General features: G+C 71.2%; 119 protein-coding genes and 1 pseudogene (2 of these 120 cut by a window edge). 79 read left to right on the top strand and 41 right to left on the bottom strand.

Annotated elements, in window-relative coordinates; all coding sequences use genetic code 11:
• A protein-coding gene (locus ACZ46W_RS29790) for a DNA-directed RNA polymerase subunit beta' (protein WP_366130400.1) crosses the window boundary here: on the top strand, positions 1–1,382 show its 3' end. It extends 2,518 nt beyond the left edge of the window; the window shows 1,382 of its 3,900 coding nt (coding positions 2,519–3,900); the start codon falls outside the window, past its left edge; it ends in the stop codon at positions 1,380–1,382.
• Between the two features lie 92 nt (positions 1,383–1,474).
• Here the strand turns inward: ACZ46W_RS29790 and ACZ46W_RS29785 are convergent, their stop codons facing one another.
• From ACZ46W_RS29785 to ACZ46W_RS29745, 9 genes are all read right to left on the bottom strand, one after another.
• Positions 1,475–1,738: a hypothetical protein gene (locus ACZ46W_RS29785; RefSeq protein ID WP_366130401.1), complete on the bottom strand. Its 264-nt coding sequence runs from the start codon at positions 1,736–1,738 to the stop codon at positions 1,475–1,477.
• Positions 1,725–1,961, bottom strand: a complete 237-nt coding sequence (locus tag ACZ46W_RS29780) for a hypothetical protein (RefSeq protein WP_468343971.1) — start codon at positions 1,959–1,961, stop codon at positions 1,725–1,727. The genes ACZ46W_RS29785 and ACZ46W_RS29780 overlap by 14 nt, the downstream gene beginning before the upstream one ends.
• Positions 1,962–1,991: 30 nt before the next feature.
• Positions 1,992–2,873 (bottom strand): peptidoglycan-binding protein, encoded by an 882-nt coding sequence (locus ACZ46W_RS29775; RefSeq protein ID WP_468343968.1) that lies wholly within the window; start codon positions 2,871–2,873, stop codon positions 1,992–1,994.
• 191 nt (positions 2,874–3,064) lie between these two features.
• Positions 3,065–3,715, bottom strand: coding sequence for a hypothetical protein (locus ACZ46W_RS29770; protein ID WP_468343965.1), 651 nt, complete (start codon positions 3,713–3,715; stop codon positions 3,065–3,067).
• The gene (locus ACZ46W_RS29765) at positions 3,712–3,915 is read right to left on the bottom strand and encodes a hypothetical protein (protein ID WP_468343962.1); all 204 of its coding nucleotides are present in this window, start codon (positions 3,913–3,915) and stop codon (positions 3,712–3,714) included. Before ACZ46W_RS29765 ends, ACZ46W_RS29770 begins: the two co-directional genes overlap by 4 nt.
• Positions 3,912–6,287 (bottom strand): hypothetical protein, encoded by a 2,376-nt coding sequence (locus ACZ46W_RS29760; RefSeq protein WP_468343959.1) that lies wholly within the window; start codon positions 6,285–6,287, stop codon positions 3,912–3,914. Before ACZ46W_RS29760 ends, ACZ46W_RS29765 begins: the two co-directional genes overlap by 4 nt.
• A complete protein-coding gene (locus ACZ46W_RS29755; RefSeq protein WP_468343956.1) occupies positions 6,274–7,533 on the bottom strand; it encodes a hypothetical protein in 1,260 nt (419 codons plus the stop codon). The genes ACZ46W_RS29760 and ACZ46W_RS29755 overlap by 14 nt, the downstream gene beginning before the upstream one ends.
• Before the next feature lie 245 nt (positions 7,534–7,778).
• A complete protein-coding gene (locus tag ACZ46W_RS29750; protein WP_468343953.1) occupies positions 7,779–8,849 on the bottom strand; it encodes a hypothetical protein in 1,071 nt (356 codons plus the stop codon).
• 44 nt (positions 8,850–8,893) lie between these two features.
• The gene (locus tag ACZ46W_RS29745; protein ID WP_468343950.1) at positions 8,894–9,601 is read right to left on the bottom strand and encodes a hypothetical protein; all 708 of its coding nucleotides are present in this window, start codon (positions 9,599–9,601) and stop codon (positions 8,894–8,896) included.
• Positions 9,602–9,661: 60 nt separating this feature from the next.
• Here ACZ46W_RS29745 and ACZ46W_RS29740 point away from each other — a divergent pair, with 60 nt between their 5' ends.
• The gene (locus tag ACZ46W_RS29740; RefSeq protein WP_468343948.1) at positions 9,662–10,087 is read left to right on the top strand and encodes a hypothetical protein; all 426 of its coding nucleotides are present in this window, start codon (positions 9,662–9,664) and stop codon (positions 10,085–10,087) included.
• Positions 10,088–10,158: 71 nt separating this feature from the next.
• Here ACZ46W_RS29740 and ACZ46W_RS29735 read toward each other — a convergent pair whose 3' ends face one another.
• The 4 genes from ACZ46W_RS29735 to ACZ46W_RS29720 form a co-directional block, all read right to left on the bottom strand.
• Entirely contained in the window at positions 10,159–10,491 is a 333-nt protein-coding gene (locus ACZ46W_RS29735; protein ID WP_468344377.1) for a hypothetical protein, read from the bottom strand.
• A gap of 65 nt (positions 10,492–10,556) precedes the next feature.
• Positions 10,557–10,847, bottom strand: coding sequence for a hypothetical protein (locus tag ACZ46W_RS29730; RefSeq protein WP_366130411.1), 291 nt, complete (start codon positions 10,845–10,847; stop codon positions 10,557–10,559).
• Positions 10,848–10,977: 130 nt separating this feature from the next.
• Positions 10,978–11,559 (bottom strand): phage tail tube protein, encoded by a 582-nt coding sequence (locus ACZ46W_RS29725; protein WP_366130412.1) that lies wholly within the window; start codon positions 11,557–11,559, stop codon positions 10,978–10,980.
• 120 nt (positions 11,560–11,679) lie between these two features.
• Positions 11,680–12,081 (bottom strand): hypothetical protein, encoded by a 402-nt coding sequence (locus tag ACZ46W_RS29720; RefSeq protein WP_468343944.1) that lies wholly within the window; start codon positions 12,079–12,081, stop codon positions 11,680–11,682.
• A gap of 287 nt (positions 12,082–12,368) precedes the next feature.
• On the opposite strand from ACZ46W_RS29720, the gene ACZ46W_RS29715 reads away from it, so the two are divergent.
• A complete protein-coding gene (locus ACZ46W_RS29715; protein ID WP_468343942.1) occupies positions 12,369–12,653 on the top strand; it encodes a hypothetical protein in 285 nt (94 codons plus the stop codon).
• A 105-nt stretch (positions 12,654–12,758) separates the two neighbouring features.
• Here the strand turns inward: ACZ46W_RS29715 and ACZ46W_RS29710 are convergent, their stop codons facing one another.
• The 3 genes from ACZ46W_RS29710 to ACZ46W_RS29700 all read right to left on the bottom strand — a co-directional run bounded on the left by ACZ46W_RS29710 (position 12,759) and on the right by ACZ46W_RS29700 (position 14,492).
• Positions 12,759–12,971 (bottom strand): hypothetical protein, encoded by a 213-nt coding sequence (locus ACZ46W_RS29710; RefSeq protein WP_468343939.1) that lies wholly within the window; start codon positions 12,969–12,971, stop codon positions 12,759–12,761.
• The gene (locus ACZ46W_RS29705; protein ID WP_468343936.1) at positions 12,968–13,756 is read right to left on the bottom strand and encodes a hypothetical protein; all 789 of its coding nucleotides are present in this window, start codon (positions 13,754–13,756) and stop codon (positions 12,968–12,970) included. The genes ACZ46W_RS29710 and ACZ46W_RS29705 overlap by 4 nt, the downstream gene beginning before the upstream one ends.
• A gap of 385 nt (positions 13,757–14,141) precedes the next feature.
• Entirely contained in the window at positions 14,142–14,492 is a 351-nt protein-coding gene (locus ACZ46W_RS29700) for a WhiB family transcriptional regulator (protein WP_468343933.1), read from the bottom strand.
• 211 nt (positions 14,493–14,703) lie between these two features.
• Between ACZ46W_RS29700 and ACZ46W_RS29695 the strand changes: the two genes are divergently transcribed.
• From ACZ46W_RS29695 to tuf, 6 genes are all read left to right on the top strand, one after another.
• Positions 14,704–15,159 carry a helix-turn-helix domain-containing protein gene (locus tag ACZ46W_RS29695; protein WP_468343930.1) on the top strand — a complete coding sequence of 152 codons (456 nt, stop codon included), beginning with the start codon at positions 14,704–14,706 and terminating at the stop codon, positions 15,157–15,159.
• A 167-nt stretch (positions 15,160–15,326) separates the two neighbouring features.
• Complete coding sequence (locus ACZ46W_RS29690) at positions 15,327–16,370, top strand: hypothetical protein (RefSeq protein WP_468343928.1); 1,044 nt, start codon at positions 15,327–15,329, stop codon at positions 16,368–16,370.
• 285 nt (positions 16,371–16,655) lie between these two features.
• Complete coding sequence (gene rpsL / locus ACZ46W_RS29685) at positions 16,656–17,027, top strand: 30S ribosomal protein S12 (protein ID WP_003948652.1); 372 nt, start codon at positions 16,656–16,658, stop codon at positions 17,025–17,027.
• Between the two features lie 2 nt (positions 17,028–17,029).
• A complete protein-coding gene (rpsG, locus tag ACZ46W_RS29680) occupies positions 17,030–17,500 on the top strand; it encodes a 30S ribosomal protein S7 (protein WP_031076642.1) in 471 nt (156 codons plus the stop codon).
• A gap of 38 nt (positions 17,501–17,538) precedes the next feature.
• Positions 17,539–19,665, top strand: coding sequence for an elongation factor G (fusA, locus tag ACZ46W_RS29675; protein ID WP_468343925.1), 2,127 nt, complete (start codon positions 17,539–17,541; stop codon positions 19,663–19,665).
• A 148-nt stretch (positions 19,666–19,813) separates the two neighbouring features.
• Positions 19,814–21,007 (top strand): elongation factor Tu, encoded by a 1,194-nt coding sequence (gene tuf, locus ACZ46W_RS29670; protein ID WP_468343922.1) that lies wholly within the window; start codon positions 19,814–19,816, stop codon positions 21,005–21,007.
• 92 nt (positions 21,008–21,099) lie between these two features.
• Here tuf and ACZ46W_RS29665 read toward each other — a convergent pair whose 3' ends face one another.
• Together ACZ46W_RS29665 and ACZ46W_RS29660 are read right to left on the bottom strand one after the other, a co-directional pair.
• Positions 21,100–22,998 (bottom strand): PIG-L family deacetylase, encoded by a 1,899-nt coding sequence (locus ACZ46W_RS29665; protein WP_468343919.1) that lies wholly within the window; start codon positions 22,996–22,998, stop codon positions 21,100–21,102.
• A 289-nt stretch (positions 22,999–23,287) separates the two neighbouring features.
• Positions 23,288–23,746: a hypothetical protein gene (locus ACZ46W_RS29660; protein WP_468343916.1), complete on the bottom strand. Its 459-nt coding sequence runs from the start codon at positions 23,744–23,746 to the stop codon at positions 23,288–23,290.
• Positions 23,747–24,114: 368 nt separating this feature from the next.
• Here ACZ46W_RS29660 and ACZ46W_RS29655 point away from each other — a divergent pair, with 368 nt between their 5' ends.
• The gene (locus ACZ46W_RS29655; protein ID WP_468343913.1) at positions 24,115–24,390 is read left to right on the top strand and encodes a hypothetical protein; all 276 of its coding nucleotides are present in this window, start codon (positions 24,115–24,117) and stop codon (positions 24,388–24,390) included.
• Between the two features lie 89 nt (positions 24,391–24,479).
• Here ACZ46W_RS29655 and ACZ46W_RS29650 read toward each other — a convergent pair whose 3' ends face one another.
• From ACZ46W_RS29650 to ACZ46W_RS29635, 4 genes and pseudogenes are all read right to left on the bottom strand, one after another.
• Complete coding sequence (locus ACZ46W_RS29650) at positions 24,480–24,869, bottom strand: hypothetical protein (protein ID WP_468343910.1); 390 nt, start codon at positions 24,867–24,869, stop codon at positions 24,480–24,482.
• Positions 24,862–25,618 (bottom strand): annotated as a pseudogene (locus tag ACZ46W_RS29645) (hypothetical protein). The gene ACZ46W_RS29650 and the pseudogene ACZ46W_RS29645 overlap by 8 nt, the downstream one beginning before the upstream one ends.
• Before the next feature lie 65 nt (positions 25,619–25,683).
• Positions 25,684–26,523, bottom strand: coding sequence for a helix-turn-helix domain-containing protein (locus ACZ46W_RS29640; RefSeq protein ID WP_468343907.1), 840 nt, complete (start codon positions 26,521–26,523; stop codon positions 25,684–25,686).
• A 139-nt stretch (positions 26,524–26,662) separates the two neighbouring features.
• Entirely contained in the window at positions 26,663–27,196 is a 534-nt protein-coding gene (locus ACZ46W_RS29635; RefSeq protein ID WP_468343904.1) for an ATP-binding protein, read from the bottom strand.
• A 157-nt stretch (positions 27,197–27,353) separates the two neighbouring features.
• Between ACZ46W_RS29635 and ACZ46W_RS29630 the strand changes: the two genes are divergently transcribed.
• Positions 27,354–28,217, top strand: coding sequence for a helix-turn-helix domain-containing protein (locus ACZ46W_RS29630; protein WP_468343901.1), 864 nt, complete (start codon positions 27,354–27,356; stop codon positions 28,215–28,217).
• A complete protein-coding gene (locus ACZ46W_RS29625) occupies positions 28,214–28,426 on the top strand; it encodes a DUF397 domain-containing protein (RefSeq protein WP_468343898.1) in 213 nt (70 codons plus the stop codon). The genes ACZ46W_RS29630 and ACZ46W_RS29625 overlap by 4 nt, the downstream gene beginning before the upstream one ends.
• Here ACZ46W_RS29625 and ACZ46W_RS29620 read toward each other — a convergent pair.
• The gene (locus tag ACZ46W_RS29620) at positions 28,423–30,477 is read right to left on the bottom strand and encodes a glycoside hydrolase (RefSeq protein ID WP_468343895.1); all 2,055 of its coding nucleotides are present in this window, start codon (positions 30,475–30,477) and stop codon (positions 28,423–28,425) included. The two genes, ACZ46W_RS29625 and ACZ46W_RS29620, sit on opposite strands and share 4 nt — an antisense overlap.
• Before the next feature lie 72 nt (positions 30,478–30,549).
• Positions 30,550–30,981, bottom strand: a complete 432-nt coding sequence (locus tag ACZ46W_RS29615) for a DUF2000 family protein (protein ID WP_468343892.1) — start codon at positions 30,979–30,981, stop codon at positions 30,550–30,552.
• 49 nt (positions 30,982–31,030) lie between these two features.
• Between ACZ46W_RS29615 and ACZ46W_RS29610 the strand changes: the two genes are divergently transcribed.
• Complete coding sequence (locus tag ACZ46W_RS29610; RefSeq protein ID WP_468343889.1) at positions 31,031–31,849, top strand: AraC family transcriptional regulator; 819 nt, start codon at positions 31,031–31,033, stop codon at positions 31,847–31,849.
• A 160-nt stretch (positions 31,850–32,009) separates the two neighbouring features.
• On the opposite strand, the gene ACZ46W_RS29605 is transcribed toward ACZ46W_RS29610, so the two are convergent.
• A complete protein-coding gene (locus ACZ46W_RS29605) occupies positions 32,010–32,810 on the bottom strand; it encodes an RNA repair domain-containing protein (RefSeq protein ID WP_468343886.1) in 801 nt (266 codons plus the stop codon).
• A gap of 19 nt (positions 32,811–32,829) precedes the next feature.
• Complete coding sequence (locus tag ACZ46W_RS29600; RefSeq protein WP_468343884.1) at positions 32,830–33,975, bottom strand: FAD-dependent monooxygenase; 1,146 nt, start codon at positions 33,973–33,975, stop codon at positions 32,830–32,832.
• A gap of 187 nt (positions 33,976–34,162) precedes the next feature.
• On the opposite strand from ACZ46W_RS29600, the gene ACZ46W_RS29595 reads away from it, so the two are divergent.
• From ACZ46W_RS29595 to truA, 32 genes are all read left to right on the top strand, one after another.
• A complete protein-coding gene (locus ACZ46W_RS29595; protein ID WP_468343882.1) occupies positions 34,163–35,101 on the top strand; it encodes a TetR/AcrR family transcriptional regulator C-terminal domain-containing protein in 939 nt (312 codons plus the stop codon).
• Between the two features lie 726 nt (positions 35,102–35,827).
• Entirely contained in the window at positions 35,828–36,136 is a 309-nt protein-coding gene (rpsJ, locus tag ACZ46W_RS29590; protein WP_003948644.1) for a 30S ribosomal protein S10, read from the top strand.
• Between the two features lie 13 nt (positions 36,137–36,149).
• Positions 36,150–36,794: a 50S ribosomal protein L3 gene (rplC, locus tag ACZ46W_RS29585; RefSeq protein ID WP_315876824.1), complete on the top strand. Its 645-nt coding sequence runs from the start codon at positions 36,150–36,152 to the stop codon at positions 36,792–36,794.
• Between the two features lie 8 nt (positions 36,795–36,802).
• Positions 36,803–37,453 carry a 50S ribosomal protein L4 gene (rplD, locus tag ACZ46W_RS29580; protein WP_468343880.1) on the top strand — a complete coding sequence of 217 codons (651 nt, stop codon included), beginning with the start codon at positions 36,803–36,805 and terminating at the stop codon, positions 37,451–37,453.
• Positions 37,453–37,767 carry a 50S ribosomal protein L23 gene (gene rplW / locus ACZ46W_RS29575; protein ID WP_468343878.1) on the top strand — a complete coding sequence of 105 codons (315 nt, stop codon included), beginning with the start codon at positions 37,453–37,455 and terminating at the stop codon, positions 37,765–37,767. The genes rplD and rplW overlap by 1 nt, the downstream gene beginning before the upstream one ends.
• 39 nt (positions 37,768–37,806) lie before the next feature.
• Entirely contained in the window at positions 37,807–38,643 is an 837-nt protein-coding gene (rplB, locus tag ACZ46W_RS29570; protein ID WP_018847502.1) for a 50S ribosomal protein L2, read from the top strand.
• A 12-nt stretch (positions 38,644–38,655) separates the two neighbouring features.
• Entirely contained in the window at positions 38,656–38,937 is a 282-nt protein-coding gene (gene rpsS, locus ACZ46W_RS29565) for a 30S ribosomal protein S19 (protein ID WP_004984529.1), read from the top strand.
• A gap of 50 nt (positions 38,938–38,987) precedes the next feature.
• Positions 38,988–39,335, top strand: a complete 348-nt coding sequence (gene rplV, locus ACZ46W_RS29560) for a 50S ribosomal protein L22 (RefSeq protein ID WP_366130434.1) — start codon at positions 38,988–38,990, stop codon at positions 39,333–39,335.
• Positions 39,335–40,165: a 30S ribosomal protein S3 gene (gene rpsC, locus ACZ46W_RS29555; protein ID WP_366130435.1), complete on the top strand. Its 831-nt coding sequence runs from the start codon at positions 39,335–39,337 to the stop codon at positions 40,163–40,165. The genes rplV and rpsC overlap by 1 nt, the downstream gene beginning before the upstream one ends.
• A gap of 5 nt (positions 40,166–40,170) precedes the next feature.
• The gene (rplP, locus tag ACZ46W_RS29550) at positions 40,171–40,590 is read left to right on the top strand and encodes a 50S ribosomal protein L16 (protein WP_126886729.1); all 420 of its coding nucleotides are present in this window, start codon (positions 40,171–40,173) and stop codon (positions 40,588–40,590) included.
• Positions 40,590–40,814: a 50S ribosomal protein L29 gene (gene rpmC / locus ACZ46W_RS29545; RefSeq protein WP_030759371.1), complete on the top strand. Its 225-nt coding sequence runs from the start codon at positions 40,590–40,592 to the stop codon at positions 40,812–40,814. The genes rplP and rpmC overlap by 1 nt, the downstream gene beginning before the upstream one ends.
• Positions 40,814–41,098, top strand: a complete 285-nt coding sequence (rpsQ, locus tag ACZ46W_RS29540) for a 30S ribosomal protein S17 (protein WP_039656223.1) — start codon at positions 40,814–40,816, stop codon at positions 41,096–41,098. The genes rpmC and rpsQ overlap by 1 nt, the downstream gene beginning before the upstream one ends.
• 103 nt (positions 41,099–41,201) lie before the next feature.
• Positions 41,202–41,570, top strand: a complete 369-nt coding sequence (rplN, locus tag ACZ46W_RS29535; protein ID WP_003956455.1) for a 50S ribosomal protein L14 — start codon at positions 41,202–41,204, stop codon at positions 41,568–41,570.
• 2 nt (positions 41,571–41,572) lie between these two features.
• Entirely contained in the window at positions 41,573–41,896 is a 324-nt protein-coding gene (rplX, locus tag ACZ46W_RS29530) for a 50S ribosomal protein L24 (protein ID WP_073753485.1), read from the top strand.
• The gene (gene rplE / locus ACZ46W_RS29525) at positions 41,896–42,453 is read left to right on the top strand and encodes a 50S ribosomal protein L5 (RefSeq protein ID WP_073753487.1); all 558 of its coding nucleotides are present in this window, start codon (positions 41,896–41,898) and stop codon (positions 42,451–42,453) included. Before rplX ends, rplE begins: the two co-directional genes overlap by 1 nt.
• 5 nt (positions 42,454–42,458) lie before the next feature.
• Entirely contained in the window at positions 42,459–42,644 is a 186-nt protein-coding gene (locus ACZ46W_RS29520) for a type Z 30S ribosomal protein S14 (protein ID WP_003956452.1), read from the top strand.
• Positions 42,645–42,865: 221 nt separating this feature from the next.
• Positions 42,866–43,264 (top strand): 30S ribosomal protein S8, encoded by a 399-nt coding sequence (gene rpsH, locus ACZ46W_RS29515; protein WP_073753488.1) that lies wholly within the window; start codon positions 42,866–42,868, stop codon positions 43,262–43,264.
• A 21-nt stretch (positions 43,265–43,285) separates the two neighbouring features.
• A complete protein-coding gene (gene rplF, locus ACZ46W_RS29510; RefSeq protein ID WP_126886730.1) occupies positions 43,286–43,825 on the top strand; it encodes a 50S ribosomal protein L6 in 540 nt (179 codons plus the stop codon).
• Positions 43,826–43,828: 3 nt separating this feature from the next.
• The gene (rplR, locus tag ACZ46W_RS29505; RefSeq protein ID WP_126886731.1) at positions 43,829–44,212 is read left to right on the top strand and encodes a 50S ribosomal protein L18; all 384 of its coding nucleotides are present in this window, start codon (positions 43,829–43,831) and stop codon (positions 44,210–44,212) included.
• A gap of 37 nt (positions 44,213–44,249) precedes the next feature.
• Positions 44,250–44,855, top strand: coding sequence for a 30S ribosomal protein S5 (gene rpsE, locus ACZ46W_RS29500; protein ID WP_030201551.1), 606 nt, complete (start codon positions 44,250–44,252; stop codon positions 44,853–44,855).
• The gene (rpmD, locus tag ACZ46W_RS29495; RefSeq protein WP_041130781.1) at positions 44,855–45,037 is read left to right on the top strand and encodes a 50S ribosomal protein L30; all 183 of its coding nucleotides are present in this window, start codon (positions 44,855–44,857) and stop codon (positions 45,035–45,037) included. Before rpsE ends, rpmD begins: the two co-directional genes overlap by 1 nt.
• A 1-nt stretch (position 45,038) precedes the next feature.
• Positions 45,039–45,494, top strand: a complete 456-nt coding sequence (rplO, locus tag ACZ46W_RS29490) for a 50S ribosomal protein L15 (protein ID WP_468343869.1) — start codon at positions 45,039–45,041, stop codon at positions 45,492–45,494.
• Between the two features lie 629 nt (positions 45,495–46,123).
• Positions 46,124–47,443: a preprotein translocase subunit SecY gene (secY, locus tag ACZ46W_RS29485; protein ID WP_468343867.1), complete on the top strand. Its 1,320-nt coding sequence runs from the start codon at positions 46,124–46,126 to the stop codon at positions 47,441–47,443.
• Positions 47,443–48,108: an adenylate kinase gene (locus ACZ46W_RS29480; protein WP_366130439.1), complete on the top strand. Its 666-nt coding sequence runs from the start codon at positions 47,443–47,445 to the stop codon at positions 48,106–48,108. Before secY ends, ACZ46W_RS29480 begins: the two co-directional genes overlap by 1 nt.
• A gap of 175 nt (positions 48,109–48,283) precedes the next feature.
• On the top strand, positions 48,284–49,135 hold the full coding sequence (gene map / locus ACZ46W_RS29475) for a type I methionyl aminopeptidase (protein WP_468343864.1): 852 nt from the start codon (positions 48,284–48,286) through the stop codon (positions 49,133–49,135).
• 189 nt (positions 49,136–49,324) lie between these two features.
• Positions 49,325–49,546, top strand: a complete 222-nt coding sequence (gene infA / locus ACZ46W_RS29470; protein WP_003956442.1) for a translation initiation factor IF-1 — start codon at positions 49,325–49,327, stop codon at positions 49,544–49,546.
• A gap of 57 nt (positions 49,547–49,603) precedes the next feature.
• Positions 49,604–49,717, top strand: a complete 114-nt coding sequence (gene rpmJ / locus ACZ46W_RS29465; RefSeq protein ID WP_003956441.1) for a 50S ribosomal protein L36 — start codon at positions 49,604–49,606, stop codon at positions 49,715–49,717.
• A 186-nt stretch (positions 49,718–49,903) separates the two neighbouring features.
• On the top strand, positions 49,904–50,284 hold the full coding sequence (gene rpsM / locus ACZ46W_RS29460; protein ID WP_064069941.1) for a 30S ribosomal protein S13: 381 nt from the start codon (positions 49,904–49,906) through the stop codon (positions 50,282–50,284).
• A gap of 65 nt (positions 50,285–50,349) precedes the next feature.
• Positions 50,350–50,754 (top strand): 30S ribosomal protein S11, encoded by a 405-nt coding sequence (rpsK, locus tag ACZ46W_RS29455; protein WP_003956432.1) that lies wholly within the window; start codon positions 50,350–50,352, stop codon positions 50,752–50,754.
• A 115-nt stretch (positions 50,755–50,869) separates the two neighbouring features.
• Positions 50,870–51,892, top strand: a complete 1,023-nt coding sequence (locus ACZ46W_RS29450; RefSeq protein WP_003956430.1) for a DNA-directed RNA polymerase subunit alpha — start codon at positions 50,870–50,872, stop codon at positions 51,890–51,892.
• An 80-nt stretch (positions 51,893–51,972) separates the two neighbouring features.
• The gene (rplQ, locus tag ACZ46W_RS29445; protein ID WP_468343861.1) at positions 51,973–52,467 is read left to right on the top strand and encodes a 50S ribosomal protein L17; all 495 of its coding nucleotides are present in this window, start codon (positions 51,973–51,975) and stop codon (positions 52,465–52,467) included.
• Between the two features lie 103 nt (positions 52,468–52,570).
• Positions 52,571–53,437, top strand: coding sequence for a tRNA pseudouridine(38-40) synthase TruA (truA, locus tag ACZ46W_RS29440; protein ID WP_468343858.1), 867 nt, complete (start codon positions 52,571–52,573; stop codon positions 53,435–53,437).
• Here truA and ACZ46W_RS29435 read toward each other — a convergent pair.
• Complete coding sequence (locus ACZ46W_RS29435) at positions 53,399–54,343, bottom strand: hypothetical protein (RefSeq protein ID WP_468343855.1); 945 nt, start codon at positions 54,341–54,343, stop codon at positions 53,399–53,401. The two genes, truA and ACZ46W_RS29435, sit on opposite strands and share 39 nt — an antisense overlap.
• 56 nt (positions 54,344–54,399) lie before the next feature.
• Between ACZ46W_RS29435 and ACZ46W_RS29430 the strand changes: the two genes are divergently transcribed.
• From ACZ46W_RS29430 to glmM, 5 genes are all read left to right on the top strand, one after another.
• Positions 54,400–56,019 carry an ABC-F family ATP-binding cassette domain-containing protein gene (locus tag ACZ46W_RS29430; protein WP_468343852.1) on the top strand — a complete coding sequence of 540 codons (1,620 nt, stop codon included), beginning with the start codon at positions 54,400–54,402 and terminating at the stop codon, positions 56,017–56,019.
• A 59-nt stretch (positions 56,020–56,078) separates the two neighbouring features.
• Positions 56,079–57,632, top strand: a complete 1,554-nt coding sequence (locus ACZ46W_RS29425) for a serine/threonine-protein kinase (protein ID WP_468343849.1) — start codon at positions 56,079–56,081, stop codon at positions 57,630–57,632.
• Positions 57,633–57,882: 250 nt separating this feature from the next.
• Positions 57,883–58,326, top strand: coding sequence for a 50S ribosomal protein L13 (gene rplM, locus ACZ46W_RS29420; protein WP_064069935.1), 444 nt, complete (start codon positions 57,883–57,885; stop codon positions 58,324–58,326).
• Between the two features lie 43 nt (positions 58,327–58,369).
• On the top strand, positions 58,370–58,888 hold the full coding sequence (gene rpsI / locus ACZ46W_RS29415; protein ID WP_031076704.1) for a 30S ribosomal protein S9: 519 nt from the start codon (positions 58,370–58,372) through the stop codon (positions 58,886–58,888).
• Positions 58,889–58,997: 109 nt separating this feature from the next.
• Positions 58,998–60,356 carry a phosphoglucosamine mutase gene (glmM, locus tag ACZ46W_RS29410; protein ID WP_468344374.1) on the top strand — a complete coding sequence of 453 codons (1,359 nt, stop codon included), beginning with the start codon at positions 58,998–59,000 and terminating at the stop codon, positions 60,354–60,356.
• Between the two features lie 239 nt (positions 60,357–60,595).
• Here glmM and ACZ46W_RS29405 read toward each other — a convergent pair whose 3' ends face one another.
• The gene (locus ACZ46W_RS29405; protein WP_468343846.1) at positions 60,596–61,534 is read right to left on the bottom strand and encodes a DUF389 domain-containing protein; all 939 of its coding nucleotides are present in this window, start codon (positions 61,532–61,534) and stop codon (positions 60,596–60,598) included.
• 16 nt (positions 61,535–61,550) lie between these two features.
• A complete protein-coding gene (gene coaA / locus ACZ46W_RS29400; RefSeq protein ID WP_468343844.1) occupies positions 61,551–62,534 on the bottom strand; it encodes a type I pantothenate kinase in 984 nt (327 codons plus the stop codon).
• Positions 62,535–62,711: 177 nt separating this feature from the next.
• Between coaA and ACZ46W_RS29395 the strand changes: the two genes are divergently transcribed.
• The 9 genes from ACZ46W_RS29395 to ACZ46W_RS29355 all read left to right on the top strand — a co-directional run bounded on the left by ACZ46W_RS29395 (position 62,712) and on the right by ACZ46W_RS29355 (position 71,610).
• Positions 62,712–63,710: an ATP-binding cassette domain-containing protein gene (locus tag ACZ46W_RS29395; protein ID WP_468343841.1), complete on the top strand. Its 999-nt coding sequence runs from the start codon at positions 62,712–62,714 to the stop codon at positions 63,708–63,710.
• On the top strand, positions 63,707–64,516 hold the full coding sequence (locus ACZ46W_RS29390) for an ABC transporter permease (RefSeq protein WP_468343838.1): 810 nt from the start codon (positions 63,707–63,709) through the stop codon (positions 64,514–64,516). The genes ACZ46W_RS29395 and ACZ46W_RS29390 overlap by 4 nt, the downstream gene beginning before the upstream one ends.
• A 50-nt stretch (positions 64,517–64,566) precedes the next feature.
• Positions 64,567–66,414 carry a glutamine--fructose-6-phosphate transaminase (isomerizing) gene (gene glmS, locus ACZ46W_RS29385; protein ID WP_468343835.1) on the top strand — a complete coding sequence of 616 codons (1,848 nt, stop codon included), beginning with the start codon at positions 64,567–64,569 and terminating at the stop codon, positions 66,412–66,414.
• Positions 66,411–66,779, top strand: coding sequence for a holo-ACP synthase (locus ACZ46W_RS29380; protein WP_468343832.1), 369 nt, complete (start codon positions 66,411–66,413; stop codon positions 66,777–66,779). The genes glmS and ACZ46W_RS29380 overlap by 4 nt, the downstream gene beginning before the upstream one ends.
• 4 nt (positions 66,780–66,783) lie before the next feature.
• Entirely contained in the window at positions 66,784–68,262 is a 1,479-nt protein-coding gene (locus ACZ46W_RS29375; protein WP_468343829.1) for an NAD(P)H-hydrate dehydratase, read from the top strand.
• A gap of 94 nt (positions 68,263–68,356) precedes the next feature.
• Positions 68,357–69,502 (top strand): alanine racemase, encoded by a 1,146-nt coding sequence (gene alr / locus ACZ46W_RS29370; RefSeq protein WP_468343826.1) that lies wholly within the window; start codon positions 68,357–68,359, stop codon positions 69,500–69,502.
• 40 nt (positions 69,503–69,542) lie between these two features.
• The gene (locus ACZ46W_RS29365) at positions 69,543–70,769 is read left to right on the top strand and encodes an alpha/beta fold hydrolase (RefSeq protein WP_468343823.1); all 1,227 of its coding nucleotides are present in this window, start codon (positions 69,543–69,545) and stop codon (positions 70,767–70,769) included.
• Positions 70,741–71,259 carry a tRNA (adenosine(37)-N6)-threonylcarbamoyltransferase complex ATPase subunit type 1 TsaE gene (gene tsaE, locus ACZ46W_RS29360; RefSeq protein WP_468343820.1) on the top strand — a complete coding sequence of 173 codons (519 nt, stop codon included), beginning with the start codon at positions 70,741–70,743 and terminating at the stop codon, positions 71,257–71,259. The genes ACZ46W_RS29365 and tsaE overlap by 29 nt, the downstream gene beginning before the upstream one ends.
• A gap of 141 nt (positions 71,260–71,400) precedes the next feature.
• A complete protein-coding gene (locus ACZ46W_RS29355) occupies positions 71,401–71,610 on the top strand; it encodes a hypothetical protein (RefSeq protein WP_468343817.1) in 210 nt (69 codons plus the stop codon).
• 112 nt (positions 71,611–71,722) lie between these two features.
• On the opposite strand, the gene ACZ46W_RS29350 is transcribed toward ACZ46W_RS29355, so the two are convergent.
• Positions 71,723–72,289 (bottom strand): L,D-transpeptidase, encoded by a 567-nt coding sequence (locus tag ACZ46W_RS29350; protein WP_468343814.1) that lies wholly within the window; start codon positions 72,287–72,289, stop codon positions 71,723–71,725.
• 106 nt (positions 72,290–72,395) lie between these two features.
• On the opposite strand from ACZ46W_RS29350, the gene tsaB reads away from it, so the two are divergent.
• From tsaB to ACZ46W_RS29325, 5 genes are read left to right on the top strand one after another with little or no spacing between them, the layout of a single operon-like run.
• A complete protein-coding gene (gene tsaB / locus ACZ46W_RS29345; protein ID WP_468343811.1) occupies positions 72,396–73,052 on the top strand; it encodes a tRNA (adenosine(37)-N6)-threonylcarbamoyltransferase complex dimerization subunit type 1 TsaB in 657 nt (218 codons plus the stop codon).
• A gap of 17 nt (positions 73,053–73,069) precedes the next feature.
• Positions 73,070–73,537: a ribosomal protein S18-alanine N-acetyltransferase gene (rimI, locus tag ACZ46W_RS29340; RefSeq protein WP_468344371.1), complete on the top strand. Its 468-nt coding sequence runs from the start codon at positions 73,070–73,072 to the stop codon at positions 73,535–73,537.
• Positions 73,530–74,630: a tRNA (adenosine(37)-N6)-threonylcarbamoyltransferase complex transferase subunit TsaD gene (gene tsaD, locus ACZ46W_RS29335; protein ID WP_468343808.1), complete on the top strand. Its 1,101-nt coding sequence runs from the start codon at positions 73,530–73,532 to the stop codon at positions 74,628–74,630. Before rimI ends, tsaD begins: the two co-directional genes overlap by 8 nt.
• Positions 74,627–74,899, top strand: a complete 273-nt coding sequence (locus tag ACZ46W_RS29330) for a hypothetical protein (protein ID WP_468343805.1) — start codon at positions 74,627–74,629, stop codon at positions 74,897–74,899. The genes tsaD and ACZ46W_RS29330 overlap by 4 nt, the downstream gene beginning before the upstream one ends.
• Positions 74,900–74,908: 9 nt before the next feature.
• Positions 74,909–75,523, top strand: a complete 615-nt coding sequence (locus ACZ46W_RS29325) for a hypothetical protein (protein ID WP_468343803.1) — start codon at positions 74,909–74,911, stop codon at positions 75,521–75,523.
• 3 nt (positions 75,524–75,526) lie between these two features.
• Here the strand turns inward: ACZ46W_RS29325 and ACZ46W_RS29320 are convergent, their stop codons facing one another.
• On the bottom strand, positions 75,527–76,702 hold the full coding sequence (locus ACZ46W_RS29320; RefSeq protein WP_468343800.1) for a class I SAM-dependent methyltransferase: 1,176 nt from the start codon (positions 76,700–76,702) through the stop codon (positions 75,527–75,529).
• A 91-nt stretch (positions 76,703–76,793) separates the two neighbouring features.
• On the opposite strand from ACZ46W_RS29320, the gene ACZ46W_RS29315 reads away from it, so the two are divergent.
• From ACZ46W_RS29315 to groL, 3 genes are all read left to right on the top strand, one after another.
• Positions 76,794–77,759, top strand: coding sequence for a polysaccharide deacetylase family protein (locus tag ACZ46W_RS29315; RefSeq protein WP_468343797.1), 966 nt, complete (start codon positions 76,794–76,796; stop codon positions 77,757–77,759).
• Between the two features lie 227 nt (positions 77,760–77,986).
• Positions 77,987–78,295: a co-chaperone GroES gene (gene groES, locus ACZ46W_RS29310; RefSeq protein ID WP_010471835.1), complete on the top strand. Its 309-nt coding sequence runs from the start codon at positions 77,987–77,989 to the stop codon at positions 78,293–78,295.
• 115 nt (positions 78,296–78,410) lie between these two features.
• Positions 78,411–80,039, top strand: coding sequence for a chaperonin GroEL (groL, locus tag ACZ46W_RS29305; RefSeq protein WP_468343793.1), 1,629 nt, complete (start codon positions 78,411–78,413; stop codon positions 80,037–80,039).
• A gap of 78 nt (positions 80,040–80,117) precedes the next feature.
• Here the strand turns inward: groL and ACZ46W_RS29300 are convergent, their stop codons facing one another.
• The 7 genes from ACZ46W_RS29300 to ACZ46W_RS29270 form a co-directional block, all read right to left on the bottom strand.
• Positions 80,118–81,146 carry a hydroxyacid dehydrogenase gene (locus tag ACZ46W_RS29300; protein ID WP_468343790.1) on the bottom strand — a complete coding sequence of 343 codons (1,029 nt, stop codon included), beginning with the start codon at positions 81,144–81,146 and terminating at the stop codon, positions 80,118–80,120.
• A 17-nt stretch (positions 81,147–81,163) separates the two neighbouring features.
• Complete coding sequence (locus ACZ46W_RS29295; RefSeq protein WP_468343787.1) at positions 81,164–82,084, bottom strand: carbohydrate ABC transporter permease; 921 nt, start codon at positions 82,082–82,084, stop codon at positions 81,164–81,166.
• On the bottom strand, positions 82,081–83,088 hold the full coding sequence (locus ACZ46W_RS29290) for a carbohydrate ABC transporter permease (protein WP_468343784.1): 1,008 nt from the start codon (positions 83,086–83,088) through the stop codon (positions 82,081–82,083). The genes ACZ46W_RS29295 and ACZ46W_RS29290 overlap by 4 nt, the downstream gene beginning before the upstream one ends.
• A 5-nt stretch (positions 83,089–83,093) precedes the next feature.
• Entirely contained in the window at positions 83,094–84,452 is a 1,359-nt protein-coding gene (locus ACZ46W_RS29285) for an ABC transporter substrate-binding protein (protein WP_468343781.1), read from the bottom strand.
• A 102-nt stretch (positions 84,453–84,554) separates the two neighbouring features.
• Positions 84,555–85,709, bottom strand: a complete 1,155-nt coding sequence (locus ACZ46W_RS29280; RefSeq protein WP_468343778.1) for a LacI family DNA-binding transcriptional regulator — start codon at positions 85,707–85,709, stop codon at positions 84,555–84,557.
• Positions 85,710–85,921: 212 nt separating this feature from the next.
• The gene (locus tag ACZ46W_RS29275) at positions 85,922–86,695 is read right to left on the bottom strand and encodes an SDR family NAD(P)-dependent oxidoreductase (RefSeq protein WP_468343775.1); all 774 of its coding nucleotides are present in this window, start codon (positions 86,693–86,695) and stop codon (positions 85,922–85,924) included.
• Positions 86,696–86,831: 136 nt separating this feature from the next.
• Complete coding sequence (locus tag ACZ46W_RS29270) at positions 86,832–87,503, bottom strand: MOSC domain-containing protein (RefSeq protein WP_468343772.1); 672 nt, start codon at positions 87,501–87,503, stop codon at positions 86,832–86,834.
• A 79-nt stretch (positions 87,504–87,582) separates the two neighbouring features.
• Here ACZ46W_RS29270 and ACZ46W_RS29265 point away from each other — a divergent pair, with 79 nt between their 5' ends.
• Positions 87,583–88,476 (top strand): LysR family transcriptional regulator, encoded by an 894-nt coding sequence (locus ACZ46W_RS29265; protein ID WP_468343769.1) that lies wholly within the window; start codon positions 87,583–87,585, stop codon positions 88,474–88,476.
• Between the two features lie 187 nt (positions 88,477–88,663).
• On the opposite strand, the gene ACZ46W_RS29260 is transcribed toward ACZ46W_RS29265, so the two are convergent.
• Positions 88,664–88,984, bottom strand: a complete 321-nt coding sequence (locus tag ACZ46W_RS29260) for a WhiB family transcriptional regulator (RefSeq protein WP_468343766.1) — start codon at positions 88,982–88,984, stop codon at positions 88,664–88,666.
• 390 nt (positions 88,985–89,374) lie between these two features.
• On the opposite strand from ACZ46W_RS29260, the gene ACZ46W_RS29255 reads away from it, so the two are divergent.
• The 4 genes from ACZ46W_RS29255 to ACZ46W_RS29240 all read left to right on the top strand — a co-directional run bounded on the left by ACZ46W_RS29255 (position 89,375) and on the right by ACZ46W_RS29240 (position 93,693).
• A complete protein-coding gene (locus ACZ46W_RS29255; protein WP_003948568.1) occupies positions 89,375–89,986 on the top strand; it encodes a response regulator transcription factor in 612 nt (203 codons plus the stop codon).
• Between the two features lie 233 nt (positions 89,987–90,219).
• Positions 90,220–90,807: a sigma-70 family RNA polymerase sigma factor gene (locus tag ACZ46W_RS29250; RefSeq protein WP_073753561.1), complete on the top strand. Its 588-nt coding sequence runs from the start codon at positions 90,220–90,222 to the stop codon at positions 90,805–90,807.
• Between the two features lie 132 nt (positions 90,808–90,939).
• On the top strand, positions 90,940–92,442 hold the full coding sequence (guaB, locus tag ACZ46W_RS29245; protein WP_468343763.1) for an IMP dehydrogenase: 1,503 nt from the start codon (positions 90,940–90,942) through the stop codon (positions 92,440–92,442).
• Between the two features lie 126 nt (positions 92,443–92,568).
• Entirely contained in the window at positions 92,569–93,693 is a 1,125-nt protein-coding gene (locus ACZ46W_RS29240) for a GuaB3 family IMP dehydrogenase-related protein (RefSeq protein ID WP_468343760.1), read from the top strand.
• Positions 93,694–93,760: 67 nt separating this feature from the next.
• Here ACZ46W_RS29240 and ACZ46W_RS29235 read toward each other — a convergent pair whose 3' ends face one another.
• Positions 93,761–95,002, bottom strand: coding sequence for a nucleotide sugar dehydrogenase (locus tag ACZ46W_RS29235; protein WP_468343757.1), 1,242 nt, complete (start codon positions 95,000–95,002; stop codon positions 93,761–93,763).
• A gap of 222 nt (positions 95,003–95,224) precedes the next feature.
• Between ACZ46W_RS29235 and ACZ46W_RS29230 the strand changes: the two genes are divergently transcribed.
• Complete coding sequence (locus ACZ46W_RS29230; RefSeq protein ID WP_468343754.1) at positions 95,225–96,931, top strand: glycerol-3-phosphate dehydrogenase/oxidase; 1,707 nt, start codon at positions 95,225–95,227, stop codon at positions 96,929–96,931.
• An 11-nt stretch (positions 96,932–96,942) separates the two neighbouring features.
• On the opposite strand, the gene ACZ46W_RS29225 is transcribed toward ACZ46W_RS29230, so the two are convergent.
• Positions 96,943–98,073: a serine hydrolase domain-containing protein gene (locus tag ACZ46W_RS29225; RefSeq protein ID WP_468343751.1), complete on the bottom strand. Its 1,131-nt coding sequence runs from the start codon at positions 98,071–98,073 to the stop codon at positions 96,943–96,945.
• A gap of 158 nt (positions 98,074–98,231) precedes the next feature.
• Here ACZ46W_RS29225 and ACZ46W_RS29220 point away from each other — a divergent pair, with 158 nt between their 5' ends.
• The 6 genes from ACZ46W_RS29220 to ACZ46W_RS29195 form a co-directional block, all read left to right on the top strand.
• Positions 98,232–100,826, top strand: coding sequence for a serine/threonine-protein kinase (locus ACZ46W_RS29220; RefSeq protein WP_468343748.1), 2,595 nt, complete (start codon positions 98,232–98,234; stop codon positions 100,824–100,826).
• A gap of 138 nt (positions 100,827–100,964) precedes the next feature.
• Complete coding sequence (locus ACZ46W_RS29215; RefSeq protein ID WP_468343745.1) at positions 100,965–103,511, top strand: protein kinase; 2,547 nt, start codon at positions 100,965–100,967, stop codon at positions 103,509–103,511.
• Between the two features lie 112 nt (positions 103,512–103,623).
• Positions 103,624–105,360, top strand: a complete 1,737-nt coding sequence (locus tag ACZ46W_RS29210; protein ID WP_468343742.1) for a serine/threonine-protein kinase — start codon at positions 103,624–103,626, stop codon at positions 105,358–105,360.
• A 100-nt stretch (positions 105,361–105,460) separates the two neighbouring features.
• Positions 105,461–107,302, top strand: a complete 1,842-nt coding sequence (locus ACZ46W_RS29205; protein WP_468343739.1) for a serine/threonine-protein kinase — start codon at positions 105,461–105,463, stop codon at positions 107,300–107,302.
• A gap of 103 nt (positions 107,303–107,405) precedes the next feature.
• Positions 107,406–109,058 (top strand): succinic semialdehyde dehydrogenase, encoded by a 1,653-nt coding sequence (locus ACZ46W_RS29200; RefSeq protein WP_468343736.1) that lies wholly within the window; start codon positions 107,406–107,408, stop codon positions 109,056–109,058.
• A gap of 59 nt (positions 109,059–109,117) precedes the next feature.
• Positions 109,118–109,572, top strand: partial view of a GMC oxidoreductase gene (locus ACZ46W_RS29195; RefSeq protein ID WP_468343733.1) — the 5' end (the start) only. It continues 1,354 nt past the right edge of the window; only the first 455 of its 1,809 coding nucleotides appear in the window; the start codon lies at positions 109,118–109,120; its stop codon lies off the right edge, out of view.

Below are 109,572 nucleotides of genomic sequence, written 5' to 3'. Positions count from 1 at the left end.
CCGTGCTGGAGTACTTCATCTCCACGCACGGTGCCCGTAAGGGTCTGGCGGACACCGCCCTGCGTACCGCCGACTCGGGTTACCTGACCCGTCGTCTGGTGGACGTCTCGCAGGACGTGATCATCCGCGAGGAGGACTGCGGCACCGAGCGCGGTCTGAAGCTGCGGATCGCGGTCAAGGACGAGGCGGGCGTGCTCCGCAAGGCGGACGACGTCGAGACGTCCGTGTACGCGCGGATGCTCGCCGAGGACGTCGTCGTCGACGGCAAGGTCATCGCGCCGGCCAACGTCGACCTGGGTGACGTGCTCATCGACGCCCTCGTCGCCGCGGGCGTCGAGGAGGTCAAGACCCGTTCGGTCCTGACCTGTGAGTCCGCGGTCGGCACGTGTGCGTACTGCTACGGCCGTTCGCTCGCCACCGGCAAGCTGGTCGACATCGGTGAGGCGGTCGGCATCATCGCCGCCCAGTCCATCGGTGAGCCCGGTACGCAGCTCACCATGCGTACCTTCCACACCGGTGGTGTGGCCGGTGACGACATCACCCAGGGTCTGCCCCGTGTCGTCGAGCTCTTCGAGGCTCGTACGCCGAAGGGTGTCGCCCCGATCTCCGAGGCCTCCGGCCGCGTGCGGATCGAGGAGACCGAGAAGACCAAGAAGATCGTCGTCACCCCGGACGACGGCAGCGACGAGACGGCCTACCCGATCTCGAAGCGCGCCAAGGTCCTGGTGCACGAGGGCGACCACGTCGAGGTGGGCCAGAAGCTCACCGCGGGTGCCACCAACCCGCACGACGTGCTGCGCATCCTCGGCCAGCGTGCCGTCCAGGTCCACCTGGTCGGCGAGGTCCAGAAGGTCTACAACTCGCAGGGCGTGTCGATCCACGACAAGCACATCGAGATCATCATCCGGCAGATGCTGCGCCGTGTGACGATCATCGAGTCCGGCGACGCGGAGCTCCTGCCGGGCGAGCTGGTCGAGCGGTCGAAGTTCGAGTCGGAGAACCGTCGTGTGGTCACCGAGGGCGGTCACCCCGCCTCCGGCCGTCCGCAGCTCATGGGTATCACCAAGGCGTCGCTGGCGACGGAGTCGTGGCTGTCCGCGGCCTCCTTCCAGGAGACGACCAGGGTCCTGACGGACGCGGCGATCAACGCCAAGTCCGACTCCCTGATCGGCCTCAAGGAGAACGTCATCATCGGTAAGCTCATCCCGGCCGGTACGGGTCTGTCCCGCTACCGCAACATCCGGGTCGAGCCGACCGAGGAGGCCAAGGCCGCGATGTACTCGGCCGTCGGCTACGACGACATCGACTACTCGCCGTTCGGCACCGGCTCCGGCCAGGCCGTTCCGCTGGAGGACTACGACTACGGTCCGTACAACCAGTAAGCGAGTCGCTTGATCGACCGGAGGGCGGCCACCCCGTTTCGTACGGGGTGGCCGCCCTCCGGCGTTTCACCGGCCGGCCGCCTTCCGGTGTTTCACCGGCCGGCCGCCTGCCAGAGGGCGAGCGTGAAGGCCGCGCACGCGGTCAGCGCCGTGACGCTGGCGAGCGGCCAGCGGGTGCGCTCCAGCGCGTCGAGCCGGGTCTCATGGTCGGCGAGCTGCTTGTCGGTCTGGTCGCTGCGCTGGACGAGCAGGGCGAGGGAGCCGTCGACCCGGGCGAACCCGGCTTCCAGGGTGCCCCGCAGCCGTTCCAGTTCGAGGGCGACCGCGACCGGGTCGTTCCGGTCAGTGTCGTTCATCGGCGGCTCCCGGCGACCCGCTGCTGAGCCAGGAGGGCAGCAGCCTCTGTACGGCCTCCAGGGCCATGATCCGTGTGACCGCGCCGGCGACGGCCAGTGCCCCCGCGACCCAGGGGAGGGTCGCCGGGACACCGGACGCGTCGACGATCGCGGGGAGCACGACGGCGATACCCACGGCGGACTGGAGGACGGTGCGCGCGGTGCGCTTGGCGGCGTCGGACATGGGGGGATCTCCTCATCCGGTGTGGCGGAGTTATCGGGTGTACGGAACCTTCAGGGCGTTCCAGGACGTGGGGCCCGGTACGCCGTCCGCGTCGGCGCCGGAGAAGCCGAGCTTCCGCTGCCACCGCGCGTAGCTGCGCCGGTCGGCCTCCGACCAGCGGGGCCCCGGGCCGACCGCGTACTCCGAGCAGCCCTCGGCGACCAGGCGGCGGCCCATGGCGGTGATCACCGGGGAGCTGGTCCTCGCGGTGAAGAACGCCGAGCCGGGGAACGGCTGGTAGCGGGGGGTGGCGGGCCGGTCCGGGCGGGCCGGTGCCGTGGTGGTCTTCAGCCGGGCGGCGACACGGGAGCGCATCGTGCGCATCTCGAAGCCGCGCGGGTCGGTCTTGCTGGAGGTCCACTCCTTGTGGCCGATCACGGAGGCCGCCGACCAGCCGTGTGCCCGGCAGATCGCGGCGCTCGCCCGCTCGATGGCGTCCATCTGGGCGGCCGGCCACGGGTCCTTGCCGTCACCGAGGTTGACGCACTCGAAGCCGTAGAAGTGGGCGTTGCCGTCGGTGTCCTGTTCGTTCGGCGAGGGCGGGGCGGTCTCCGCCCGGACCGCGCGCAGTACGTCGCCGTCGCCCGCCCCGGCGTGGTTGGCGCGGCCGTTGGCGATCAGGTGGACCGTGCCCTCCTTGTCGATGACGGCCTGGCAGAGGGGGCCGGGCAGGGCGGCGTACCCGTCGCGGCACAGGGCGACGGAGGCGGCGGAACCACTGGAGACGGTGTGGTGGACGATCACGCCGTGCACCGGGCCCCAGGCACCCTTGTGGTTGCGGTTGCGGGTGCGCCAGCCGGGGTGTTCGACGACGCGCACGCCTTCGGCGCGCAGGGCGGCGAGGAGCCGGTCGGGGGAGAGGGGAGCTGCCATCGGTGAGTCTCCTCGTCTGGGGATGTCGGGGCGGGGCGGGGTGTGCCGGGGACGCCGGGGGACCTCGGGGGGTGCCGGGGGATCTTGGGCGGGTGCCGGGGGACGGGTAAAGCCCGGCCCGCCGCGCGGCGGGGGGCGCGGGGAGGGCCGGGCAGGGGGCGTGCGGGGTGGTCACATCGCGGGGCCGGGTCTCAGATCACCGGGTCGATGCGGATGAACCGGGTGTCGAAGTTGCCGGTGCTGCTGGTCGCCGCGGTGCGGTACGCGGGCGTGGCGGTGTGCGTGGTCCCCACGGCGAGGCCACTGACCAGGAACTGTGTCGACACGGATGACCGGTTCGGGGTGTTGACCAGCGCCGCCCGGTCGTCGGAGGCGCCGAGCACCACGGCCCCGGCGGAGTTGCGGACGTTCGCCGACATGTAGGTGCCGACGCCCGTGGCGGTGCTGTGCATGTAGCAGCCCACGGTGATGATGACCTGGCCGGAGGCGGGCACCGTGAACGAGGCGTTCATCGGGTCGCCCACGGCGTCCGTCAGGGTCTCCGACCACGCGGTGCTGGTGGTGCTGCCGCCGTCCAGGTTGACCCGGAAGACCGGCACCGGGCCGACCGGCGCCCAGGCCGAGCCGGTGTAGTACATCAGGCGCCCGGGAGAGGCGATCCACGCCACCATCCCGGCCACCGGTGCCGTGATCTTGGCGTCGCGCTCGGAGGCGGTGCCGAAGCGCATCACCGTGCGCCCGTCCAGGGACTGGGCGAGCGACTGGAGGTGCGAGGGCAGGTCGGCGGGGTCGCTCGGCTGCGGGTAGGGAAGGCCGCTGAGAGGGGTGTACTGGGTGGTCATGCGATCTCCTCCTGTCCTCCGCCGGAGACGGGGGCGACGGGGGCGGACTCGGGGGCCGGGATGTCGGGGGCCGGCGGTTCGGGGGCCGGGTCGTCGGGGACGGACGTGACGGGGTGCTCCTCCAGGAGCACCTCGACCGGTTGCGTCGGGTCGCCCGGGGCTTCGGTGGTGATGTCCACGGGCGGCGGGTTCTCGGTCACGGGGCGCTCTCCTTGACCTGCCGCCAGGTCAGCCCGCTCCCCGAGAGGTCTCCGAGGGTCGGGTACGCGGCGGCGACGGCCGTGTAGGTGGTGCCGGCCGCGGGCGGGGTGCGGTCGGAGGGGGTGTCCGGGGTCAGGCCGGCGTCCGCCGGCAGGCCGTTGGTCCTGGTCCCGCGGAGGGTCAGGGTCTGCTGCACGGCCCCGGGCGCCGTCGAGGCCGTCTTGATGCCGACGACCCAGGCGTACGTGTCCAGCGCGGCGCCGCTGGAGTCGACGACCCGGACGACGTCGCCGAGCTGGAGGCGGGGGTCGTACAGCACCTCCACCTCGCCGAGGACCGGCACGGGGTACTGGCCGGCCGCCCGCATCGCGTCGGCGAGTTCCTGCGCGGCACGGTAGTCCTGGACCCAGTCGCTCGCCTCGGCGCAGAACTCCTGGCGCCCGTAGTACTTCTCGCTGGTGCTGCCGGAGGCCCACGAGGTCGCCTTCCGCTCGACCGCCTCGGTGGACGGCTTCAGCGTCTGGACCCGGATCGAGGGCTTGCCGTCCTCGGTGACCGTGTAGAGGCGCCGGGCGGTGCGGTTGGTGAGCCGCAGCACCAGGTGCCCCTCCTCCCGGCGCGCGAGGATGTCCACGGCGCCCTTGACGGCGTCCGCGCCCGCCGCGTTGGCGGCCGCGAAGCGCACCGAGAAGCCCGGTGCGACGCTCTGGTCGTCGTCGACGTTCGGCGGACCGATGTCGAACTCCTCCTCGGCGAGTACGTACTTGAGGGTCACCGAGCTGTTGCCGGGCACCTCCCGCACCACCGTGTCGTTGTACGTCGTCCCGCTCGACACCTGCACGGACGTCCAGTCCTTGTAGGGCTGGACGCAGTAGTTGCGGCAGGCGTCGATCTCCTCGGTGACGGTGAGCGCCGCGATGTCCCGGACCGATGTCAGGGTCAGGTCGGGTGCCGTCGGGGGCTTCGCGAAGCGCGTGTGGTTGCGCCAGTGGAAGATCCCCCGTTCGTCGAACTCGGCCGTCGACATGCTCGCCTTGGCGATCTGGGTGATCACCTCCCACTGCGAGCCGGACACGCGCGGCACCGCGTACAGCGGCAGGACGGCGTCGTCGAGCTCCGCTTCCTTGGCCCAGGCTCCCGTCTGGGCGAACTCCGTGGCCGTGGGCGCGGCGGCCAGACCGCTGGTGAGCTGGACGGCCTCGGCGGAGAGCTGGGTGACCAGCCGCAACTGGTACAGCTCGGCGGCCGGCTGTTCGGCCGAGGGATCGGTGAAGGTCGCCGGGCCGCACGGATAGTGCTTCCCGTCGGGGCCGGTGAGGAAGGGCTGCACGGTCGGCAGCACGGAGGAGCCGGTCGACGTGGTGTCGAACAGCCCCCCGATGTGCCAGACGCCGGGCTTGTCCTTGAGCGCCGAGACGCCCCACGAGAAGTACCAGCCGTTGCCCTCGCGGGTGCCGGAGTGCATGAACACCTTGCCGGCCGCGAAATCGACGGCCAGCCGCAGCCGCCCGGTCGCCGTACCGGTGCGGTTGAGGTCCAGCTCCAGGGCGACGGTGCCGCCGAAGCCGACGGCGCTGTTCACCCACGCCTCGGCGAACAGCCGGCTGCCCGGCACGGTGACCCGGCTGCGCGGGAACCACGAGGCGGTCATCGCGCCGTTGTCCGGCGCGCCGGCGTGCGGCACGAGTGCCATCTCGTGCGGGGCGCCCTCCCGGCTCCAACTGTAGTGACGGGGGTCGGGAACGATCTCCGGCTGCCCGTAGGTGGCGGCGAACCCGCCGTGCAGCGAGGCGTACACCAGGGTGAGCGGCGAGGCCGGGTCGAACTCCGGATGCCGCGGCGGCGGGCAGGAGTGGACGCCCGCCTGGCGCAGCAGTTCGTCCACGCACCAGGTGGCGGTGGCCACCGGCCGCCTCCAGTAGAAACCGGCGTACGGCTTGGGCAGCTCCGCGGGGCCGTGCAGCCGCTCGGCGCCGTCCAGCGCGGTGAGCTGCACCGTGTCGGTGCCCGACGCGGCGGAACGGTTGCGGAGGGTGCCCCGGAACGCCGGCAGGACGCCCGCGTCGGTGCCGTACCCGTGGACCACGGACTGGCCCGGGCGGGCGATGTCACCGCTGGAGCGCGGCGCCCACGGCGAATAGAGGGCCGGGGCCGAGGTGCCGCCGCTGCCGGAGAGCTGGAGCTGCAACTGTGCCGACGAGCTGCCGGAGAAGGCACGCATGGCGTCCGGCAGGTCGGTGCTGTAGCTGCGCTCCAGTTGCCAGGACTGGACCTGCTCGGAGACGTCCTGGCCGCCGAGACGGGTGGTGTGGTCGGCGATGCGCGACCCGGACCGGAGTGTTCCGGTCAGCGCCTCGTCAGTTGCTCGCACTGGTCACCTCCGCCAGTTCGATCGAGACGTTGCGGTACGGCAGGGGCCGGGCGGGGGAGTCGGTGTACGCCGTGACGGCCATGACCGGGCACCCGTCACCGGGCAACTGGGGCACCGTGGGGTCCAGGTGGAGCAGCTTCGCCGGGCCGATCCGCGACTGGAACGCGGTGGTGGCGGAGGCGAACGACACCGTGGCGGAGACCTGGGTGGCTCCGGCCGGCACGGTCGCCGGGGCCCACCCGGTGGTGGTGGCGAGCGTCGCGCCGGCGCCGTCGTAGAAGGTCAGCGTGCAGTTCTGGGCCCGCGTGCGGACGGCGGCGGGCAGCACGAGGCCGACCAGCCCGGCGCCGGGCGGCAGCGCGTGGCCCTTCTGCGTGCCGTTGACGAAGGCCAGCGTTCCGGCGGTGGACGCGGCCAGGGACGCGACCGCGTATCCCGACGCGTCCGTCGAGAGGGTGACGCCGGTCGCCGACCACTGGGAGAGCGCGCCCTTGCCGGCGGCCTGGTCGGCGAGGAGCAGGTTCGCCGGGGCGGTGGGCACGTGGTCGTCCTCGATGGTCAGCACGGCGCCGTCGAGACCGTACGTCCCGATCTCGCCGGTGACGCCCGAGGGGGTGACCAGCGCGGCGCCCGCGGGCGCGGTCGCGACGAGGGTGTGCCCGGTGTCGGCCGCGGACGACAGGTAGGTGCCCGCCGCGTCGCGCCAGTGCAGGCGCGTCGCGCAGGGGCCGACCCGCCACGACTTCGGCAGCGTGAACCGCACCCGCATGCCGGGTGCGACGGGGAAGCCGGCCCGCGGGCGGCGGTGCCAACTGAGCTGGGCCGTGGTCGTTTCCGGCTTCCAGACGTACGTCTGGGGCAGCGCGCCGGCGGCTGTGGACGGCTCCAGCCTGCCGCTGCCGCTGACGGACGTGTACCAGACGTTGTACGCCGTACTGGACGCGATACGGCCCTCGGCCTGGAGCGGATCGAGCAGGTTGCGGGCGACCGGGTCGATGATCTCGATCGGCCCCGGCCCGTCGATGCGCCGGGCCAGCCGGTCCAGATGCGCCGCGTCGTCCTGCGAGAGCCGGTCGAAGCCGAGCTTGATCCGGCGGGGGGCGCGGCGGGGCGCGATGGTGGTGATCTGGCCGCTCAGCGAGGCGAACTGGGAGACGCCGAGGTCCGCGCCGCGTTCGAAGGCGGTGGCCGCCTGACTGATCTCCCGGAGCTGTCCGGGCAGGCCGACCCAGAGATTCCTTGGCATGGGACGTGCCTCCTTCCTTGGTCGTGACTACCGGGGCCCTGGCCGTCGGTGCCGTGGGCTGTGGGTGCCGTGGCCGTTGGTGCCGTGGGCTGCGGGTGCCGTGGCCGTTGGTGCCGTGGGTTACGGGAGCCGTGGCTGTCGGCACCGTGGGCTGCGGGTGCCGCGTGGCTGTCGGCACCGTGGCTGTCGGCACCGTGGGCTTCAGGAGCCGTGGCTGTCGGCACCGTGGCTACCGGGGTCGTGGGCTACCGGCGGGCGAGCTGCCGGTGTCCGGCGATCACGGCGCGGGCGATGGTCTGGCCGTCGACCTGGACGTGGACGGGCCGGTCGGCGAGCCGCTCGACGGCCTCGGCGAGCCGGGCGATCTGGGCGCGGCCCGCTCCGGGGCCGATCATGCGCTCCAGCTTGCTGAGCGGGATGACGGCCTCGTGCTCGCCGGCCTCACCGATGAGCGCGAGCGTGCCGCCGTTGCGGGGCTGGACGATGCCGCCCTTGGCGAGGTGGGGGATGGGGATCTTCGGCAGGTTGATGGAGAAGCTCTTGCCGCCGAAGACCGGCACCCAGCCCGGGATCGAGACCTTGAAGCCGTTGAGGGCGCCGATGATGGTGTTGACGGCGGTGGCGAAGGCCCGGAAGGGCGCCAGCATGACGTTGCCTATGCCCTTGAGGATCGGCGTGATCACCCCGATCGCCGTCGACACGGCGCTCTGGATCGCCTTCATGCCGGACTTGAAGCCCTTGGTCACGACGGAGACGATCTTGTCGACGTTGACGAACTTGGCGATGAGGGGCGCGAGCAGCGTCATGATGAGGCCGAACGGACTGGCCGCCATGGCCAGGTTGAGCCCCTTCTGCGCCAGGCTCGCCCCCTTGAGCCCCTTGGTGAGCCCGCCACCCATGGTCTTGCCGGTCTTGTCGGCGTTCTTGCCGGCCTTTCCGACCGACTTCTCGACCGCGTCCGCCTGACGCTTGACGTCACGCAGGGCGTTCTTCGCCTTGTCGGCGGAGCCCTTGAGCTTGTCGAGCGAGGTCTTGAACTTGTCCGCGCCGCCCTTGGCCTTGCCGAGCGAGGTGTTCGCGTTGTTGAGGCCGGTCCGCAGCCTGCCGACGGCGGTGTTGCCGTTGTTGGCCGAGGTGCGGAGCTTGCCGAGGGACGAGCCGGCCTTGTCGGCGCCACCGCGCAGTTTCGCCACCGCGGCGGTGCCCTGGGTGGCCGAGGTCTTCATGCCGGAGACGGCTTTTCCGCCCTGTGCCAGGGCCCGGGACAGCCGCTGGGTGGCGGAGGCCGCGCTCCGTAGATTGGTCGTCAATGACACGTCGGTGCCACCTTTCGTACGTCATCCGTGAAACACGGCGGCTGTCAGAGGCTCCTGGCGAGGTTGCGGACACCGTTCTGCGCCGAGCGGAGCTCGCCCATGAGGGCACGCATTTCCTGCCGGGTCTTTCCGGCGTTCTCCATCACCTTCTTGCGGGCCTCTTCCGCGGTCTTCTCGTCCTTTTTGATCCGGTCGAGCGTCTCCTGCAAGGAGCCGGCCTTGCTGATCTTGTCCAGCTTGGTGCGTATTTTCTTTTCCGTGCGCTCCGCTTCCGCCACCAGCCCGGACAGCTCGGTGCGGATCTTGAACAGCTTGGCCCGGTCCTGCGTCGATCCCGCCTCGGTGCGCTTCTCGTTGATCTCGCCTTTTATTCTCTGGAGCTTGCTGACCTCCTTCTCGAGATCCTTCTGGCGTTGCTCGCTCTTCTTCTCCTCGCGTTCTATTCGGTTTTCCAGGTTCTTCTTCTCGTCGGCCCAGGGGAAAGTCGCCCACTGCTTGCCGCGAATGGTGATGCCCTTCTCATCCATCTTGATGAGGGTGAGGTCCGCCTTGACGAACGTGAGGCCCAGCGCGGCGATGGTGAGGTCGGTCTTGAGCCCGGTGATACTGGCGGCGAGCCCGGAAATGTCAAGCTTCATCCCGGTGACGCTGTGACTCAGGTCCCGGTACATTTCCTTGTAGTGCAGCGACTCGTTGGGGTCGATCCAGGATGGTTGGACAACGGGTCTGTTGTTTGCCGGAGTTTGTGCCATTGGTTCCTCGTATCCGGTTATGGGGCGCTATGTCGTGAGCCTGTCGTCGATGGAGAGACCGTGACAATTGGGCCGTGGATTTCGTGGCTTCTGCTGGTCGCCCCCGCGGTGGCCGTTGCGCCATGGGCGGCGGCCTCGCTCCTCGTACACCTGCGGCTGCGGTGGAAAGGGGTGCACGTGGTGGCGAAGTGCGACCACGCCTACCGGTTGAACGGGGGCTATTTGTGCGCCTACCGCTACGTGGACCATGCCGATCAACCGCACTACAGCAGCTCCCGAAGGCCCTACCCGCTCCCTCTGCCCGAGCCCGGGGAGGCGGTGGACGTGGTCTACGACCCCCGGCGGCCCGAGCGCTCACGGACACTGAGCGAGGTGCGGCGGCCGGTTCCCTGGGCGGGCGTGAGCATCGGGTCCTACGCGTTCGCCCAACTGGTCTGCGGCCTCGTGGCAGGCGCCTGGTTGTACGTGGGGATGTTCGGCCGCTGACATGGCCGGGGCCCGACGGACGTGGCCCGATGGCCGGGGCCCGACGGAGGTGGCCCGGGCCCGGCGGAACCTCAGCCGAAGAACCGGACGAGTTCGGCCGGACCCGGGGCCGCCGGCCCGCTCTCCGGCGGGGCGGACTCCTCCGCGTCACCGTCACCGGGCCGCGGCACCGGCGTCGGGTACTCCAGCGCCTCCGCGTCCTCGTCCTGGTTGACCGTCGCGAACATCCAGTTGGACTCGGCGAGATGGTCCACCGCGGCGGCGAGCAGGTAGTCCGACACCGCCCACTCCGCCGCCTCGCCGTGCAACGCGCGCGCGAGCGCGCTGTCGCGGGGCATGTGCCGGACGAGCACCGCGAGCCGGCGCGAGGAGAGCCGGCCGCGGTGCCAGTCGAGCAGGTCCACGCCGTAGTGGCGCAGCAGGTCGGCCTCCAGGGCCTCGGCGTGCTCCTCGACGAGCACGCCGAGGCTCAGCCTTCCCCCAGGCCGAGCCCCGTCTCCTTGCCGTAGGCCTCCAGGATCGCCGCGATGTCCTGCATCGTGACCTCCAGGCGGTCGAAGCGCGCGTACTGCTGCTCGCCCAGGAGCAGCCGCAGCAGGCCGTCGACGTCGTTGTCGTCGAGGTCGCGCAGTTGGCGGGCGGTGGCGCGGGTCAGCTCGGTCGGGAGCTGGAAGGTCTGGTCGTCGAGCTCGAACGACCAGGCGCGGCCGAGCGCTTCGAGACGCTGGGCACGGGCCGCGTTGACGTTGAAGGAGGACATGCGTGGGCTCCTTTGCGAAGGAGGGGGGAAGGGGAACGGGGGAAAAGCGCCGGTGCCCGGCGCGTGGCCACAGGGGACCGCGCGCCGGGCACCGGCGTGGAGGGGCGGGCGCCGGGGGAGCGCCGTGCCCTTACGCGTACGACTTGTCCTTCATGATCCAGGTCGCCAGCGTGGAGCTGCCCTCGGCGGCGAGCGCGGTGAAGGTGACACCCAGCTTCAGCGCCCCGGTGCGGGTCAGGGAGATCTCCTCGGTCTCCGTCACCTGGCCGCGCGGGATGATGAAGCGGTACGTGATGTCCGAGCCGTCCTTGAACTCGATGCCGAGCTGACGCTCGTCCTTCTGCGGCTCGGCGCCCATCGCGTACGTGTAGGTGTCGGTGACACCGGTGGCGGTCACCGGGGCGACCGCGCCGCCGCCCATGAAGAAGGGCAGCGTGTCCTTGTTGAACTGGAGGAGCTGGAACTTCACGGTCAGGTCGCGGTCGGAGTAGATGAACCGGGCCGGGCTCACCGACTGCCAGGTGTCGACCGGGTCGATCTTGTCCTTCTTGTTGAACTTGATGCCGTCGGTGCTGGTGTAGCCGAGCTCGGTCCAGCCGGTCGCCCACTCCTCGGTGGTGTTCTTCGGTGCGGCGGGGGCGGTGGCGCCGGTGGCGGCGACCAGGATGCGACCGGTACCGGCGACGCGGATCTGGTTTCCGTTGTTGGGCATGGGTGACTCCTCTGGTGAAGGGTGCTGCGGATATGGCGAAGGCCCTGTCGCGGGTGCGGCAGGGCCTGTTCATGGGGGCGCGCTGGGTGCGCGGCCGGGGGTGGTGCGGCTGGTGGCGTGTTACGCGGGCCGGATGGAGAGCCGGACGGTCGAGAGGTAGCGGTTGCCGTTCGGCCGGTTGTAGTCGGGCAGCCAGCGCGGCCCGTCCGCCTCGGCCACCTCGGTGACAGCGGCGCCGCCGTACACCGTGCCGGTGGCTTCGAGGAGCGCGGCGCGCGCGGTCAGCGCGACGGTATGGGCGGCGGTCTTGTCCGGCCCGTAGACCTCCAGGTCGATCAGCGGCTGATCGAGGTGGAGGTCGTCCACCCAGGCGCCGCCGACGCGGGAGACCAGGACGACCTTCTGGGTGCCGTCGAATCCGGCGGGCGGCCGGTTGTCGACCACGACCCCGGCCAGTTCCGCCCGGTTCTTGAGGTGGTCGACCACGAGTCGTTCCGCGTCGGGGAAGGCGAGAGGGCTCACATGGACGCTCCCTTCGGGAGATGTGCGGGAGAGGTGCGACAGGCGTGCGGAAAACACGAAGCGGCAGGACCGCCGCCCTGGTGGAGGGCGCAGCTCTGCCGCTGCTCCAAGTGTGATCGACGTCTGAGCGGCCCGCAACCAACTTCCGCCACCGGTCGCCTCATCTGCGCTACGCTCGCTAGCCCGAACACTAGTTCGAGAAAGGGCTCGAACACTCAGCGGGCGTAAGGAGTGGTGGGCGTGGAGACGAAGACGAGGAGCGGGCGGATCGCCGGCGGTGAGGGGCGATGACGATCAGCCCGCAGGAACGACTGGCCGACGTCGCGGCCGCCGCCGTCGAGGTCGCGGCGGAGAGCGCCGCGGCCGGCACGTACACCAAAGGCGTGGGGCGCGCCCTGAGCGCCGTGGTGGCCAAGGTCGGCGCGCGCATCACCGTCGACGCCGAGCTGCGCGGGTTCTCCAGCGGCTGGCAGGAGGCCGTGGCCGCGCTGACCGCCGAACCGCCCGCGCCGGCGGCGCACGCCCCGGTCTTCCGCATCCCCGCCCGGCCGGCCGGGGCGGACCGTGCCTGACCCGCGGACGGCAGCACGAACGCCGGGGCGGCCGCTCCCGTGAGGAAGCGGCCGCCCCGGCGTCCGTCATGAATATCCGTGCTGTACGCGGTTGGTACGCGGGCCTCAGTGCCCGTTCGGCCGTGGCTTCCGGCGCGTCGAGCGCTCGGCGGCGAAGACGTCCTCCAGCCGGTAGAGCTGTGCCCGGCCCTGCCGCCCCACGGGCGCCAGGTGCCCGAGCTGCACCCACTTGCGGATGGTGGTGGGCATGACGCCGGCCTCCTGCGCGGCCAGGTGCCCGGTGACGAGTGCCGGCCCGGCCGGCACCGTACGGCTCATTGGCCGGCTCCCTCGTACGTCGCACCCTCGTCCATCCGCGCGGCGATCTGCGCCAGGCCGCCCTCCGCGGCCTCGGCCAGCTCCTGCCAGGCGTCCTCCGCCCACAGATGCCGGAACGCCGGGTCGCTCAGGCAGTCGCAGTCCGGCACCCCGCACCGGCACCCCGGGTTGACGCACACCACGGCCCGGCTCGTCGGGAACGCGCGCAGGGACACCGAGTCGCACCACGGGCAGCGCCCGGGCACCCGCACCATCGGCTCCGCCTCGCCGAGTGCCCGCGCGCAGCGCCTCGCCATCCGGCGAACCTCGTCCCGTACGTGCGCGGCGAGCGTCGGGTCCTCCGCGACCCGGCCGAGCAGCGCGGTGATGCGCTCCAGCCGCTGCGGGACGTCGGCCCTGCGCGGCCGGCCGAGGCCGAGCCGGTCGTACACCGCCTCCTCCAGCTCGACCACGCCGTCGGTGATGTCCCGGATCGCGTCCGACACGTGCAGGCGGATGGGGGACGCGGTGTGACCCGGTACGGAGAGGCCGTGCCGCTGTTCGTTGAGCAGCGCCTCCTGCCGCTCGGCCCGCAGGCGCGCGGAGCGGGCGGCGAGCTGGGCGGCCCCGGGCGCCGGCCGGTCGCCGGCCGCGCGGCCGCGCCCCGGGGCGGGGGCCAGCTCGGTGAGCAGTTCGGGGAACTGCCGGATCAGCATCGCGGTCCACAGAGCGGCGTCGCGTACGACGCCGGCGTTTGTGCTCGGCAGCCCGGGGGTGGTGGGGGTGCTCGGCTGGGTGGCGGACATGGAGTGCTCCCTCCTGTGCGATGGACGTGGGTGCCCGCCCTTTGACGGCGGGTGGTGCGCCGGCCCCTGGGCGTGGTGGGGGAGCCGGTGGGCGGGGACCGGTGGCGCGTGTTCTTCCGCGAACTCCGGGGCGGAGGTCGGGGCCGAGGGCCGGGGCGTCTCTGGAGTCGGACGGTCCGGAGCGGGCGGTCTGGGGGCCGGGGGCGCCCGGGAGTTGGGCGGCTCGGGAAGCGGAAGGTCCTGGAGCCGGCGGCCTGAGAACCGGACGGGACGGGATCCGGGCGGGCCCGGAGGTGGACGACCGGGGAGCCAGGCGGGTCGGGAGCCGGATCGGCCGGGGGACGGGCGCTCCGAGGCTCGGTGGCCCGGACGGCCGGACGGTCCGTCAGGCGGCTCGGTGGGACTCGGGCGGCTGAACGCCCGCGCCGCCGCTGTCTCCGCCGCGTGCTTGGGCCCGGCTCCGGCGGTTCAGGTCCACCGGCCGCCCGTTGTGCCACAGCCGCCCGGCGCTGACGCCGTCGAACCAGGTGCGCGCGGGGTCCACGGTCTCCTCGCACTGCCGCGTCACGGGGCAGCGCGCGCACGCCCGCAGGGCGGGAGCGGCGTCGGCGGCCCGCCGCGCGAAGACGACGTGAGGCGGCATTCCCGCGCAGGCGGCGTCCGCCCGCCACCCGAAGAACTCCCGCATCTCTGCGGCGGACGAGGATTGAGCGGTGCGGACTGGCGGTACGGACATGACGGAACCCCCTGGTGCACGTACGAACGGACGAGCGAAAAGCGTGTTGCGAGCACGCACACTGGCATGTTGCGAGCGGGCACGCAACCAGAAACGGACCGTGGCATATCCGGTTCTCGACGCAACCTTCACAATTGCGCGCGCGAAAGCGCGCAATCCGTGCGTGCAAGCGCGATACTCTGGTCGCCGCCTCGAAGGGAGGTTGTTGCCCATGTCCGCCAGCGAACTGGAAGAGTTCACCGCCTGGATCGAAGGGGTGATCCGCCGGCAGGGGTATGACATCGACAGCCCGCGCGGCGGCGGCAAGTCGCGCCTGGCCGACGAGGCCGGGGTGCACCGGGCGGCCATCACCCGGCTCCTCCAGGGGCAGAGCATGCCGGACCTCGAAACCATGCGGCGGCTCGCCCACGTCCTGCGCATCCCGGTGCGCGACATGCTCATCAAGTCGGGCAGGCTCACCGAGGAAGACCTGCCGCTCCCGGGCCTGCCGGACGACGTGCCGCCCGCCGAGGAGGCCGCGCCCGCCGGTCTCACGCTGGAGCAGGCCGCCGCCGCGCTCGGCATCCCGCCCGACCAGCGCGACATGTTCATCCGGGTCGCGGGGCAGTTCCTGCCCGACTCCGCAGCGCCGAGGACGGCGGACGCGAAGGGTGCCCGGCAGGCCTGACTCGCCCTTTCTCGTAAGCTGTTGGTGCCTGTCCCCACGATTTCGCAGGCTCAAATGCCCCGGCGGCGCCTGTGTCCCCGGGGGCAGTGCCGTAGGCATGTGCGCCGGCGCGGAGGTTCCGGCGTCAGCGGCGGAACGGGCGGCGACGGGTTGCGAAAGAGAGTGTCATGGTCGAGGGCGAGGGGTGCTCCCGGCCGACAGGCGATCCGCGCGACGACGAGACGGCGGGGACCAGGGCGCGAGGCCCCGTCCGCGGGCTGCCCGAACCGGTCGGCGACCTCCCGGCCCTGCTGGCCGCCCTGGGCCAGTACCTGGAGGGCCACGCGCCCGAGGACGTCGTGATCCTGCTGCGCGAGGAGCTGGCGCGTCGTGAGTTCCAGGCGTACGTCAATGGCTGGCGCGACGCCGCCGACCAGTACGAACCCGTGCTGGAGGAGGCTCGGCGCATAGCCCAGACGCGCCGCTTGCGGCTGGTCGGCCGTACGCCGGGTCAGGCGGCGGTGATCCCGTTCCCCCAGGGCGACGGCGTCGCCGGCACGGACCAGCCGGGCGCCGAGGCGGCCGAACGCCCCGCCCGCAGGGGCCGCACCCGCCCCGCGCCGGGCGCCACCGGCCGCGAGGAGCGCCGCGACCGCACCGACCCCGCCGGGCCCCCGGCCACCCCTGGGACCCGCGGTGGCGCGGCTTCGCCGGACCGCCGGCCCGAGGACGTACCGGAGCCCCGGCGGCCCCGGGAGGCGCCGGCGCAGGACCGGCAGGCCGACCAGGGCCATCGGCCGACGGTCGCCCCACGCGGCGATGAAGGCACCCGACACGGCCAGGGCGCCGGCCAAGCCGCCCCCCGTGGCCAACGACGCCAGCCGGCAGACGCCCCGCACCGGCAGCAGGACCAGACGCACGAGGACCGGCCCCACCAGGAGCCGCCCCACGCGGGCTCGCCCCACCAGGACCCGCCCCGCCACGGCCCCGAGCACCCGGACCGGCCCCGCCAGGAGCCGCCCCGCCAGGACCCGCCCCGCCGCGGCCCAGAGCAGCACCAGGACCGGCCCCACCAAAACCAGCCAGACCAGGGCCCGAAGCGGCAGGACCCCGAGGAGCAGCCCCCGGCAGGCGGCGTCAAACCCGGACTGGTCGCCAAGTCGCCCCACTCCCGCGTTCCCACGATTCCGCGGCTCCCCGCCCGCCGCCGGCGTCCGGGTGACCAGTCCTGAGGCGGTGCACCTCCTCAGGGGGGCGTCCGGCGGGGCCGCCCGGTGGCGTGGTCATTTGTTTTGACCCAGCTCCGTACGGTAGGTACGCTCAGACCTTGTGCCTGGGGTGTGCCTGGGCTCCTGTGCGTGTCCTCAACCGCACGGCGAGTCGAGCATCGGCCACCGTAATCTGCGCCCACTTCCCGCCTCACGGCGGAAGATCGCAGTATTCGACACACCCGACCGCGTGGGTCGGCGACGTTCCAGGTTAGCTTTACTACACGGCACACAGAAACCGGAGAAGTAGTGCCTACGATCCAGCAGCTGGTCCGTAAGGGCCGGCAGGACAAGGTCGAGAAGAACAAGACGCCCGCACTCGAGGGTTCCCCTCAGCGCCGCGGCGTCTGCACGCGTGTGTTCACGACCACCCCGAAGAAGCCGAACTCGGCCCTCCGCAAGGTCGCGCGTGTGCGTCTGACCAGCGGGATCGAGGTCACGGCTTACATCCCGGGTGAGGGACACAACCTGCAGGAGCACTCCATCGTGCTCGTGCGTGGTGGCCGTGTGAAGGACCTGCCGGGTGTTCGCTACAAGATCATCCGCGGCTCGCTCGACACCCAGGGTGTCAAGAACCGCAAGCAGGCCCGCAGCCGCTACGGCGCCAAGAAGGAGAAGTAAGAATGCCTCGTAAGGGCCCCGCCCCGAAGCGCCCGGTCATCATCGACCCGGTTTACGGTTCTCCTCTGGTGACCTCGCTCATCAACAAGATCCTGCTGAACGGCAAGCGTTCCACCGCCGAGCGGATCGTCTACGGCGCCATGGAAGGCCTCCGCGAGAAGACCGGCAACGACCCGGTCATCACGCTGAAGCGCGCCCTCGAGAACGTCAAGCCGTCTCTCGAGGTCAAGTCCCGCCGCGTCGGTGGCGCCACCTACCAGGTGCCGATCGAGGTCAAGCCCGGTCGCGCCTCCACGCTCGCGCTGCGCTGGCTCGTGGGTTACTCCCGCGCCCGTCGCGAGAAGACCATGACCGAGCGCCTCATGAACGAGCTCCTCGACGCCTCCAACGGCCTCGGTGCTTCGGTCAAGAAGCGTGAGGACACGCACAAGATGGCCGAGTCCAACAAGGCCTTCGCGCACTACCGCTGGTAGTCGCACCCACATCGAGACCGAGAGAAGACTGAAGCCTTATGGCTACCACTTCGCTTGACCTGGCCAAGGTCCGCAACATCGGGATCATGGCCCACATCGACGCGGGCAAGACGACCACCACCGAGCGGATCCTGTTCTACACCGGTGTCTCTTACAAGATCGGTGAGGTCCACGACGGCGCTGCCACGATGGACTGGATGGAGCAGGAGCAGGAGCGCGGCATCACGATCACGTCTGCCGCGACGACCTGCCACTGGCCGCTGGAAGACGTTGACCACACCATCAACATCATCGACACCCCGGGCCACGTCGACTTCACCGTCGAGGTGGAGCGTTCGCTCCGCGTGCTCGACGGTGCGGTGACGGTGTTCGACGGCGTCGCCGGCGTTGAGCCGCAGTCCGAGACCGTGTGGCGTCAGGCGGACCGCTACGGCGTTCCGCGTATCTGCTTCGTCAACAAGCTCGACCGCACCGGCGCCGAGTTCCACCGCTGCGTCGACATGATCAGCGACCGCCTGGGCGCGCAGCCGATCGTCATGCAGCTCCCGATCGGTGCCGAGGCCGACTTCAAGGGCGTCATCGACCTGGTCCGCATGAAGGCCCTGGTCTGGTCCGCCGAGGCGGCCAAGGGCGAGATGTACGACGTCGTCGACATCCCGGACACCCACACCGAGGCTGCCGAGGAGTACCGCGGCAAGCTGCTCGAGGCCGTGGCCGAGAACGACGAAGAGATCATGGAGCTGTACCTGGAGGGCCAGGAGCCGTCCGAGGAGCAGCTTTACGCCGCGATCCGTCGTATCACCATCGCCTCCGGCAAGGGCAAGGGCACCACGGTCACCCCGGTGTTCTGTGGCACCGCGTTCAAGAACAAGGGCGTCCAGCCCCTGCTCGACGCGGTCGTGCGCTACCTCCCCTCCCCCGTCGACATCGAGGCCATCGAGGGCCACGACGTCAAGGACGCGGAGACGGTCGTCAAGCGCAAGCCGTCCGACGACGAGCCGCTGTCGGCGCTGGCGTTCAAGATCATGAGCGACCCGCACCTCGGCAAGCTCACCTTCGTCCGGATCTACTCCGGTCGCCTGGAGTCCGGCACCTCGGTGCTGAACTCGGTCAAGGGCAAGAAGGAGCGCATCGGCAAGATCTACCGCATGCACGCGAACAAGCGTGAGGAGATCGAGGCGGTGGGCGCGGGCGACATCATCGCCGTCATGGGTCTGAAGCAGACCACGACCGGTGAGACGCTGTGCGACGAGAAGAACCCGGTGATCCTGGAGTCCATGGACTTCCCGGCGCCGGTCATCGAGGTCGCCATCGAGCCCAAGTCCAAGGGTGACCAGGAGAAGCTGGGTGTCGCCATCCAGCGTCTCGCGGAGGAGGACCCCTCCTTCCAGGTGCACACCAACGAGGAGACCGGCCAGACCGTCATCGGCGGTATGGGCGAGCTTCACCTCGAGGTGCTCGTCGACCGCATGAAGCGCGAGTTCAAGGTCGAGGCCAACGTCGGCAAGCCGCAGGTCGCGTACCGTGAGACGATCCGCAAGGCCGTCGAGCGCGTGGACTACACCCACAAGAAGCAGACCGGTGGTACCGGTCAGTTCGCCAAGGTGCAGATCGCGGTCGAGCCGATCGAGGGCGGCGACGCCTCGTACGAGTTCGTCAACAAGGTCACCGGTGGCCGCATCCCGAAGGAATACATTCCTTCGGTGGACGCCGGCTGCCAGGAGGCCATGCAGTTCGGCATCCTCGCGGGCTACGAGATGACGGGCGTTCGCGTCACGCTTCTCGACGGCGCCTACCACGAGGTCGACTCCTCCGAGCTCGCCTTCAAGATCGCCGGTTCGCAGGCCTTCAAGGAGGCCGCGCGCAAGGCGTCCCCGGTGCTCCTTGAGCCGATGATGGCCGTCGAGGTCACCACGCCCGAGGACTACATGGGCGATGTCATCGGTGACATCAACTCCCGCCGTGGCCAGATCCAGGCCATGGAGGAGCGGGCGGGTGCCCGGGTCGTCAAGGGCCTGGTGCCGCTCTCGGAGATGTTCGGCTACGTCGGAGACCTCCGCAGCAAGACCTCGGGTCGCGCAAGCTACTCGATGCAGTTCGACTCCTACGCCGAGGTTCCGCGGAACGTCGCCGAGGAGATCATCGCGAAGGCCAAGGGCGAGTAACTCACCCGAGTTCACGCTTTAGGCTTGACACCAACCGCCGGGGCCCGGCCCCGAACCCCGAGGCAGGTCCCCGGCGGATGGCACCCCAGCAAAGATCACCTGGCGCCGATGAGTAAGGCGTACAGAACCACTCCACAGGAGGACCCCAGTGGCGAAGGCGAAGTTCGAGCGGACTAAGCCGCACGTCAACATCGGCACCATCGGTCACATTGACCACGGTAAGACGACCCTCACGGCCGCCATTACCAAGGTGCTGCACGACGCGTACCCGGACCTGAACGAGGCCTCGGCCTTCGACCAGATCGACAAGGCTCCTGAGGAGCGCCAGCGCGGTATCACCATCTCCATCGCGCACGTCGAGTACCAGACCGAGTCGCGTCACTACGCCCACGTCGACTGCCCCGGTCACGCGGACTACATCAAGAACATGATCACCGGTGCTGCCCAGATGGACGGCGCCATCCTCGTGGTCGCCGCCACCGACGGCCCGATGCCGCAGACCAAGGAGCACGTGCTCCTGGCCCGCCAGGTCGGCGTTCCGTACATCGTCGTCGCCCTGAACAAGGCCGACATGGTGGACGACGAGGAGATCCTGGAGCTCGTCGAGCTCGAGGTTCGTGAGCTCCTCACCGAGTACGAGTTCCCGGGCGACGACGTTCCGGTCGTCAAGGTCTCGGCGCTCAAGGCGCTCGAGGGCGACAAGGAGTGGGGCCAGTCGGTCCTGAACCTGATGGCCGCCGTCGACGAGTCCATCCCGCAGCCCGAGCGTGACGTCGACAAGCCGTTCCTGATGCCGATCGAGGACGTCTTCACGATCACCGGTCGCGGTACGGTCGTCACCGGCCGTATCGAGCGTGGTGTCCTCAAGGTCAACGAGACCGTCGACATCATCGGCATCAAGACCGAGAAGACCACCACCACGGTCACCGGCATCGAGATGTTCCGCAAGCTGCTCGACGAGGGCCAGGCCGGTGAGAACGTCGGTCTGCTCCTCCGTGGCATCAAGCGCGAGGACGTCGAGCGCGGCCAGTGCATCATCAAGCCGGGCTCGGTCACCCCGCACACCGAGTTCGAGGCGCAGGCCTACATCCTCTCCAAGGACGAGGGTGGCCGCCACACGCCGTTCTTCAACAACTACCGCCCGCAGTTCTACTTCCGTACCACGGACGTGACCGGCGTCGTGACCCTCCCCGAGGGCACCGAGATGGTCATGCCGGGCGACAACACCACCATGTCCGTCCAGCTGATCCAGCCGGTCGCCATGGAGGAGGGCCTCAAGTTCGCCATCCGTGAGGGTGGCCGGACCGTCGGCGCCGGCCAGGTCACCAAGATCACGAAGTAATTCTGATCTGACCTGGTGGCTCGTCGCTGAGCTGCAAGAAGGGCCCCGCACCGTGAGGTGCGGGGCCCTTCGCGTTGCCTGCGCGCGTCGCCTCAGCCCTGGGTACGGGGCTCCGGTGTCCACGTCCATGGATGGGCGTCCGCGCCCATGCCTATGGCGAGGGTTCCGTGCCGTCCGCTCGTGTGGAGGGTGGCCGACTCCAGCGCGACGGCCCCTTGCGTGCGGGTGGCCAGGTGGCCTGCCGGGGTGCGGATCTGGACGCGTCCGCGGAGGTCCTTGCCGAGGAGGACCGGGCCCTCGGGGGTGGCGGTCGCGGCGACCGGCCCGTAGCCGTCGAGGGCCACCTTCGGCAGCGGGGTGCCGTCGGGGCGTACCGCCGTGAGGTCCTTGCGGGTGGGCGCGCGGTAGTAGAGCGCCAGGCCGCCGTCGGGTGCGGCGGTGACCGCCACCGGGTCGCCCGCGACGGGGAGGGCGGTGCCCGCGCGGGAGGTGACCGGGCCGCCCGGGGCGTCCTGCGCCCAGTGGTGGACGCTGTCGCGGCCCGCCGCGAACAGGTGGACGCGGCCGGTGGCGTCCACCGCGGCCGACAGCCCGTCCTGCACCTCGGCCCCGCCCAGGTCCTGCCAGGGCCCCCATGTGCCGTCCGGCTCCCGGAGCCGGGTGCTCACGCCCTTGTCCGCGTTGCGCACGAAGAGGTGGACCCGGCCGTCGGGCGCCGCCACCGCCACCGGGACGCCCAGCCGGCGTCCCCGGTCGTCACCGCGCTCCGGGTTGCCCAGCCCGGTCCAGGCGAGGAACGGTCCGCCCGCCTGCCGCTGCTCCAGCAGCACGATCTCGCGTTTGTTGGGGCCGCCGTGCCCGCCGAGCGCCGCGAACCGGAGCCCGAACAGCAGTTGCCGGCCGTCCTTCAGGGTCACCCCGCCGAGCCCCGGCGCCAGCGGCCCGCCGCCCAGGTCGCCCGGCTCGCCCCACTGGCCGCTGCCGGGCTGCGTCTCGCGCCAGCGCACCGCGCGCAGGCCCAGCACCCCGTACACGGCGAGCCGCCCGTCCGGCTCGGTGGCCACGACGGGCCCGGGCGCCGGATAACGGTAGTGCGTGGCCCTGACCCACCCCTTCTTGTTGGTGAGCGGACGGACACCGCCGACGTTGTAGTCGCCGCAGCCGCCGCTGTTGCCGCAGTCCCAGGACGGGTCGCCGCCGTAGGGGACGAGGTGCGCGGCCTTCTCCTTGAGCACCGGCCCGGGGAGGTTCTTGGGCCAGTGCCGGTTGTAGTACCCGCGGAAGGACGTCGTCACGAAGGCGGGTAGGGAACCCCCGTCCTTCGTCGCGTCCGCCACCCATCGGACCATGGCGGCCCACGAGAAGGACGCGACGGCGGTGTGGTCGGCGTGGTCCGAGTAGCCGCGCTGCTCCGAGTCCTTCTTGCGGGTCTGCTCGTCGCTGTGCTGGATGTCGGGGTCGGGGTCCAGCGTGTGGATCACGGTCGGCTGGTAGCGCTCCATGAGCCCGACGAGGACCTCGACGAGCGAGTCGTAGTCGTACGTGTCGGCCTTGCGTACGGGGGAGTCGTCGGCCACCACGGTACGGAGTCCCAGGGCCCGGTCCTTCCACAGGCTCGGCAGGGCCATCCAGCGGCGCGGGGCGTGCATGGAGAGGTTGAGGAAGATCAGCTCGACCCGGCGGTTGCCGTGGGTGAGGGTGTTGATCTCGGCGCGGCGGTCACCCCGGAGGGTGATGACGCCCTTCTGCCAGGCGGCGAACTTGTCGAGCCCGAGCATCGTCGCGTACGCCTGGCGGAGGCCCTGGTGGCGGGCGGAGGAGTAGGCCGCCTTGTCGGCGGGGACGTTCTTGCGGCCGGGTATGTGGTTCTTGCCGTCGTGCTCGCCGGCGGTGACGTAGACGGAGACCAGCGGGACGCCGGCGTCCACCATCCGCTGGCTGTCCGGGTTCATGAAGTACAGGTCGTCGTCCGGGTGGGCCGCGATCTGCATCAACTGGGCCCGCCGGGAGCTGGTGATCGGTATCCCCGGCGCCGGATCCGCCGTCGGCCCCCCGCGCCGCGGCGCCGGCACCGAACACCCGGCGACCGCCGCCAACACCACGGCCGCGGCCGAAGTGAGGACCCCCCGCCGCCGAAAAACGGCAGGGCGCGGCCCTGCCCCCCGTATGTCGCCCACGTCCCGCTTCCCCCGTTTGCCTAACCACCCGCGTTCTGCGGTCGGTTAGACGGAAAATCCGCGTTACGGGTTGCCCGTCGGCCACGCGACGTTCAGCGGGCGGCTACTTCAGCGCGTACTTGCACATGGTGGACGCGGGGTCCTTGTCGTTGGCGCCCTCGTTGTCGGCGACCTTCTTGCCGTCGACGGTGATCACACAGGGAGCCGCCTTGAGCGTGCCGTCGGCCGCCTGCACCGACCCGGGCACCACGGACACCACGGTGCCGACCTTCTTCTCGGCCTCGGTGGTGAACGTGATGGTGGCCGTCTTCTTCCAGGGCAGGGTCACCTGCTCGCCCTTGTTGGTGTCCAGGTTGTAGTACACGAGCGCCGACCCGGTGCCCTGCACTTCGAGGGTGACCTGGTGGCTGACGGGCCCATCGCCCTTGGCGCTGTCCGACGGCTTCACGGAGGACGGCACGTCGGCGGGCTTCGGATCGCCCGCGCTTCCGCTGCTGCCGCCGCAGCCGGTCAGCAGGGCGGCGGCGAGGACGAGGGCGGTGGTGGTGACGGTCTTGCGCATGGTTCCCCCTAATGATCAACGCTTCGATCCTATTGGCGTGCGCACGTAATGATCGCCTGGGGGGTACGGAGGGATGGCAACCACGCTGCAGCAGCTCCACAGACATCCATGATCTGAGTGGCGCTGATGCCCCCGCGGTCACGCCGGCGGATCCCGGCAGGGAAGGTACCCGAGGGGATGTCGGGCGCGGTGACGAGGAGAACAGGTGACCACCAAGAGGATCCTTCCGGCGCGTTTGTGCGCAGCCTTCACCGCCGCACTGCTGCTGACCTCTTGCTCTGTCATGGACCGGGAAGGGGCCGTCCAGAGGACGGACGAGCCCTACCCGCACTGGGACAAGAACCAAGGGGCCACCGACCGACGAATACGTGCTCACGTTCGTCACCGAGGCGAAAACCGCCAAGAGCATCGCCGACGACCTGCGCTCGCAAGAACCACTGCAAGCAAGCAAAACCGGGGTGCCGTCGACCGATGAGTTCTCCCATCTCGGACTTGCCGAGCCGCACACGTTGCAGGGGGTCCGGTGGGCGGGAGTCTGCCCGCCGTGCGTGAGTGATCACCGCCGGAGCACGGTTCAGTGGATCGAGATCTACGTCCATGACCAGGCAAACGGCAAGGCCCGGGTGTACCTGAAGGCCTTTTGAGAGGGAGCAGCCCCGGATCGCAGCGTCTCGTCGGAGCCGGGCCGGCCACACAGGTGCCCGGCCCTGGGTTGCGCCACCGCGGGTCGGGGCTACTGCTCGACGAAGATTTCCTCGACGGACGGGGCGAAGACAGCACGCTCGAGCCAGCGCCGCAGGAGCTCGGGGTTGTCGCAGTTGGTGATGCGCTCGCGGGCAGCGTCGGGGATGTCGATGCCGCGATGCTCCAGAACCATCAGCGTGCTGACGGAGCGGCCCAGGCTGCGGCCCTCCGCGCGGGCTTCTTCCCGGAACGCCTCCTTCAGCGCTGCCCGGAAGTAAGGAAGCTCCCGTTCCACCAGATCCGTCCACTGCGCAAGGGCTGCCGGGTGGTTGCTGAGGCCCTGTGTGATGAGTTCGATGAGGACCACTCTGGGATCGAACCAGTGCTGCCCCGTGGCGGGGTCGTGCCAGTAGTACGCCGTGGGGTCGGGTTCACTCATCGGCGAAGATCAGCTCCACTGACGGGGCGGTGACGGCGCGTGTGAGCCAGCGCCGCAGGAGCTCGGGGTCGTCGCAGTTGGTGATGCGCTCGCGGGCGGCGTCGGGGACGTCGATGCCGCGCTGCTCCAGGACGATCAGGATGTCCTCGGCCCGGCTCTTCGCCCGGATCCCCTCCGAGACGGGCGACGTGTAGAACGACAGGTCCACGGCCATCAGGTGCCTCCACAGTTGTGCGGCTGGGCGCTTGCCCAGGCCTTGTGCGATGAGTTCGGCGAGGGGGTGGGACAGCTTTGCGGGCCTCGACGGTGTTGCGGATCACGGGCATGTTGTGCGGGCCCGCCACCAGGGGGCGAAGGGTGAGGGAGGCCCACTGTCTGGGGCCGATACGGACCGGCCGGGCGGCCCATTCGGCGGTGGAGCGGTCCTGGCAGACGACCAGCAACACGGGCGGCTGCTGGTACTTCGCGTAGAGGTAGGACAGGTAGTACGCCCAGCTCGCGGGCTTGGCGAGGTCCTTTTTGCCCTGAGGCTCGACGGCCAGGAGGAACGGCCCCTCGTTCTCGGTGTCGAAGAGCAGCAGCGTGTCCACGCGGCGTTCGAGAGGGCGGGCCTCGGTGAGGTCTGTCGGCATGATCTGGACCGAGATGGGCGGGGGGAACGGGACGCCCAGAATCTCCGAAACACCGGAGAAGAGCCCCGGGTGGTCCTGGAAGATGCGGTGCATCGCCTCGTGTGGGGAACTGACCATGGGTCGGACAGTAGGGAGCGGGCGGGCTTGGCATATGCCAAAAGCACCTGCACCATCCGAACTGATTATCCGTAGGTCCCGCGTTGACAGCCGCCGCACTCGCCCGGCTCCGGTGCGCGGAATGCCCGGTCGCAGCGGTCGCAGTTCTGGAGCGGGTGCCGTTGGGATGGCGCCCGGAATGGGAGTGGGGGAGGGAGCTGGGCCGTCAGGCGGTGGGCCAGGAGGGCGGCGGGGCGGTGGAGGCGGTCCGGTGGCAGGTTCGTGGTCAGTGCGTCCCGTACGGCGTCCACGCTCGCGTCCCGTTCCAGCCAGGCGGCGACCCCCGGGGCCAGGTGTTCCGCGTCGCGGGCGGAGAGCAGGAGGCGGGGGTCCTGGCGGTGCAGGCCGGCGAGTACGTCGATGGCCGTCTGGAGGAGGGAGGGCGCTGGGTAGGCGGGCTGCGGTACGGCGAGGGGCGCGGGCCGGCGCCGGGCGGGCCGCTTGGGCGGCGGCACCGGGGCGGGCGGCTCGTCGGGATCGTCGTCCGTGCGCCGCGCGCCGGGCTGGTTGCAGGAAATCGTTCGGGTGATGAGCCGGCCCTTGGCCACCCGCTCACGAACCCGCCGCAGATAGCCGTGGGCTTCCAGTTCCCGCAGGGCGGCGGCGATCCGGTCGGCGCCCTCCGGGAAGCGGTCGGCCAGGGTCCTGATGTCCACCAGGGCGCCGGTCGGCAGTGACTGGATGTGCACCGAGAGGCCGATGGCCGTGAGCGACAACTCGGCATGCTGGGCGAGGTGGTTGCCGATGACGGTGAACTGGGTGTGGTGCCGGGCGTTGTCGTGAATGACGCCTCCAGCGGTATGCGTCCGGGTGCGGACGTTGCCGCGCTGCCTGCGCGTGGGCGCGCTAAGGTGCTTCGTATCCATCGGGAAGCCCTACTTCCTCGGATGGTCAGGCCCTCGTCCGGGATGCCAGTCCCGGCGGGGGCCGTCGCATTTTGCGGTTGTGTGTCGCGGTGAGCGTAGAGCACGCAACCCGGCGCCGCGCCAGCCCAGTTGGCGATGTTCACCCGGCGGAGTGAGGCGACCCGGCGGGAGGGAGGGGTGGGGTTTGGCGGGGTTCTTTCCACTCTTTCGTTCCTTTGGGTAGACCGCCCGGGCCACCGGAGCCCGGAAAACCGTGTCCCGGTGCGACCAGGCCCAGTTCCGCCCAGACCGTCTTGCGCGGCACCGGGCCCAGCACCACGCCCCACCGGTCCGCGAGCGCCTCGACGATCACCAGACCGAGGCCGGGCGGGCGGCAGCCCGGGAGTCGGTCGGCCCGCGTGTCGGTCACCTCCGCGCGGAGCGTGCGGCCGTCGTCCGTGGTCCGGAGGGCGAGGCGGAAGTCCCGGCCCGGCACCCGGGCGTGGGTGGCGGCGTTGGCGGCCAGCTCGGCGATCACGTGCTCGGCCGCGTCAGCGACTCCGTACGGCAGGTCCCAGGCCCGCAGCCGCTCGGTGGCGAGCAGGCGCGCGAGGCGGGCACCGCGCGGCGTGGGGGAGAGCTGCACGGTGAACTGACGGGCCGGGGCAAGGAGTTCAGAGGATTTGTGGTTCACGTCACAAAGCCTGGTGGTGGGTCGCTTTCGGGCGCCAGTGACGCAGCGGATGCGTACGGTGACTGTCCGGAGCTTGTCCGGTGCTGTCCGGCCTGTCCGGAAGGGCGTATGGGCAGGGGGCGTCCAGGTACTGCGCGGTACGGCGGAGGTGGCGCGAATGAGCGTGAGCGTGGAAGACGGCACGACGGACGAGCCCGGCTGGGAGGTCGACCCCGACGACGAGTCGGGCGCGGCCGTCGTCGCCACGGTGGGGCGCCAGCTCCGGCTGCGGCGCGAGTCCGCCGGGATGCGGGCGGGGGAGTTCGGCGAGGCCATCGGGTACGGAGAGGACCTGGTCTACAAGGTCGAGGCCGGGAAGCGGATCCCGAGGCCCGAGTACCTGGACAGGGCGGACGAGGTGCTGCGGGCCGGTGGGCTGATCGCCGCGATGAAGAAGGACGTGGCGGAGGTCCGGTACCCGAAAAAGGTGCGGGATCTGGCGCGGATGGAGGCGCGGGCGGTTGAAATCGGGGTCTACGAGAGCAACAGCGTTCACGGCCTGTTGCAGACGCCGGAGCACGCCCGTGCCTTGTTCGAGGCGCGCCAGCCCGCATATTCGCAGGACGAGGTGGAGCGTATGGTGGCTGCCCGCGTCGGTCGGCAGTCGATCTTTGAGCGGTTGCCCGCCCCGGCACTCAGTTTCGTCCAGGAAGAGGCTGCGCTACGGCGGCCCGTCGGCGGCACAATGGTCTGGCGCCACCAACTAGAACGTCTGCTGGAGGTGGGCCGTTTGCGTAACGTCTCACTCCAGGTGATGCCGACCTATAGCGGGCCACACCCCGGACTGGACGGGCGGATCGAAGTGCTGAAGTTCGGAGACGGCACTGCTGTTGGGCGTTCAGACGGGGCGTTCAATGGGCGTCCAACCTCTGATCCGAAACAGCTCCGGATCCTTGAGCTGCGGTATGGCACCATCCGGGCTCAGGCTCTCACCCCTGGGGAGTCGCTGGCCTTCATCGAGCAAGTGCTGGGAGAAACATGATCCAAAACTCTGCCGGGGACGCCTCCGAGCTGACCTGGTTCAAGAGCAGTTACAGCAGCGGCACCGAGGGTGACTCGTGTGTCGAGGTCGCCACCACCCCCGCCACCGTCCACGTCCGCGACTCCAAGAACGTCGCCGGCCCCCAGCTCGCCCTCGCGCCCGCCGCCTGGGCCGACTTCGTGTCGTACGCGTCCGCGTCCCGCGCCTAGGCGTTCGCCGGGCAGAGGCGTCGGGGTTCGGGGTCTCCCTTCAGCTTGGCGTCGGCGCAGCCGGGCGGGAGGCCGGCGTACGCCTTGGAGCTGAAGTTGGCCGTCACCGTCAGCACGCCGTCGCCGAAGACCGAGCGCTGGAGCAGGTGGTCCTTGGTCAGGTGGCGGAAGTCCGTCATGGGTTCGGTGCCCGCCGCCTGGTGGAGGGGGGCGAAGTAGCGCTGGAGGCGGGCCATTTCCGGGCCGGTGGTGTTCAGGTTCTTGTCGCTGAGGGTGAAGTTGAGCGGGGTGTTGTAGAGGACGGACATCAGGGCGCGGTTCTTCTTCTGGGCAGGGAACTTGTCGTACGGCATCTCCCAGCGCTCCGTGCTGATGAGGGAGTCGTGCAGCGCGGTCTGGTACAGCGGGACGCGGTGGGCGGGGTCGTACATCGACTTCGCCAGCGCGGCGGGCAGCTCGACGGGCTTGAAGAAGACGCCGGGCGCCTCGGCCGGGGACCAGGAGCCCCAGGTCTTCTCTTTCTGGAAGGGCCACAGGCGGTCGTTCACCGGCGTCTGGGAGCCATGGTTGAACGCGAGCACCGGGGCCGACCAGGAGACGGCGGACTCCGAGCCGAGGACGAAGGCGTCGGCGAGGGCGCGCATGCGGTCCATGCGGTTGGCACGGTCCTGCTTCTTGGTCATCGGGTGGTTCTCGGAGAAGTCGCTGAACAGCTCACCGGCCGCGTCGACGTCCAGGAAGACGCTGTTGGCGCCGTTCTTGGTCATCTCCCGGGTGCGCTCGGCCAGGTAGTGCTTGGTGGCCTCCGTCCTGGCGAACGCCTCCGAGCTGAGGTAGCAGCCGCGGTTCGCGAAGCCCGTCTTGATCTCGCCCTTCCAGGTGCGTACGCAGTGGTCGGGGTAGACCGTGCCGGGCCACTTGGCCACCGGGGTGTCGGCGGTCCGCGGGTCCTGGCCGTTGGCGAAGGTGTCGTACGGGCCGACGACGTAGCCGAGCCGCTCGGCGGTCGCGACCGCCTCCGCGCTCATGGGGCGGCCGTCGGCGTCGTAACCGAGCCACAGCCGCGTGTTGCCCTGCTCGCGGAGCTTCCGCATGGCCTCGGCGTCGCGGGCGCCGCCCCACAGGTAGGCGTGCTGGGCGCCCAGCAGTTGCTTGATCTCCGGGTTCTTCGCGATCTTCTGCTTGAGCGTGCGCAGCTCGCCGTGCTCGCGCAGCCAACGGCGGTAGTCGGCGGCCGGTGCGACGGGAGAGGCGGAGGTGAGGGAGAAGGTGACGGTGTAGTCGAGGGTCTTCTCCCGCCGGGAGAACTCGTGCTTCGCCGTCGCGTTCAGCTTCCCGTCCGTGGAGGCGAAGGCGAGCGAGGTCCCGACGCTCTCCGGGACGAGGTAACTGACGCCGTGCCCGCCCGTGGTGTAGCCCCACAGCGGCAGGGTCAGGGAACCGGTGGCCAGCTCGGCCTCGGTACCCGCGAGGCCCGCCCCGGGGGAGTTCCAGAACCGGTCGCCGGCCGGCACCGACAGCCCCTCGCCGCGCGGTACCTGCAACGAGGCGTTCTCGGCGCCCGTGCCGGGGCCCTTGCCGGTGACCGGCCAGGCGAGGGTGGAGTCGTCCCGGGCGGCCACGGTCACCCGCAGCCGGCCCCGCTCGGCCGCGGCGGTCACCCTGAGCCCCTTGGCGGGGTACGCCCACGAGGCCAGGGAGCCGTCCAGCTCGACGCGGCCGGGCCTGCCCAGGCCGTCGGCGGCGGCGTCGGAGACCGGGACGGCGGCGCCCCCGTCGGTGCGCCCCGTCACGCGCAGCGAGGCGGTGTCCACCGTGAGGGTGCCGCCCGCCACGGGGAAGTCGACGGAGCCGCCGTGCACCTGGGGCGGCGCGGCCGGCGAGGAGTGACCCTCGGGGCCCGCGAAGGCGGCGTACCCGGCGGACGCGGTGCCGGCGGTGACGACGAGCGCGGCGGCGATGCCGAGGAGGCGGCGGCGCCTCCTGCGCGCGGCGCCCACGGTGTCGCGGTGTCCATGGCGTACGGGCGAGTGCTGTTCGGGATGGATCATGCGGGCGAGCGTGCGGCCCCCGGTTAAGGGGTTTCTAAGAGCCGACCCGAGAACGACGGACGCCCCCGGCGCCTAGGGGTGCATGCGGGCGCCCTTGAGGACCTTGTCGACCGCGTTGCGCGGGCCGTACACCGCGAGGCCCACGAGGTCGAGCTGGTCCTTCCGTACGGCGCGCACCGCCGCGCGGTTGTCGCGGTCGTTCCCCGTGGCGAAGAGGTCCGAGGTGAACACCGACCGGGGGAGCGAGCGGGTCAGGGCACGCTCGTGCGCGGCGGTCAGGATCTCCTTCGTCCCCTCGAAGACCAGGACGGGCTGGCGGAACATCGGCAGGTAGGGGGTGTCGTCGGCGTCGGCGTACGGTTCGCCGATGACCTCGGGGAGCTGCGAGCCGAGGCCGCTGACGAGGAACGCCGTCACGTTCAGCCGCTGCCAGGTCTCCAGGTCGTGGCGCAGCAGGACGGCGATCTTGGTGTCGAAGCGCGGGGGCGTGTTCTCGGTGGTCATGCCCCGAGGCTGCCGACCGCCGCGCCGGGCGGTCTTGTACGTTCTTTGCATGGTGGCCCGGCAGGAGGTTTCCGCGTGGCGCCCGGGGGTCGCGGGTGTGGTGGAGGTCTTCCACGCCCGCTTCACGGAGCACACGTACCCGATGCACGTCCATGACTCCTGGACGCTGCTGGTCGTCGATGACGGCGCGGTCCGCTACGACCTGAACCGCCGTGAGCACGGCACCCCTCTGGGCACGGTCTCCCTGCTGCCGCCGCACGTGCCGCACAACGGCTCACCGGCCACCGCGCGGGGGTTCCGCAAGCGGGTGCTGTACCTGGACCTGACCCAGTTGGACGAGAGCTTCATCGGCCCTGCCGTGGACGGCCCCGACTTGGTCGACCCCGTACTGCGGCGCCGCGTCGGCCAGTTGCACACGGCCCTGGCGCACCGGGGTGACGAACTGGAGGCGGAGAGCCGCCTCGCCCTGATCCGCGAACGCCTCCGCGGCCACCTGCGGCCCCGGCTCGCCGCCCCCGCCGACCGCCCGCCGGAGGCCGACCGGGGCGTGGCCCACCGGCTGCGCGAGCTGCTCGACGAGCGGCTGCACCAGGGGGTGACCCTGGAGGAGGCGGCGCGACTGGTCCACGCCCACCCCGCGCACCTGGTACGGGCGTTCGGCGCCGCGTTCGGCATCGCCCCGCACCAGTACCTGATGGCCCGCCGGGTGGACCGGGCCCGGCGGCTGCTGCTCGACGGGCAGGCACCCGCGGAGGTGGCGGCCGCGGCCGGCTTCTACGACCAGTCGCACCTCGGCCGGCACTTCAAGCGCCTCGTGGGCAGCACCCCGGGCCGCTACGCCCGCGCCGCCGGCCCCCGAAGCCGGTGACGCCCGGCCCCACCGCCGCCGGCCCCCGAAGCCGGTGACGCCCGGCCCCGCGCGCCCGGCCCCGCCCCTGCCCGGCTCCCGCGCGCCGGCCCCACCACCGCCCGGCTCCCGCGCGCCGGCCCCGCGCCCGGCCCCGCCGCCCGGCCCCCGAGGCGGTGGCTCACGCCCGCCGCACCTTCCCCGTGCCCAGCGCGACCGTCGCCCGTACCCGCATCGGCTCCTCGCCCCGCCGGGAGAGGATTGCCACCTCGGTCACCCGGGCGGCCAGCGGGCCCCACGGGGCCAGCCGCTCGGCGCACTCGGCGACGGTCTCGCGGGGGTGCCGGGTCCGGCCCAGGCTCAGGTGCGGGGTGAACCCCTGGCGGTGGCCCCGGCAGGCGGGGAAGCGGCGTACCAGGACCTGACGCAGGTCCGCCCACGGCCGGGCGTCCGCCGCGGCGGGGTCCAGCCACACGGTGGAGCCCGCCCGGTGGCGGAAGGTGCGGATACCGGCGAGCCGCGCCTCGAACGGCGCGATCCGGGCCGCCGCCGACGCCAGCAGGGGTACGGCACGCCCGAACTCCTCCTCGGGTACGAAGCCGAAGAGCAGGTTCACGTGCGGCGGCCAGCGGTGGATCTGCGGGTCGTGGTCCCGGCGGATGGCCTGGACCGGTGGCCACAGCTCGTCCGGTGGCAGCCAGGCCACCGCCGTACGGGGCGTGGGCGGTGTGTCCAGGGCGTCCACCCGCCCGGCGCCGGTGGCGGCGAGGCGGTCCACGCCCGTGGTGCGGTCCCAGACCACCTCCCCGTCGGCCTCGAAGAACAGCACCCGGTGCCAGGGGATGTCGCCGCCCGGCTCGAAATCCTCCAGCGGCACCCGGCCGGGCGCGCCCTCGCGGAGGCGGACGCCGACCACGAACCGGTGGGGATCGAACCGGGGATCCCACAGGACCTGGTGGTAGATCTCCTCACTCGTGCGCACGTCCCCACTGTGCGCCCGGTCAGACGTCCAGCGCGATCCCGTTCTTCGCCCGGGCGAGCGACTCCTCGGACGCCGGGCCGCCCGGGTTCTCCGTGGCCAGGGCCTGGTTCGCGGCGACGAACGGCCGCATGCGCGACTCGTACGCGGCGAACGCCGCCCCGTGGTCGCCCGCGGCTCCCGCCAGCGCGTCCGCCAGGACGTGCGCGCCCACCAGGGCGAGGCTGGTGCCCTGACCGGAGAGCGGAGAGGGGCAGTAGCCGGCGTCGCCGAGCAGGACCGTACGGCCCCGGGACCAGTGGTCCATGCGGATCTGGGCCATCGCGTCGCAGTAGAAGTCGGGCGCCTCCTCGGCCGCCTTGGCCAGGCGCGGGCCCTCCCAGCGCAGCGCGGCGAGCCGCTCGACGACCAGCGACTTCAGGTCGGTACCGCCGTCCAGCGGCGCCGACTCGAAACCGAACGCGACCCGCAGTTCCCGGTTGTCGCGTACGGGCATGATGCCGAACCCCGCTTCCCCGTCCCGCATCCACACCTGCCAGTTGTCCAGGTCCAGGAAGTTGTCGGCGCTGAAGACCGACAGGTAGCTGCCCAGGTGCCGGGTGAACTCCTCCTCGGGGCCGAAGGCGAGGCGCCGCACCGTCGAGTGCAGGCCGTCGGCGCCGACCACCAGGTCGAAGCGGCGCGGCGGGGCGTGGGCGAAGTCCGCCCGTACGCCGTCGGCGCTCTCGGTGAGCGCGGTGACGCCGTCCCCGAAGACGTACTCGACGTCCCCGTTCCCGTTCCCGTCCCCGTCCCGGCCCTCGTCCCCGTCCCCGTCCTCGCGCGCCCGGTCGTACAGCAGCCGCGCCAGGTCCTCGCGCAGCACCTCGATGTCGTCCCCGTCGAGCCGGCCGCTGCTCAGCGCGTAGTCCGTCGAGCGGTCGATCTCCCTGCCGTCCGCGTCCAGGACCGACATGCCCCGTATGCGCGTGCGGACCTCGCGCGCCTGTTCCAGCACCCCGATGCGGTCGACCACGTCCAGGGCGACTCCCCGCACATCGATGGCCTGCCCGCCCGGTCGCAGGCAGGGGGCCCGCTCGACGACGGTCGGTGAGAAGCCCCGGCGGCGGAGCAGATGCGCGAGGGCGGATCCGGCGATCCCGGCACCGGAGATGAGTACGGACTGCATGGCCCAGCTCCCTTCGATACGGTGTACGCGGCTGAATGTACGACGTATGCACAGCCCTGCCAAGCGGGTCCAGCAGCCCCTATGTACTAGGTCAGGGCGGGAATTCGGCGGCATCCCGCTGCTAGGCTCTGCCCTAGTACAGGGCACTCACCCGGCGAAAAAAGACGGAAAAGAATCGAGGCGGCCCATGGGCGACCAGCCCCCTTACCTCCGCATCGCCGCGGACATCCGGCAGCGCATCGCCGACGGCGACCTCCGCCCCGGCGACCGCGTCCCCTCCACCCGGCAGATCGCCCGGCAATGGGGCGTCGCCCTCGCCACCGCCACCAAGGCCCTCACCGCCCTGCGCCTGGAGGGTGCCGTCGAGGCCCGGCCGCGTGTCGGCACCGTCGTGGCCGGTACGGAGACGCCGGCCGCGGCACCGGCCCCCAGGCGGCCCGCCGAGCACGAGCTCACCCAGGCCCGGATCGTCCGGGCCGCCATCGAGATCGCCGACGCCGAGGGGCTCGCCGCGCTGTCGATGCGCGGGGTCGCCGCCCGCCTCGGGGTGGCCGCGACGTCCCCGTACCGGTACGTCGGCGGCAAGGACGAGCTGATCGCGCTGATGGCCGACGCCGCGTACGGTGAGGTCGCCCACCCCGACGTACCGCCGCGGGGTTGGCGGGCCCGCCTGGAGACCGGGGCGCACGCCCTGTGGGAGGTGTGCCGCCGCCACCCGTGGGTGGCCCACATCGGCCCGCTCAACCGGCCGCTCGTGCTGCCGAACCTGATGGCGCACGGCGAGTGGCTGCTCGGCGCGCTGGAGGGCCACGGCCTCGACCCCAAGACCATGTTCGACATCCACCTGCTGGTCTACAGCCACGTCCACGGGCTGGCGGTCAACCTCGAACGCGAGACCCAGGCCCAGGCCGCGACGGGCCTGACCGACGAGGAGTGGATGGACCGCCAGGGCGCCGCACTGAGCGAGATCGTCACCTCGGGCCGCTTCCCCGCCGTCGCCCGCACCCTCACCGGCTTCCCGGACGGCGAGTACGACCTCGACCTGGACGCCCTCTTCGAGGTCGGCCTGCGGGCGCTGCTCGACGGGATCGAGCGCCTCGTCGAGGAGGCCGCCCGGCCGACGTGATCAGATGTGGGCGCCGAGCGGTCAGGGCCTTCTCCAGCATGACGGGGCCGTCGGCCGGGAGCGGGTCCAGGAGCTCCAGAGCGGCCCCGGCTGCTCGCCCCTCGGCGTGGCGGGGTCCAGGTTGGCGGCGAAGAGCAGCGCCTTGGTGCTGGTGAGCGCGTGCCGACCGCAGCAAGCCCCTGGACGAGCTGTCCCAGACGAGCTGTCCCAGGAGTGCGGCACGGTGACCCGCACCTGACGCGCGGGGGCGGACCAGGACGTTCCGCCGGTGGTGGGGGTGTGCCGCGGTTTGACAGGGACACCCCGCGGGGTAATCTCTTCGGCTCGATTGGCGTGGGCTCTGCCCCGTATGGCAGACTGTCGGGGTTGCTCGGTTGAGTGCCGATGCTGCGCGCCTCCCGCCGGGAGGACCGGAAGCGAGTCCCACAGTACTCGTCGTCCCTGATCAGGGGCGGACGTACGGGAATCTTCCGGGAAGCGTCAGCGGGGCGCCGGCCAGGCACCCGGTGGGTGTTCCGCCCCCGACGCTCTTCATTGAGCACAGCGTGGTCCTAGGGCCCGCACCCCCTCGGTTGGGAAATCCTTCGGGAGATCTGCGTGGAGGGGATGCGACACGCCCGACCGCGTGGGTCGGAGGAGGGGCTGCAAAACCAAGGCCGAGAGGCCCAGGAGAACGCGGCCCACCAGGTTCCAGAGCGTTACGAGAGACAGGACTACTGAGTAGCCATGGCGGGACAGAAGATCCGCATCCGGCTCAAGGCCTACGACCACGAGGTCATCGACTCCTCGGCGAAGAAGATCGTCGAGACGGTGACGCGCACTGGTGCGTCGGTCGCGGGCCCGGTGCCGCTGCCCACTGAGAAGAACGTGTACTGCGTCATCAAGTCGCCGCACAAGTACAAGGACTCGCGCGAGCACTTCGAGATGCGCACGCACAAGCGCCTCATCGACATCCTCGACCCCACGCCGAAGACGGTTGACTCGCTGATGCGTCTCGACCTGCCGGCCGGCGTCGACATCGAGATCAAGCTCTGAGGTGACGCGCGAGATGGCTAAGAACATTAAGGGCGTCCTGGGCGAGAAGCTCGGCATGACCCAGGTCTGGGACGAGAACAACCGGGTCGTCCCGGTGACCGTCGTCAAGGCCGGGCCCTGCGTCGTCACCCAGGTCCGCACGAACGACACTGACGGCTACGAGTCGGTCCAGATCGCCTTCGGCGAGATCGACCCGCGCAAGGTGAACAAGCCCCTCAAGGGCCACTTCGCCAAGGCCGACGTCACCCCGCGCCGCCACCTGGTGGAGATCCGCACCGCTGACGCCTCCGAGTACACGCTCGGCCAGGAGATCACCGCTGAGGTCTTCGAGGCGGGCGTCAAGGTCGACGTCACCGGCAAGAGCAAGGGCAAGGGCTTCGCCGGTGTCATGAAGCGCCACAACTTCCGTGGCCTGGGCGCCGGACACGGTACCCAGCGCAAGCACCGCTCGCCCGGTTCCATCGGTGGCTGCGCCACCCCGGGCCGTGTGTTCAAGGGCCTCCGCATGGCGGGCCGCATGGGCAACGAGCGGGTCACCACCCAGAACCTGACCGTCCACGCCGTTGACGCGGAGAAGGGCCTGCTCCTGATCAAGGGTGCGGTTCCTGGTCCGAACGGCGGCCTCGTCCTGGTCCGTACCGCGGCCAAGGGGGCCTGAGGTAACCGATGAGCACCATTGACATCCTTTCGCCGGCAGGCGACAAGGCCGGGACCGTCGAGCTCCCCGCGGAGATCTTCGACGCGAAGACCAGCGTTCCGCTGATCCACCAGGTCGTCGTCGCCCAGCTCGCGGCTGCCCGTCAGGGCACGCACAAGACCAAGACCCGTGGCGAAGTCCGCGGTGGTGGCAAGAAGCCGTACCGCCAGAAGGGCACCGGCCGCGCCCGTCAGGGTTCGACCCGCGCTCCGCAGTTCGCCGGCGGTGGCGTCGTCCACGGCCCCGTGCCGCGTGACTACTCGCAGCGCACCCCGAAGAAGATGAAGGCCGCCGCCCTCCGCGGTGCCCTCTCGGACCGGGCGCGTCACTCCCGCATCCACGTCGTCACCGACGTGGTGGACGGCGCGGTGTCCACCAAGGCCGCCAAGACGCTGTTCGGCAAGATCTCGGAGCGCAAGAACCTGCTCCTGGTCGCCGAGCGCTCCGACGAGGCCGCGTGGCTGTCCGCCCGCAACCTGCCCCAGGTGCACATCCTGGAGCCGGGCCAGTTGAACACGTACGACGTGCTCGTCTCCGACGACGTGGTCTTCACCAAGGCCGCCTTCGAGTCCTTCGTGTCTGGCCCCAAGGCCGCTGACAACGAGGGGAGCGAGGCCTGATGGCCGAGATCACCAGCAAGACCTTCACGGACCCGCGCGACGTTCTCGTCAAGCCGGTTGTCTCCGAGAAGAGCTACGCGCTGCTCGACGAGAACAAGTACACGTTCATCGTGGCACCCACCGCCAACAAGACCCAGATCAAGCAGGCCGTCGAGGCGGTCTTCTCGGTCAAGGTCGCATCGGTGAACACGATCAACCGTCAGGGCAAGCGCAAGCGCACCCGCACCGGTTTCGGTAAGCGCGCCAACACCAAGCGCGCCATCGTGACCCTTGCTGAGGGCAACCGTATCGACATCTTCGGCCAGGCCTCCTAACGGAGCGCCCTGGTCCGAATATCGGACGAGGACTGAGAAATGGGTATCCGCAAGTACAAGCCGACGACTCCGGGCCGTCGTGGCTCCAGCGTCGCCGACTTTGTCGAGATCACGCGGTCCACGCCGGAGAAGTCGCTGGTCCGCCCCCTGCACAGCAAGGGCGGCCGTAACAACACCGGTCGTGTGACCGTCCGTCACCAGGGCGGTGGCCACAAGCGCGCCTACCGCGTGATCGACTTCCGTCGTCACGACAAGGACGGCGTGCCGGCCAAGGTCGCTCACATCGAGTACGACCCCAACCGCACCGCGCGCATCGCGCTCCTCCACTACGTGGACGGCGAGAAGCGCTACATCATCGCCCCGCGTGGCCTGAACCAGGGCGACCGGGTCGAGAACGGCCCCGGCGCCGACATCAAGCCCGGCAACAACCTGGCGCTGCGCAACATCCCGGTCGGTACCACGATCCACGCGATCGAGCTCCGTCCCGGTGGTGGCGCCAAGTTCGCCCGCTCCGCGGGTGCCTCCGTGCAGCTGCTCGCGAAGGAGGGCCAGATGGCCCACCTGCGCATGCCGTCCGGTGAGATCCGCCTGGTCGACGTCCGCTGCCGCGCCACCATCGGCGAGGTCGGCAACGCCGAGCAGTCGAACATCAACTGGGGCAAGGCCGGCCGCAAGCGCTGGCTGGGCGTTCGCCCGACCGTCCGCGGTGTGGCGATGAACCCGGTTGACCACCCGCACGGTGGTGGTGAGGGCAAGACCTCCGGTGGTCGCCACCCGGTCTCCCCCTGGGGTCAGAAGGAGGGTCGTACTCGTTCTCCCAAGAAGGCGAGCAACAAGTACATCGTCCGCCGCCGCAAGACGAACAAGAAGCGCTAGGAGCGGGTTTAGATGCCGCGCAGTCTCAAGAAGGGGCCCTTCGTCGACGACCACCTGATCAAGAAGGTGGACGCCCAGAACGAAGCAGGCACCAAGAACGTCATCAAGACCTGGTCCCGTCGCTCGATGATCGTCCCGGCCATGCTCGGCCACACGATCGCGGTGCACAACGGCAAGACCCACATCCCGGTGTTCGTCACCGAGTCGATGGTCGGCCACAAGCTCGGCGAGTTCTCGCCGACGCGCACCTTCCGGGGTCACGTCAAGGAAGACCGGAAGTCGAAGCGCCGCTAGTAGCGGGGTGAAAGACCATGACGAACGTGTCAGACACTGAAGGGACAACCATGGAAGCCAGGGCCCAGGCGCGGTACATCCGCGTCACGCCCATGAAGGCCCGCCGCGTGGTGGACCTCATCCGTGGCATGGACGCCACGGAGGCTCAGGCGGTCCTGCGTTTCGCCCCGCAGGCCGCGAGCGTGCCGGTGGGCAAGGTGCTGGACAGCGCCATTGCCAACGCCGCGCACAACTACGACCACACGGACGCCTCTTCGCTGTACATCAGCGAGGCGTACGTCGACGAGGGCCCGACCCTGAAGCGGTTCCGTCCGCGCGCCCAGGGCCGTGCCTACCGGATCCGCAAGCGGACCAGCCACATCACCGTGGTCGTCGCCAGCAAGGAAGGAACCCGGTAATGGGCCAGAAGGTAAACCCGCACGGGTTCCGGCTCGGCATCACCACCGACTTCAAGTCGCGCTGGTACGCCGACAAGCTGTACAAGGACTACGTCAAGGAAGACGTCGCCATCCGTCGGATGATGACGTCCGGCATGGAGCGCGCCGGCATCTCGAAGGTTGAGATCGAGCGCACCCGTGACCGTGTCCGCGTGGACATCCACACCGCGCGTCCGGGCATCGTCATCGGCCGCCGTGGCGCCGAGGCCGACCGCATCCGCGGTGACCTCGAGAAGCTGACGGGCAAGCAGGTCCAGCTCAACATCCTCGAGGTCAAGAACCCCGAGGTCGACGCTCAGCTCGTGGCCCAGGCCGTTGCCGAGCAGCTGTCCTCCCGCGTCTCCTTCCGCCGCGCCATGCGCAAGAGCATGCAGTCGGCCATGAAGGCGGGCGCCAAGGGCATCAAGATCCAGTGCGGTGGCCGTCTCGGCGGCGCCGAGATGTCCCGCTCGGAGTTCTACCGCGAGGGCCGTGTGCCGCTGCACACGCTCCGCGCGAACGTCGAGTACGGCTTCTTCGAGGCCAAGACCACCTTCGGCCGCATCGGCGTGAAGGTCTGGATCTACAAGGGCGACGTCAAGAACATCGCCGAGGTCCGCGCCGAGAACGCCGCTGCCCGCGCCGGCAACCGCCCGGCCCGTGGTGGCGCTGACCGCCCGGCCCGTGGTGGCCGCGGTGGCGAGCGTGGCGGTCGCGGTCGCAAGCCGCAGCAGACCGGTTCCGCTGCCGAGGCCCCCAAGGCCGAGGCCGCTGCCGCTGCTCCGGCTGAGAGCACCGGAACGGAGGCCTGACCGAAATGCTGATCCCCCGTAGGGTCAAGCACCGCAAGCAGCACCACCCGAAGCGCAACGGTATGGCCAAGGGTGGCACGCAGGTTGCGTTCGGCGAGTACGGCATTCAGGCCCTCACCCCGGCCTATGTGACCAACCGCCAGATCGAGGCCGCGCGTATCGCCATGACCCGCCACATCAAGCGTGGCGGCAAGGTCTGGATCAACATCTACCCGGACCGTCCGCTCACGAAGAAGCCGGCCGAGACCCGCATGGGTTCCGGTAAGGGTTCTCCGGAGTGGTGGATCGCGAACGTCAAGCCCGGTCGGGTGATGTTCGAGCTGTCCTACCCGAACGAGAAGATCGCGCGTGAGGCTCTGACTCGTGCCGCCCACAAGCTGCCGATGAAGTGCAAGATCGTCAAGCGCGAGGCAGGTGAGCTGTGATGTCGGCCGGTACCAAGGCGTCCGAGCTGCGCGAGCTGGGCAACGAGGAGCTTGTCGCCAAGCTCCGCGAGGCCAAGGAAGAGCTGTTCAACCTCCGCTTCCAGGCGGCGACGGGCCAGCTCGAGAACCACGGCCGGCTGAAGGCCGTCCGCAAGGACATCGCCCGGATCTACACCCTGATGCGTGAGCGCGAGCTCGGCATCGAGACGGTGGAGAACGCCTGATGAGCGAGAGCAACGTGACTGAGAACAAGGAAGCGCGCGGTTTCCGCAAGACCCGTGAGGGTCTGGTCGTCAGCGACAAGATGGACAAGACCGTCGTCGTCGCCGTCGAGGACCGCGTCAAGCACGCGCTGTACGGCAAGGTCATCCGCCGTACGAACAAGCTCAAGGCGCACGACGAGCAGAACGCCGCGGGTGTCGGCGACCGCGTCCTCCTCATGGAGACCCGGCCGCTGTCCGCGACCAAGCGCTGGCGCGTCGTCGAGATCCTCGAGAAGGCCAAGTAATTGCTTGAGGGGTTTCCCTCAAGTTCGTTCCGCCAGGCTCGGCAGGGGCTGACCTCGTAAGAGGGGCCCCTGCCGGGAACCGGCAGACAATCAGGAGATAGACGTGATCCAGCAGGAGTCGCGACTGCGTGTCGCCGACAACACTGGTGCCAAGGAAATCCTTTGCATCCGTGTTCTCGGTGGTTCCGGTCGCCGCTACGCGGGCATCGGTGACGTCATCGTCGCCACCGTCAAGGACGCGATCCCCGGTGGCAACGTGAAGAAGGGTGACGTCGTCAAGGCGGTCATCGTTCGCACCGTCAAGGAGCGCCGCCGCCAGGACGGCTCGTACATCCGCTTCGACGAGAACGCCGCCGTCATTCTGAAGAACGACGGCGACCCTCGCGGCACCCGTATCTTCGGCCCCGTCGGCCGTGAGCTGCGCGAGAAGAAGTTCATGAAGATCATCTCGCTCGCGCCGGAGGTGCTGTAAGCATGAAGATCAAGAAGGGCGACCTGGTTCAGGTCATCACCGGCAAGGACAAGGGCAAGCAGGGCAAGGTCATCGCGGCCTTCCCCCGTGAGGACCGCGTCCTGGTCGAGGGTGTCAACCGGGTCAAGAAGCACACCAAGGCCGGTCAGACCGCTCGCGGTTCCCAGACCGGCGGCATCGTCACCACCGAGGCCCCGATCCACGTGAGCAACGTTCAGCTCGTCGTGGAGAAGGACGGCAAGAAGGTCGTGACCCGCGTCGGTTACCGCTTCGACGACGAGGGCAACAAGATCCGCGTTGCCAAGCGGACGGGTGAGGACATCTGATGGCTACCACCACCACTCCGCGTCTCAAGACGAAGTACCGCGAGGAGATCGCGGGCAAGCTGCGTGAGGAGTTCTCGTACGAGAACGTCATGCAGGTTCCCGGCCTCGTGAAGATCGTGGTCAACATGGGTGTGGGCGACGCCGCCCGCGACTCCAAGCTGATCGAGGGTGCCATCAAGGACCTCACCACGATCACCGGTCAGAAGCCGGCCGTCACCAAGGCCCGTAAGTCCATCGCGCAGTTCAAGCTGCGTGAGGGCCAGCCGATCGGTGCCCACGTCACGCTCCGTGGCGACCGCATGTGGGAGTTCCTGGACCGCACCCTGTCGCTCGCGCTCCCGCGCATCCGCGACTTCCGTGGCCTGTCCCCCAAGCAGTTCGACGGCCGTGGCAACTACACCTTCGGTCTCACGGAGCAGGTCATGTTCCACGAGATCGACCAGGACAAGATCGACCGTGTCCGGGGTATGGACATCACCGTGGTGACCACGGCGACCAACGACGAAGAGGGCCGCGCGCTCCTCCGTCACCTCGGCTTCCCGTTCAAGGAGGCGTAAGCGAGATGGCGAAGAAGGCTCTCATCGCGAAGGCTGCCCGCAAGCCCAAGTTCGGCGTGCGCGCGTACACCCGCTGCCAGCGCTGCGGTCGTCCGCACTCCGTCTACCGCAAGTTCGGCCTGTGCCGCGTGTGCCTCCGTGAGATGGCTCACCGTGGCGAGCTGCCGGGCGTGACCAAGAGCTCCTGGTAAGCACCTATTGCCCTTTGGGCATAGGGGCTGCCCGGATCTCTCGGTAAGCATCTGGTCGGCAGGAGCCCTTCTCCACATGTCGTAGGCTTGTGGGGTTGGGCGCCTGCCGCCCGTACGACTTACTACGCCGTAGGTCCCCGCACCGCACCCGTCCCGCCCATGAGCGGGGAGAGGGATGGCGCATACAGGAAACCCCGGCGAGAGAGGCCGAAGGCCAATTCATGACCATGACTGATCCGATCGCAGACATGCTTACGCGTCTGCGGAACGCGAACTCGGCGTACCACGACACCGTGACGATGCCGCACAGCAAGATCAAGTCTCACATCGCGGAAATCCTCCAGCAGGAGGGCTTCATCACGGGCTGGCGCGTCGAGGACGCCGAGGTCGGCAAGAACCTCGTCCTCGAGCTCAAGTTCGGTCCGAACCGTGAGCGCTCCATCGCGGGCATCAAGCGGATCTCGAAGCCCGGTCTGCGGGTTTACGCGAAGTCCACCAACCTGCCGAAGGTCCTCGGCGGTCTGGGCGTGGCGATCATCTCCACGTCCCACGGCCTCCTGACCGGCCAGCAGGCGCAGAAGAAGGGCGTGGGTGGGGAAGTCCTCGCCTACGTCTGGTAGTCGGGAACGGAGGAAAAGCCAATGTCGCGTATCGGCAAGCTCCCCATCACGGTTCCCGCCGGCGTGGACGTCACCATCGAGGGCCGCACGGTCACGGTGAAGGGTTCCAAGGGCACCCTGAGCCACACCGTCGCCGCGCCGATCGAGATCGTCAAGGGCGAGGACGGCGTTCTGAACGTCACCCGTCCGAACGACGAGCGTCAGAACAAGGCCCTGCACGGCCTGTCCCGCACGCTGGTGGCCAACATGATCACCGGTGTGACCCAGGGGTACACCAAGGCGCTCGAGATCAGCGGTGTCGGTTACCGCGTGGCCGCGAAGGGCTCCAGCCTGGAGTTCCAGCTCGGCTACAGCCACCCGATCCTGGTGGAGGCCCCCGAGGGCATCTCCTTCAAGGTCGAGTCGCCGACCAAGTTCTCGGTCGAGGGCATCGACAAGCAGAAGGTCGGCGAGGTCGCCGCGAACATCCGCAAGCTTCGCAAGCCCGACCCGTACAAGGCCAAGGGCGTGAAGTACGCGGGTGAGGTCATCCGCCGCAAGGTCGGAAAGGCTGGTAAGTAAGCCATGGCATACGGCGTGAAGATTGCCAAGGGCAAGGCCTACAAGGGCGCTGCTCTGAAGCGTCGCCACATCCGCATCCGCAAGAAGATCGCGGGTACGGCGGAGCGTCCGCGCCTCGTCGTGACCCGGTCCAACCGCGGCATCACCGCTCAGGTCATCGACGACCTCAAGGGTCACACCCTGGCGTCGGCGTCCACCCTGGACGCGTCCATCCGCGGCGGCGAAGGCGACAAGTCGGCGAAGGCGAAGCAGGTCGGCCAGCTCGTGGCCGAGCGTGCCAAGGCCGCCGGCGTCGAGGCTGTCGTGTTCGACCGTGGCGGCAACCAGTACGCCGGGCGCATCGCCGCCCTGGCGGACGCCGCCCGTGAAGCCGGCCTGAAGTTCTGAGCCGGTTCCGCAAGGAAGACTAGGAAGGGAAAGTCCAATGGCTGGACCCCAGCGCCGCGGAAGCGGTGCCGGTGGCGGCGAGCGGCGGGACCGGAAGGGCCGTGACGGCGGCGCTGCTGCCGCCGAGAAGACCGCGTACGTTGAGCGCGTTGTCGCGATCAACCGCGTCGCCAAGGTTGTGAAGGGTGGTCGTCGCTTCAGCTTCACCGCGCTGGTCGTGGTGGGCGACGGTGACGGCACCGTGGGTGTCGGCTACGGCAAGGCCAAGGAGGTGCCGGCCGCCATCGCCAAGGGTGTGGAGGAGGCCAAGAAGCACTTCTTCAAGGTTCCCCGTATCCAGGGCACCATCCCGCACCCGATCCAGGGTGAGAAGGCCGCGGGCGTCGTCCTGCTCAAGCCGGCTTCCCCCGGTACCGGTGTTATCGCCGGTGGCCCGGTGCGTGCCGTGCTCGAGTGCGCCGGCGTTCACGACATCCTGTCGAAGTCGCTCGGCTCCGACAACGCGATCAACATCGTGCACGCGACCGTGGAGGCCCTCAAGGGCCTGCAGCGTCCCGAGGAGATCGCGGCTCGCCGTGGTCTGCCCCTCGAGGACGTCGCTCCCGCGGCTCTCCTCCGTGCGCGTGCGGGGGCGGGTGCGTAATGGCTCGCCTCAAGGTCACGCAGACGAAGTCGTACATCGGCAGCAAGCAGAACCACCGCGACACCCTGCGTTCCCTGGGCCTCAAGCGCCTGGGTGACGTGGTCGTCAAGGAGGACCGCCCCGAGTTCCGCGGAATGGTGCACACCGTCCGCCACCTCGTGACGGTCGAGGAGGTCGACTGACATGGCGGAGCAGAACCCGCTGAAGGTCCACAACCTCCGTCCCGCCCCGGGCGCCAAGACCGCCAAGACCCGTGTGGGTCGTGGTGAGGCGTCGAAGGGTAAGACGGCCGGTCGTGGTACCAAGGGCACGAAGGCCCGCTACCAGGTTCCGGAGCGCTTCGAGGGTGGGCAGATGCCCCTCCACATGCGTCTCCCGAAGCTGAAGGGCTTCAAGAACCCGTTCCGCACCGAGTACCAGGTCGTGAACCTGGACAAGCTGGCCGCGCTCTACCCGCAGGGTGGCGAGGTCACGGTGGCCGACCTGGTCGCCAAGGGCGCGGTGCGCAAGAACAGCCTCGTCAAGGTCCTGGGCCAGGGCGAGGTCTCCGTGGCGCTGCAGGTTTCGGTTGACGCCGTCTCCGGCTCCGCCAAGGAGAAGATCACCGCCGCGGGCGGCACCGTCACCGAGCTCGTCTGAGCCTCGTCCTGACGGACCCCGTCGCACCGACGGAAAAGAGCCTGGCCGGCGCCCCTCGTGGGTGTCGGCCAGGCTCTTTTGGCACCGGCGACGCGGTTGCCGGCTGACGTGCGCCGGTGCGTGCCGCGTTGGCCCGGGCGGGCGCCGCGTCGGCCCGGGCGGGGCGCCGCGTCGGCCCGGGCGGGCGCTGCGTCGGCATCGCCGCGTGCCGCGTTGGCCCCGGGCGGGCGCCGCGTCCATCCCGGCGGGCGCCGCGTCGGCCCCCGCCATGTGCCGCGTCGGGCACCCGGCTTCACAGGGCGTCCTTCACGCGGCTTCACGCCGGTTCACGCCGGTTCACATCGACTTTCGGACATCTTCACCATGGCTGCCCCGACTCGGACGCCAAACGCGTCGCTGGGCCGTTGTCCTGGTGGGGGGCCGCGGCGACCGGTCGCCCGGGGATGATTCGGGTTACCCGCAGTTGACGTGCCTGAGTGACGTTTCACGCGGGCGTGGCAGCCGGGTATGGTAGCCGCTGTTAGTGTCCCGGCAGTCTGCCCCCGTGGCGTAAGGCTGCCGTGTTTGTATCTACTCACTTACCAAACCGTCACCCTCACGCGCGTAACGCGGGGGTCGCAGGAGGCACCGTGCTCACCGCGTTCGCCCGGGCGTTCAAGACGCCCGACCTGCGCAAGAAGCTGCTCTTCACGCTGGGCATCATCGTGATCTACCGGCTCGGGGCGCACATTCCCGTTCCCGGTGTCGACTACCAGTCCGTCCAGCAGTGTGTGGACGAGGCCAGCAAGGGCGGCAACAGCCTGCTCGGCCTGGTGAACCTGTTCAGCGGCGGGGCGCTTCTGCAGATCACCATCTTCGCGCTCGGCATCATGCCGTACATCACGGCGAGCATCATCCTGCAGCTGCTGACCGTGGTCATCCCGCGCCTTGAGGCCCTCAAGAAGGAGGGGCAGGCCGGTACCGCCAAGATCACGCAGTACACGCGTTACCTGACGATCGCGCTGGCGATCCTCCAGGGCACCGGCCTGGTGGCGACCGCCCGCACCGGCGCGCTGTTCAGCGGCTGCACCGTGGCCGGCCAGGTGGTCCCGGACCAGTCGATCTTCGTCACCACCGTCATGGTCATCACCATGACCGCGGGCACCGCCGTCGTGATGTGGCTCGGTGAGCTCATCACCGACCGCGGCATCGGCAACGGCATGTCGATCCTGATGTTCATCTCGATCGCCGCCGGCTTCCCGGGCGCCCTGTGGGCCATCAAGGTGAGCGGCAAGCTCGCCCAGGGCTGGATCGAGTTCGGCACCGTCATCCTGATCGGCTTCGTGATGGTGGCCCTGGTCGTCTTCGTCGAGCAGGCCCAGCGCCGCATCCCGGTCCAGTACGCGAAGCGCATGATCGGCCGCAGGTCCTACGGCGGTACGTCCACTTACATCCCGCTCAAGGTGAACCAGGCAGGTGTGATTCCTGTCATCTTCGCCTCGTCGCTGCTCTACATCCCGGCCTTGATCGCCCAGTTCTCGAACTCCACCTCCGGGTGGAAGACCTGGATCGAAGCCCACTTCGTCAAGGGTGACCACCCCTACTACATCACCGTCTACTTCCTGTTGATCGTGTTCTTCGCCTTCTTCTATGTGGCGATCTCGTTCAACCCCGAGGAAGTCGCGGACAACATGAAGAAGTATGGTGGCTTCATCCCGGGCATCCGGGCTGGTCGACCTACTGCCGAGTACCTGAGCTACGTGCTCAACAGGATCACCTGGCCGGGCTCGCTGTACCTGGGTCTGATCGCTCTTGTGCCGACGATGGCGTTGGCAGGCTTCGGCGGCGCCAATGCCAACTTCCCGTTCGGCGGGACGAGCATCCTCATCATCGTGGGTGTGGGGCTGGAGACCGTGAAGCAGATCGAGAGCCAGCTCCAGCAGCGCAATTACGAAGGGTTCCTCCGCTGATGCGTATCGTCCTCGTCGGACCGCCCGGTGCGGGCAAGGGAACGCAGGCCGCGTTCCTTGCCAAGAACCTGTCGATTCCGCACATCTCCACGGGCGACCTGTTCCGCGCCAACATCAGTCAGGGCACGGAGCTGGGCAAGCAGGCCAAGGCGTACATGGACGCCGGCAACCTCGTACCCGACGAGGTCACCATCGGGATGGCCAAGGACCGCATGGAGCAGCCGGACGCCGTGAACGGCTTCCTGCTGGACGGCTTCCCGCGCAACGTGGCCCAAGCCGAGGCGCTCGACACCACGCTGGACGCCGAGGGCATGAAGCTGGACGCGGTCCTCGACCTGGAGGTCGAGGAGGACGAGGTCGTCAAGCGGATCGCGGGCCGCCGCATCTGCCGCAACGACAGCGCGCACGTGTTCCACGTGACGTACGCGCCGCCGAAGACCGAGGGCGTCTGCGACGTCTGCGGCGGCGAGCTGTACCAGCGCGACGACGACTCCGAGGAGACCGTCCGCAAGCGGCTGGAGGTCTACCACACGCAGACCGAGCCGATCATCGACTACTACCGGGCCCAGGGCCTGGTGGTCACCATCTCCGCGCTCGGCAAGGTCGACGAGGTGACCGAGCGCGCGATGGAGGCGCTGAAGGGGCGCGGCGAGCAGGCCGCCTAGTCCTTCCCGGTGTTCGTGCCTCGGCCGCGGTGCCCCCTGGTGGGTACCGCGGCCGAGGTGTTTCCCGCCTCCTCCCTTCCGGGACGTGACGGGGTCACGACGGCCGTATCGTGGTGGGGGTTACTCCGTACTCCTGGAACATGGGTTCCATCCCTCTGGAAAGGCGTCAGCCGTCATGGTGCAGCTCAAGACTCCCGAGCAGATCGCGAAGATGCGCGAGGCGGGGCTGGTCGTCGCCGCCATCCACGCGGCGACGCGTGAGGCGGCGGTGCCCGGCGCGACGACGAAGGACCTGGACGAGGTCGCGCGGAAGGTGATCGCCGACCACGGGGCGAAGTCGAACTTCCTGGGGTACGGCGGGTTCCCCGCGACGATCTGCACGTCCGTGAACGAGGTCGTCGTCCACGGCATCCCGAGCGACGACGTCGTCCTGAAGGACGGCGACATCATCTCCATCGACTGCGGCGCGATCATCGACGGCTGGCACGGCGACGCGGCCTACACCGCCTTCGTCGGGTCCGGTCACGCCCCGGAGCTGATCGAGCTCTCCCGGGTGACCGAGGAATCGATGTGGCACGGCATCGCCGCCATGAAGAACGGCAACCGGCTGGTGGACATCTCCCGGGCGATCGAGACCTACATCCGCCGCCAGCCGCGCCCGGCCACGGGCGAGCACAGCCTGGGCAAGTTCGGGATCATCGAGGACTACGGCGGCCACGGCATCGGCACCGAGATGCACATGGACCCGCACCTGCTGAACTACGTCTCCCGCAAGCGCGGCAAGGGCCCGAAGCTGGTGCCCGGCTTCTGCCTGGCGATCGAGCCGATGGTGTCGCTCGGCACGCCGCGCACGGAGGTCCTGGAGGACGACTGGACCGTCATCACGACGGACGGCACCTGGTCCTCCCACTGGGAGCACTCCGTGGCCCTCACCGACCAGGGCCCCCTGGTCCTCACGGCTCCGGACGGCGGCAAGGCCAAGCTCGCCGAGCTGGGTGTGACGGCGGCGCCGGATCCGCTGGCCTGACGGCCGTCCGGCGCCGGTGCGCGGGGCGGGTCCGCGGGGGTGGGGGTAACGATCTACGAGCGTGGGCAAGCTCTCCGGATTCGTCTTTTCCAGAGGGCTGACGTAGACTGATGCGTCGGCTCTCGTGTACCCGTGTGTCCGCACACGGTGACGGGAGTCGATCAAGGTAGCCGATTCGAAGGGCGAAGCGTGGCCAAGAAGCAAGGTGCCATCGAAATTGAGGGCACCGTGATCGAGTCCCTGCCGAACGCCATGTTCAAGGTGGAGCTCCAGAACGGTCACAAGGTCCTCGCGCACATCTCCGGCAAGATGCGGATGCACTACATCCGTATCCTCCCGGACGACCGGGTCGTCGTGGAGCTGTCTCCGTACGACCTGACGCGTGGGCGGATCGTCTACCGATACAAGTAGATCTTGTCGCGCCCCACGTGTGGGGTGGTGGCACTGACCCGGAGAACCTCACATCCCATGAAGGTCAAGCCGAGCGTCAAGAAGATCTGCGACAAGTGCAAGGTGATCCGCCGTCACGGCCGGGTCATGGTCATCTGCGACAACCTGCGCCACAAGCAGCGCCAGGGCTGACGCACGCCGACCTGCACCTCCGCAGTTCTTCGCGCGACGCGAGCAATTTCGTACATACGCAGTGCCCGCCAAACCCTGACAAGGTCGGCGATACCTCCGGTGGGGGCCGGGGACCTGGTCCGTACCTCGTACGGCGGCCACGGAGCGGCACTGCGGAAGACCCCCGAAACACACAGGAGCCATTGAATGGCACGCGTTTCCGGTGTTGACATCCCGCGCGACAAGCGCGTGGAGGTCGCACTCACCTACGTCTTCGGTATCGGCCGCACCCTGGCGAAGGAGACCCTCGCCTCCACCGGTGTGAACCCGAACACCCGCGTTCGTGACCTGTCCGAAGAGGACCTGGTCAAGATCCGCGAGTACGTGGACGCCAACCTCAAGACCGAGGGTGACCTCCGTCGCGAGATCCAGGCCGACATCCGCCGCAAGGTCGAGATCGGCTGCTACCAGGGTCTGCGCCACCGTCGCGGTCTGCCGGTCCACGGCCAGCGCACCAGCACGAACGCTCGTACCCGCAAGGGCCCGCGTCGCGCCATCGCCGGCAAGAAGAAGCCGGGCAAGAAGTAGTCCGCAGCGGACGACTGTCCACGGTCTTCGCTGTAGGACCGACCACCTCCCGTAGGAGTTAAGACATGCCCCCCAAGGGTCGTCAGGGCGCTGCCAAGAAGGTGCGCCGCAAGGAAAAGAAGAACGTCGCTCACGGGCACGCCCACATCAAGAGCACGTTCAACAACACCATCGTTTCGATCACCGACCCCTCGGGCAACGTGATCTCCTGGGCCTCCGCCGGCCACGTCGGCTTCAAGGGCTCGCGCAAGTCCACCCCCTTCGCCGCGCAGATGGCCGCCGAGTCGGCCGCCCGCCGCGCGCAGGAGCACGGCATGCGCAAGGTCGACGTCTTCGTCAAGGGTCCGGGCTCCGGCCGTGAGACCGCGATCCGCTCCCTCCAGGCCACCGGCCTCGAGGTCGGCTCGATCCAGGACGTCACCCCCACGCCGCACAACGGCTGCCGTCCCCCCAAGCGCCGTCGCGTCTGACGCTCGCTTGACCTGAGGCTTCGGGCGGTACGGCTCTTCGGGGTCGTGCCGCCCGTATCCTTGCTGTATCCGAGGACGTCAAATAGCGGGCGTCCACGACTGAAGGAAACACACCATGCTTATCGCTCAGCGTCCCTCGCTGACCGAAGAGGTTGTTGACGAGTACCGCTCGCGGTTCGTCATCGAGCCGCTGGAGCCGGGCTTCGGCTACACGCTCGGCAACTCGCTTCGCCGTACGCTCCTCTCCTCGATCCCGGGTGCGGCCGTCACGTCCATCCGCATCGACGGTGTCCTGCACGAGTTCACCACCGTGCCGGGCGTCAAGGAGGACGTCACCGACCTCATCCTCAACATCAAGCAGCTGGTCGTGTCCAGCGAGCACGACGAGCCGGTCGTGATGTACCTGCGCAAGCAGGGCCCGGGCCTCGTGACCGCGGCCGACATCGCGCCGCCGGCCGGTGTCGAGGTGCACAACCCCGACCTGGTGCTCGCCACGCTGAACGGCAAGGGCAAGCTCGAGATGGAGCTGACCGTCGAGCGCGGTCGCGGCTACGTCTCCGCCGTTCAGAACAAGCAGGTGGGCCAGGAGATCGGCCGTATCCCGGTCGACTCGATCTACAGCCCCGTCCTCAAGGTCACCTACAAGGTCGAGGCGACCCGAGTCGAGCAGCGCACCGACTTCGACAAGCTGATCGTCGACGTCGAGACCAAGCAGGCCATGCGGCCGCGTGACGCCATGGCGTCCGCCGGTAAGACGCTGGTCGAGCTGTTCGGTCTGGCCCGCGAGCTCAACATCGACGCCGAGGGCATCGACATGGGCCCGTCCCCCACGGACGCCGCCCTCGCCGCCGACCTGGCGCTGCCGATCGAGGAGCTCGAGCTCACCGTTCGTTCGTACAACTGCCTCAAGCGCGAGGGCATCCACTCCGTGGGTGAGCTCGTGGCGCGTTCCGAGGCCGACCTGCTCGACATCCGCAACTTCGGTGCGAAGTCGATCGACGAGGTCAAGGCGAAGCTGGCCGGCATGGGCCTGGCCCTGAAGGACAGCCCGCCCGGATTCGACCCGACCGCCGCCGCCGACGCCTTCGGCGCCGACGACGACGCGGACGCGGGCTTCGTCGAGACCGAGCAGTACTGATCGCTGCCCGCAGGCGACCGCCTGCGGGGCCCTGACCCCGGTACCTGATACGGCCGGGGCAGATCACAAGGAGAAACACCATGCCGAAGCCCGCCAAGGGTGCCCGTCTGGGCGGCAGCGCCGCGCACGAGAAGCTGCTCCTCGCGAACCTCGCGAAGTCGCTCTTCGAGCACGGCCGCATCACCACGACCGAGGCCAAGGCCCGCCGCCTGCGTCCGGTCGCCGAGCGCCTGATCACCAAGGCGAAGAAGGGCGACATCCACAACCGTCGCCTGGTGCTGCAGACGATCACGGACAAGGGCGTCGTCCACACGCTCTTCACCGAGATCGCCCCGCGCTACGCCGAGCGCCCGGGTGGCTACACCCGCATCACCAAGATCGGCAACCGTCGTGGCGACAACGCCCCGATGGCGGTCATCGAGCTGGTCGAGGGCGAGATCGCCAAGAAGGCGACCGTCGCCGAGGCCGAGGCCGCGACCAAGCGCGCGGTGAAGGAGGCCGACGAGGCCGCCAAGGCCGAGGAGACCAAGGCTGACGAGGCTCCGGCCGAGCCCGCCGAGGACTCGGCCAAGTAGCACGGCGAAGGACGCCTGAGCGTTCTGACGGCTGACGGACGGGCCCGCCCCTCTCGGGGGGCGGGCCCGTTCGGCTTGAGAGGCCACTTGAGAGGATTGACGCGTGAGCGATGACGTGAAGCCCGGTTTCGTACGGGTACGGCTGGACCTGTCCTACGACGGCAAGGACTTCCACGGCTGGGCCAAGCAGGCCGGCGGGCAGCGGACCGTGCAGGGCGACATCGAGGACGCGCTGCGCACGGTGACGCGGTCGTCCGAGACGTACGAGCTGACCGTGGCCGGGCGGACCGACGCGGGCGTCCACGCGCGCGGGCAGGTCGCCCACGTCGACCTGCCGGAGGCCCTGTGGGCCGAGCACCGGGACAAGCTCCTGCGGCGGCTGGCCGGGCGGCTGGCGCACGACGTGCGGGTGTGGAAGGTCGAGGAGGCGCCGGCCGGGTTCAACGCGCGGTTCTCGGCGATCTGGCGGCGGTACGCGTACCGGGTGACCGACCAGCCGGGCGGGGTCGACCCCCTGCTGCGCGGGCACATCCTGTGGCACGACTGGCAGTTGGACGTCGACGCCATGAACGCGGCCGCCGAGCCGCTGCTGGGAGAGCACGACTTCGCCGCGTACTGCAAGAAGCGGGACGGCGCGACGACCATTCGTACGCTCCAGGAGCTGCGGTGGGAGCGGCTGCCGTCCGGTGTCCTGGAGGCCACGGTCAAGGCGGACGCCTTCTGCCACAACATGGTGCGCTCGCTGGTCGGCGCGCTGCTGTTCGTCGGGGACGGGCACCGGCCGGTGGACTGGCCGGGGAAGGTGCTGGCGGCGGGCGTGCGGGACTCGGCCGTCCACGTCGTACGGCCGCACGGGCTCACGCTGGAGGAGGTCGGCTACCCGGCCGACGAGCTGCTGGCCGCCAGGAACCTGGAGGCCCGCAACAAGCGGTCACTGGCCGCCCGTGGCGGGAGCGGTGGCTGCTGCTGACGCCTGGGTGCGGCCGCGGGCGTAGATCTGGTTGAAGGCGAAGGTCCCGAGGTCGTCGCTGGTCTTGAAGACCGCCCCGTCGCCCTTGGTGACCTTCTTGCCGCTGGTGAAGCCCGCCTGCGTGAAGTAGGCGTACCGGCCGATCGCGTTCGCGCGCCGCAGGCAGACCGTCTGGGCCTGGCAGAAGCCGCCCACGCCGGACCCGGCGAGCGGGGTGACGCCGCCCCGGGCGTCGTCCTTGGCCTTGAGGGCGGCCGCCTTGGTGTCGAACAGCGCGACGCCGACCGTGATGGCGACGCCGTCCCGCTCGTACGTGGCGCGGATGACCCGAGTGCAGCCGTGCTTGTCCAGGACCGCGCCGAGGCCGTCCTCGGCGGCCGCCGCGCAGTTGGTGGTGGAGGCCGTAGCACCCTTCTTGTAGACGCGGTCGCCCATCGTGAGCTTCTTGCCGGGGAAGAGGGACTCCGCGCTGAGCGGCGCCTTGTCCTTCTGCGCGCTGGAGATGAAGTCCATCGGGTTCGGCGGGGGCGGGGGAGCGACCGAGGAGAAGGACGGCTGGGGCTTGGCGGTGTCGGTGGGCAGCTCGGGGGCGCCGCTGGTGGTGTCCGCGAGGTTCGCGCCGTCGTCGTCCTTCTTGTTCGTGGAGACGATGGCCATCGCGATCATGGTGCCCACGAGCCCGGTGGCGAGCACGGCGCCGCCGGCGAGCAGCAGGCGCCTACGGCGTGTGCGCTTCTCCGACGCCTCGGCGAGGGCGCTCCAGTCCGGCGTATCGGCGGTGTACGGCTGGTTCTGCTGGTGCGCGCCCTGCTGGTACGGGTCCTGCCGGTACGGGTCTTGCCGGTACGGATCCTGCTGGTACGGATCTTGCGGCTGCTGCGGCCACTGCGGTCCCCCAAAGCTCATGCCGCGCATCCTAAACCGGTTGGGGCGGGGGCCCGCCCCCGGCGACAATGCGGGGCATGGGACATGTGGAGGCCGCGCATCTGGAGTACTACCTGCCGGACGGGCGGGTGCTGCTCGGCGACGTCTCGTTCCGGGTGGGCGAGGGCGCGGTGGTGGCGCTCGTCGGCGCGAACGGGGCCGGTAAGACGACGCTGCTGCGGCTGATCTCGGGGGAGCTCCAGCCGCACGGGGGGACGGTGACCGTCAGCGGCGGACTGGGCGTGATGCCGCAGTTCGTCGGGTCGGTACGCGACGAGCGCAGCGTGCGGGACCTGCTGGTGTCGGTCGCGCCGGCCCGGATCAGGGAGGCGGCGGCCGCGGTGGACGCCGCCGAGCACCGGATCCTGACGGTCGACGACGAGGCCGCGCAGATGGCGTACGCGCAGGCCCTGAGCGACTGGGCGGAGGCGCGGGGGTACGAGGCCGAGACCGTCTGGGACATGTGCACCATGGCCGCGCTGGGCGTGCCGTACGAGAAGGCCCAGTTCCGGGACGTCCGGACGCTCAGCGGCGGCGAGCAGAAGCGGCTCGTGCTGGAGGCGCTGCTGCGCGGCCCGGAGGAGGTGCTCCTGCTCGACGAGCCGGACAACTACCTCGACGTCCCCGGCAAGCGGTGGCTGGAGGAGCGGCTGGCCGAGACCCGTAAGACGGTGCTGTTCGTGTCGCACGACCGGGAGCTGCTCGCGCGGGCCGCCGAGAAGATCGTGGCGGTGGAGCCGGGGCCGGCGGGGTCGGACGTGTGGGTGCACGGCGGCGGCTTCGGGACCTTCCACGAGGCGCGGCGGGAGCGGTTCGCCCGGTTCGAGGAGCTGCTGCGGCGCTGGGAGGAGAAGCACGCCCAGCTCAAGCAGTTGGTCAACACGCTGAAGAACAAGGCCGCGTTCAACGACGGGCTGGCCTCCCGCTACCAGGCCGCCCAGACCCGGCTGCGGAAGTTCGAGGAGGCCGGTCCGCCGCCGGAGCCGCCGCGCGAGCAGGACATCCGGATGCGGCTGCGGGGCGGGCGCACCGGGGTGCGGGCGGTGACGTGCGCGGGGCTGGAGCTCACGGGGCTGATGAAGCCCTTCGATCTGGAGGTCTTCTACGGGGAGCGGGTCGCGGTTCTGGGGTCGAACGGCTCGGGGAAGTCGCACTTCCTTCGGCTGCTGGCGGGGGAGCGGATCGCTCACACCGGCTCGTGGAAGCTGGGTGCCCGGGTGGTGCCCGGGCACTTCGCCCAGACGCACGCCCACCCGGAGCTGATGGGCCGCACCCTGGTCGACATCCTGTGGACGGAGCACGCCAAGGACCGTGGCGGTGCGATGTCCGTGCTGCGGCGGTACGAGCTGGAGCGCCAGGGCGACCAGGTCTTCGACCGGCTGTCGGGCGGGCAGCAGGCCCGGTTCCAGATCCTGCTGCTGGAGCTGTCGGGCACCACGGCGCTGCTCCTGGACGAGCCGACGGACAACCTGGACCTGGAGTCGGCGGAGGCCCTCCAGACGGGGCTGGAGGCGTACGAGGGGACGGTGCTGGCCGTCACGCACGACCGCTGGTTCGCGCGCTCGTTCGACCGGTACCTGGTGTTCGGCGCGGACGGCGTGGTCCGGGAGGTGCCGGAGCCGGTCTGGGACGAGCGGCGGGTGGAGCGAGCGCGGTAGTCCCGTGCACCGCGTGGGGCCGGCCGCGGGCGGGTAATGTCCCCGCCGGGGGTGGGGCCATGCAGCCGGGGCACCGATTCGGTCCGTTCACCGTGCTCACCGAGCTCGCCAGCGGGGGGATGGGGCGGATCTACCTCGCCCGGTCGCCGGGCGGGCGGCTGGTGGCGGTCAAGACGCTGCTCACCGTGGGCGAGGACGACCGGCGCCGGTTCGCGCGGGAGGTGGGCCTGGCCCAGCGCGTGCGGGGCGTCTACACCGCGAGCGTGGTGGAGGCGGACGCCACGGCCGAGGTGCCGTGGATGGCGACCGAGTACGTCCCCGCGCCCTCGCTGAAGGACCTCGTCGAGCGGTGCGGCCCGCTGGCCCCGCGGGCCCTGTACTGGGTGGCGGCGGGCATGGCCGAGGCGCTGGTGTCCCTCGACACGGCGGGGCTGGTGCACCGGGACGTCAAGCCGTCCAACGTGCTGCTCCCGCTCGACGGCCCCCGGGTGATCGACTTCGGCATCTCGCAGGCCCATGACGTGACCCGGACCGAGGTGGCCCTGGGCACCGTCGCCTACGCGGCGCCCGAGCAGGCCCGGGGTGAACCGACCACCACCGCCTCGGACGTGTTCTCGCTGGGCGCGACGCTGTTCCACCTCGCGGTCGGCCGGGCGCCGTACCGCGACGGCGGGGCCGGCCCGGCGCTGGAGCAGCTCGTACGGGCCGCCACCGGCGACCTGGACGTGACGGGGCTGCCGGGTGAGCTGGAGGCGCTGGTGCTGCCGTGCCTGGCGCTGGACCCGGCCCGGAGGCCCGCTCCGGCCGACCTCCTGGCGTACTGCTCGCAGCGGCTGGACGGGGCGGCGGACGCCCACCGCGGGTGGCTGAGCCCCGCGTGGACGGCGGAGATCGAACGCCACCGGACGGAGCGGCTCCGGGTGGTCGAGGAGGCCCGGCGCCTGGTGGACCCCGAGGCCCCGACCGGCCCGGTGCCGGCGCCGGGCCGGACGGCCGCGCTGGCGACGGCTATGGACGGCCCGGGGCGCCTGCCCGGTCCGCGAGCGCGGCGCACCCGGCTGCCGTGGATGGTCGCGACCGCCGCGGTGGCGGTGACGGGCTCGGTCCTCGCCGTCGTACGGCCCTGGGAGGCGGACGCGCGGTCGATCGGCGCGCCGGCCGAGCCGCTGCGCATCCTGGAGGTGGAGAGCGTGCGGCAGGGGCTGTGCTACCCGGACAAGGACTGGGCACGGCTTCCCCCGGGCGAGTCCCCGCCCCCGGAGGGCCGGTCCTTCACCTCCGACAACCGGGACGAGTGCGTCGTGGCCAAGGACACGGGCGGGATGAGCGTCCAGCGGTTCCAGGACGTCCGGGTGGTGCCGGCCCAGGCCGGGGACGGCTGGAAGGTGGCCGTCACCTTCCGGGAGGCCGACCGGGCCGCCTTCGCCGAGCTGACCGGGAGGGTGGCCGAACGGCCCGAGCCGGAGAACCGGCTGGCCTTCGTGCTCGGTGACGACCGGCTGGTCAGCAGCTTCCTGATCATGAGCCCGCTGACCGGGGGCAGCGCCGAGATCACCGGGGAGTTCAACCGGAACCAGGCGGACGCGCTCGCCCGTGCGCTCGGCGCGCCCTGACCGGTTCCGGCCGGTCCGCGTGCCGGGCGGGACGGGCCGGTTTTGACCCGTCGGGGGCGGCGCGGGTACTGTTGCCGTTTGTTATGCGTATTGGCTTCGTCGTTCTTGCGCGAAGAGCCCTTACGCAAGTTCCCTGGAGCAGTTACCAGTGGCTCGCATACGGGCGGTGTTCCCGGCAGTGTGGGCCCCAGCTGCATGATCGCTTCAGGTGTGTCTGGACTCCATCCACTGAAGAAGCGAAGGCTACGAAGTGCGTACGTACAGCCCCAAGCCTGGCGATGTGACTCGCCAGTGGCACATCATCGACGCGCGGGACGTTGTCCTGGGCCGTCTGGCGACCACGGCTGCGAACCTCCTGCGAGGCAAGCACAAGCCGGTGTACGCCCCCCACATGGACATGGGCGACTTCGTCATCATCATCAACGCTGACAAGGTCCACCTGTCCGGCAACAAGAAGACCCAGAAGATGGCCTACCGCCACTCCGGCTACCCGGGTGGTCTGCGCTCCGTCCGTTACGACGAGCTGCTGGACAAGAACCCCGAGAAGGCCGTCGAGAAGGCCATCAAGGGCATGATCCCCAAGAACTCCCTCGGCCGTCAGATGCTCTCGAAGCTGAAGGTCTACGCGGGCGAGAACCACCCGCACGCTGCCCAGCAGCCGGTCCCGTTCGAGATCACCCAGGTCGCGCAGTAGTTCCGGCCACACCCCCAAGAACGAAAGAAATCTGAGGAGCATCGTGGCCGAGACCACTGTTGAGAACCCCATCGAGGGCGAGGAGACCTACGCCGAGGTCACCACCTTCGAGTCCGAGGTCCCCGTCGAGGGTGAGTACACCTCGGAGTCCCTCGCGTCCCGCTTCGGCGAGCCGCAGCCGGCCGCCGGCCTGGGCCGCCGCAAGAACGCCATCGCCCGCGTCCGGATCGTCCCGGGCACCGGCAAGTGGAAGATCAACGGTCGCACCCTCGAGGACTACTTCCCGAACAAGGTGCACCAGCAGGAAGTCAACGAGCCCTTCAAGGTGCTCGAGCTCGACAACCGCTACGACGTCATCGCCCGCATCTCGGGTGGCGGCGTCTCCGGCCAGGCCGGCGCCCTGCGCCTCGGCGTGGCCCGCGCGCTGAACGAGGCGGACGTGGACAACAACCGCGGCCCGCTGAAGAAGGCCGGCTTCCTGAGCCGCGACGACCGTGCCGTCGAGCGCAAGAAGGCCGGTCTCAAGAAGGCCCGTAAGGCCCCGCAGTACAGCAAGCGCTAATCACGCCTGCTCGGTCTGCTCAACGTACGCCCCGGCGGCACCTCCGTGCTGCCGGGGCGTACGTCTATACGCTTCACCTTGCTTTTTCGGAGTAACTCGGAGGATGGCTGTGGGACGACTCTTCGGCACGGACGGTGTGCGCGGTGTCGCCAACGCGGATCTGACGGCGGAGCTCGCGCTCGGCCTGTCGGTCGCGGCGGCGCACGTGCTCGCCGAAGCGGGGACCTTTGAAGGACACCGGCCGACCGCCGTGGTCGGGCGTGACCCGCGTGCGTCGGGAGAGTTTCTGGAGGCCGCCGTCGTGGCCGGCCTCGCGAGCGCGGGCGTGGACGTCATGCGGGTCGGCGTCCTGCCGACACCGGCCGTGGCGTACCTGACGGGCGCGCTCGGTGCCGACCTGGGCGTGATGCTCTCCGCCAGCCACAACGCCATGCCGGACAACGGCATCAAGTTCTTCGCGCGCGGCGGCCACAAGCTGGCCGACGAGCTGGAGGACCGCATCGAGGCGGTGTACGAGCAGCACCGCACCGGTGAGCCGTGGGACCGGCCGACCGGCGCCGGGGTCGGCCGGGTGGCCGACTACAAGGAGGGCTTCGACCAGTACGTCGCCCACCTGTTGTCCGTGCTGCCGAACCGGCTCGACGGGCTCAAGATCGTGCTGGACGAGGCGCACGGCGCCGCGTCGGGCGTGTCGCCCGCCGCGTTCCAGCAGGCCGGGGCCGAGGTCGTCACCATCGGCGCCACCCCGGACGGGCTCAACATCAACGACGGCTGCGGCTCCACGCACCTGGAGATGCTGAAGGCCGCCGTCGTCGAGCACGGCGCCGACCTCGGCATCGCGCACGACGGCGACGCCGACCGCTGCCTGGCCGTGGACCACACGGGCGCCGAGGTGGACGGCGACCAGATCCTCGCCGTGCTCGCGCTCGCCATGCGCGAGGCGGGCACGCTGCGCGGTGACACCGTCGTCGCGACCGTGATGTCGAACCTGGGCTTCAAGCTCGCCATGGAGCGCGAGGGCCTCCAGCTCGTCCAGACGGCGGTCGGCGACCGTTACGTACTGGAGTCGATGAAGGAGCACGGCTACGCGCTGGGCGGCGAGCAGTCCGGGCACGTCATCGTGCTCGACCACGCCACCACCGGCGACGGCACCCTCACCGGTCTGCTGCTGGCGGCGCGCGTGGCGGCGACCGGGCGGTCGCTGGCCGAGCTGGCCGGGGTCATGGAGCGGCTGCCGCAGGTCCTGATCAACGTCAAGGACGTCGACAAGACGCGGGTGAAGACCTCCCCCGAGCTGGGCACCGCCGTCGCGGACGCCGAGCGCCGCCTCGGCAGCACCGGTCGCGTCCTGCTGCGCCCCTCGGGCACCGAGCCGCTGGTCCGCGTCATGGTCGAGGCCGCCGACATCGAGCAGGCCCGGTCCGTCGCCGGGGAGCTCGCCGACGTGGTGAAGTCCGCGCTGGGCTAGGTCGTGTCCGGCGGATCATGCCTGGGCCGCGAGGCCTGGCACGCCCATCTGCGGCGTTGTCGTCGGTCGCCAATGCTCCGCAGTGGCTCCCTCCTCCGCCTTGCATCTGCACGCACCAGACCCCGCTCACCAGCACCACAAGGGCACCGGACTCGGATGACGTCATGATCCGCCGGACACTCCCTAGTACATGAGGAGGGGCGCCCCGCCGTTTCCGGTGGGGCGCCCCTTTCGTGTGTTCAGGCCTTCTGTGTACGGCGGCGCTGCCGCGCGAGGAAGTACTTCTGCGTCAGCAGCGTCACCGTGCCGGCGAGCACGATCGCGAGCAGGTTCAGCAGGAGCTGCTCGACGGAGCCCTTGGTCTGGCCGAGGTCGCCGTACCCGAGCGCCACGGCCGCGTTGGCGGCCGCCGGGACGGTGGTGACCGAGATGGCCACCCCGACCAGGGCGCCGGACTTCGCGGAGGTGAGCGACAGGGTGCCGGCGGCGCCCGCGAGCAGGCCGACGACGAACGAGAACCAGTCGGGCGCGTAGATGAAGCCGGTGTTCGGCCGGTCGCCGTGCAGCATGTCGTCGGTGAACAGGCCCAGCGCGTCCATGGCCAGGCTGAACATCACCGTCAGCGCCATGGCCGCCGCGAAGCCCACGATCAGGGCGGCCAGCGACCGTACCGCCAGGCGCGGCCGCCGCTGCACCAGCGCCGTACAGATCCCGGCCAGCGGGCCGAACTCCGGGCCCACCGCCATCGCGCCCACGATCAGGATGGCGTTGTCCAGCACCACGCCGCAGGCCGCGATCATCGTGGCGAGCGTCAGGAACGCCACGTACGTCACGCTGAGCGTCGACTCCTCGTGCGTGGCGTCCTGGAGCTGCTCCCACAGCACCGCGTCCGCGCCCTCGCCGGGCGCGTCGTCCTCGGCCTTCTCCGCGCGCTTGGAGAGCGACAGGCCGATGTCCTCCACGGCGATCGAGCCCGACTTGTCGATGCCCAGGGCGCACAGGTCGGAGATCAGCTCGTCGCCCGCCTCGCGCGCCACGTCGCACAGCACGAGGTCGCCGGCCGGGTCGCGGGCGGCGCCGGGGATGACGGCGAGGTGCGTCGTGCCGACCGTCTTCTCGATGGTGCCGACCACCTCGTCCGTACGGTCGGCGGGGACGATCAGGCGCAGGTGCAGCACGGCCGCGGGGGTCCCTTCAGAGTTTGCGGAGGGAGAGGCGCTGGACCTTGTGGTCCGGGCCCTTGCGTACGACGAGGGTGGCACGCCCGCGCGTGGGGGCCACGTTCTCCAGCAGATTCACCTTGTTGATCGTCCGCCACATGGTACGGGCGTAGTCCAGCGCCTCCTCCTCGCTGACCTGCGTGTACTTGCGGAAGTACGAGGAGGGGTCCTGGAAGGCGGTTGCGCGTAGCTTGCGGAAACGATTCAGGTACCAGGCCTCGATGTCCTCGGCGCGCGCGTCGACGTACACCGAGAAGTCGAAGTAGTCCGCGAGGCCGACCCGCGTGCGGCCGTCCTTGCCGGGCAGCGCGGGCTGGAGGACGTTGAGGCCCTCGACGATCAGGATGTCGGGGCGCCGGACCGTGAGGCGCTCGCCGGGGACGATGTCGTAGATCAGGTGCGAGTAGACGGGGGCGGTGACCTCGTCCTTGCCCGCCTTGATGTCGGCGACGAACCGGGTCAGGGCGCGCCGGTCGTACGACTCGGGGAAGCCCTTCCTGGACATCAGGCCGCGCTCCTGGAGCTCCTTCATGGGAAGCAGGAACCCGTCGGTGGTGACCCGTTCCACGCGCGGGTGCTCGGGCCAGCGGGCGAGCAGCGCCTGGAGGAGACGGGCGACGGTCGACTTGCCCACCGCGACGGAGCCGGCGACCCCTATGACGAACGGCGTGCCGCGCTGGGCGCTCTTCTCGCCGAGGAACGTGTTGAGCGCGCCGCGCAGGTTGGCGGTGGCGCCGACGTACAGGTTGAGGAGGCGGGAGAGCGGGAGGTAGATGTCGCGGACCTCGTCGAGGTCGATGACGTCGCCGAGACCGCGCAACTGCTCGACCTCCTCGGCGGTGAGGGGCAGCGGCGTCTTGTCGCGCAGCGCGCTCCACTCCTCGCGGGTGAGGTCGACGTACGGAGTGGTCTCCGCACGGCGGTGGGCGGCTGCGCTTCGTGGCGGCGAAGTGATCACACAGGCCATTGTCGTCCTTGCGGCGGTGTTGTGGGCCGTGTGCTCGGTCACGGTCGGTGGGCGGCGTCACCCTCGCGGCGGCTGGAATGTCAGTGGCGTGCGTCACAGTTGTGGGGAAGGTGGGCGTCGGGGCTCCGGCGCTCGCGGCACGACGACCCGAGCCGAGGGGACGGTCCCATGACGTACGCGATCCAGGCGGAAGGCCTGGCCAAACGGTTCAAGGAGACCCAGGCGCTGGACGGCGTGGACCTGGCCGCCCGCACCGGGACGGTGCTGGGGCTGCTGGGGCCCAACGGGGCGGGGAAGACCACGGCGGTACGGATCTTCGCCACGCTGATCCAGCCCGATGCCGGCCGGGCGCTGGTCGCCGGGCACGACGTGGTGCGGGAGGCGGGGCTGGTGCGCTCGCTCGTCGGCCTGACCGGTCAGTACGCGGCGGTCGACGAGAACCTCACGGGCACGGAGAACCTGCTGCTGATCGGGCGACTGCTGGGGATACCGCGCCGGGAGGCCAGAGCGCGGGCGGCGGAGCTGCTGGACCGCTTCGGGCTGGCCGACGCGGCGGGGCGCGCGGTGAAGACGTACTCGGGCGGCATGCGGCGCAGGCTGGACCTCGCGGCGAGCCTGGTGGGGCGGCCGCGGATCCTGTTCCTCGACGAGCCGACCACGGGCCTGGACCCGCGCAGCCGCGGCGAGCTGTGGGACATGCTGCGCGGCCTGGTCGCCGAGGGGGTGACGGCCCTGCTGACCACGCAGTATCTGAACGAGGCGGACATGCTCGCCGACGACATCGTGGTGATCGACAAGGGCCGGGTCATCGCCGAGGGCACGCCCGACGAGCTGAAGTCCCAGGTGGGCGGCCAGGTGCTCCAGGTGCGGCCGGTGCGGCCCCATGACCTTGCGGCCGCCCACGCCCTGGTGGCCGAGGCGGCCGGGCGGCAGACGCAGATCGAGGGCGACGTGATCACCGCGCCGGTGAACGACCCGGAGCTGATGCCCGCCGTCGTGCGGCACCTGGACGGGGCGGGGATCGCGGTGGGCGAGCTGACGCTGCGCCGCTCGTCGCTGGACGAGGTGTTCCTGGCGCTGACCGGGCACCGCGCGGAGGGGGAGACGGGCCAGGAGACGCCGGAGCCCGACGACAGCGACATCGAGAAGGTGGTGAGTTCGGCATGACCGCCACGACGGCCGGTGCGTCCCTGACCGCGAGCGGCCGGGTGCGGCCGGGCGCGAGCCTTCGGCAGACGGCCACGATGGCCTGGCGGAGCCTGGTGGCCGTCAAGCACAACCCGCTGGAGCTGGTCGACTACAGCATCACGCCGATCATGTTCGTGTTCCTCTTCACGTACGTGATGGGCGGGCAGATGGCGGGGTCGCCCGACGCGTACCTGAAGTACGCCCTGCCGGGGATCATCGTCCAGAACACGCTCTTCATGACCATCTACACGGCGATGGCCCTCAACACCGACCTGACGAAAGGGGTGTTCGACCGGCTGCGGAGCCTGCCGATAGCCCGGTCCGCGCCGTTGATCGGCCGGATCACCGCCGACCTGGCCAAGCACCTGTGGGCGATGCTGCTGATGCTCGGCCTGGGTCTGGCGCTGGGCTTCCGCATCACCGGCGGCCTGTTCGGGTTCCTGGCGGGAGCCCTGCTGCTGATCGCCTTCGCGGCGGCCGTGTCGTGGTGCGCGGTGCTCATCGGGATGCTCGCGGGCGACGCGGAGAAGGTGCAGGCGTTCGGCTTCACGCTGATCTTCCCGATCACCTTCACCAGCAGCGCGTTCGTCGTGGTCGACACCATGCCGGGCTGGCTCCAGGCCTGGGTCCACGTCAACCCGGTGACGCATCTGTCGGACGCGTTCCGCGGGCTGCTGCTGGGCGGCGAGGTGGGCCGGCCCGTGCTGTGGTCGCTGGTCTGGGCCGCGGGCATAGCCGTCGCCTTCTACCCGCTCGCCATGCGGGCGTACCGGGCGAAGGCGTGACGCGGGGCGGCACGGTGCCGTGACGGGACGTCGGTCGTAGGCTGCTCGGCATGTGCGGAATCGTGGGTTACGTCGGCGGGCAGTCGGCGCTTGATGTGGTGATCGCGGGCCTCAAGCGGCTCGAGTACCGGGGCTACGACTCGGCCGGTGTCGCGGTGCTCGCCGACGGCTCCCTGGCCGCGGCGAAGAAGGCGGGCAAGCTCGTCAACCTGGAGAAGGAGCTGGACAGCCGGCCACTGCCCACCGGTGGCGCGGGAATCGGGCACACCCGGTGGGCGACGCACGGCGGACCGACCGACGCCAACGCGCACCCGCACCTCGACAACGCCGGGCGGGTCGCCGTCGTCCACAACGGCATCATCGAGAACTTCGCGCCGCTGCGGACCGAACTGGCCGAGCGCGGGCACACCCTGGAGTCCGAGACGGACACCGAGGTCGTCTCGCACCTGCTCGCCGAGGAGTTCTCGTCGTGCGGTGACCTGGCGGAGGCGATGCGGCTGGTGTGCCGCCGGCTGGAGGGCGCCTTCACGCTGGTCGCCGTACACGCCGACCAGCCCGACGTGGTCGTCGGGGCGCGGCGCAACTCGCCGCTGGTGGTCGGGGTCGGACAGGGCGAGGCGTTCCTCGCCTCGGACGTGGCCGCGTTCATCGCCCACACCCGGTCGGCGATCGAGCTCGGGCAGGACCAGGTGGTGGAGCTGCGCCGGGAGGGCGTGACGGTCACCGACTTCGACGGGGCGCCCGCCGACGTGCGCGCGTACCACGTGGACTGGGACGCCTCGGCGGCCGAGAAGGGGGGCTACGACTACTTCATGCTCAAGGAGATCGCCGAGCAGCCGAAGGCGGTGGCCGACACGCTCCTGGGCCGTATCGACGCGAGCGGTTCGCTGCGGCTGGACGAGCTGCGGATCCCCGACGAGGTGCTGCGCGAGGCGCACAAGGTGGTCGTCGTGGCGTGCGGGACGGCGTTCCACGCCGGGCTGATCGCCAAGTACGCCATCGAGCACTGGACCCGCATTCCGTGCGAGGTGGAGCTGGCCAGCGAGTTCCGCTACCGGGACCCCATCCTGGACCACCGGACGCTGGTGATCGCGATCTCGCAGTCCGGCGAGACCATGGACACCCTCATGGCGCTGCGGCACGCCCGCGCGCAGGGCGCCCGGGTGCTGGCCGTCTGCAACACCAACGGCTCGACGATCCCCCGAGAGTCGGACGGCGTGCTGTACACGCACGCCGGCCCGGAGGTGGCCGTGGCGTCCACCAAGGCGTTCCTCACGCAGCTCGTCGCCGTGTACCTGCTGGCCCTGTACCTGGGGCAGTTGCGCGGCACCAAGTGGGGCGACGAGATCCGGGCGGTCGTCCGGGACCTGGCGCGGATCGCCGACGACGTCGACCGGGTGCTGGAGACGATGGAGCCGGTGCGGGAGCTGGCGCGGTCGCTGGCGGACAAGAACACGGTGCTGTTCCTGGGGCGCCACGTGGGCTATCCGGTGGCCCTGGAAGGCGCGTTGAAGCTCAAGGAGCTCGCCTACATGCACGCGGAGGGCTTCGCCGCCGGTGAGCTCAAGCACGGGCCGATCGCGCTGATCGAGGAGGACCTGCCGGTCGTCGTCGTGGTCCCCTCGCCGCGCGGCCGCTCCGTCCTGCACGACAAGATCGTGTCCAACATCCAGGAGATCCGGGCCCGGGGCGCGCGCACGATCGTGATCGCGGAGGAGGGCGACGAGGCGGTGACGCCGTACGCGGACCACCTGATCCGCATCCCGGCCACCCCGACGCTGCTCCAGCCGATGGTGTCGACGGTGCCGTTGCAGGTCTTCGCCTGCGAGCTGGCGACGGCCCGGGGCAACGAGGTGGACCAGCCGCGCAACCTGGCGAAGTCGGTCACCGTCGAATGATCATCGGAGTGGGGATCGACGTGGCGGAGATCGACCGGTTCGCGGCGGCGATGGAGCGTACGCCGCACATGGCGGAGCGGCTGTTCCTGGAGCGGGAGTTGCTGCTGCCGAGCGGGGAGCGGCGCGGCATGGCCTCGCTGGCGGCGCGGTTCGCGGCCAAGGAGGCGATCGCCAAGGCGCTCGGCGCGCCGGCCGGGCTCCAGTGGACGGACGCGGAGGTGTACGTCGAGGACAGCGGGCAGCCCCGGCTGCGGGTGCGCGGCACGGTCGCCGCGCGGGCGGCGGAGCTGGGCGTACGGAACTGGCACGTGTCGCTCAGCCATGACGCGGGGGTGGCGTCGGCGGTGGTGATCGCGGAGGGTTGAGCCCATGCGTACCGCTTACCGCGTGGAGACAGTACGGGCCGCCGAGGCCGAGGTGATGGCGAGGCTGCCGGAGGGCGCGCTGATGCAGCGGGCGGCGGCCGGGCTCGCAGCCGCGTGCGCCGGACTGCTCCGGCGCGTCTACGGCTCCCGGGTGGTGCTGCTGGTCGGCAGCGGCGACAACGGGGGCGACGCGCTGTACGCGGGCGCCCGGCTGGCGCGCCGGGGCGCCGGCGTGTCGGCGGTGCTGCTGGGCTCGCGGGCGCACGTCGGCGGGCTGGCGGCGCTGCGAGGTGCCGGGGGCCGGGTGCTGGACGCCTTCGGGGAAGCCGTCGGGGACGCCTTCGGGGACGTCTTCGGGGACGTCTTCGGGGCACTGGAGGGCGCCGACCTCGTCGTGGACGGAATCACCGGGATCGGCGGGCGCGGCGGGCTGCGCCCGGAGGCGGTGGACGTGGTCCGGGCGGCCCGCGACTCGGGTGCCGTGGTGGTGGCCGTCGACCTGCCGAGCGGCGTGGACGCCGACACCGGCGAGGTCCACGGGGAGGCGGTCCGGGCGGACGCGACGGTGACGTTCGGGGCGTACAAGCCGGGGCTGCTGATCGACCCGGCACGGGAGTACGCGGGGGCGGTGCGGCTGGTCGGCATCGGGCTCGCCCTGCCGCCGGAGCCGGACGTGGAGGCCCTCCAGCACGCGGACGTGGCCCGGCTGCTGCCCGTGCCGGTGGGCGAGAGCGACAAGTACCGGCGGGGTGTCGTCGGCGTCGTCGCGGGCTCGGCGCGCTACCCGGGGGCGGCCGTCCTCGCCGTGTCGGGCGCGCTGCGGGGCGGCGCCGGGGCGGTGCGGTACGTCGGGCCGGCCGGTGACGCGGTGCTCGCCCGCCACCCGGAGACCCTGGTGCACGCGGGCCCGCCCGGCAAGGCGGGGCGCGTCCAGGCGTGGGTGATCGGACCGGGCCTGGGCGACACGCCGGGCGTGGCCGACGTCCTGGGCTCCGACGTCCCGGTCCTGGTCGACGCCGACGGGCTGCGGAACCTGGACCCCTCGGCGGTGCGCGCCCGCCCGGCGCCCACGGTGCTGACCCCGCACGCGGGCGAGGCGGCGGCGCTGCTGGGCACCGCGCGGGAGGACGTGGAGTCCCGGCGCCTGGAGGCGGTACGGGAGCTGGCGGGCCGGTACGGCGCGACGGTGCTGCTCAAGGGCTCGACGACCCTGGTCGCCTCGGCCGACGGGCCGGTCCGGGTCAACCCGACGGGCACGCCCTGGCTCGCCACCGCCGGCAGCGGTGATGTCCTGTCGGGCCTGGCGGGTTCGCTCCTGGCGGCGGGCCTCGCCGCACGCGACGCCGCGTCGGTCGCGGCCTACCTGCACGGCCTGACGGCCCGCCGCGTCTCCCGGGACGCCCCCATCGCGGCGTACGACGTCGCGGAGGCGCTGCCGGGGGCGTGGCGGGACGTGTGCGACGTGCGCGGCGGCGGGAGGTGACCGGGTGATGCCGGGGGTCCCGCGGCGGCGGGCGTGATCCGGGTGACACGCGGGCGCGGCCGAGCGGCGGGCCGCACCTGAGAGACTGGGCGCGATGAGTGAGACACCGCAGACCCTTCGCGCCCGCGCCGAGATCGACCTCGGGGCGTTGCGCGCCAACGTGCGTGCCCTGCGGGGCCGCGTGGGGCCGGACGTCCAGGTCATGGGCGTCGTGAAGGCCGACGCGTACGGGCACGGGGCCGTGCCCTGCGCGCGGGCCGCGCTTCAGGCCGGGGCCACCTGGCTCGGGACCGCCACGCCCCACGAGGCGCTCGCCCTGCGGGCGGCCGGGATCGACGCGCCCGTCCTGTGCTGGCTGTGGACGCCCGGGGACCCCTGGGACGAGGGCATCCGGGCCGGCCTGGACATGTCCGTGAGCGGGATGTGGGCCCTGGACGAGGTCAGGGAGGCGGCGCGCCGGACCGCACAGCCGGCGCGCGTGCAGCTCAAGGCCGACACCGGGCTCGGGCGCAACGGCTGCCAGCCCGCCGACTGGGCCGGGCTCGTCGGCGAGGCGCTCACGGCCCAGGCCGAGGGCCTGCTGAAGGTCACCGGCGTCTGGTCGCACTTCGCGTGCGCCGACGAGCCCGGGCACCCCTCCATCCGCGCGCAGTTGGAGACGTTCCACGAGATGCTGGCGTACGCCGAGAAGGCGGGCGTCGAGCCGGAGGTGCGGCACATGGCCAACTCCCCGGCCACGCTCACCCTCCCGGAGACGCACTTCGACCTCGTACGGCCCGGCATCGCGATGTACGGCGTCTCGCCGAGCCCCGAGCTCGGCACGCCCGCCGACTTCGGGCTGCGGCCCGTGATGCGGCTGGTGGGGAGCGTCGCACTTGTCAAGGACGTGCCGGGCGGGCACGGCGTCAGCTACGGGCACCACTACGTCACCGAGGGCGCCACCACCCTCGGTCTCGTCCCGCTCGGGTACGCCGACGGCATCCCGCGCCACGCGTCGGGCCGTGGCCCGGTGCTGGTCGGCGGCAAGGTGCGGACGGTGGCCGGGCGGGTCGCGATGGACCAGTTCGTCGTCGACCTCCACGGGGACGCCGTCGAGCCGGGTGCGCAAGCCGTGCTGTTCGGGGCAGGCGATGAGGGTGAGCCGACCGCCGAGGACTGGGCGCGCGCCGCGGACACGATCGCGTACGAGATCGTGACGCGCATCGGTTCGCGGGTACCACGCGTCTACCTGAACGAGTAGCGGCAGCGGTCGCTGTAGCGGGAGCTAGGGAGCAGCCGTAGTGAGTGAGACCAGTTCGGTGGACGCGGCGGCGGAAGCGGTTTCCGCCGCCGCGGCCGGCAATTGGCGCCGCGCCGGTTTCGCCGGTGCCGCGATAGGGGTGATCGCGGCGGGCGCGGCGGCCGGTGTGGCCATCGAGCGGCTCACCGTCGGGCGCGGTATGCGCCGCAAGGCGCGTCTGGCGCTGGACGCCGCCGGTCCCTACGGCTCGCTGCGCGGTACGCCGGGCCGGGCCGAGGCCGACGACGGTACGGAGCTGTACTACGAGGTCGACGAGGTGGAGGCGGAGGGCGGCGCCCCGCGCCGCCGCCGGCTGTTCGGGCGCCGGGCGCCCGCCCCCGTCACGGTCGTCTTCAGCCACGGCTACTGCCTCAACCAGGACTCCTGGCACTTCCAGCGCGCCGCGCTGCGGGGCCTGGTCCGCACGGTCCACTGGGACCAGCGCAGCCACGGCCGCTCGGGGCGCGGGGCGGCCCAGCGCGGCCCGGACCGGGTGCCGGTCTCGATCGACCAGCTCGGCCGGGACCTGAAGGCCGTCATCGACGCGGCCGCCCCGGAGGGGCCGCTGGTGCTGGTCGGGCACTCGATGGGCGGCATGACGGTGATGGCGCTGGCCGATCAGTACCCGGAGCTGATCCGCGAGCGGGTCGTCGGCGTGGCCTTCGTCGGTACGTCGTGCGGCAACCTCGGCGAGGTCAACTACGGGCTGCCGGTCGCCGGCGTGAACGCCGTACGCCGGGTGCTGCCGGGTGTGCTGCGCGCGCTGGGTTCGCAGGCCGAGCTGGTGGAGCGGGGGCGGCGGGCCACCGCGGACCTCTTCGCGGGGCTCATCAAGCGGTACTCGTTCTCGTCGAAGGACGTGGACCCGGCGGTCGCCCGGTTCGCGGAGCGGATGATCGAGGGGACGCCCATCGACGTGGTCGCCGAGTTCTACCCGGCGTTCACCGAGCACGACAAGGCGGACGCGCTGAGCATCTTCGCCGAGGTGCCGGTGCTGGCCCTGGCCGGCGACCAGGACCTGGTCACGCCCAGCTCCCACACCGAGGCGATCGCCGGGCTGCTGCCGGACGCCGAGCTGGTCATCGTGCCCGACGGCGGGCACCTGGTGATGCTGGAGCACCCGGACGCGGTCACGGACCGGCTCGCGGATCTGTTGGTACGGGTGGGTGCCGTACCGGCAGCGACTAACGTTGGCCCGTATGGAAGCACCGCACAGCCCGGCCCCTGAGGGGGCCACGGCCACCTCCGCCCGTTTCACCCTCCACGCACCCGAGCAGACACAGGAGCTGGGCCGCACGCTCGCCAAGCTCTTGCGCCCCGGCGACCTCGTCATGCTCACCGGCGAGCTCGGCGCCGGCAAGACGACGCTCACCCGCGGGCTCGGCGAGGGGCTGGGAGTACGCGGCGCGGTGACGTCCCCGACGTTCGTCATCGCGCGCGTCCACCCCTCCCTGGTGGGCGGCCCCGCCCTGGTCCACGTCGACGCCTACCGCCTGGGCGGAGGGCTCGACGAGATGGAGGACCTCGACCTCGACGTCTCGCTGCCCGACTCGGTGGTGGTCGTGGAGTGGGGCGAGGGCAAGGTCGAGGACCTGACCGAGGACCGGCTGCACGTCGTCATCCACCGGGTCGTCGGCTCCACCGACGACGAGCGTCGGGTCGTGACGCTGACCGGGTACGGGAAGCGCTGGGCGGGCGTGGACCTGGCGCTGGGGTGACCGGGCGGGGGCGTGGCGCCGTACTTTCCGACAAGACGTCGGCATGATGTTGCGCAGTACCTCCGAGGCGTGGTCACATGGATACCAGGACCTGGTTAGGTCTACCTAACTATGCCTGCCCCGCAGCCCGAGGAGGCGACCATGCCGACGTCGAAGCAGGATGTGTCCATGCGCGATCTGCTGGCGTCGTGCGCGGCGGCCAGCGCCGTCTCCACACCGCCGAAGGCCGCCGATGCCGACGCCGACGCGCCCACGGCGCCCGGCCGGGACGTCCAGGCCCCCACCGCCCCCCGGGACGACGCCCCCGAAGCGGCCCGGGCTGCGGCCCCGGAACGGCGCAGGGCGGCGTAGACCGGCGCGCGCGCCGAACCAGTACGCCCCGGCGCACACGAGGCATAGGCAGGTAGTTGACAGCGGCGCACCCATGCGGGGCGTGGGCAGGTGGTCGACGCCGGCGTACCCGTTACGGGACGACGACGACCTTCGAGTTGACCGTCGCGAAGGTCCACATCGCGTTGCCGTCCGCCCGCTTCATGCGGATGCCGCCCGTCCGGCGCGTCGGGTCAGGGGTGGACAGGGAGCCGTCGACCGCCGCGCTGAAGCCGATCGTCACGCCGTCCACGCTGGTGAACCGCACGACGTGCTCGATCTGGACGCCGTCCGAGCCGGGCACGGTGCCCGAGCGGGACGTCACGGAGTAGGTACCCGGGGCCGGGTGGACCGTGCTCGGCATCACCGGGAACGTCCGGGTCACCTTGTCCTTCTCGCCCACCAGCCACACCCGGCGCTCGCCGAGCGAGTACACCACCCGCATGCCCGTGCCCGACTGCTTCGGCAGGGCGAGCGCGGTGTCGGCCGGGTTCTTCGGTGCGCCGCCCGGCGCGGGCGCCGACGGCGAGGCGGCCGGGGCGGGTGACCCGGCCGACAGGTCGGCGGGGACATTGGCCGACGCCTGGTAGGCGAGGAAGGCGACCGCGGCCAGAGCCGCCGCGGTGAGCCCGGCCACGAATCCCGAGCTGCTCCTTGCCACGCTGCTGCCCACCTCTCCCACGTACGTATGCGGTGTGACCGTAGCAGGATCACGCGCGTGTACCGGGGGCGCCGTGCCCGCCGCCGCGGAGCCGTAGGCTGTTTGCGTGCTCTTGCTCGCCATGGATACCGCCACACCCGCCGTCACCGTCGCCCTGCACGACGGGGACTCCGTCCTCGCGCAGTCGAGTCAGGTCGACGCGCGCCGCCACGGGGAACTGCTGCTGCCCGCCGTGCACCGGGTGCTTCACGAAGCCGGTCTGAAGCTGGACGCCGTCACCGGCATCGTCGTCGGCGTCGGGCCAGGCCCGTACACCGGGCTCAGGGTCGGGCTGGTGACCGCGGCCACCTTCGCGTCGGCGCTCGGCGGCGTACCGGTGCACGGACTGTGCACGCTCGACGGACTCGCGTACGCCTCCGGGATCGAGGAGCCGTTCGTCGTGGCCACCGACGCGCGCCGCAAGGAGGTCTACTGGGCGCGGTACGACGACTGCCGCACGCGCGCGACCGACCCGGCCGTCGACCGGCCCGCCGACATCGCCGAGCAGGTCGCCGGCCTCCCGGCGGTCGGCGCCGGCGCCCGCCTGTACGGCGAGGTGTTCGCCGGCGCCCGCGACCCCGAGCACCAGTCGGCCGCCGCGCTCGCGGCTCTGGCGGCCGAGCGGCTGAAGGCGGGGGAGGCGTTCCTGGACCCGCGGCCGCTGTACCTGCGCCGCCCCGACGCCCAGGTGCCGAAGAACTACAAGGTGGTCACCCCCAAGTGACCCCCGTGCTGCGCGAGATGCGCTGGTGGGACATCGCGCCGGTGCTGGAGCTGGAACGGGAGCTGTTCCCCGACGACGCCTGGTCGGAGGGCATGTTCTGGTCCGAACTGGCCCACGCGCGCGGCCCGCACGCCACCCGCCGTTACGTGGTGGCCGAAGCCGACGGCGGACTGGTCGGGTACGCGGGGCTGGCGGCGGCCGGCGGACTCGGCGACGTCCAGACGATCGCCGTCGCCCGCGACCAGTGGGGCGCCGGGCTCGGCGCCCGGCTGCTGGCCGACCTGCTCCAGCACGCCACCGCCTTCGAGTGCGACGAGGTCCTGCTCGAAGTGCGGGTCGACAACACCCGCGCCCAGAAGCTCTACGAGCGCTTCGGCTTCGAACCGATCGGCTTCCGCCGCGGCTACTACCAGCCGGGCAACATCGACGCGCTGGTCATGCGCCTGAACGTACACAACGTACAAGGAACTGAGAGTGATGGCTGACGAACCCCTCGTCCTCGGCATCGAGACCTCCTGCGACGAGACCGGAGTCGGCATCGTCCGGGGCACGACCCTGCTCGCGGACGCCGTCGCGTCGAGCGTGGACACGCACGCCCGGTTCGGCGGAGTCGTGCCCGAGATCGCCTCCCGCGCTCACCTGGAGGCCATGGTCCCGACCATCGAGCGCGCGCTCGAGCAGGCCGGGGTCTCCGCCCGCGACCTGGACGGCATCGCCGTCACCGCCGGCCCCGGCCTCGCGGGCGCGCTCCTGGTGGGCGTGTCGGCGGCGAAGGCGTACGCGTTCGCGCTGGACAAGCCGCTGTACGGGGTGAACCACCTGGCCTCGCACATCTGTGTCGACCAACTGGAGCACGGGCCGCTGCCCGAGCCGACGATGGCGCTGCTGGTCTCCGGCGGCCACTCCTCGCTGCTGCTCGCCCCGGACATCACCTCCGACGTCCGCCCCATGGGCTCGACGATCGACGACGCGGCGGGCGAGGCGTTCGACAAGATCGCGCGCGTACTGGACCTGGGCTTCCCGGGCGGACCGGTGATCGACCGGCTGGCGAAGGAGGGGGACCCGGCCGCGATCGCGTTCCCGCGCGGGCTGAGCGGGCCGAGGGACCCCGCGTACGACTTCTCCTTCTCCGGCCTGAAGACGGCCGTGGCCCGCTGGATCGAGGCCAAGCGCGCGGCGGGCGAGGAGGTGCCGGTACGCGACGTGGCGGCGTCCTTCCAGGAGGCCGTCGTCGACGTCCTGACCCGCAAGGCCGTGCGGGCCTGCAAGGACGAGGGCGTCGACCACCTGATGATCGGCGGCGGCGTGGCCGCCAACTCGCGGCTGCGGGCGCTCGCGGAGGAGCGGTGCGAGCGGGCCGGCATCCGGCTGCGCGTGCCGCGCCCCAAGCTGTGCACCGACAACGGCGCGATGGTCGCGGCCCTCGGCGCCGAGATGGTGGCCCGCAACCGGCCGGCCTCCGACCTGGAGCTGTCGGCGGACTCCTCGCTGCCGGTCACCGACCCGCACGTGCCCGGGAACCACGGCCACGACCACGACCACGTGCACGGGGTCAGCAAGGACAACCTGTACTCATGACCGTGGTCACCCTCATGTGGGAGGCCCGCGCGGCGGAGGGCCGGGGCGCCGAACTGCTGGCCTGGGCCCGGGCCCAGCCGCTGCCCACCGAGCCGGTCCGCCGGGAGACCTTCACGGCCCCCGGCGACCGGGTGCTGGTCCTGACCTGGTGGCACGCCCCCTACGACGCGGACCTCCCCGAACTCCCCGAACCCGCCGCCGACCTGGTCACCCGCCCGGTGCACCGCTGGCGGTTCGAGTCGCACGGGACGAACGATCACGGGCGCTAGCCTCACACCATGCCCAGCCGTAACCTCCTGCCCCCGCCTCCGCCGCCCGTCCACCTCCGCACCTGGCCCGGCCGCGACGAGCTGCTCGCCGACCGGACCATGGCGGTCTGCGAACTGAACCGGCGGATGCTGGGCGGGAAGCGGCTGGCGTTGTTCCTGCTGGCGCTGGCGGGCCTCCAGGCCGGGTGGGGTCTCATCGGCGCCGGGATCCTCTCGCTCGACGGCCCGGTGGACCCGCTGATGGCGATGGCCGGCGCGATCGCCGCCTGCCTGGGCCTGGCCGTGATGGCTCCGCTGGTCGTCGTCGTCACGCTCAACCTTCGCCGGGACCGCACTCTGCGGGCCCGGCTGCTGGCGTGGATGGCCCTGGATCCGGCGCCGGTCCGCGACGGGCGCTTCCGGGCGCCGGGGATGAGCCTGGCGTGGCTGTTGCTGGCGTTCCCGCTGTGCGCGGCCGGGCTGGGGCTGGCGTTCGCCGTCCCGGCGCTGGCCCGCCCGGGCGGCACGACGTACGGGGAGGTCGCCTATGCCATGGGCGCGGGCGTCATCCTCTGGGTGCACGGCCTGATCGCCGGTGCCAAGGCGCTCGGCCACCGCCGCCTGGTGCTGCGGGCGGCGGCCTAGGTCCTAGACCGGCTGCCCGATCAGCATCGTCGGTGCCCCCGCCACGCGGGTCAGGAAGACCGTGGCCGCGTTCGGGCCCTTCGGTTTCACCTTGCGCCGCAGTTCCTCCGGTTCGACCGCCGAGCCGCGCTTCTTCACCGTCAGGGCGCCGACCTCGCGGTCGCGCAGCAGGGCCTTGAGCTTCTTGAGGTTGAAGGGCAGCTCGTCGGTGATCTCGTACGCGCTGGCGTACGGGGTGGGGCGCAGGTCGTCCGCCGTGATGTACGCGATCGTCTCGTCGACCAGGCCGCCGCCGAGGTCGTCCGCCACCTCCGCGACCAGGTGCGCGCGGATCACGGCGCCGTCCGGCTCGTACAGGAAGCGGCCGACGGGGCGGACCGGCGGATCGGGCAGGCCCCGGCCGGTGAGGCTGTGCGGGCCGGGCAGGAGGGTCGCGGTGATCGCGCCGGGCCGGGTGCCGAACCACAGCACCGCCTCCTTCACGTCGCCGCCGTCGGAGACCCACTCGGCCTCCGCCTCCGGCGGGACGGTCTCGTGCGGGATGCCCGGGGCGATCTTCAGCGCGGCGTGCGGGGCCCCGCGGGCCGTGTCGATGGCCCAGGACAGGGGCGGGGAGTACGCCTCCGGGTCGAAGATCCGGCCACCACCCCGGCCGCCGCGCCGTGCCGGGTCGACGAACACCGCGTCGTACGGGGCCGTGTCGATCTCCATCACGTCGGCGCAGCGCACCTCGATCAGGTCGGCCAGGCCGAGCGCGGCGGCGTTGGCGCGGGCGGCCTCGGCCGTCAGCGGGTCGCGGTCGACGGCCAGGACGCGGATGCCGGCGCGGGCGAGCGCGATGGCGTCCCCGCCGATCCCGCCGCACAGGTCGGCGACGGTCCGCACGCCCAGCTCCTTGAAGCGGGCCGCCCGGTACGCGGCGACCGACGCCCGGGTCGACTGCTCCACGCCGTTGGGCGTGAAGTACATGCGGTGCGCGTCCCGCTCGCCGAACTTCGCCACCGCGCGCTGCCGCAGCCGCGCCTGCCCGAGCGCCGCCGTGACCAGGTCGGCCGGGTGCTCACGGCGCAGCTTGGAGGCGACGGCCAGCTCCTGGGCGGGGGTGTAGTCGCGCAGGGCGGTGAGCAGGGTCTGGCCCTCGTCGGTGAGGAGCGCGGAGAAGGCGGCGAGATCGGTCACCCGGCCCATTGTGGGCCAGGCGGGGGATGGTGCGCGTCAGGCGGCGGTGTCGGCCGGTGGTGGGGGCGGTGCGCTGACAGGATGCGGCGCCATGCAGCTAGTACGACAAAAAGGTCAAAGGGTAAGTAAGCGGGCTCGGATCGCGCTGGGCGCGCTGCTGATCGCGGCGCTCGGCTCCGCCTGTGCGGGGGAGACCGGCGGCGGAGGGCCGGTGGCCGGTGCGGGCGCCGGTGCCGGTGCCGGCGGCCGGGCCGAGCCCGCCGCGGGGCAGCAGCCCCAGCGGCCCCCCGCCGCGTCCGACGCCCTCACCGCGTACGTGGAGAAGGCCCGGCGCGCCCAGGCCGCCCGCGCCCTCGCCGCCAAGAGGTGGGGCCTCAAGGCCACCCCCCTGGTCGCGCCCCCGCCCCCGGCGCCCGGCGACAAGCCGCACATCACCTTCCGCCAGGGCTTCGGAGTCGGCGACCCGGCCCTGCCGCCGGTCTTCACCACCGTCCCGACCGCGGAACGGGTCGTGTTCCTCACGATCGACGACGGCGCGGAGAAGGACCCGCGCCTGCTGCGCATGATGGCCGAACTGGGCATCCCCTACAGCGCCTTCCTCAGCGACTACCTGGTCAAGGAGGACTACGGCTACTTCAAGCGGATGCAGGACCTGGGCGTGGCCCTGCACAACCACACCCTCAACCACCGCTACATGCCCGCCCTTTCGTACGCGGAGCAGAAGCACGAGATCTGCGGCCAGCAGGCCAACATCGAGAAGCGGTACGGCAAGCGCCCCACCCTCTTCCGCCCGCCCTACGGCAACTACAACGCCGACACGCTGCGGGCCGCCCAGTCGTGCGGCGTCAGGGCCGTACCCCTGTGGGCGGCCGAAGCCTTCCCCGACCACATGGAGTGGCGCGAATGGGACCGGGACCTGCATCCCGGCGACATCATCCTCACGCATTTCCGGGGCCGGGAGGACTGGAACGGCACCATGCCGGACATGATCCGGCAGGTGATGGACGTCGTCACGGCCAAGGGGTACGCGGTGGCCAGGCTGGAGGACTACGTCTGACCCGCCCGCCGCCCGCCTCCAGGTGTCGGGTGGACGCCACGGCCGGGCGATGAATTGGCACTCCGCTTGACCGAGTGCTAATCGCGGTCATAGTCTCGGCTCTGGCACTCCCCACTGGAGAGTGCCAACACAGCGACGGGCAGGTCCGGCACCCGCGACGACGGATCCACCTGGTCGCCACCTCAGACAGTTAACCCCGTGAGATCTCCGAAGGGGGAGGTCGGATCGTGACGACCACCAGCTCCAAGGTTGCCATCAAGCCGCTCGAGGACCGCATCGTGGTCCAGCCGCTCGACGCCGAGCAGACCACCGCCTCTGGCCTGGTCATCCCGGACACCGCCAAGGAGAAGCCCCAGGAGGGCGTCGTCCTGGCCGTTGGCCCGGGCCGCTTCGAGAACGGCGAGCGTCTTCCGCTCGACGTCAAGACCGGCGACATCGTGCTGTACAGCAAGTACGGCGGCACCGAGGTGAAGTACAGCGGCGAGGAGTACCTCGTCCTCTCGGCTCGCGACGTGCTCGCGATCGTCGAGAAGTAAGTCACCGCAGAGATTGCTTTTGAGCTGCGCCCCTGGCCCCCGCTGATGACACATTGCCGGGCGGCGAGGGGCGCGGTTCGTTAACCCGAGTTTCCGAGAGGGCTGAATCGCTCCCATGGCGAAGATCCTGAAGTTCGACGAGGACGCCCGTCGCGCCCTTGAGCGCGGCGTCAACAAGCTTGCCGACACGGTCAAGGTGACGATCGGCCCCAAGGGCCGCAACGTCGTCATCGACAAGAAGTTCGGCGCGCCGACCATCACCAACGACGGTGTCACGATCGCCCGCGAGGTCGAGGTCGAGGACCCGTACGAGAACCTCGGCGCCCAGCTCGTGAAGGAGGTGGCGACCAAGACCAACGACATCGCGGGTGACGGCACCACCACCGCCACGGTCCTGGCCCAGGCCCTGGTCCGCGAGGGTCTGCGCAACGTCGCCGCGGGCGCCTCCCCGGCCGCCCTCAAGAAGGGCATCGACGCCGCGGTCAAGGCCGTCTCCGACGACCTGCTCGCCTCGGCCCGCCCGATCGACGACAAGGCCGACATCGCCGCCGTCGCCGCGCTCTCCGCGCAGGACCAGCAGGTCGGCGAGCTCATCGCCGAGGCCATGGACAAGGTCGGCAAGGACGGTGTCATCACCGTCGAGGAGTCCAACACCTTCGGCCTGGAGCTGGACTTCACCGAGGGCATGGCCTTCGACAAGGGCTACCTGTCCCCGTACATGGTCACCGACCAGGAGCGTATGGAGGCCGTCCTCGACGACCCGTACATCCTGATCCACCAGGGCAAGATCTCCGCGATCACCGACCTGCTCCCGCTGCTGGAGAAGGTCATCCAGGCCGGCTCCTCCAAGCCGCTCCTGATCATCGCCGAGGACGTCGAGGGCGAGGCCCTGTCGACCCTGGTCGTCAACAAGATCCGCGGCACGTTCAACGCCGTCGCGGTCAAGGCCCCCGGCTTCGGCGACCGCCGCAAGGCGATGCTCGGCGACATGGCCGCCCTCACCGGCGCCACCGTCATCGCCGAGGAGGTCGGCCTCAAGCTCGACCAGGCCGGTCTGGACGTGCTGGGCACCGCCCGCCGCGTCACCGTCACCAAGGACGACACGACGATCGTCGACGGCGGCGGCAAGTCCGAGGACGTGGCCGGCCGCGTCGCGCAGATCAAGGCCGAGATCGAGACCACGGACTCCGACTGGGACCGCGAGAAGCTCCAGGAGCGCCTCGCGAAGCTGGCCGGCGGCGTGTGCGTGATCAAGGTCGGCGCCGCCACCGAGGTGGAGCTGAAGGAGAAGAAGCACCGTCTGGAGGACGCCATCTCCGCGACCCGCGCCGCGGTCGAGGAGGGCATCGTCTCCGGTGGTGGCTCCGCGCTCGTCCACGCCGTCAAGGTGCTGGAGGGCAACCTCGGCAAGGACGGCGACGAGGCCACCGGTGTCGCGGTCGTCCGCCGCGCCGCCGTCGAGCCGCTGCGCTGGATCGCCGAGAACGCCGGCCTGGAGGGCTACGTCATCACCTCCAAGGTCGCGGAGCTCGACAAGGGCCAGGGCTTCAACGCCGCCACCGGCGAGTACGGCGACCTGGTGAAGGCCGGCGTCATCGACCCGGTCAAGGTCACCCGCTCGGCCCTGGAGAACGCCGCCTCCATCGCCTCCCTGCTGCTCACGACCGAGACCCTGGTCGTCGAGAAGAAGGAAGAGGAGCCGGCGGACGCGGGCCACGGCCACGGTCACGGCCACGCCCACTGACGTCTTCCGACGCCGCTGAGCGTTTCGAGGCCCGGTGCCCCCGTCGCGGGGGCACCGGGCCTCGGTGCTTTCGCGGTGCTACGCCGAGCGGCTCAGCTCCCAGGGCCGCACCGGGTCCTCGAACGGCGCGCCCTTCGCGTACCGCTCCAGCTCGTCCAGCGCATGGTCCGCCATCCGGTGCAGCTCGTTGCCGAGCGAGCCCGCGATGTGCGGGGTGAGCAGGACGTTGGGGAGGGTGTAGAGCGGGGAGTCCGGTGGCGGGAGTTCGGGGTCGGTGACGTCGAGTACGGCGTTGAGGCGGCCCGTGGTGAGGTGCGCGAGCAGGGCGGTCTCGTCGACGAGCGAGCCGCGCGAGGTGTTGATGAGCGTCGCGCCGTCCGGCATGAGGGCGAGCTGCCGGGCGCCGATCATGTGGTGCGTGGACGGCAGTTGCGGGGCGTGCACGGAGACGATGTCGGCGCGGGCGCACAGCTCGTCGAGGGTGACCGGGACGGCGCCGAGCGCCGGGACCTCGTCGAGGGTGACGTACGGGTCGTACAGCAGGACCTGTACGTCGAAGGGGCGCAGCAGCTCCATCACGCGGCGCCCGATGCGGGACGCGCCCACGATGCCGACCGTGCGGCGGTGGTTGCCGCTGTCGGCCAGCTCGGTCAGCCAGTCGTGGTCGGCGCGCAGCTCGGCGTACCGCTGTGCGGCGCGCAGGACGCGTTTGCCGGCCAGCAGGATGGTGGCGAGCGTGTACTCGGCGACGGGCAGGGCGTTGGCCGAGGCGGCCGAGGCCACCGTGATGCCGCGCTCCCAGCAGGCGTCGGTGACGTGGTGCTTGACCGATCCGGCGGCGTGGACGACGGCGCGCAGGCGCGGGGCCCGGTCCAGGACGGCGGCCGTGAGCGGCGTGGCGCCCCAGCAGGTGAACAGCACCTCCGCCGCCGCGAGCGCGGCCGCGACGGGGGGCGTGGGGGCGGCCAGGTCGTGGGCGACCAGGTGCGGGTCGGTGCGCGCGAGGGCGGTGAGGCGGGCGCGGTGGGCGTCGGTGAGCAGGCGCCCGGCGATGCCCGGGGCCATCGCGAGGAGGACGGTGGGCCGATTGTCAGTGGCGTGGTGCATCTTGGGAGTTGAGCTCCTCACTTGACGCTGCCGGCGGTCAGACCGGCCTTCCAGTGGCGCTGGAGCGAGACGAAGGCGACGACCAGGGGGACGACGGCGAGCAGGGAGCCGGTGACGACGAGGGGGTAGAAGTCCGGTTCGGCGTGGGCGTTGCTGTTCCATGCGTACAGGCCGAGGCTCAGAGGGAAGAGCCGCTGGTCCGAGAGCATCACCAGGGGGAGGAAGAAGTTGTTCCAGATGGCGGTGAACTGGAAGAGGAAGACGGTCACGAAGCCGGGCATGATCATGCGGAGCCCGATCGACCAGAAGGCGCGCAGCTCGCCCGCCCCGTCGATACGGGCGGCCTCCAGGGCCTCGTTCGGGATGTAGCCGGCGCTGAAGACCCGGGCGAGGTAGACGCCGAACGGGTTGACCAGGACGGGGATGAGCACGGCCCAGTAGGTGTTGACGACGCCCGTCTTGCTGGCGAGCAGGTACATGGGCAGGGCGAGCGCGGTGGTGGGGACCAGCACGCCCATCAGGACGACGCCGAAGAGCTTCTCCTTGCCGCGGAAGTCGTACTTGTCGAAGGCGTAGCCCGCGGCGACGCAGATCAGCGAGCAGGCCAGCGCCCCGCCGCCCGCGTACAGCAGGCTGTTGAGGTACCAGCGGAAGTACACCCCGTCGCCGTACTCGGCGAGCCGGGTGAGGTTGCCCCCGAGGTCGGAGCCCTCGAAGGAGAAGGCGTTCCCGGCCAGCAGCCCGCCCGCGTCCTTGGTGGCGGCGGTGACCAGCCAGACGAGGGGGAAGAGCATGTAGGCGGCGGACAGGAGCAGGGCTCCGTTGACGGCGGTCCTGGACAGCCATCGGCTCGGCGGCCGGTGGGCGCGTGCGTTCCTCGTGGCCGGGGGCGCGGTGCGGCGCGTCGTGGGCGGCGGGGTGGTGACGGTCGCGCTCATGCGTGCTTCTCCTTCCGGCGGCCGGTGAGGCGGGTGACGGCGAAGGACAGCAGCGCGGCGGTGAGCGCGAGGAGCACGGAGGCGGCGGCCGCGAGTCCGTAGTCGTTGCGGTCGAAGGCCGCGGTGTACGCGTACATGTTCGGCGTCCAGGTGGAGGTGACGGCGGAGCCCGTGCCCTTGTTGAGGATCAGCGGCTCGGTGAAGAGCTGGAGCGATCCGATGACGGTGAACAGCGCGACCATCGCCAGGGAGGCGCGGATCAGCGGCAGCTTGATGCCGAACGCGGTGCGCCAGGCGCCCGCCCCGTCGACCGTGGCGGCTTCGAGGACGGAGCGGTCGATCGCCTGGAGGGCCGCGTAGAAGATGACCATGTTGTAGCCGAGCCATTCCCACAGCGCGATGTTGACCACGGAGGGGAGGGCGCCTTCGGGTGAGAAGAAGTCGAAGCCGATGCCGCCGGACTCCATGGCCTTGACGACCGGGCTGAGCTGGGGCGTGTAGAGGTACACCCAGATCAGCGCGGCGATGATGCCGGGTACGGCGTGCGGCAGGAACAGCGCGAGCTGGAAGAAGCGGCGGGCGCGGGCGAGCGCCGAGTCGAGCAGCAGGGCGAGGCCGAGGGCTCCGGCGAGCAGGAGCGGAATGTAGAGCAGGCAGTATCCGAGCAGGACGCCGAAGCCCTCGCGGAAGGCCCGGTCGCCCAGCGCCGCCAGGTAGTTGTCGAGGCCGCTGAAGACGGTCTCGGTTCCGCCGAATCCCAGCCCCGACTGCTTCTCGGTGAACAGGCTGAGCCAGACCGCGTATCCGATCGGCACCACCATCACCGCGGTGAACAGGACGAAGAAGGGGGTGAGGAGCACGGTGGCGGCGCCGGTCCGGGCCCGGGCCCCGGTGCGAGGACCGCCGGTGGCAGCGGGCCCGGTGGCAGCGGGTCCCGTGGGGCCGGTGGGGCCGACGGGGTTGGCAGGGGTGGTGGCGGCGGTGCGGGCGACGCGGGCCTTCATCGGTGTCAGCCCTCGACCTTCAGCCCGCGCTTCTTCAGCTCGGCGACGGTCGCGTCGTGTCCGGTCCGCACGGCGTCGGCGAGGGTGGTGCCACCGTTCGCGACCTTGCCGAGCTGGTCCTTGATGGCGAGGTTGGTGGTGCCGGTGGTGGGTCCCCAGGACCAGTTCGGCTTGATGGAGGCGCCGGCCTGCTCGAAGAGCCGGTAGATGTCCTGGCCGCCGTAGAAGCCGGCGTCGAAGGCCTTCTTGGCGACCGGGCGCAGGGCGGTGGCGGCCGGGAAGGCGCTGGAGGTGCCGGACGCGATCCGGGCCCTGACGCCCTCCTCGGTGGTGGCCATCCAGGTGGCGAACTCGACCGCCGCCTCGGCCTTCTCGCTGTCCTTGGTCACGGCGAAGGTCGAGCCGCCGAGCATGCCGCTGGCGGGCTTGCCGTCCCAGCTCGGCATCGGGGCGACGGCCCACTTGCCGCTCTGCTCGGGCAGGGTGCCCTTGAGGACGCCCGCGCCCCAGGAGGCGCCGAGGTAGCCGATGGTCGTGCCGTTCTTCAGGGAGCTGGTCCACTCGGGGCTGAAGGAGGCGTTGTTGTGGACCAGGCCGGCGTCGAGCAGGCCCTGCCAGTAGGCGGTGACCTTGTTGGTGGCGGCGTCGGTGGTGTCCACCTTCCAGGTGTCGCCCTCGGCCTTGAACCACTGGGCGCCGGCCTGCCAGGCCATCGCCTCGAAGGTGGTCGGGTCGTCGGGGAAGAAGGTGGCGATACGGGCCTTGGCGTCGGCCTTCCTCACCTTCTCGGCCGCCGCCTTGAACTCGTCCCAGGTCTTGGGGACTTCGACGCCGTACTTCGCGAAGAGGTCCTTGCGGTAGTAGAAGGCCTGCGGCGCGGCGTCGAAGGGGACGGCCCAGTTCTTGCCGCCGAGGGTGGTGAGTTCGAGGGCCTGGGGCAGCAGTTGGCTCCTGACGTCCTCGGGCAGGTGGGCGCCGATGTCCTGGAGCGAGCCCTGGCTGACGAACTCGGGGAGCGACGGGTACTCGATGGAGACCAGGTCGGGGGCGTTGCCCGCCTTCACGGCGTTGGAGATCTTGGCGTACCCGCCGGCGTTGCCGGAGGGGATCTCCTCGAACTTCACGCGGATGTTCTTGTGCGAGGCGTTGAACGCGTCGACGACCTCCTTGGAGCCCTTGGCCCAGCCCCAGAAGGTGATGGTGACCGGCTTGCCGTCGGCCGCGGGGCTTGACGGGTCGTCACCGCTGCCGGCGCCGCATCCCGTGAGGACGGTAAGCGCGGTGAGGGAGGCGACGCCGGCGGCTATCGCGGGGGACGTTCTGCTCCAACTGCGGCTGACGCTGCGGCTCATGCTGCGGCTCATGGCGGGGCTCCTGAACGAACGGCGACACGGAAGGTGTGGCCGTGATGATTGAGCCACTCATGAGCGAAGTCAAGAGCGAAAGATTGATTGATCGAAAAAAGATCAGACCGGTTTCGGTTCGGCGGCTCCGCACGAGGCACGCACCCGCAGCCTCGGCAGCAGCGTCACATGCCGCCGGGGATCGTCCTCGGGCCGCTCCTCGGCCGGGGCACCGGCGCCCTCCGCCGCCGCCCGGGCGAGCCGCTCCACCAGCAGCTCCGTGGCCAGCCGGCCCACCTGCCGCTTCGGCGGGGCGACCGCCGTCAGCGGGGTGTCGGCGAGCGCGGCGATCTCGTCGTCGTACGCGATCACCGCCAGGTCGTCCGGTACCCGTACCCCCAGCTCGGCGAGGCGCTGCACCATCTCGATGGCGGCCACGTCGTTGTGCACCAGGGCGGCCGTCGCCGCTCCCGACGCGACCGCCGAGCGCAGCGCCCGGACCGCCGCCTCGAACCCCTCCGGGTCCAGTTCGGACGGCACCGAATCGATCACCGGGCCGGGCTCGCCCAGCCCCAGGGCGCCCAGCGCCTCCGCGTACCCGGACCGCACCGCCAGCGCGGTCGGGCTGTCCGTGCGGGCCACCAGCAGCGGCGCCCGGTGCCCCAGCCCCACCAGGTGGCGCACGGCCAGGACGACCCCGTGCCGGTGGTCGGACGACACCCGGTCCAGCGCGTCCAGGGCCGAACCGGGGGTGGCGCGCCGCTCCAGCAGTACGGCCGGCACCGGCAGCTCGGCGATCCAGTCGCCGTGCTCGGCCTGGTCGCTCGGGGCCCGCCAGCCCGGCGCGATCAGCAACCCCTCCGCACCCGCCGCCAGCAGGCCCTCGGTGCGGGCCCGGTCGTCCTCCGGCCGGTAGTCCGAGATCCGCAGGATCAGCCGCGCCCCCGCCCTGGCCGCCGCCTCGCGCGCGCCACGGATCACCTCGGCGAAGTAGTACGTGGCCGACGGGGCGAGCAGGCCCAGCACCGGACCGCTGCCCGGCGCGGCGGCAGCCGGCTCACCGCCCGGGCGCCGCTCGGCCCCGCCCTGTGCCCCCGGCCACGAGACCTGGCCGTGCACCCGGTCCAGCAGCCCCTTGGAGGCCAGCGCCTCCACGTCCCGGCGCGCGGTCACGGGGGAGACGCCGAGCTGTGCGGCCAGGTCCGAGACCCGCGCCGTGCCGCGCTCCCGTACCAGGGCCAGCAGACGGTCATGACGTTCAACAGCACTCTCGCGCACGGCGGAAGTCCCCCTCGAGGTGTGGTGGCTCGATCGAGCGGCGCCCGTCGTCAGACCCTAATCCACCCGGGAGGCTCGATCTGATCGAACGGCGGGGGTTTCGATCATTCGTTCCGAAACCATTGACGTTCGATCGTGACGGCGTCCATGATTCCGGCACCATTCCGGACCGGTTCCGGAACACGCGGCACGGGCCGCAGTAGCCCGGGGGTCTACTGCGGCCCGTACTTGCGGCCCGCGCGCGAGCTCACACCGCCGAGCAGCCCGCGCGGCACCAGCTTCGCCACGCCCATCAGCGCCTTGTAGCGGGGGTCCGGAATCGACAGCGTCTTGCCCCGCGCCAGATCCGCCAGCGCCTCCGCCACCAGCTTGTCGGCGTCCAGCCACATCCAGCCGGGGATGTTGTCCGTCCCCATCCCGGCCCGCTCGTGGAACTCCGTACGCACGAAACCCGGGCACAGCGCCATCAGCCGCACCCCGCTGCCCGCCAGATCGCGCGCCGCGCCCTGCGTGAACTGCACGACCCACGCCTTCGACGCCCCGTACGTGCCACGCGGCACGAACGCGGCCACCGACGCGACGTTCACCACGCCGCCCCGCCCACGGTCCCGCATCGACGCCGACGCGGCGGACGTCAGCCGCAGCACCGCCTCGCAGTGCACCTTCAGCATCCGCAGCTCGTCGGCCATGGACACATCCAGGAACCGGCCCTTGTTGCCGAACCCGGCGTTGTTGATCAGCAGGTCCACCGGCCGCTTGCGGTCGGACAGCCGCGCCTCCACGGCCGCGATGCCGTCCTCCTCGGCCAGGTCGGCAGCGAGGACCTCCGCCTCGATCCCGTGCCGGTCGTGCAGCTCGGTCGCCTGTTCCCGAAGCCGCTTCACATCCCGGGCCACCAGCACCACGTCGCGGCCGTCCGCCGCCAGCCGCCGCGCGAAGGCGGCCCCGATCCCCGCCGTCGCGCCCGTAATCAGTGCAGTCGTCATACGCGGCACGTTAGTGCCCCGCGCGGACATCCCGGCGCTCGGTCCCATGGGGCTGTGGACGATACTCCGTACATGTACGGAGTATCAGCATCCGCATGTACGGAGTACCGGCATCCGCCGCCCCGTCAGGCGCGGTTCAGCGGGTGTGAGCCGCCTGTGCGACATGGGCGAGCGCGGCCTCGCGTACCTCCGGGTCCAGCGCCTCGCCCGCCGCGAGCGTGCGCGGCAGCAGCTCCCGCTGGAGCGTGAACGCCCGGTAGGCGAACTCGACGGTCACCTCGTGGTCCGGCCGGTGCACCACCTCGATCGCGTCGCCCGCCCGGATCTCGCCCGGCTCGACGACCCTGAGGTACGGGCCGGGGGCGGCGCGCTGGGTGAACCGCCTGACCCAGCCCTTCTCGCCCAGCCAGCCGGCGAACGTCCGGCACGGAACGCGACCGGACGCCACCTCCAGCACCGCCGACCCGATCCGCCAACGCTCGCCGATGAGGGCGGCGTTGACGTCGAACCCCGTGGTGGTGAGGTTCTCCCCGAACGAGCCGTTGGCGAGGGGGCGCCCCAACTCGCCCTCCCAATAGTCCAGGTCCTCACGCGCGAACGCGTACACCGCCTGGTGGGTCCCGCCGTGGAAGCGCAGTTCGCAGACCGCGTCCCCGGCCACACCGCTCCCGCCCTCGCCCTTCGGCCCCGGATCGGTCACCCGCACGGGTCCCTCGGCCGGCCGTTTGTCGATGCCTGTCATGCCGCTCGGGGAGGAGGTGTACTCGACGGCCTTCGGCCGCCCCACATTGACGGTGAGGACTCTCATGGCGACACGCTAACCGAGCCGCCTCAAAGCATCGAGCGGATATTTCGCGCGGGCCCCAAGCGCCGCTTATAGTCGAAGGGTGATTGAAGCCCGTCATCTGCGCGTCCTCCGCGCCGTCGCCACCACCGGCTCCTTCTCCGCGGCCGCGCGCGAACTGGGCTGCACCCAGCCCGCGGTCAGCCAGCAGATGAAGGCCCTCGAATCGTCCGCCGGCACGCCGCTGCTGATCCGTACGGGCCGCGAGATGCGCCTCACGCAGGCCGGTGAGGCGCTCGTACGCCACGCCTCCGGCATCCTCGCGGGCCTCACCGCCGCCGAGGAGGAGATCGCCGCCATCGCGGGCCTGCGCGCCGGCCGGGTCCGCCTGGTCTCCTTCCCGAGCGGCAGCTCAACCCTCGTCCCCACCGCCCTCGCCGCACTCCGTGCGGCCCATCCCGGCACCCGGGTGTCCCTCGTCGAGGCCGAACCGCCCCGCTCGGTCGAGATGCTCCGCGACGGCGACTGCGACGTGGCCCTCGCCTTCCGCTACCGCCCGGCCGTCGCGGAGTGGGACGACCTCGTCGTACGCCCGCTCCTCGCCGACCGCCTGGTCGGACTGGTCCCGGAGGGCCACCGGCTCGCGGACGAGGAGGCGGTGGCGATCGGTGACCTGGCCGAGGAGTCCTGGATCGCGGGCTGTCCGCGCTGCCGCCGCCAGCTCGTGGACGTGTGCGAGGGCGCCGGTTTCACCCCGCGCATCGACTTCGCGACCGACGACTACCCGGCGGTGGTCGGCCTGGTCGGCGCGGGCCTCGGTGTCGCGGTCCTGCCCGAGCTGGCCATCCGCTCGGTACGCCCCCGGGGCGCCCGGACGGTGGCGGTGGAGCCGGCCGTCGAGCGGGAGATCGTCGCCCTCACCCTCCCGGACCTGGCCAAGGTCCCGGCGGTCGCCGCGACGCTGGACCAGCTCACGCGCGCGGCCGCCCTGGCGTAGGGCCCGCGTCCCGGCACCGGGCGCGAGGCGCACCGGGCGTGAGGTGCGCATGGCATGAGGCGGGCATGGCGAAGGGGCGGCCAGGGGCGGCCGCCCCTGTGGGCCTTGCGGGGGTCGTGGCAGGGAGTCGGTGCGGGTCGACGGGAGTCGATGAGAGTCGTGGAAGAGTCGTAGAAGAAACGTTCCTTCAGGCGCTGGCGGAATTTCCCGACGACGCGGTGATGAGACGGTTGCGGGCTCGTCCCATGAGCTCCTCGCGCTCGTCCTCGGTGAGGCCGCCCCATACGCCGTAGGGCTCCCGCACGGCCAGTGCGTGGGCCGCGCACTCCGCGCGGACCGGGCACCGCATGCAGACCTCTTTCGCCGAGTTCTCGCGCGCACTCCGCGCCGCGCCGCGCTCCCCCTCGGGGTGGAAGAAGAGCGAACTGTCGACCCCCCGGCAGGCCGCGAGCAACTGCCAGTCCCACAGGTCGGCGTTGGGTCCGGGAAGGCGGGAGAAATCTGCCATGGCGCATGTCCCCTTGGTTCCGGTACTGAGCTGGTGAGTGGGCTGATACAGCCACGACCGTACAACTACTGTCTAAGTAGATGTAAATATGACTCATTGCGAATCTAGCCATAGACACCGACAAAGTGAAGGAAAAGCCGCTAAATGGGGCATAGCTCTGGGTGAAGGAACGGTGACCTGCGTCGCTCTCCTCCGTACGCGCTCCCTCACGTAGAGTGCCGAAGGGGGAGGGCGAACCCGTAACTCTTTCGAGTGACCGTCGTTGAGAGTGCGGAGGCGGTTGAAAGAACAAGCGCTCGGGCAGATGTCCGGGAGCGTCAACCGCACAGGTGACGAAACGTAACCAGCCTGGAGGCTCAAGGTGACGCGCACTAGCTGCGGAGGACGGCCATGACATCCGTCCTCGTCTGCGACGACTCCCCGCTTGCCCGAGAAGCGCTCCGCCGCGCCGTCGCGACGGTGCCCGGCGTCGAGCGCGTGACGACCGCGGCCAACGGCGAGGAAGTCCTCCGCCGCTGGGGCGCGGACCGCTCGGACCTGATTCTGATGGACGTACGCATGCCCGGTCTGGGCGGCGTGGAGACCGTCCGCCGGCTGCTCTCCGCGGACCCCGGCGCCCGCATCATCATGCTCACCGTCGCCGAGGACCTGGACGGCGTGGCGCTCGCCGTCGCCGCCGGCGCCCGTGGGTACCTGCACAAGGACGCCTCGCGCGCCGAGCTGCGGGCCACGGTCACCCAGGCGCTCGCCGACCCGACCTGGCGGCTCGCCCCGCGCCGGCTGCGCTCGGCCGAGATGGGCGCCGCGCCCACTCTCACCGCGCGTGAGATCCAGGTGCTGGAGGGCATGAGCCACGGCCGTTCCAACGCGGAGATCGGCCGGGAGCTCTTCCTCTCCGAGGACACGGTGAAGACGCACGCCAGAAGGCTGTTCAAGAAGCTGGGCGCATCGGACCGGGCGCACGCGGTCGCGCTCGGGTTCCGCTGGGGCCTGGTGCGCTAGCACGTGACCGTATCGATCCCCGTCCGCCGCGCGGCGGACGGGGCGACGGAGGCCCGATATCTGTTTCCGGCTCGATGCCGCATCCTTGAAGGGTGGAGTTCCTCGGGGACGAGTCGATCGAGCGGGAGGGGAGGGCGCAGGAGATGAGTTCCGGCGCACCTGCTCATAACGCTTCGGTGCACAACGGTGGACGCGGTGCCGCGGACGAGCGGACGCCAAGGCACCATGGACCGATGCGCGACGACGAGGCGGCCCATGCCCACGGGGCCATCGGTGCACTCGTACACCGTGCGGTCGAAGGCGACGAGCAGGCCACGCACGATCTCCTGGCCCATGTCCACCCACTGGCCCTGCGCTACTGCCGTACGCGGCTGAACCGCCTGCCCGGTGACGCGCGCCACTTCGTCGAGGACCTCGCCCAGGAGGTCTGCGTCGCCGTCCTGATGGCCCTCCCGCGCTACAAGGACACCGGACGCCCGTTCGAGGCGTTCGTCTTCGCCATCGCCGGCCACAAGGTCGCCGACCTCCAGCGGGCCGCCATGCGGCACCCCGGCTCCACCGCGGTGCCCTCCGACGAGATGCCCGAGCGGCCCGACGACTCCCTCGGCCCCGAGGAGCGCGCGCTGCTCAGCGACGACGCCGAGTGGGCCAAGCGCCTGCTCGCCAACCTTCCGGAGAACCAGCGCGAACTGCTGGTGCTGCGGGTCGCGGTGGGCCTGACCGCCGAGGAGACCGGCCAGATGCTGGGCATGTCCCCGGGTGCGGTACGGGTCGCACAGCACCGCGCGCTCAGCCGGCTGCGGGCCCTCGCCGAGCAGTGAGCCGCACGTACGGGTGCGTCCGTACGTGTGAACGTACAAACCTTCCGGGTGATCTTGCTCGTGGAATGAGACACGGCCGCGGGCCGTTAGCATGGACATCCGCACCGATCAAGGCCATTTGGGGAAGGTGTCATGACTGCCAACGTCGACGGAGTGCCCGAGAAATTCGCGACACTCGGGCTGACCTACGACGACGTGCTGCTGCTGCCGGGCGCATCCGAGGTGCTCCCCAACGCGGTCGACACCTCGTCCCGCATCTCCCGCAATGTCCGGGTGAACATCCCGCTGCTCTCGGCGGCGATGGACAAGGTGACCGAGTCCCGCATGGCGATCGCCATGGCCCGGCTGGGCGGCGTCGGTGTGCTGCACCGCAACCTCTCCGTCGAGGACCAGGTCAACCAGGTCGACCTGGTGAAGCGGTCCGAGTCCGGCATGGTCACCGACCCCATCACGGTGCACCCGGAGGCGACGCTCGCCGAGGCGGACGCCCTGTGCGCCAAGTTCCGCATCAGCGGCGTCCCGGTCACCGACCCGGCCGGCAAGCTGCTGGGCATCGTCACCAACCGTGACATGGCCTTCGAGACCGACCGCAGCCAGCAGGTGCGGGACGTCATGACGCCGATGCCGCTGGTCACCGGCAAGGTCGGCATCTCCGGCGTGGACGCCATGGAGCTGCTGCGCCGCCACAAGATCGAGAAGCTGCCGCTCGTCGACGACGCGGGCATCCTCAAGGGCCTCATCACCGTCAAGGACTTCGTCAAGGCCGAGAAGTACCCGCACGCCGCGAAGGACGCCGAGGGCCGCCTCCTCGTCGGTGCCGCCGTCGGCGCCAGCCCCGAGGCGCTGGAGCGCGCCCAGGCGCTCGCCGAGGCCGGGGTGGACTTCCTGGTCGTCGACACCTCGCACGGCCACAACAGCAACGCCCTGAGCTGGATGTCGAAGATCAAGTCGAGCGTGGGCGTCGATGTGATCGGCGGCAACGTCGCCACCCGCGACGGCGCCCAGGCGCTCATCGACGCCGGTGTCGACGGCATCAAGGTCGGCGTGGGCCCGGGCTCCATCTGCACCACCCGCGTGGTCGCCGGTATCGGCGTCCCGCAGGTCACCGCCATCTACGAGGCCTCCCTCGCCGCCCGTCCCGCCGGCATCCCGCTGATCGGCGACGGCGGCCTTCAGTACTCCGGCGACATCGGCAAGGCGCTGGCCGCCGGCGCCGACACCGTGATGCTGGGCAGCCTCCTCGCCGGCTGTGAGGAGTCCCCGGGCGAGCTGCTGTTCATCAACGGCAAGCAGTTCAAGTCGTACCGCGGCATGGGCTCGCTCGGCGCCATGCAGTCCCGTGGCCAGGGCAGGTCGTACTCCAAGGACCGCTACTTCCAGGCCGACGTCGCCACCGACGACAAGCTCGTCCCCGAGGGCGTCGAGGGCCAGGTGCCCTACCGCGGCCCGCTGTCCAACGTGCTGCACCAGCTCGTCGGCGGTCTGCGCCAGACCATGGGCTACGTGGGCGCCGCCACCATCGAGGAGATGGAGTCCAAGGGCCGGTTCGTCCGGATCACGTCGGCGGGTCTCAAGGAGAGCCACCCGCACGACATCCAGATGACCGTCGAGGCGCCGAACTACAGCAGGAAGTAGCAGGAAGTAACCGAGGAAGTATCCACGCGCGCGTGGGGGGCGGTCCCGGCATACGGCCGGAACCGCCCCCCACGCGCGTGTCGGGGATACTGGTAGGCGCAGACGTAGAGGGAAAGGCCACACATCGTGACTGAGATCGAGATCGGGCGCGGCAAGCGCGGCCGCAGGGCGTACGCGTTCGACGACATCGCCGTCGTACCGAGCCGGCGCACCCGGGACCCGAAGGAGGTCTCGATCGCCTGGCAGATCGACGCCTACCGCTTCGAGCTGCCGTTCCTGGCCGCTCCCATGGACTCGGTGGTCTCCCCGCAGACCGCGATCCGCATCGGCCAGCTCGGCGGCCTCGGCGTCCTGAACCTCGAGGGTCTGTGGACGCGGTACGAGGACCCGCAGCCGCTGCTCGACGAGATCGCCGAGCTGGACGAGGCGAACGCCACCCGCCGTCTGCAGGAGATCTACGCCGCCCCGATCCAGGAGGAGCTGATCGGGCAGCGCATCAAGGAGGTGCGCGACTCGGGCGTGGTCACCGCGGCCGCGCTCTCCCCGCAGCGCACCGCCCAGTTCTCCAAGGCCGTCGTCGACGCCGGTGTGGACATCTTCGTCATCCGCGGTACGACCGTCTCCGCCGAGCACGTGTCGGGCGCGGCCGAGCCGCTGAACCTGAAGCAGTTCATCTACGAGCTCGACGTCCCGGTCATCGTCGGCGGCTGCGCCACATACACCGCCGCCCTGCACCTGATGCGCACGGGCGCCGCGGGCGTGCTCGTGGGCTTCGGCGGCGGGGCCGCGCACACCACCCGTAACGTGCTGGGCATCCAGGTCCCGATGGCGACCGCCGTCGCGGACGTCGCGGCCGCGCGCCGGGACTACATGGACGAGTCCGGCGGCCGGTACGTCCACGTCATCGCCGACGGCGGCGTCGGCTGGTCCGGTGACCTGCCCAAGGCGATCGCCTGTGGCGCCGACTCGGTGATGATGGGCTCCCCGCTCGCCAGGGCGACCGACGCGCCGGGCCGGGGCCACCACTGGGGCATGGAGGCCGTCCACGAGGACGTGCCGCGCGGCAAGCTGGTCGACCTGGGCATGGTCGGGACGACCGAGGAGATCCTGACCGGTCCGTCGCACTCGCCGGACGGGTCGATGAACTTCTTCGGCGCGCTGCGCCGGGCGATGGCGACGACGGGCTACAGCGAGCTCAAGGAGTTCCAGCGCGTCGAGGTCACCGTCGCGGACGCCCAGCACAAGCGCTGACCCTCCCTCGCCCCGACAGGGTTCCAGGGCCCGCACCGGATGCCGGTGCGGGCCCTTCCTTTCGGGTCTACAGGCGGTGTGCCGCGCCCGCCGGGGTGACCCCGCGGGTGTCCAGCAGGAGCTGGGCCTTCACCGCCAGCCCCTGGAGGTCGTACGTACGGTGGTGCTGGAGCAGGACCGTCAGGTCGGCCGCGGCTGCCGCCTCGTACAGGGAGTCCGCCCGGGGGACCGGCAGATCGCGCACGCGCCAGTCGGCGACGTACGGATCGTGGTAGCTGACGACCGCGCCCATGTCCATCAGGCGGCGGGCGATCTCGGTCGCGGGGGAGGCCTCCCGGTCGGCCAGGTCGGGCTTGTAGGTGACGCCGAGCAGCAGGACGCGGGCGCCGCGCGCGGACTTGCCGTGCTCGTTGAGGAGCGTGGCGCAGCGCTGGATGACGTACTGGGGCATGCGTTCGTTGACCTGGCCGGCCAGTTCCACCAGGCGCAGCGGGCGGTGGGGGCCGATCGTGTCGATGGGGACGCCATGGCCGCCGACGCCGGGCCCGGGCCGGAACGCCTGGAACCCGAAGGGTTTGGTCTCGGCGCACCGGATGACGTCCCACAGGTCGACGCCGAGTTCGTGGCAGAGCACGGCCATTTCGTTGACCAGGGCGATGTTGACGTGGCGGAAGTTGGTTTCCAGCACCTTGACGGTCTCGGCCTCGCGCAGGCCACGGGCCCGTACGACCTTGTCGGTGAGGCGGCCGTAGAAGGCGGCGGCCGATTCGGTGCAGGCGGGGGTGAGGCCGCCGATGACCTTGGGGATGTGGGCGAAGCCGTGGGCGCGGTTGCCGGGGTCGAGGCGGCCGGGGGAGTACGCGAGGTGGAAGTCACGGCCGGCCCTGAGGCCCGAACCGGCTTCGAGGAGCGGGCGCAGCATGTCCTCGGTGGTGCCGGGATGGACGGGCGATTCGAGCAGGACGGTGGTGTGGGGGCGCAGCCGGGTGGCGAGCGCGCGGGCCGCGTCGGCGACGGCGGTCAGGTCCGGTGTGCGGTCGGCGCCGGCGGGGGTGGGGGTGCAGATGACGGCGGTACGGACCCGGCCGAGTTCGGCGGGGTCGGTGGTCGGCCGGAAGCCCCCCGAGAGCATCCGGCGGATCTCCGAGGCGGTGAGCGAGCCGTCGACCGGTGGCCGGCCGGCCGCCAGTTCCGCCACGGGACGTGGGTCGGTGTCGTAGCCGATGGTGTCGATACCGGCGGCTGTGGCGGCTTGGGCGAGGGGCAGGCCGAGGTGGCCGAGGCCGATGACGGCGAGGTCTGCGGGCATGGGTGATGCCGTCCTTCCCAGTAGCCGGAGTGGACGAGGCACGCAAGTCCTGTGGACAGAACGAGCGGTATGCAATGTCAGACTAGGCGTAAATATGACCGTTATGTGGCATTGCGAGCTGTGGTTCGGCCGAGTGTTGTCCACAGGCGGTGGCTGAAGTCGGAGGGCCGGGACAGAATCGAGTCTGTGAGCCCGACCACACGGGGGCGACGGGAGGCAGCGGTGAGGACAGCGACACTGGGACCCGCCGAGCGCGCGGAGGCGCTGGCGGCCATGGCCGATCGCGAACTGGACGTGCTGGTCGTGGGCGCCGGAGTGGTGGGCGCCGGGACGGCTCTCGACGCGGCGACGCGCGGACTGGCGACCGGACTGGTCGAGGCCCGCGACTGGGCGTCGGGCACCTCCAGCCGCTCGAGCAAGCTCATCCACGGCGGGCTGCGCTATCTGGAGATGCTGGACTTCGCGCTCGTCCGGGAAGCCCTGAAGGAGCGCGGACTGCTGCTGGAGCGGCTCGCCCCGCACCTGGTGAAACCGGTGCCGTTCCTCTACCCGCTCCAGCACAAGGGCTGGGAGCGGCTCTACGCCGGCACGGGCGTCGCGCTGTACGACGCGATGTCCGTCTCCTCCGGGCACGGGCGCGGGCTGCCCGTGCACCGGCATCTGTCACGGCGTCAGGCGCTGCGGGTGGCGCCCGCGCTGAAGAAGGACGCGCTGGTCGGGGCGTTGCAGTACTACGACGCGCAGATGGACGACGCCCGGTTCGTGGCGACGCTCGTGCGGACCGCCGCGAGCTACGGTGCGCACGTCGCCAGCCGGGCCCGGGTGATCGGCTTCCTGCGCGAGGGTGAACGGGTCGTCGGCGCCAGGGTGCAGGACGTGGAGGCGGGCGGCGAGTACGAGGTCCGGGCCAAACAGGTCGTCAACGCGACCGGGGTGTGGACGGACGACACCCAGGCCCTGATCGGGGAGCGGGGGCAGTTCCACGTACGGGCGTCGAAGGGCATCCACCTGGTCGTGCCCAAGGACCGGATCCACTCGAGCACCGGTCTGATCCTGCGCACGGAGAAGTCGGTGCTGTTCGTCATCCCCTGGGGCCGCCACTGGATCGTGGGGACCACCGACACCGACTGGGACCTGGACAAGGCCCACCCGGCGGCGTCGAGCGCCGACATCGACTACCTGCTGGAGCACGTGAACAGCGTGCTGGCCGTTCCGCTCACCCGGGACGACGTGCAGGGCGTGTACGCGGGGCTGCGGCCGCTGCTGGCCGGCGAGTCCGACGCGACGAGCAAACTGTCGCGCGAACACACCGTGGCCCACCCGGTGCCGGGCCTCGTCGTCGTGGCGGGCGGCAAGTACACGACGTACCGGGTGATGGCGAAGGACGCGGTGGACGAGGCGGTGCACGGCCTCGACACGCGCGTGGCGTCCTGCGTCACCGAGGACGTGCCGCTGCTGGGCGCCGAGGGATACCGGGCACTGTGGAACGCGCGCGCCCGCATCGCCGCCCGGACGGGGCTTCACGTGGCGCGAGTGGAGCACCTCTTGAACCGGTACGGCTCCCTGGCGGAGGAGCTGCTGGAGATGATCGTCGCCGACCCGAAGCTCGGCGAACCGCTGGGCGGCGCCGACGACTACCTGCGCGCCGAGATCGTCTACGGCGCCTCGCACGAGGGCGCCCGGCACCTGGACGACGTGCTGACCCGGCGGACCCGCATCTCGATCGAGACGTTCGACCGGGGCACCCGTAGCGCGCGGGAGTGCGCCGAGTTGATGGCGCCGGTCCTGGGCTGGGACGAACGGCACATCGAGAAGGAGGTGGAGCACTACGAGAAGCGGGTGGAGGCGGAGCGGGAGTCCCAGCGACAGCCGGACGACCTGACGGCGGACGCGGCACGGCTCGGCGCGCCGGACATCGTGCCGCTCTGAAGCGTGCGGTTCTAGGAGGCGCGGGGCGCGCCGGGCTTCGCCGGTTCGTGGCCGCGCCGGCTGCTCGCACCGCGGCAGAACTCGGCTTCGAGGAGCGCGGGTTCCAGTGCCTTGAGGGTGCTGCGGGGAACGGCGTCCGTATTGACCCGGAAGGTGACGGTGCGTCGGCCGTCGCGGCTCGTGGCGGTGCGGACGTAGCTGCCGGTGATGTGGCCGTTGTGGCCCCACACCGTGGTGCCGCAGGACAGGGTGCGGCGGTAGATCCCCATGCCGTAGGGGCCGCTCGCCGGCCGGGTGCTGAGCAGGTCGCGGAGCTGGGGCGCGGGGAGGAGGCGGCCGGACAGGAGGGCGGCGTAGAAGCGGTTCAGATCGTCGAGGGTGCTGATCAGCTCGCCCGCCGCGTCGGCGGTGCGCGGGTCGAGCGCGGTGACGTCCCGGCCGGCGGCGTCGTACGCCCGGCCGTGCGGGGAGGGCAGGGCGGACCGGGTGCCGGGGAAGGACGTGCCGGTGAGGCGAAGGGGCCTGATGATGCGTCGGCGGGCCTCGGCCGCGTAGGGGCGGTCGGTGATCCGTTCGATGACGAGGCCGAGCAGGACGTAATTGGTGTTGGAGTAGGCGTAACGGCCGGCGGGCCCCAGCGGCCGGGTCAGCGCCCGCCGGACGGCTTGACGCGCGGTGGTCCGCGCCGTGGGTGCCGGGTGGGTGCCGGCCGTGGGTGACCGGGGGGTGGTGTTCTTCGTGTAGTCGGGCAGGCCGCTGGTGTGGGTGAGCAGGGCGCGCAGCGTGACGCGTCGGCCGGCCTCGCCGGGGAGCACGCCGGGCAGGTGACGGCCGACGGGGTCGTCGAGGCGCAGCCTGCCCTCGGCGGCGAGTTGGAGGACGACCGTCGCGACGAACGTCTTGGTGATGCTGCCCGCGCGGAACCGGTCGGCGCGCCCGATGCCGTGACCGGCCGTCTGGAACCGCGTCGCGGCGGGCGAGGCGGACAGCATCGCCGCGGCCGGGGCGTTGCCCTCGGAGACGAGCCGTGGCAGAACGGCGGAGGGAGGGGTGGGGGAGGGTTCCCCCGACAGCGGGCCGGTGCCCAGCACGAGCAGGGCGGTGACCAGCGGAGCGGCGAGCCGCGCGCGAGGCAGTGGCATCCTGGCGTCCCTTCTTCGGGGCCCATCCTGACGGACGGAGGACCCGGGAGATTCGCCGGTCCCGGAGTGAGAGACAATGGACGCTCTTCCAGGGCGGGTTACCGCATCGCGCGGAAGCGGCAGGCGCGGGCGAGGATCAGGGATCGCAGAGGGGACGCATGTCGGGAGCGGAGCAGTCGCGGGACGCGGCTCGGGAACCTCAGCGGGACGCGGCGACGTCGGGCGTCGGCGCGGACGGGCCGGACACGGAACCGGGCGCCGAGCCGGCCGGGGACGCACCCGTCACGTCGGGCACCGGGCCGGTCAAGGACGCGACCATGCAACTGGGCGCGGGCCGGCCCAAGGCGGCGGCCGGCGAGTCCGGCGGCCCCTCGGGCAAGGAGACGGACGGTACCGTTCCCGCTCCCCGGTCGGGCAAGGACGCGGGCGTGAAGCGGGACGCGGACCGGCAAGCCGACGCCACGGGGGCGGCTGACGACGAGTCGGGCAAGGCGACGCCGTCGTCCACCGGCACGTCCGGCGCGGGCCGTTCGGTCCCCGCGGCGCGCTCGGAGGCAGCCGGGGACGTCAAGGGGTCGAAGGGGTCCACGGACCCCAAGGGCTCCACGGACCTCAAGAAGGCAACGGCCCCCAAGGACGCCCAAGTGCCCCTCTCCAAGAACGCCAAGAGCTCCACGGCGGCCGACGCCTCCGAGCAGCCCAAGGAGCCCAAGGAGCCGAAGGACCCCCAGGACTCCACGGCGCCCAAGGGCAGCGGCAAGCCGACCGGAAAGGCAGCGCCGGCCGCAGCCTCGGAGGCCGCCGCGAAGCCGAGCGCCGGTGCCGGTGCCGGTGCCGGTGCCGGTACCAGTGCCGGTGCCGGGCGCGGCGACGGCCGGACCGGCACGGCGTCAGGGGCGGCGCGGCCGACCAGCGAGGGCCGGCTGCTCGCGGGGCGGTACCGGCTCGGCGGCGTCCTCGGGCGCGGCGGCATGGGCACCGTCTGGCGGGCGGTCGACGAGACGCTCGGCCGTACCGTCGCGGTCAAGGAACTGCGCTTCCCCAACAGCATCGACGAGGACGAGAAGCGCCGCCTCATCACGCGTACCCTCCGTGAGGCCAAGGCGATCGCCCGCATCCGCAACAACGGCGCCGTGACCGTCTACGACGTCGTCGACGAGGACGACCGCCCCTGGATCGTCATGGAGCTGATCGAGGGCAAGTCGCTCGCCGACGCCGTACGCGAGGACGGCGTCCTCACGCCCAAGCGTGCCGCCGAGGTGGGCCTGGCCATCCTCGACGTGCTGCGTTCCGCGCACCGCGAGGGCATCCTGCACCGGGACGTGAAGCCGTCCAACGTCCTCATCGCGGACGACGGCCGGGTCGTCCTCACCGACTTCGGCATCGCGCAGGTCGAGGGCGACCCGTCCATCACCTCGACCGGCATGCTCGTCGGCGCGCCCTCGTACATCTCGCCGGAGCGGGCCCGTGGTCACAAGCCCGGCCCGGCGGCGGACCTGTGGTCGCTGGGCGGCCTGCTGTACGCGTGCGTGGAGGGCTGCCCGCCGTACGACAAGGGTTCCGCCATCGCGACCCTGACCGCCGTGATGACCGAGCAGCTCGATCCGCCGAAGAACGCGGGCCCGCTGGAGGAGGTCATCTACGGCCTGCTCCACAAGGACCCGGCCAAGCGGCTCGACGACGCGGGCGCCCGCGCGCTGCTCAACGACGTGATCCACGCGCCCGACGAGCCCGTGGCCCCGTCGGCCGAGCCGTCGCCGGAGGTCACGCGGATCGTCCCGCTGCTCCCGCTGCCCGGGGAGGGGCCCACCGCCAAGCCCAAGGAGATGGCGGACGCGGCGGCGGAGCGGATGCGCGGCGCGCTGCGTTCCGTACGCAACGCCGCGGCGACCACCAAGGCGGAGCCCGGACCCACGCCGGGGCCGGCGTCCACCGGGCGTTCCGGCCCGGCGGCTCCCGTGCGGGCGCCGCTCACCGATGTGGTGCCGCGCCGCACGCTGGTGATCGTCGCCGTGGTCGTCGCACTGGCCGTGATCGCCACCGTGCTCGCGTTCGCCCTCAGCGGCGACGACGAGCCGGGCGCCAAGGGCCAGGGCACGCCTGGGGGCGACCGCACGGCGTCGGCCGGCTCCACGGCCGCGGGCGCCACCGGCGGCAACAACGACCAGCCCGACGGCGAGCAGGGCAAGGAACAGGGCGGCGGCGCACAGCCCGGCACCGGAGGCGGGAACGGCAGCGGCGGCGTGAAGCCGTCCGGTGGTACGGGGGCCGGCCCGGGCAACGGTGCGGGGTCACTGCCGGCCGGGTACGCCATGGTCAGCAACGACCGGTTCCACTTCACCATGGCCATGCCGTCGAACTTCCGCATGACGGCCATAGCGGGACAGAACTCGGGCGGCATATTCAGCGTGAGCGGCGGGTTCCCGCGCGTCCAGGTCGACTTCACCAACAGCCCCGGGGACGATGCCGCCGCTGCCTGGGGAGCCGCGTGGGTCGGCCTGAAGGCCAGTGTCAGTGGCTACAAGCATCATGGAATCGACAAGGTCGACTACAAGGGTTATCCGACGGTCGCGGACTGGCAGTTCGAGCGCGACCAGAACGGTGAGCGGGTACGGGTGCTCAACCGCGGCTTCAAGGTCGACGCGAAGCGCGGTTACTCGATCATGATCACTTGCAAGTCCGGTGAGTGGAACGGCGCGGAGTGCAAGACGCTGCGGGATACGGCGTTCGCGACGTTCAGCCCCAAGGACTGACCAAGGCCCCGTATCGTGAGAGCTCGTAGACCGTACACAGCCGGAAACAGCGGGTAACTGCACGCGAGACGACCAGAATTGACGGTTTCGTACGGTCTGCGAAGCCGGGGGACAGCGCGCTCGTGGGGAGGCGGCGTCGTGGACGACTACGCGGGAAGGGTGCTCGCCGACCGCTACCGCCTGCCCTTGCCGCCCTCGGACGAGTACGAGCTCGTCGAGACGCGCGCCTTCGACACGTACAGCGGCCAGGAGGTGCTGGTCCGGCAGTTGCCGTTGCCGGAGGTCGTCGACGCCGAGTTCGTGGAGAGCGAGGGGCCTGCCGGGCCGGGTGGGCCGACCGGTCCGGGCGGGCACGCCGGGACGCGCGTGCCGCCGCACAGATCTCCGGTCGGCCGTGCCGTCCGCCGGTCCTCCGACCCGGCGGTACGGCGGGCCATCGAGGCCGCGCAGGCCGCGGCGCAGATCCCGGACCACCCACGGCTCGACCAGGTCTTCGACGTCTTCGCCGAGGCCGGGTCCCTGTGGATAGTGAGTGAACTGGTGGCGGCCCGGCCGCTGGCGGCACTGCTCGCGGAGAAGCCGCTGAGTCCGTACCGGGCGGCCGAGATCGGCTCCGACGTGCTCACCGCGCTGCGCGCCCTCCACGCGCACGGCTGGGTCCACCGGAACATCACGGTCCGTACGGTGCTGGTCTGCGACGACGGGCGGGTCGTGCTGACGGGGCTCGCGGCAGGCGCCGCGGAGGAGGCCCTGTGCGGGTACGCCCCGGTGCCGGACCCGGATCCGGACGCCGACGACGACTTCCCGTACGCACCGGCCGCCGCGGAGCCCGCCCCCGGTCCCGGTCCCGGCCCCGGTCCCGGTCCGGCCCCGCTCCCCGCCCTCGCGCCCGGGTACGAGCTGGCCTCGCCCACGCTCCCGCAGCCGCCCACCCGCCACGAACCGGCCCCGCCGGACGACCGCGCGGCCCGGTCCGGCGCCATCGCCGCCTACCGCGCCGGGGCGCGTGCCGCCGCCCGTGCCGGCGAGGCGGGCGCCGCCATCCCCCTGCCGCCCCCGCCGAAGGGCCCGGCGGCCCCGGCAGGCGGCACCCCGGCCGACTACGAGCCGCAGTGGTGGTCGCAGACCGCCGACCTCGACGACGATGACGACGACACGGGCGAGGGCGAGGCACCCCGGCGCGCCCTGCTGACCGGCGTCTGGAACGACGGCCCCGGCTCGGGCCCCGGCTCCGGCTCCGGTTCCGTTCCGGCGGGCGGCGGCATCTCCCCGTACGGAACCCGGGACGCACTCCGCGCCGACGCCCAGCGCGGCGCCCGCACCCCTGCCCCCGCGCACGGGGAACCGCCCGCCGAACCGGGCGGCACCCGGCCCGCCGCCCCCCGCTACCGGGGCCCCGCCACGCCCCTGGCCGCCGAGCGCGCCCGTCAGGCCCGGATCGCCGTCGTCGGCGCCGTGACGGAGCGCTGGGCGCCCGAACAGGCCGGGCCGGTCCACGAGACCTGGCAGTTGGCGCCGCCCATCGGCCCCGCCACCGACCTGTGGGCGCTCGGCGCGCTGCTCTACCGGGCGGTCCAGGGCCACGCCCCGTACCCCGAGGAGAACGCCGCCGAGCTGGTCCAGCTCGTGTGCGCGGAGCCGCCCGCGTTCGCCGAGGAGTGCGGCCCGCTGCGCCCGGTCGTCGAGTCGCTGCTGCGCCAGGACCCGACCGAGCGGCCGGACTTCGAGGAGCTGCGCGGCTGGCTGCGCTCGCTCATCCGGTCGGCGCCGGAGCCCGACGCGGGCAACGGCATCGTGCCGATGCCGTCCGAGGACGGCACCCGGCTGCCCGTCGTACGCCGCCGGGGCGAGCTGGTGCGCAGGCGCCGCTCCCGGGCGCCCGGCACCACCCACGGGCGCCACCGCCACAGCAAGAGAGTGAAGCCGCCGACGAGCACCACGCGTACGCCGCGCGCCCTCGGCCGTACGCTCCTGCTCGCCATACTGCTCGCGCTCGCCGCCGCCATCGCGTACGCCGTGCTGTTCATGCCCAAGGCGGAGCCGCAGGACCGGGGGCAGGCCCCGCAGTCCCCCCAGCAGTCCCCCCAGCCGCAGCAACCACAGCAGCCCCAGCAGTCGGGACAGTCCGACGATCCGCAGCAGCCGCCGCAGCAACAGCCCAGCCCCGGCGGCCAGGCGCCGTCCACCAACACCGTCACGCCCGGTTCGTCCGGCGCGGCGAGCCCCGACATGGCGGCCGGCTACACGGAGCGTGACGACCCGGAGGGCTTCCGCATCGGCGTCGACAAGAGCTGGCGGCGCAGCCCCATCAACGACGTGGGCCAGGTTCGCTACACCGGCGGTGACTTCACCCTGATCGTCGTTCCCGGCCGCGACACCGTCCAGGCGGGCGGCAGCGACCCCCTGGAGTACCAGCGCACCAAGGAGCGCGAGCTCCAGCCCTGGCGGGAGTCCAGTTGGGCGACCGCCACCGGGCTGCGCCGGATAGACGTGGGCCGACAGGTCATGGCGGAGGGCCAGTTCACCTGGACGGACGTCAACGGCCGGGAGGTGTACGTCCGGAACCTGGCACTCGTCGTCGGCGACCGGTACCACGTCATCCAGGTCATCGGCCCGGAGAGCCAGCGCGACAAGGTGTCCGAAATCTACCAACAGGCCGTCAAGGTCTACCGCTCCACGCGCTGATGCGGATCACGGAGCGGTCTCCTTGGCAACCCCGAGGTTTCGGCCACGGCACAACCCTCCGTAACCTGGCCTCCGAAGGAACGAGCGGGGGACAGTGGAACACTCTCAAGGCATGGGCGCGGGACTCGTACTCGCCGGGCGCTACCGGCTGAGCGAGGTCATCGGCCGCGGCGGCATGGGCAAGGTCTGGCGCGCCCACGACGAAGTGCTGCACCGTACCGTCGCCGTCAAGGAGCTCACGGCCGGTAAGTACGTCTCGGAGGCCGACCGGGCCGTTCTGCACGCCCGTACGCAGAAGGAGGCGCGCGCCGCCGCCCGCATCTCCCACCCCGGCGTGGTCACCGTCCATGACGTGCTGGAGCACGACGACCGCCCCTGGATCGTGATGCAGTACGTCGACGGGCCCTCGCTCGCCGACGCCGCGAAGGCGGCCGAAAATCGCCGTATCGACGCGTGCGAGGCGGCCCGTATCGGACTGCACGTCCTGGGCGCGCTGCGCGCCGCCCACGCCGCCGGAGTCCTGCACCGGGACGTCAAGCCGGGCAACGTGCTGCTCGCCCACGACGGCCGGGTGCTGCTCACCGACTTCGGGATCGCCGCCATCGAGGGCGACTCCACCATCACCCGTACCGGGGAACTCGTCGGCTCCATCGACTACCTGGCTCCCGAGCGGGTACGGGGCGGCGACCCGGGCCCCGCCTCCGACCTCTGGTCGCTCGGCGCCACGCTCTACACCGCGGTCGAGGGCACCTCGCCCTTCCACCGCACCTCGCCGCTGAGCGTCATGCAGGCCGTGGTGACCGAGGAGCCGCCGCCCGCCGAGCACGCGGGCGCCCTCGGGCCCGTCATCGTCGCGCTGCTGCGCAAGGACCCGGCGGACCGCCCGGACGCCACCGAGGCCGAACGCATGCTGCTGGAGGCCATGGAGGGCCGCACCCCGGCCGCCGCGCAGGCATACGTTCCGACGCGGTCGATCAGCCGCGAGGAGCTGGCGGCCGTGACCGTGACACTTCCGGAGTCCGGGCAGGACGACGCTCCCGCGATCGCCACGTCCACAGCCGGGTCCCGCACAGCCGGGTCCCGCACCGCCGCCGACTCCCGCGCCTCCGCGACCGGCCCCACGCCTGCGGTCGCCGGTGCCTCCGGTGCCGCAGGTGCCTCCGAGCGCCCGCACCGTGAGGGCGGGCCCCCGGACCGGCGGACGCCCGGGGAGGGGCCGGCGGGCGCCGCCGGCAACCCGTCACCTCACCGCCGCCGTTGGCGTACTGCCGCCCTCGTCACCGTCCTCGCGGCGGTCGTGGGCGCCGCCGCTGGTTTCGCCGTCATGCGGTACGGGAACGACGACACGGCCCGCGACACCACCGCCGACCGGAACGGGCAGGCACCACAGACCGTCCCGGATGGCTGGGAGCGGGTCGAGGACCCGTCGGGTTTCAGCCTTCTCGTACCGGAGGGCTGGAAGCGCCGGACGGAAGGCGGTCAGATCGACTACACCCCCGACAACGGCCGTCACCTCATCCGTATCAGCGTCGACGCCTCACCCGACTTCGAAAATCCCTGTCTTCACATGCTCGATATCGAGAAAGGGCTGAAGAAGAGGCTTCCCCAGTATGAGCGGAAGGAGCTGCACGCGAATACGTTCCGTGATCAACTGGAATCGTGTCTGTGGGAGTTCTCCTGGGTCGAGAAGAGCGCGAACGCGGGTGAGCGGCGCGCGATCGACCAGGTGTACTACGCGGACGACGGAACCGAGTACGCGCTGTACATGTCCGCTCCCGAGGCCGACTGGCCGGTGACGCGGGAGCAGTTCGACATCATGCTGCGCGGCTGGCGTCCCGCCGAGGAGTGACCCTCGGCGCGAGCAGAGGGGATGTGCCGTGTCCGGATCAGGGCAGCAACGGCGGATCGTCGGACGCTACCGGCTGGATGCCCGGCTCGGGCGAGGAGGCATGGGCACGGTCTGGCGGGCGTACGACGAGCTGCTCGGCCGTCGCGTCGCCGTCAAGGAGCTCCATGTCGACGTGGGGACCGCCGTGTACCCCACCCTCCGCGAGGCGCGCGCCATCGCGCGCGTGCACCATCCCCACATCGTCTGCGTCCATGACGTGGTCGAGGAGGACGGCGTTCCGTACATCGTCATGGAGCTGGTCGAGGGACGTTCGCTGGCCGAGCGGATCGCGGCCCAGGGCCCGCTGGACGCCCGTGAGGCGGCACGCGTCGGCCTGGCGCTGCTGAGCGCACTGCGCGCCGCGCACGCGCTGGGCGTCCTGCACCGGGACCTGAAACCGGCCAACGTCCTGCTGGAGGAGGGCACCGGGCGGGTGGTCCTCACCGACTTCGGCATCGCGCAGCTCGCCGGATCGACGACGATCACGGAGGCGGGGATGTTCGTCGGCTCGCCCGAGTACACCGCTCCGGAGCGGATGCAGGGCGCGCAGGCCGGTCCGGAGACGGACCTGTGGTCGCTCGGGGCGCTGCTGTGCGCGACGCTGACCGGCCAGTCGCCGTTCCACCGGGACTCGTTGGGCGGGGTGCTGCACGCGGTCGTGGAGGAGGACTTCAGACCGCCCGCCGCGGCGGGGCCCCTCCTGCCCGTCGTGCGCGGCCTGTTGCAGCGGGACCCGGCGCGGCGGATGGGCGCGGCCGAGGCGGAGCGGCTGCTGCGCGCGTACGCGGAGGCAGGGCGGCCGCGCGGGTACGAGGGGCGGGGGTACGAGGGGCGCGGGTACGAGGCACGGGCCCAGGAGGCGGCCCCGCTGTCCTACACCGGCCGGGCGACCGGCGCCGCCGGGCCGTACGCCGACGCCGTCCCGCCACGCGAGGACGCCGCCGCCCGGTCCGCGCCCTCCGACGCCGTCCCGGAGCGCTCCCGCCGCCACGGCAGGGCCCGTGGCCGGGCGCAGCGCGGCCAGGCCGGCGGGCGGGCCCAGGACCGGGTGCCCGCCCGCGCCGACGCCCCCGTCGACCGGGTCCCGCCACGCGAGGACGCCGTGGGCGCCGTGACCGCGGTGCCCCCGCGCGCCGACCGCCCGGCCCGCCGCCGTCTCCGTACGCCGCTGGTGGCCGCCGTGCTGCTCGTGGCCCTCGCCGGGGCGGGCGCGGCGGGCGTGCTGCTGGTGCGGGGCGACGGCTTCGGAGGCGGAGGAGGCGGAGGCGGCGACCACCCGACGGCCACGGTCTCGCCGCCACGGGACACGCCCACCGCCCCGAACACCCCCGGTGCGGCGGCCGGCACCGGCACCGGCCCCGGCCCCCGCCCGGGCACGTCCCCCGGCACCAGCGCCGGCACGGGCTCCGGCTCGGGCTCGGGCGAGGGCACCACCTCCGCCCCCACCCACGCCCGCGTGCCAACCGGATACCGCTCCGTTTCCGATCCGCGTGGCTTCTCGCTGACCGTGCCCAAGGGATACGTCCGTTCCACCGATGGCAGGCGCGTCTACTACATGTCGCCCGACAAGGCGTTCCGGATCGGCATCCGCACCCAGGCCCCGGAGGCGGACGGGCCCCTCGGGATCATGCGCCGCGCCCACGCGGAGGGTCCGGAGACCTACCCCGGCTACCGCGCCGCCAAGGTGACGCCGACGACGCACAACGGGCTGCCGGCCGCGCTGTGGGAGTTCACCTGGAACGGCTTCTCCGGCTCACCGGGGGCGCGGCGCACCTTCGACCTGTGCTGGGACGAGGGAGGGCGGACGTATGACGTGTGGGTCTCGGCGCCGCCGGCCCGGCTCGATGAGCTGAAGCGTCACTTCGACACCGTTCTGGATTCGTTCTGGGTGTCGCACTCCTGATCAGGGCTTATTTGCCAGCGAACGCTGGCACGGTGTGAGCGCCCCGTGAAAAGCTGTTACCGGCGGGTACCGCACGGGCGTCTTCCGGAATACCCTCGCCCCCATGACGGACACCACGGACACGACGGGAACGCCGGAGACGACGGCTCCGCAGCCCCCCGCCACGCCTCTCGGCACGAACCCGGTAGCCCCTGCCCCGGCCGGCGCCCGCACCGCCGCCGACGTGGTCACACCCGAAGTGGTCGCCCAGCTCACCCGTGGCGTCGTCGGCTCCGGCCGGACCGCCAACCACACCCCGTTCACCGGGGAGCGGCTGGCCGAGCTGCCCGAGTCGACCCCCGAGGACGTCGCCGAGGCGTTCGCCCGCGCCCGCGCCGCACAGCCCGTGTGGGCCGCGACGCCGGTACGCGCGCGTGCCGCCGTCCTCCTCCGCTTCCACGACCTGGTCCTGGAGCGGCAGGCCGAGGTACTCGACCTCATCCAGCTCGAAACGGGCAAGGCCCGGCTGCACGCCCACGAAGAGGTCCAGGCCGTCGCCGTCGCCGCCCGCCACTACGGCCGCCGCGCGGCCGCGTACCTCAAGCCGAAGCGCCACACCGGCGTCGTACCGACCCTCACCAAGGTCACCGAACTGCGCCAGCCGCGCGGCGTCGTCGGGCAGATAGCCCCCTGGAACTACCCGCTCGAACTGTCCGTCGGCGACGCGCTGCCCGCCTTCGTCTCCGGCAACGCGGTCGTCATGAAGCCCGACACCGAGACCGCGCTCACCGCCCTGTGGGCCCGCGACCTCCTCATCGAGGCCGGTCTCCCGGCGGAGGTCTTCCAGGTCGTCCTCGGTGACGGCCCGGTCGTCGGGCCCGAGGTCGTCAAGCACGCCGACTACGTGTCCTTCACCGGCTCCACCCGCACCGGCCGCGAGGTCGCCCAGGGCGCGGCCGCCCGCCTCGTCGGCGTCTCCCTCGAACTCGGCGGCAAGAACGCCATGCTGGTCCTGCACGACGCGGACGTCGAGAAGGCCGCCGCCGGCGCCGTGCGCGCCTGCTTCTCCTCGGCCGGCCAGCTCTGCATCTCCATCGAGCGGCTGTACGTCCACGAGTCGGTCGCCGACGAGTTCGTCGAGCGCTTCGCCGCCCGCACCAAGGCCATGCGCCTCGGCAACTCCCTCGCGTACGGCGCCGACATGGGCTCCCTGGTCGGCGAGCGGCAGCTCGAAACGGTCACCCGGCACGTCGAGGAGGCCGTCGCCAAGGGCGCCAAGGTCGTCGCGGGCGGCATCGCCCGCCCCGACATCGGCCCGCTCTTCTACGAGCCGACCATCCTGGAGAACGTCCAGGAGCCGATGGCGGTGTGCACCGAGGAGACCTTCGGACCCGTCGTCTCCGTCTACCGCTTCACCGACGAGGACGAGGTCGTCGAGCGGGCCAACGCCACCGCGTACGGCCTGAACGCGTCCGTCTGGACCAAGGACGGCCGCCGCGGCCACGCCGTCGCCGCGAAGCTCCGCACCGGCACGGTCAACATCAACGAGGGCTACGCACCGGCGTACGGCAGCGTCCAGTCGCCGATGGGCGGCATGAAGGACTCGGGCCTCGGCCGCCGGCACGGCTCGGAGGGCATCCTCAAGTACACCGAGGCCCAGACCGTGGCGCAGCAGCGGCTGATCCCCCTCGCGCCCGCCTTCGGCATGGACGACGAGCAGTACGCGGCGTTCATGAGCCGCAGCCTCCGCCTGATGAAGGCGTTCCGCTTCCGCTAGACCCCTGCACCCCTCAGTCCTTTTTCGGTACGCAGTCCCTTTCGGTACGAGGAGAGCCCATGCCCCAGGTCCCCCCTGCCCAGAATCAGGAAGGCACCGACGACGCGTACGACTACGACGTCATCGTCGTCGGCTCCGGCTTCGGTGGCTCGGTCTCCGCCCTCCGCCTGACGGAGAAGGGCTACCGGGTCGGCGTCCTGGAGGCGGGCCGCCGCTTCACGCCGGACACGCTGCCCAAGAACTCCTGGGACGTGAAGAACTACCTCTGGGCCCCGGCCCTCGGCCTCTTCGGCATCCAGCGCATCCACCTGCTCGGCAACGTCATGGTCCTGGCGGGCGCCGGGGTGGGCGGCGGCTCCCTCAACTACGCCAACACCCTCTACGTACCGCCCGAGCCGTTCTTCCGGGACAAGCAGTGGGCGTCCATCACCGACTGGCAGGCGGAGCTGGCCCCCTACTACGACCAGGCCAAGCGGATGCTGGGCGTACGGCTCAACCCCACCATGACCCCCTC

This window comes from Streptomyces sp. NPDC031064 (genome assembly GCF_055570965.1).
The sequence above is the reverse complement of the archived record's forward strand: the minus strand, read 5'-3'. Positions and strand labels throughout refer to the sequence as shown.

Bases quoted from the DNA above. Each gene is read 5' to 3' on its own strand.
- ACZ46W_RS29785 (WP_366130401.1), bottom strand. From the start codon at position 1,738: ATGAACGACACTGACCGGAACGACCCGGTCGCGGTCGCCCTCGAACTG.
- ACZ46W_RS29780 (WP_468343971.1), bottom strand. From the start codon at position 1,961: ATGTCCGACGCCGCCAAGCGCACCGCGCGCACCGTCCTCCAGTCCGCC.
- ACZ46W_RS29775 (WP_468343968.1), bottom strand. From the start codon at position 2,873: ATGGCAGCTCCCCTCTCCCCCGACCGGCTCCTCGCCGCCCTGCGCGCC.
- ACZ46W_RS29770 (WP_468343965.1), bottom strand. From the start codon at position 3,715: ATGACCACCCAGTACACCCCTCTCAGCGGCCTTCCCTACCCGCAGCCG.
- ACZ46W_RS29755 (WP_468343956.1), bottom strand. From the start codon at position 7,533: ATGCCAAGGAATCTCTGGGTCGGCCTGCCCGGACAGCTCCGGGAGATC.
- ACZ46W_RS29745 (WP_468343950.1), bottom strand. From the start codon at position 9,601: ATGGCACAAACTCCGGCAAACAACAGACCCGTTGTCCAACCATCCTGG.
- ACZ46W_RS29730 (WP_366130411.1), bottom strand. From the start codon at position 10,847: ATGTCCTCCTTCAACGTCAACGCGGCCCGTGCCCAGCGTCTCGAAGCG.
- ACZ46W_RS29725 (WP_366130412.1), bottom strand. From the start codon at position 11,559: ATGCCCAACAACGGAAACCAGATCCGCGTCGCCGGTACCGGTCGCATC.
- ACZ46W_RS29715 (WP_468343942.1), top strand. From the start codon at position 12,369: ATGACGATCAGCCCGCAGGAACGACTGGCCGACGTCGCGGCCGCCGCC.
- ACZ46W_RS29710 (WP_468343939.1), bottom strand. From the start codon at position 12,971: ATGAGCCGTACGGTGCCGGCCGGGCCGGCACTCGTCACCGGGCACCTG.
- ACZ46W_RS29705 (WP_468343936.1), bottom strand. From the start codon at position 13,756: ATGTCCGCCACCCAGCCGAGCACCCCCACCACCCCCGGGCTGCCGAGC.
- ACZ46W_RS29700 (WP_468343933.1), bottom strand. From the start codon at position 14,492: ATGTCCGTACCGCCAGTCCGCACCGCTCAATCCTCGTCCGCCGCAGAG.
- ACZ46W_RS29695 (WP_468343930.1), top strand. From the start codon at position 14,704: ATGTCCGCCAGCGAACTGGAAGAGTTCACCGCCTGGATCGAAGGGGTG.
- ACZ46W_RS29690 (WP_468343928.1), top strand. From the start codon at position 15,327: ATGGTCGAGGGCGAGGGGTGCTCCCGGCCGACAGGCGATCCGCGCGAC.
- rpsG (WP_031076642.1), top strand. From the start codon at position 17,030: ATGCCTCGTAAGGGCCCCGCCCCGAAGCGCCCGGTCATCATCGACCCG.
- fusA (WP_468343925.1), top strand. From the start codon at position 17,539: ATGGCTACCACTTCGCTTGACCTGGCCAAGGTCCGCAACATCGGGATC.
- ACZ46W_RS29665 (WP_468343919.1), bottom strand. From the start codon at position 22,998: ATGCAGATCGCGGCCCACCCGGACGACGACCTGTACTTCATGAACCCG.
- ACZ46W_RS29660 (WP_468343916.1), bottom strand. From the start codon at position 23,746: ATGCGCAAGACCGTCACCACCACCGCCCTCGTCCTCGCCGCCGCCCTG.
- ACZ46W_RS29650 (WP_468343910.1), bottom strand. From the start codon at position 24,869: ATGAGTGAACCCGACCCCACGGCGTACTACTGGCACGACCCCGCCACG.
- ACZ46W_RS29640 (WP_468343907.1), bottom strand. From the start codon at position 26,523: ATGGATACGAAGCACCTTAGCGCGCCCACGCGCAGGCAGCGCGGCAAC.
- ACZ46W_RS29630 (WP_468343901.1), top strand. From the start codon at position 27,354: ATGAGCGTGAGCGTGGAAGACGGCACGACGGACGAGCCCGGCTGGGAG.
- ACZ46W_RS29625 (WP_468343898.1), top strand. From the start codon at position 28,214: ATGATCCAAAACTCTGCCGGGGACGCCTCCGAGCTGACCTGGTTCAAG.
- ACZ46W_RS29620 (WP_468343895.1), bottom strand. From the start codon at position 30,477: ATGATCCATCCCGAACAGCACTCGCCCGTACGCCATGGACACCGCGAC.
- ACZ46W_RS29615 (WP_468343892.1), bottom strand. From the start codon at position 30,981: ATGACCACCGAGAACACGCCCCCGCGCTTCGACACCAAGATCGCCGTC.
- ACZ46W_RS29610 (WP_468343889.1), top strand. From the start codon at position 31,031: ATGGTGGCCCGGCAGGAGGTTTCCGCGTGGCGCCCGGGGGTCGCGGGT.
- ACZ46W_RS29600 (WP_468343884.1), bottom strand. From the start codon at position 33,975: ATGCAGTCCGTACTCATCTCCGGTGCCGGGATCGCCGGATCCGCCCTC.
- ACZ46W_RS29595 (WP_468343882.1), top strand. From the start codon at position 34,163: ATGGGCGACCAGCCCCCTTACCTCCGCATCGCCGCGGACATCCGGCAG.
- rpsJ (WP_003948644.1), top strand. From the start codon at position 35,828: ATGGCGGGACAGAAGATCCGCATCCGGCTCAAGGCCTACGACCACGAG.
- rplC (WP_315876824.1), top strand. From the start codon at position 36,150: ATGGCTAAGAACATTAAGGGCGTCCTGGGCGAGAAGCTCGGCATGACC.
- rplD (WP_468343880.1), top strand. From the start codon at position 36,803: ATGAGCACCATTGACATCCTTTCGCCGGCAGGCGACAAGGCCGGGACC.
- rplW (WP_468343878.1), top strand. From the start codon at position 37,453: ATGGCCGAGATCACCAGCAAGACCTTCACGGACCCGCGCGACGTTCTC.
- rplB (WP_018847502.1), top strand. From the start codon at position 37,807: ATGGGTATCCGCAAGTACAAGCCGACGACTCCGGGCCGTCGTGGCTCC.
- rpsS (WP_004984529.1), top strand. From the start codon at position 38,656: ATGCCGCGCAGTCTCAAGAAGGGGCCCTTCGTCGACGACCACCTGATC.
- rplV (WP_366130434.1), top strand. From the start codon at position 38,988: ATGGAAGCCAGGGCCCAGGCGCGGTACATCCGCGTCACGCCCATGAAG.
- rpsC (WP_366130435.1), top strand. From the start codon at position 39,335: ATGGGCCAGAAGGTAAACCCGCACGGGTTCCGGCTCGGCATCACCACC.
- rplP (WP_126886729.1), top strand. From the start codon at position 40,171: ATGCTGATCCCCCGTAGGGTCAAGCACCGCAAGCAGCACCACCCGAAG.
- rpmC (WP_030759371.1), top strand. From the start codon at position 40,590: ATGTCGGCCGGTACCAAGGCGTCCGAGCTGCGCGAGCTGGGCAACGAG.
- rpsQ (WP_039656223.1), top strand. From the start codon at position 40,814: ATGAGCGAGAGCAACGTGACTGAGAACAAGGAAGCGCGCGGTTTCCGC.
- rplX (WP_073753485.1), top strand. From the start codon at position 41,573: ATGAAGATCAAGAAGGGCGACCTGGTTCAGGTCATCACCGGCAAGGAC.
- rplE (WP_073753487.1), top strand. From the start codon at position 41,896: ATGGCTACCACCACCACTCCGCGTCTCAAGACGAAGTACCGCGAGGAG.
- ACZ46W_RS29520 (WP_003956452.1), top strand. From the start codon at position 42,459: ATGGCGAAGAAGGCTCTCATCGCGAAGGCTGCCCGCAAGCCCAAGTTC.
- rpsH (WP_073753488.1), top strand. From the start codon at position 42,866: ATGACCATGACTGATCCGATCGCAGACATGCTTACGCGTCTGCGGAAC.
- rplF (WP_126886730.1), top strand. From the start codon at position 43,286: ATGTCGCGTATCGGCAAGCTCCCCATCACGGTTCCCGCCGGCGTGGAC.
- rplR (WP_126886731.1), top strand. From the start codon at position 43,829: ATGGCATACGGCGTGAAGATTGCCAAGGGCAAGGCCTACAAGGGCGCT.
- rpsE (WP_030201551.1), top strand. From the start codon at position 44,250: ATGGCTGGACCCCAGCGCCGCGGAAGCGGTGCCGGTGGCGGCGAGCGG.
- rpmD (WP_041130781.1), top strand. From the start codon at position 44,855: ATGGCTCGCCTCAAGGTCACGCAGACGAAGTCGTACATCGGCAGCAAG.
- rplO (WP_468343869.1), top strand. From the start codon at position 45,039: ATGGCGGAGCAGAACCCGCTGAAGGTCCACAACCTCCGTCCCGCCCCG.
- ACZ46W_RS29480 (WP_366130439.1), top strand. From the start codon at position 47,443: ATGCGTATCGTCCTCGTCGGACCGCCCGGTGCGGGCAAGGGAACGCAG.
- map (WP_468343864.1), top strand. From the start codon at position 48,284: ATGGTGCAGCTCAAGACTCCCGAGCAGATCGCGAAGATGCGCGAGGCG.
- rpmJ (WP_003956441.1), top strand. From the start codon at position 49,604: ATGAAGGTCAAGCCGAGCGTCAAGAAGATCTGCGACAAGTGCAAGGTG.
- rpsM (WP_064069941.1), top strand. From the start codon at position 49,904: ATGGCACGCGTTTCCGGTGTTGACATCCCGCGCGACAAGCGCGTGGAG.
- rpsK (WP_003956432.1), top strand. From the start codon at position 50,350: ATGCCCCCCAAGGGTCGTCAGGGCGCTGCCAAGAAGGTGCGCCGCAAG.
- ACZ46W_RS29450 (WP_003956430.1), top strand. From the start codon at position 50,870: ATGCTTATCGCTCAGCGTCCCTCGCTGACCGAAGAGGTTGTTGACGAG.
- rplQ (WP_468343861.1), top strand. From the start codon at position 51,973: ATGCCGAAGCCCGCCAAGGGTGCCCGTCTGGGCGGCAGCGCCGCGCAC.
- ACZ46W_RS29435 (WP_468343855.1), bottom strand. From the start codon at position 54,343: ATGAGCTTTGGGGGACCGCAGTGGCCGCAGCAGCCGCAAGATCCGTAC.
- ACZ46W_RS29430 (WP_468343852.1), top strand. From the start codon at position 54,400: ATGGGACATGTGGAGGCCGCGCATCTGGAGTACTACCTGCCGGACGGG.
- ACZ46W_RS29425 (WP_468343849.1), top strand. From the start codon at position 56,079: ATGCAGCCGGGGCACCGATTCGGTCCGTTCACCGTGCTCACCGAGCTC.
- ACZ46W_RS29395 (WP_468343841.1), top strand. From the start codon at position 62,712: ATGACGTACGCGATCCAGGCGGAAGGCCTGGCCAAACGGTTCAAGGAG.
- ACZ46W_RS29390 (WP_468343838.1), top strand. From the start codon at position 63,707: ATGACCGCCACGACGGCCGGTGCGTCCCTGACCGCGAGCGGCCGGGTG.
- glmS (WP_468343835.1), top strand. From the start codon at position 64,567: ATGTGCGGAATCGTGGGTTACGTCGGCGGGCAGTCGGCGCTTGATGTG.
- ACZ46W_RS29380 (WP_468343832.1), top strand. From the start codon at position 66,411: ATGATCATCGGAGTGGGGATCGACGTGGCGGAGATCGACCGGTTCGCG.
- ACZ46W_RS29375 (WP_468343829.1), top strand. From the start codon at position 66,784: ATGCGTACCGCTTACCGCGTGGAGACAGTACGGGCCGCCGAGGCCGAG.
- alr (WP_468343826.1), top strand. From the start codon at position 68,357: ATGAGTGAGACACCGCAGACCCTTCGCGCCCGCGCCGAGATCGACCTC.
- tsaE (WP_468343820.1), top strand. From the start codon at position 70,741: ATGGAAGCACCGCACAGCCCGGCCCCTGAGGGGGCCACGGCCACCTCC.
- ACZ46W_RS29355 (WP_468343817.1), top strand. From the start codon at position 71,401: ATGCCGACGTCGAAGCAGGATGTGTCCATGCGCGATCTGCTGGCGTCG.
- rimI (WP_468344371.1), top strand. From the start codon at position 73,070: ATGCGCTGGTGGGACATCGCGCCGGTGCTGGAGCTGGAACGGGAGCTG.
- tsaD (WP_468343808.1), top strand. From the start codon at position 73,530: ATGGCTGACGAACCCCTCGTCCTCGGCATCGAGACCTCCTGCGACGAG.
- ACZ46W_RS29330 (WP_468343805.1), top strand. From the start codon at position 74,627: ATGACCGTGGTCACCCTCATGTGGGAGGCCCGCGCGGCGGAGGGCCGG.
- ACZ46W_RS29325 (WP_468343803.1), top strand. From the start codon at position 74,909: ATGCCCAGCCGTAACCTCCTGCCCCCGCCTCCGCCGCCCGTCCACCTC.
- ACZ46W_RS29315 (WP_468343797.1), top strand. From the start codon at position 76,794: ATGCAGCTAGTACGACAAAAAGGTCAAAGGGTAAGTAAGCGGGCTCGG.
- groL (WP_468343793.1), top strand. From the start codon at position 78,411: ATGGCGAAGATCCTGAAGTTCGACGAGGACGCCCGTCGCGCCCTTGAG.
- ACZ46W_RS29300 (WP_468343790.1), bottom strand. From the start codon at position 81,146: ATGCACCACGCCACTGACAATCGGCCCACCGTCCTCCTCGCGATGGCC.
- ACZ46W_RS29295 (WP_468343787.1), bottom strand. From the start codon at position 82,084: ATGAGCGCGACCGTCACCACCCCGCCGCCCACGACGCGCCGCACCGCG.
- ACZ46W_RS29290 (WP_468343784.1), bottom strand. From the start codon at position 83,088: ATGAAGGCCCGCGTCGCCCGCACCGCCGCCACCACCCCTGCCAACCCC.
- ACZ46W_RS29285 (WP_468343781.1), bottom strand. From the start codon at position 84,452: ATGAGCCGCAGCATGAGCCGCAGCGTCAGCCGCAGTTGGAGCAGAACG.
- ACZ46W_RS29275 (WP_468343775.1), bottom strand. From the start codon at position 86,695: ATGACGACTGCACTGATTACGGGCGCGACGGCGGGGATCGGGGCCGCC.
- ACZ46W_RS29270 (WP_468343772.1), bottom strand. From the start codon at position 87,503: ATGAGAGTCCTCACCGTCAATGTGGGGCGGCCGAAGGCCGTCGAGTAC.
- ACZ46W_RS29260 (WP_468343766.1), bottom strand. From the start codon at position 88,984: ATGGCAGATTTCTCCCGCCTTCCCGGACCCAACGCCGACCTGTGGGAC.
- ACZ46W_RS29255 (WP_003948568.1), top strand. From the start codon at position 89,375: ATGACATCCGTCCTCGTCTGCGACGACTCCCCGCTTGCCCGAGAAGCG.
- ACZ46W_RS29250 (WP_073753561.1), top strand. From the start codon at position 90,220: ATGCGCGACGACGAGGCGGCCCATGCCCACGGGGCCATCGGTGCACTC.
- guaB (WP_468343763.1), top strand. From the start codon at position 90,940: ATGACTGCCAACGTCGACGGAGTGCCCGAGAAATTCGCGACACTCGGG.
- ACZ46W_RS29235 (WP_468343757.1), bottom strand. From the start codon at position 95,002: ATGCCCGCAGACCTCGCCGTCATCGGCCTCGGCCACCTCGGCCTGCCC.
- ACZ46W_RS29225 (WP_468343751.1), bottom strand. From the start codon at position 98,073: ATGCCACTGCCTCGCGCGCGGCTCGCCGCTCCGCTGGTCACCGCCCTG.
- ACZ46W_RS29220 (WP_468343748.1), top strand. From the start codon at position 98,232: ATGTCGGGAGCGGAGCAGTCGCGGGACGCGGCTCGGGAACCTCAGCGG.
- ACZ46W_RS29210 (WP_468343742.1), top strand. From the start codon at position 103,624: ATGGGCGCGGGACTCGTACTCGCCGGGCGCTACCGGCTGAGCGAGGTC.
- ACZ46W_RS29205 (WP_468343739.1), top strand. From the start codon at position 105,461: ATGGGCACGGTCTGGCGGGCGTACGACGAGCTGCTCGGCCGTCGCGTC.
- ACZ46W_RS29200 (WP_468343736.1), top strand. From the start codon at position 107,406: ATGACGGACACCACGGACACGACGGGAACGCCGGAGACGACGGCTCCG.